This is a genomic window from Actinoplanes sp. NPDC048967 (assembly GCF_040649415.1).
Classification (GTDB): Bacteria; Actinomycetota; Actinomycetes; order Mycobacteriales; family Micromonosporaceae; genus Actinoplanes.
Window position 1 is genome coordinate 1 of the sequence record NZ_JBEZFL010000015.1, and the last position, 110,037, is coordinate 110,037.

The 110,037-nt window shown below is 72.3% G+C and carries 114 protein-coding genes and 2 pseudogenes (1 of these 116 only partly in view); 57 read left to right on the forward strand and 59 right to left on the reverse strand.

Annotated features, from left to right (window positions below; genetic code table 11):
- From AB0C12_RS41275 to AB0C12_RS41285, 3 genes and pseudogenes are all read left to right on the forward strand, one after another.
- Positions 1-168 (forward strand): annotated as a pseudogene (locus AB0C12_RS41275) (sugar ABC transporter ATP-binding protein); the annotation flags it as partial.
- A complete protein-coding gene (locus tag AB0C12_RS41280) occupies positions 165-1,418 on the forward strand; it encodes an ABC transporter permease (RefSeq protein ID WP_360556366.1) in 1,254 nt (417 codons plus the stop codon). The pseudogene AB0C12_RS41275 and the gene AB0C12_RS41280, both read left to right, overlap by 4 nt.
- Positions 1,419-1,449: 31 nt before the next feature.
- Positions 1,450-2,625, forward strand: a complete 1,176-nt coding sequence (locus tag AB0C12_RS41285) for an ROK family transcriptional regulator (RefSeq protein WP_360556368.1) — start codon at positions 1,450-1,452, stop codon at positions 2,623-2,625.
- A gap of 219 nt (positions 2,626-2,844) precedes the next feature.
- Here AB0C12_RS41285 and AB0C12_RS41290 read toward each other — a convergent pair whose 3' ends face one another.
- A complete protein-coding gene (locus tag AB0C12_RS41290; RefSeq protein WP_360556370.1) occupies positions 2,845-3,354 on the reverse strand; it encodes a hypothetical protein in 510 nt (169 codons plus the stop codon).
- A gap of 236 nt (positions 3,355-3,590) precedes the next feature.
- Here AB0C12_RS41290 and AB0C12_RS41295 point away from each other — a divergent pair, with 236 nt between their 5' ends.
- The 3 genes from AB0C12_RS41295 (at position 3,591) to AB0C12_RS41305 (ending at position 7,468) form a co-directional block, all read left to right on the forward strand.
- A complete protein-coding gene (locus tag AB0C12_RS41295; protein WP_360556372.1) occupies positions 3,591-4,871 on the forward strand; it encodes a pyridoxal phosphate-dependent aminotransferase family protein in 1,281 nt (426 codons plus the stop codon).
- Between the two features lie 71 nt (positions 4,872-4,942).
- Complete coding sequence (locus AB0C12_RS41300) at positions 4,943-5,920, forward strand: serine hydrolase domain-containing protein (RefSeq protein ID WP_360556374.1); 978 nt, start codon at positions 4,943-4,945, stop codon at positions 5,918-5,920.
- A 9-nt stretch (positions 5,921-5,929) separates the two neighbouring features.
- Positions 5,930-7,468, forward strand: coding sequence for an alpha/beta fold hydrolase (locus AB0C12_RS41305; RefSeq protein WP_360556376.1), 1,539 nt, complete (start codon positions 5,930-5,932; stop codon positions 7,466-7,468).
- A gap of 35 nt (positions 7,469-7,503) precedes the next feature.
- On the opposite strand, the gene AB0C12_RS41310 is transcribed toward AB0C12_RS41305, so the two are convergent.
- Entirely contained in the window at positions 7,504-7,683 is a 180-nt protein-coding gene (locus AB0C12_RS41310; protein ID WP_360556378.1) for a hypothetical protein, read from the reverse strand.
- 273 nt (positions 7,684-7,956) lie between these two features.
- Here AB0C12_RS41310 and AB0C12_RS41315 point away from each other — a divergent pair, with 273 nt between their 5' ends.
- From AB0C12_RS41315 to AB0C12_RS41340, 6 genes are read left to right on the forward strand one after another with little or no spacing between them, the layout of a single operon-like run.
- On the forward strand, positions 7,957-9,270 hold the full coding sequence (locus AB0C12_RS41315) for a hypothetical protein (RefSeq protein ID WP_360556379.1): 1,314 nt from the start codon (positions 7,957-7,959) through the stop codon (positions 9,268-9,270).
- 12 nt (positions 9,271-9,282) lie between these two features.
- The gene (locus AB0C12_RS41320; protein ID WP_360556380.1) at positions 9,283-10,476 is read left to right on the forward strand and encodes an ATP-binding protein; all 1,194 of its coding nucleotides are present in this window, start codon (positions 9,283-9,285) and stop codon (positions 10,474-10,476) included.
- Positions 10,476-10,910: a response regulator gene (locus AB0C12_RS41325; protein WP_360556381.1), complete on the forward strand. Its 435-nt coding sequence runs from the start codon at positions 10,476-10,478 to the stop codon at positions 10,908-10,910. Before AB0C12_RS41320 ends, AB0C12_RS41325 begins: the two co-directional genes overlap by 1 nt.
- A 5-nt stretch (positions 10,911-10,915) precedes the next feature.
- Positions 10,916-12,835, forward strand: coding sequence for a response regulator (locus tag AB0C12_RS41330; RefSeq protein ID WP_360556383.1), 1,920 nt, complete (start codon positions 10,916-10,918; stop codon positions 12,833-12,835).
- A 20-nt stretch (positions 12,836-12,855) separates the two neighbouring features.
- Positions 12,856-13,599, forward strand: coding sequence for an ArsR family transcriptional regulator (locus AB0C12_RS41335; protein WP_360556385.1), 744 nt, complete (start codon positions 12,856-12,858; stop codon positions 13,597-13,599).
- Positions 13,596-13,979: a VOC family protein gene (locus AB0C12_RS41340; RefSeq protein WP_360556387.1), complete on the forward strand. Its 384-nt coding sequence runs from the start codon at positions 13,596-13,598 to the stop codon at positions 13,977-13,979. The genes AB0C12_RS41335 and AB0C12_RS41340 overlap by 4 nt, the downstream gene beginning before the upstream one ends.
- A gap of 11 nt (positions 13,980-13,990) precedes the next feature.
- On the opposite strand, the gene AB0C12_RS41345 is transcribed toward AB0C12_RS41340, so the two are convergent.
- Both AB0C12_RS41345 and AB0C12_RS41350 read right to left on the reverse strand, forming a co-directional pair.
- Positions 13,991-14,611: a VTT domain-containing protein gene (locus AB0C12_RS41345; RefSeq protein ID WP_360556389.1), complete on the reverse strand. Its 621-nt coding sequence runs from the start codon at positions 14,609-14,611 to the stop codon at positions 13,991-13,993.
- A gap of 52 nt (positions 14,612-14,663) precedes the next feature.
- A complete protein-coding gene (locus AB0C12_RS41350) occupies positions 14,664-15,680 on the reverse strand; it encodes a HAMP domain-containing sensor histidine kinase (RefSeq protein ID WP_360556391.1) in 1,017 nt (338 codons plus the stop codon).
- A gap of 264 nt (positions 15,681-15,944) precedes the next feature.
- On the opposite strand from AB0C12_RS41350, the gene AB0C12_RS41355 reads away from it, so the two are divergent.
- The 6 genes from AB0C12_RS41355 (at position 15,945) to AB0C12_RS41380 (ending at position 22,637) form a co-directional block, all read left to right on the forward strand.
- On the forward strand, positions 15,945-17,636 hold the full coding sequence (locus AB0C12_RS41355) for a methyl-accepting chemotaxis protein (protein ID WP_360556392.1): 1,692 nt from the start codon (positions 15,945-15,947) through the stop codon (positions 17,634-17,636).
- A 420-nt stretch (positions 17,637-18,056) separates the two neighbouring features.
- Positions 18,057-18,920, forward strand: a complete 864-nt coding sequence (locus AB0C12_RS41360) for an ABC transporter permease (protein WP_360556393.1) — start codon at positions 18,057-18,059, stop codon at positions 18,918-18,920.
- A 2-nt stretch (positions 18,921-18,922) separates the two neighbouring features.
- Positions 18,923-19,690: an ABC transporter ATP-binding protein gene (locus tag AB0C12_RS41365; RefSeq protein ID WP_360556395.1), complete on the forward strand. Its 768-nt coding sequence runs from the start codon at positions 18,923-18,925 to the stop codon at positions 19,688-19,690.
- Positions 19,687-21,294 (forward strand): FAD-binding protein, encoded by a 1,608-nt coding sequence (locus AB0C12_RS41370; RefSeq protein WP_360556397.1) that lies wholly within the window; start codon positions 19,687-19,689, stop codon positions 21,292-21,294. Before AB0C12_RS41365 ends, AB0C12_RS41370 begins: the two co-directional genes overlap by 4 nt.
- Positions 21,294-21,659 (forward strand): ferredoxin family protein, encoded by a 366-nt coding sequence (locus tag AB0C12_RS41375; protein WP_360556398.1) that lies wholly within the window; start codon positions 21,294-21,296, stop codon positions 21,657-21,659. Before AB0C12_RS41370 ends, AB0C12_RS41375 begins: the two co-directional genes overlap by 1 nt.
- A 3-nt stretch (positions 21,660-21,662) precedes the next feature.
- The gene (locus tag AB0C12_RS41380) at positions 21,663-22,637 is read left to right on the forward strand and encodes an ABC transporter substrate-binding protein (RefSeq protein WP_360556400.1); all 975 of its coding nucleotides are present in this window, start codon (positions 21,663-21,665) and stop codon (positions 22,635-22,637) included.
- Between the two features lie 19 nt (positions 22,638-22,656).
- Here AB0C12_RS41380 and AB0C12_RS41385 read toward each other — a convergent pair whose 3' ends face one another.
- Genes AB0C12_RS41385 through AB0C12_RS41400 form a run of 4 tightly spaced genes read right to left on the reverse strand, consistent with a single transcriptional unit; the run spans position 22,657 to position 26,045 of the window.
- Complete coding sequence (locus tag AB0C12_RS41385; protein WP_360556402.1) at positions 22,657-23,499, reverse strand: ABC transporter permease; 843 nt, start codon at positions 23,497-23,499, stop codon at positions 22,657-22,659.
- A complete protein-coding gene (locus tag AB0C12_RS41390; RefSeq protein WP_360556403.1) occupies positions 23,496-24,467 on the reverse strand; it encodes an ABC transporter ATP-binding protein in 972 nt (323 codons plus the stop codon). Before AB0C12_RS41390 ends, AB0C12_RS41385 begins: the two co-directional genes overlap by 4 nt.
- Positions 24,464-25,543, reverse strand: coding sequence for a hypothetical protein (locus tag AB0C12_RS41395; RefSeq protein ID WP_360556405.1), 1,080 nt, complete (start codon positions 25,541-25,543; stop codon positions 24,464-24,466). Before AB0C12_RS41395 ends, AB0C12_RS41390 begins: the two co-directional genes overlap by 4 nt.
- Positions 25,527-26,045: a sigma-70 family RNA polymerase sigma factor gene (locus AB0C12_RS41400; RefSeq protein WP_360556406.1), complete on the reverse strand. Its 519-nt coding sequence runs from the start codon at positions 26,043-26,045 to the stop codon at positions 25,527-25,529. The genes AB0C12_RS41395 and AB0C12_RS41400 overlap by 17 nt, the downstream gene beginning before the upstream one ends.
- Before the next feature lie 177 nt (positions 26,046-26,222).
- Here AB0C12_RS41400 and AB0C12_RS41405 point away from each other — a divergent pair, with 177 nt between their 5' ends.
- The 5 genes and pseudogenes from AB0C12_RS41405 to AB0C12_RS41425 all read left to right on the forward strand — a co-directional run bounded on the left by AB0C12_RS41405 (position 26,223) and on the right by AB0C12_RS41425 (position 30,683).
- Positions 26,223-26,402 (forward strand): hypothetical protein, encoded by a 180-nt coding sequence (locus tag AB0C12_RS41405; protein WP_360556408.1) that lies wholly within the window; start codon positions 26,223-26,225, stop codon positions 26,400-26,402.
- Complete coding sequence (locus AB0C12_RS41410) at positions 26,374-26,970, forward strand: hypothetical protein (protein ID WP_360556409.1); 597 nt, start codon at positions 26,374-26,376, stop codon at positions 26,968-26,970. Before AB0C12_RS41405 ends, AB0C12_RS41410 begins: the two co-directional genes overlap by 29 nt.
- 46 nt (positions 26,971-27,016) lie before the next feature.
- Positions 27,017-28,549: pseudogene (locus AB0C12_RS41415) on the forward strand (alkaline phosphatase D family protein).
- 9 nt (positions 28,550-28,558) lie between these two features.
- Positions 28,559-29,401, forward strand: a complete 843-nt coding sequence (locus tag AB0C12_RS41420) for a hypothetical protein (RefSeq protein ID WP_360556411.1) — start codon at positions 28,559-28,561, stop codon at positions 29,399-29,401.
- Positions 29,402-29,468: 67 nt separating this feature from the next.
- On the forward strand, positions 29,469-30,683 hold the full coding sequence (locus tag AB0C12_RS41425; protein WP_360556413.1) for an NAD(P)/FAD-dependent oxidoreductase: 1,215 nt from the start codon (positions 29,469-29,471) through the stop codon (positions 30,681-30,683).
- 19 nt (positions 30,684-30,702) lie between these two features.
- On the opposite strand, the gene AB0C12_RS41430 is transcribed toward AB0C12_RS41425, so the two are convergent.
- The 3 genes from AB0C12_RS41430 to AB0C12_RS41440 are packed head-to-tail and all read right to left on the reverse strand — an operon-like array spanning position 30,703 to position 34,119.
- Positions 30,703-32,742, reverse strand: a complete 2,040-nt coding sequence (locus AB0C12_RS41430; RefSeq protein ID WP_360556415.1) for a CotH kinase family protein — start codon at positions 32,740-32,742, stop codon at positions 30,703-30,705.
- Positions 32,735-33,523 (reverse strand): polyphosphate polymerase domain-containing protein, encoded by a 789-nt coding sequence (locus AB0C12_RS41435; RefSeq protein ID WP_360556416.1) that lies wholly within the window; start codon positions 33,521-33,523, stop codon positions 32,735-32,737. Before AB0C12_RS41435 ends, AB0C12_RS41430 begins: the two co-directional genes overlap by 8 nt.
- Complete coding sequence (locus AB0C12_RS41440) at positions 33,520-34,119, reverse strand: DUF4956 domain-containing protein (protein WP_360556418.1); 600 nt, start codon at positions 34,117-34,119, stop codon at positions 33,520-33,522. The genes AB0C12_RS41435 and AB0C12_RS41440 overlap by 4 nt, the downstream gene beginning before the upstream one ends.
- 319 nt (positions 34,120-34,438) lie before the next feature.
- Here AB0C12_RS41440 and AB0C12_RS41445 point away from each other — a divergent pair, with 319 nt between their 5' ends.
- Positions 34,439-34,891 carry a DoxX family protein gene (locus tag AB0C12_RS41445; RefSeq protein ID WP_360556419.1) on the forward strand — a complete coding sequence of 151 codons (453 nt, stop codon included), beginning with the start codon at positions 34,439-34,441 and terminating at the stop codon, positions 34,889-34,891.
- 1 nt (position 34,892) lies between these two features.
- On the opposite strand, the gene AB0C12_RS41450 is transcribed toward AB0C12_RS41445, so the two are convergent.
- Positions 34,893-35,345, reverse strand: a complete 453-nt coding sequence (locus tag AB0C12_RS41450) for a hypothetical protein (RefSeq protein WP_360556421.1) — start codon at positions 35,343-35,345, stop codon at positions 34,893-34,895.
- Between the two features lie 62 nt (positions 35,346-35,407).
- On the opposite strand from AB0C12_RS41450, the gene AB0C12_RS41455 reads away from it, so the two are divergent.
- The 3 genes from AB0C12_RS41455 (at position 35,408) to AB0C12_RS41465 (ending at position 38,305) form a co-directional block, all read left to right on the forward strand.
- Positions 35,408-36,088, forward strand: a complete 681-nt coding sequence (locus AB0C12_RS41455; protein WP_360556422.1) for a TetR/AcrR family transcriptional regulator — start codon at positions 35,408-35,410, stop codon at positions 36,086-36,088.
- A 55-nt stretch (positions 36,089-36,143) separates the two neighbouring features.
- Positions 36,144-36,788 (forward strand): GNAT family protein, encoded by a 645-nt coding sequence (locus AB0C12_RS41460; RefSeq protein WP_360556423.1) that lies wholly within the window; start codon positions 36,144-36,146, stop codon positions 36,786-36,788.
- A 101-nt stretch (positions 36,789-36,889) separates the two neighbouring features.
- Positions 36,890-38,305, forward strand: a complete 1,416-nt coding sequence (locus tag AB0C12_RS41465; RefSeq protein WP_360556425.1) for a cellulase family glycosylhydrolase — start codon at positions 36,890-36,892, stop codon at positions 38,303-38,305.
- Between the two features lie 3 nt (positions 38,306-38,308).
- Here AB0C12_RS41465 and AB0C12_RS41470 read toward each other — a convergent pair whose 3' ends face one another.
- A complete protein-coding gene (locus AB0C12_RS41470) occupies positions 38,309-39,436 on the reverse strand; it encodes an NAD(P)/FAD-dependent oxidoreductase (RefSeq protein WP_360556427.1) in 1,128 nt (375 codons plus the stop codon).
- Positions 39,437-39,554: 118 nt separating this feature from the next.
- Here AB0C12_RS41470 and AB0C12_RS41475 point away from each other — a divergent pair, with 118 nt between their 5' ends.
- A complete protein-coding gene (locus AB0C12_RS41475; RefSeq protein ID WP_360556429.1) occupies positions 39,555-40,778 on the forward strand; it encodes an MFS transporter in 1,224 nt (407 codons plus the stop codon).
- Here the strand turns inward: AB0C12_RS41475 and AB0C12_RS41480 are convergent.
- Positions 40,757-41,008: a hypothetical protein gene (locus AB0C12_RS41480; RefSeq protein WP_360556431.1), complete on the reverse strand. Its 252-nt coding sequence runs from the start codon at positions 41,006-41,008 to the stop codon at positions 40,757-40,759. The two genes, AB0C12_RS41475 and AB0C12_RS41480, sit on opposite strands and share 22 nt — an antisense overlap.
- 32 nt (positions 41,009-41,040) lie before the next feature.
- Complete coding sequence (locus AB0C12_RS41485; RefSeq protein ID WP_360556433.1) at positions 41,041-41,490, reverse strand: hypothetical protein; 450 nt, start codon at positions 41,488-41,490, stop codon at positions 41,041-41,043.
- 86 nt (positions 41,491-41,576) lie between these two features.
- On the opposite strand from AB0C12_RS41485, the gene AB0C12_RS41490 reads away from it, so the two are divergent.
- Positions 41,577-42,167 carry a TetR/AcrR family transcriptional regulator gene (locus AB0C12_RS41490; RefSeq protein WP_360556434.1) on the forward strand — a complete coding sequence of 197 codons (591 nt, stop codon included), beginning with the start codon at positions 41,577-41,579 and terminating at the stop codon, positions 42,165-42,167.
- A gap of 168 nt (positions 42,168-42,335) precedes the next feature.
- Here the strand turns inward: AB0C12_RS41490 and AB0C12_RS41495 are convergent, their stop codons facing one another.
- A complete protein-coding gene (locus tag AB0C12_RS41495; protein WP_360556435.1) occupies positions 42,336-42,980 on the reverse strand; it encodes a DUF4360 domain-containing protein in 645 nt (214 codons plus the stop codon).
- Positions 42,981-43,445: 465 nt separating this feature from the next.
- Here AB0C12_RS41495 and AB0C12_RS41500 point away from each other — a divergent pair, with 465 nt between their 5' ends.
- Positions 43,446-44,042, forward strand: a complete 597-nt coding sequence (locus tag AB0C12_RS41500; RefSeq protein ID WP_360556437.1) for a DUF4360 domain-containing protein — start codon at positions 43,446-43,448, stop codon at positions 44,040-44,042.
- Positions 44,043-44,114: 72 nt separating this feature from the next.
- Here the strand turns inward: AB0C12_RS41500 and AB0C12_RS41505 are convergent, their stop codons facing one another.
- On the reverse strand, positions 44,115-44,996 hold the full coding sequence (locus AB0C12_RS41505) for a PhzF family phenazine biosynthesis protein (RefSeq protein ID WP_360556438.1): 882 nt from the start codon (positions 44,994-44,996) through the stop codon (positions 44,115-44,117).
- Positions 44,980-46,005, reverse strand: a complete 1,026-nt coding sequence (locus AB0C12_RS41510) for an RNA polymerase subunit sigma-70 (RefSeq protein WP_360556440.1) — start codon at positions 46,003-46,005, stop codon at positions 44,980-44,982. Before AB0C12_RS41510 ends, AB0C12_RS41505 begins: the two co-directional genes overlap by 17 nt.
- 167 nt (positions 46,006-46,172) lie before the next feature.
- Between AB0C12_RS41510 and AB0C12_RS41515 the strand changes: the two genes are divergently transcribed.
- From AB0C12_RS41515 to AB0C12_RS41530, 4 genes are all read left to right on the forward strand, one after another.
- Complete coding sequence (locus AB0C12_RS41515) at positions 46,173-46,601, forward strand: hypothetical protein (protein ID WP_360556442.1); 429 nt, start codon at positions 46,173-46,175, stop codon at positions 46,599-46,601.
- Positions 46,595-46,828, forward strand: a complete 234-nt coding sequence (locus AB0C12_RS41520) for a helix-turn-helix transcriptional regulator (RefSeq protein WP_360556444.1) — start codon at positions 46,595-46,597, stop codon at positions 46,826-46,828. The genes AB0C12_RS41515 and AB0C12_RS41520 overlap by 7 nt, the downstream gene beginning before the upstream one ends.
- On the forward strand, positions 46,825-47,796 hold the full coding sequence (locus AB0C12_RS41525; RefSeq protein ID WP_360556446.1) for an NAD(P)-dependent alcohol dehydrogenase: 972 nt from the start codon (positions 46,825-46,827) through the stop codon (positions 47,794-47,796). The genes AB0C12_RS41520 and AB0C12_RS41525 overlap by 4 nt, the downstream gene beginning before the upstream one ends.
- A gap of 73 nt (positions 47,797-47,869) precedes the next feature.
- Positions 47,870-48,526 carry a lamin tail domain-containing protein gene (locus AB0C12_RS41530; RefSeq protein WP_360556447.1) on the forward strand — a complete coding sequence of 219 codons (657 nt, stop codon included), beginning with the start codon at positions 47,870-47,872 and terminating at the stop codon, positions 48,524-48,526.
- Positions 48,527-48,530: 4 nt separating this feature from the next.
- Here the strand turns inward: AB0C12_RS41530 and AB0C12_RS41535 are convergent, their stop codons facing one another.
- Both AB0C12_RS41535 and AB0C12_RS41540 read right to left on the reverse strand, forming a co-directional pair.
- Positions 48,531-49,847 carry a cytochrome P450 gene (locus AB0C12_RS41535; RefSeq protein WP_360556448.1) on the reverse strand — a complete coding sequence of 439 codons (1,317 nt, stop codon included), beginning with the start codon at positions 49,845-49,847 and terminating at the stop codon, positions 48,531-48,533.
- Positions 49,848-50,162: 315 nt separating this feature from the next.
- Positions 50,163-50,396 (reverse strand): hypothetical protein, encoded by a 234-nt coding sequence (locus AB0C12_RS41540; RefSeq protein ID WP_360556449.1) that lies wholly within the window; start codon positions 50,394-50,396, stop codon positions 50,163-50,165.
- On the opposite strand from AB0C12_RS41540, the gene AB0C12_RS41545 reads away from it, so the two are divergent.
- Both AB0C12_RS41545 and AB0C12_RS41550 read left to right on the forward strand, forming a co-directional pair.
- Positions 50,383-51,630, forward strand: a complete 1,248-nt coding sequence (locus AB0C12_RS41545; RefSeq protein WP_360556451.1) for a GTP-binding protein — start codon at positions 50,383-50,385, stop codon at positions 51,628-51,630. The genes AB0C12_RS41540 and AB0C12_RS41545 overlap by 14 nt on opposite strands.
- A gap of 11 nt (positions 51,631-51,641) precedes the next feature.
- The gene (locus AB0C12_RS41550; RefSeq protein WP_360556452.1) at positions 51,642-51,899 is read left to right on the forward strand and encodes a type B 50S ribosomal protein L31; all 258 of its coding nucleotides are present in this window, start codon (positions 51,642-51,644) and stop codon (positions 51,897-51,899) included.
- Between the two features lie 5 nt (positions 51,900-51,904).
- Here the strand turns inward: AB0C12_RS41550 and AB0C12_RS41555 are convergent, their stop codons facing one another.
- From AB0C12_RS41555 to AB0C12_RS41575, 5 genes are read right to left on the reverse strand one after another with little or no spacing between them, the layout of a single operon-like run.
- Positions 51,905-52,198 carry a metalloregulator ArsR/SmtB family transcription factor gene (locus AB0C12_RS41555; RefSeq protein ID WP_360556454.1) on the reverse strand — a complete coding sequence of 98 codons (294 nt, stop codon included), beginning with the start codon at positions 52,196-52,198 and terminating at the stop codon, positions 51,905-51,907.
- Complete coding sequence (locus tag AB0C12_RS41560; RefSeq protein WP_360556456.1) at positions 52,195-53,007, reverse strand: metal ABC transporter permease; 813 nt, start codon at positions 53,005-53,007, stop codon at positions 52,195-52,197. The genes AB0C12_RS41555 and AB0C12_RS41560 overlap by 4 nt, the downstream gene beginning before the upstream one ends.
- Positions 53,004-53,855: a metal ABC transporter permease gene (locus AB0C12_RS41565; protein ID WP_360556458.1), complete on the reverse strand. Its 852-nt coding sequence runs from the start codon at positions 53,853-53,855 to the stop codon at positions 53,004-53,006. The genes AB0C12_RS41560 and AB0C12_RS41565 overlap by 4 nt, the downstream gene beginning before the upstream one ends.
- Positions 53,852-54,622: a metal ABC transporter ATP-binding protein gene (locus AB0C12_RS41570; RefSeq protein ID WP_360556459.1), complete on the reverse strand. Its 771-nt coding sequence runs from the start codon at positions 54,620-54,622 to the stop codon at positions 53,852-53,854. The genes AB0C12_RS41565 and AB0C12_RS41570 overlap by 4 nt, the downstream gene beginning before the upstream one ends.
- Before the next feature lies 1 nt (position 54,623).
- Positions 54,624-55,604, reverse strand: a complete 981-nt coding sequence (locus AB0C12_RS41575) for a metal ABC transporter substrate-binding protein (RefSeq protein WP_360556461.1) — start codon at positions 55,602-55,604, stop codon at positions 54,624-54,626.
- Positions 55,605-55,763: 159 nt separating this feature from the next.
- Between AB0C12_RS41575 and AB0C12_RS41580 the strand changes: the two genes are divergently transcribed.
- The gene (locus tag AB0C12_RS41580) at positions 55,764-56,408 is read left to right on the forward strand and encodes a hypothetical protein (protein WP_360556463.1); all 645 of its coding nucleotides are present in this window, start codon (positions 55,764-55,766) and stop codon (positions 56,406-56,408) included.
- 4 nt (positions 56,409-56,412) lie between these two features.
- Here the strand turns inward: AB0C12_RS41580 and AB0C12_RS41585 are convergent, their stop codons facing one another.
- Genes AB0C12_RS41585 through AB0C12_RS41600 form a run of 4 tightly spaced genes read right to left on the reverse strand, consistent with a single transcriptional unit; the run spans position 56,413 to position 60,413 of the window.
- Entirely contained in the window at positions 56,413-57,654 is a 1,242-nt protein-coding gene (locus AB0C12_RS41585) for a Gfo/Idh/MocA family oxidoreductase (RefSeq protein ID WP_360556464.1), read from the reverse strand.
- Entirely contained in the window at positions 57,655-58,506 is an 852-nt protein-coding gene (locus AB0C12_RS41590) for a class II fructose-bisphosphate aldolase (protein ID WP_360556466.1), read from the reverse strand. It abuts the gene before it with no gap.
- A 13-nt stretch (positions 58,507-58,519) separates the two neighbouring features.
- Positions 58,520-59,578 (reverse strand): PfkB family carbohydrate kinase, encoded by a 1,059-nt coding sequence (locus AB0C12_RS41595; RefSeq protein WP_360556468.1) that lies wholly within the window; start codon positions 59,576-59,578, stop codon positions 58,520-58,522.
- 4 nt (positions 59,579-59,582) lie between these two features.
- Positions 59,583-60,413: an endo alpha-1,4 polygalactosaminidase gene (locus AB0C12_RS41600; protein ID WP_360556470.1), complete on the reverse strand. Its 831-nt coding sequence runs from the start codon at positions 60,411-60,413 to the stop codon at positions 59,583-59,585.
- A gap of 254 nt (positions 60,414-60,667) precedes the next feature.
- Between AB0C12_RS41600 and AB0C12_RS41605 the strand changes: the two genes are divergently transcribed.
- From AB0C12_RS41605 to AB0C12_RS41615, 3 genes are all read left to right on the forward strand, one after another.
- Positions 60,668-61,567, forward strand: a complete 900-nt coding sequence (locus tag AB0C12_RS41605) for a sugar kinase (protein WP_360556471.1) — start codon at positions 60,668-60,670, stop codon at positions 61,565-61,567.
- A gap of 139 nt (positions 61,568-61,706) precedes the next feature.
- On the forward strand, positions 61,707-62,366 hold the full coding sequence (locus AB0C12_RS41610) for a transcriptional regulator (protein ID WP_360556473.1): 660 nt from the start codon (positions 61,707-61,709) through the stop codon (positions 62,364-62,366).
- 32 nt (positions 62,367-62,398) lie between these two features.
- Positions 62,399-62,866, forward strand: a complete 468-nt coding sequence (locus tag AB0C12_RS41615) for a DUF3291 domain-containing protein (protein ID WP_360556474.1) — start codon at positions 62,399-62,401, stop codon at positions 62,864-62,866.
- A gap of 3 nt (positions 62,867-62,869) precedes the next feature.
- On the opposite strand, the gene AB0C12_RS41620 is transcribed toward AB0C12_RS41615, so the two are convergent.
- The 5 genes from AB0C12_RS41620 to AB0C12_RS41640 form a co-directional block, all read right to left on the reverse strand.
- Positions 62,870-63,691, reverse strand: coding sequence for a carbohydrate ABC transporter permease (locus AB0C12_RS41620; RefSeq protein WP_360556476.1), 822 nt, complete (start codon positions 63,689-63,691; stop codon positions 62,870-62,872).
- On the reverse strand, positions 63,691-64,635 hold the full coding sequence (locus AB0C12_RS41625; RefSeq protein ID WP_360556478.1) for a sugar ABC transporter permease: 945 nt from the start codon (positions 64,633-64,635) through the stop codon (positions 63,691-63,693). The genes AB0C12_RS41620 and AB0C12_RS41625 overlap by 1 nt, the downstream gene beginning before the upstream one ends.
- Entirely contained in the window at positions 64,635-65,951 is a 1,317-nt protein-coding gene (locus AB0C12_RS41630) for an ABC transporter substrate-binding protein (protein WP_360556479.1), read from the reverse strand. The genes AB0C12_RS41625 and AB0C12_RS41630 overlap by 1 nt, the downstream gene beginning before the upstream one ends.
- Before the next feature lie 17 nt (positions 65,952-65,968).
- Positions 65,969-66,856, reverse strand: a complete 888-nt coding sequence (locus AB0C12_RS41635; RefSeq protein WP_360556481.1) for a sugar isomerase — start codon at positions 66,854-66,856, stop codon at positions 65,969-65,971.
- Between the two features lie 82 nt (positions 66,857-66,938).
- Positions 66,939-68,231, reverse strand: coding sequence for an alpha-glucosidase/alpha-galactosidase (locus AB0C12_RS41640; protein WP_360556482.1), 1,293 nt, complete (start codon positions 68,229-68,231; stop codon positions 66,939-66,941).
- Between the two features lie 109 nt (positions 68,232-68,340).
- Here AB0C12_RS41640 and AB0C12_RS41645 point away from each other — a divergent pair, with 109 nt between their 5' ends.
- From AB0C12_RS41645 to AB0C12_RS41655, 3 genes are read left to right on the forward strand one after another with little or no spacing between them, the layout of a single operon-like run.
- Positions 68,341-69,129 (forward strand): DeoR/GlpR family DNA-binding transcription regulator, encoded by a 789-nt coding sequence (locus tag AB0C12_RS41645; RefSeq protein WP_360556483.1) that lies wholly within the window; start codon positions 68,341-68,343, stop codon positions 69,127-69,129.
- A gap of 59 nt (positions 69,130-69,188) precedes the next feature.
- A complete protein-coding gene (locus tag AB0C12_RS41650) occupies positions 69,189-70,301 on the forward strand; it encodes a PQQ-dependent sugar dehydrogenase (RefSeq protein WP_360556485.1) in 1,113 nt (370 codons plus the stop codon).
- 53 nt (positions 70,302-70,354) lie between these two features.
- Positions 70,355-70,825, forward strand: a complete 471-nt coding sequence (locus AB0C12_RS41655) for a DUF4262 domain-containing protein (RefSeq protein ID WP_360556487.1) — start codon at positions 70,355-70,357, stop codon at positions 70,823-70,825.
- 51 nt (positions 70,826-70,876) lie between these two features.
- Here AB0C12_RS41655 and AB0C12_RS41660 read toward each other — a convergent pair whose 3' ends face one another.
- From AB0C12_RS41660 to AB0C12_RS41695, 8 genes are all read right to left on the reverse strand, one after another.
- Positions 70,877-71,659, reverse strand: coding sequence for a hypothetical protein (locus tag AB0C12_RS41660; RefSeq protein WP_360556489.1), 783 nt, complete (start codon positions 71,657-71,659; stop codon positions 70,877-70,879).
- A 211-nt stretch (positions 71,660-71,870) separates the two neighbouring features.
- Positions 71,871-72,074: a hypothetical protein gene (locus tag AB0C12_RS41665; RefSeq protein ID WP_360556490.1), complete on the reverse strand. Its 204-nt coding sequence runs from the start codon at positions 72,072-72,074 to the stop codon at positions 71,871-71,873.
- 51 nt (positions 72,075-72,125) lie between these two features.
- Entirely contained in the window at positions 72,126-74,231 is a 2,106-nt protein-coding gene (locus AB0C12_RS41670) for a radical SAM protein (RefSeq protein ID WP_360556492.1), read from the reverse strand.
- Positions 74,228-74,791, reverse strand: a complete 564-nt coding sequence (locus tag AB0C12_RS41675; RefSeq protein ID WP_360556494.1) for a flavoprotein — start codon at positions 74,789-74,791, stop codon at positions 74,228-74,230. Before AB0C12_RS41675 ends, AB0C12_RS41670 begins: the two co-directional genes overlap by 4 nt.
- 17 nt (positions 74,792-74,808) lie before the next feature.
- Positions 74,809-75,930, reverse strand: a complete 1,122-nt coding sequence (locus AB0C12_RS41680) for a radical SAM protein (protein WP_360556496.1) — start codon at positions 75,928-75,930, stop codon at positions 74,809-74,811.
- Between the two features lie 429 nt (positions 75,931-76,359).
- Complete coding sequence (locus AB0C12_RS41685) at positions 76,360-77,910, reverse strand: pectate lyase (protein ID WP_360556497.1); 1,551 nt, start codon at positions 77,908-77,910, stop codon at positions 76,360-76,362.
- Positions 77,911-78,122: 212 nt separating this feature from the next.
- Complete coding sequence (locus AB0C12_RS41690) at positions 78,123-78,587, reverse strand: SRPBCC family protein (protein WP_360556498.1); 465 nt, start codon at positions 78,585-78,587, stop codon at positions 78,123-78,125.
- An 84-nt stretch (positions 78,588-78,671) separates the two neighbouring features.
- A complete protein-coding gene (locus AB0C12_RS41695) occupies positions 78,672-79,169 on the reverse strand; it encodes a hypothetical protein (protein WP_360556500.1) in 498 nt (165 codons plus the stop codon).
- Positions 79,170-79,252: 83 nt separating this feature from the next.
- Here AB0C12_RS41695 and AB0C12_RS41700 point away from each other — a divergent pair, with 83 nt between their 5' ends.
- Positions 79,253-79,789, forward strand: coding sequence for a PadR family transcriptional regulator (locus AB0C12_RS41700; RefSeq protein ID WP_360556501.1), 537 nt, complete (start codon positions 79,253-79,255; stop codon positions 79,787-79,789).
- Between the two features lie 6 nt (positions 79,790-79,795).
- On the opposite strand, the gene AB0C12_RS41705 is transcribed toward AB0C12_RS41700, so the two are convergent.
- A complete protein-coding gene (locus AB0C12_RS41705; RefSeq protein WP_360556503.1) occupies positions 79,796-81,850 on the reverse strand; it encodes a prolyl oligopeptidase family serine peptidase in 2,055 nt (684 codons plus the stop codon).
- Positions 81,851-81,981: 131 nt separating this feature from the next.
- Here AB0C12_RS41705 and AB0C12_RS41710 point away from each other — a divergent pair, with 131 nt between their 5' ends.
- Positions 81,982-82,683 carry a DUF5317 family protein gene (locus AB0C12_RS41710; RefSeq protein WP_360556505.1) on the forward strand — a complete coding sequence of 234 codons (702 nt, stop codon included), beginning with the start codon at positions 81,982-81,984 and terminating at the stop codon, positions 82,681-82,683.
- Positions 82,684-82,840: 157 nt separating this feature from the next.
- On the opposite strand, the gene AB0C12_RS41715 is transcribed toward AB0C12_RS41710, so the two are convergent.
- Positions 82,841-83,284, reverse strand: coding sequence for a hypothetical protein (locus tag AB0C12_RS41715; RefSeq protein WP_360556506.1), 444 nt, complete (start codon positions 83,282-83,284; stop codon positions 82,841-82,843).
- 185 nt (positions 83,285-83,469) lie between these two features.
- Here AB0C12_RS41715 and AB0C12_RS41720 point away from each other — a divergent pair, with 185 nt between their 5' ends.
- Positions 83,470-84,195: a hypothetical protein gene (locus AB0C12_RS41720; RefSeq protein ID WP_360556508.1), complete on the forward strand. Its 726-nt coding sequence runs from the start codon at positions 83,470-83,472 to the stop codon at positions 84,193-84,195.
- Positions 84,196-84,294: 99 nt separating this feature from the next.
- On the opposite strand, the gene AB0C12_RS41725 is transcribed toward AB0C12_RS41720, so the two are convergent.
- The gene (locus tag AB0C12_RS41725) at positions 84,295-84,945 is read right to left on the reverse strand and encodes a response regulator transcription factor (RefSeq protein WP_360556510.1); all 651 of its coding nucleotides are present in this window, start codon (positions 84,943-84,945) and stop codon (positions 84,295-84,297) included.
- Positions 84,942-87,023, reverse strand: a complete 2,082-nt coding sequence (locus AB0C12_RS41730) for a GAF domain-containing sensor histidine kinase (RefSeq protein ID WP_360556512.1) — start codon at positions 87,021-87,023, stop codon at positions 84,942-84,944. The genes AB0C12_RS41725 and AB0C12_RS41730 overlap by 4 nt, the downstream gene beginning before the upstream one ends.
- Before the next feature lie 178 nt (positions 87,024-87,201).
- On the opposite strand from AB0C12_RS41730, the gene AB0C12_RS41735 reads away from it, so the two are divergent.
- The 3 genes from AB0C12_RS41735 to AB0C12_RS41745 all read left to right on the forward strand — a co-directional run bounded on the left by AB0C12_RS41735 (position 87,202) and on the right by AB0C12_RS41745 (position 88,745).
- Positions 87,202-87,843 (forward strand): hypothetical protein, encoded by a 642-nt coding sequence (locus AB0C12_RS41735; protein ID WP_360556514.1) that lies wholly within the window; start codon positions 87,202-87,204, stop codon positions 87,841-87,843.
- A 125-nt stretch (positions 87,844-87,968) separates the two neighbouring features.
- Complete coding sequence (locus tag AB0C12_RS41740) at positions 87,969-88,178, forward strand: hypothetical protein (protein WP_360556516.1); 210 nt, start codon at positions 87,969-87,971, stop codon at positions 88,176-88,178.
- A 9-nt stretch (positions 88,179-88,187) separates the two neighbouring features.
- Positions 88,188-88,745, forward strand: a complete 558-nt coding sequence (locus tag AB0C12_RS41745) for a hypothetical protein (RefSeq protein WP_360556518.1) — start codon at positions 88,188-88,190, stop codon at positions 88,743-88,745.
- Here the strand turns inward: AB0C12_RS41745 and AB0C12_RS41750 are convergent.
- Positions 88,738-89,685 carry an LLM class F420-dependent oxidoreductase gene (locus AB0C12_RS41750; protein ID WP_360556520.1) on the reverse strand — a complete coding sequence of 316 codons (948 nt, stop codon included), beginning with the start codon at positions 89,683-89,685 and terminating at the stop codon, positions 88,738-88,740. The genes AB0C12_RS41745 and AB0C12_RS41750 overlap by 8 nt on opposite strands.
- A gap of 300 nt (positions 89,686-89,985) precedes the next feature.
- Positions 89,986-91,362, reverse strand: a complete 1,377-nt coding sequence (locus tag AB0C12_RS41755) for an amino acid permease (protein ID WP_360556521.1) — start codon at positions 91,360-91,362, stop codon at positions 89,986-89,988.
- A gap of 111 nt (positions 91,363-91,473) precedes the next feature.
- On the opposite strand from AB0C12_RS41755, the gene AB0C12_RS41760 reads away from it, so the two are divergent.
- Entirely contained in the window at positions 91,474-91,965 is a 492-nt protein-coding gene (locus AB0C12_RS41760) for an Lrp/AsnC family transcriptional regulator (protein ID WP_360556522.1), read from the forward strand.
- A gap of 19 nt (positions 91,966-91,984) precedes the next feature.
- On the opposite strand, the gene AB0C12_RS41765 is transcribed toward AB0C12_RS41760, so the two are convergent.
- On the reverse strand, positions 91,985-92,470 hold the full coding sequence (locus AB0C12_RS41765; protein WP_360556523.1) for an Rrf2 family transcriptional regulator: 486 nt from the start codon (positions 92,468-92,470) through the stop codon (positions 91,985-91,987).
- Positions 92,471-92,511: 41 nt separating this feature from the next.
- Here AB0C12_RS41765 and AB0C12_RS41770 point away from each other — a divergent pair, with 41 nt between their 5' ends.
- Positions 92,512-93,267 carry an NIPSNAP family protein gene (locus tag AB0C12_RS41770; protein WP_360556524.1) on the forward strand — a complete coding sequence of 252 codons (756 nt, stop codon included), beginning with the start codon at positions 92,512-92,514 and terminating at the stop codon, positions 93,265-93,267.
- Between the two features lie 360 nt (positions 93,268-93,627).
- Here AB0C12_RS41770 and AB0C12_RS41775 read toward each other — a convergent pair whose 3' ends face one another.
- The 3 genes from AB0C12_RS41775 to AB0C12_RS41785 form a co-directional block, all read right to left on the reverse strand.
- On the reverse strand, positions 93,628-94,047 hold the full coding sequence (locus tag AB0C12_RS41775; RefSeq protein WP_360556526.1) for a DMT family transporter: 420 nt from the start codon (positions 94,045-94,047) through the stop codon (positions 93,628-93,630).
- A 300-nt stretch (positions 94,048-94,347) separates the two neighbouring features.
- Positions 94,348-95,526, reverse strand: coding sequence for an amidohydrolase family protein (locus tag AB0C12_RS41780; protein WP_360556528.1), 1,179 nt, complete (start codon positions 95,524-95,526; stop codon positions 94,348-94,350).
- A 62-nt stretch (positions 95,527-95,588) separates the two neighbouring features.
- A complete protein-coding gene (locus tag AB0C12_RS41785; protein WP_360556529.1) occupies positions 95,589-97,199 on the reverse strand; it encodes a chitinase in 1,611 nt (536 codons plus the stop codon).
- Positions 97,200-97,371: 172 nt separating this feature from the next.
- Here AB0C12_RS41785 and AB0C12_RS41790 point away from each other — a divergent pair, with 172 nt between their 5' ends.
- Entirely contained in the window at positions 97,372-100,425 is a 3,054-nt protein-coding gene (locus AB0C12_RS41790) for an EAL domain-containing protein (RefSeq protein ID WP_360556530.1), read from the forward strand.
- A gap of 12 nt (positions 100,426-100,437) precedes the next feature.
- On the opposite strand, the gene AB0C12_RS41795 is transcribed toward AB0C12_RS41790, so the two are convergent.
- From AB0C12_RS41795 to AB0C12_RS41805, 3 genes are all read right to left on the reverse strand, one after another.
- On the reverse strand, positions 100,438-100,659 hold the full coding sequence (locus AB0C12_RS41795; RefSeq protein ID WP_360556531.1) for a hypothetical protein: 222 nt from the start codon (positions 100,657-100,659) through the stop codon (positions 100,438-100,440).
- 170 nt (positions 100,660-100,829) lie between these two features.
- Entirely contained in the window at positions 100,830-101,948 is a 1,119-nt protein-coding gene (locus AB0C12_RS41800) for a hypothetical protein (RefSeq protein WP_360556533.1), read from the reverse strand.
- A gap of 146 nt (positions 101,949-102,094) precedes the next feature.
- On the reverse strand, positions 102,095-102,868 hold the full coding sequence (locus AB0C12_RS41805) for an SDR family oxidoreductase (RefSeq protein WP_360556535.1): 774 nt from the start codon (positions 102,866-102,868) through the stop codon (positions 102,095-102,097).
- Positions 102,869-103,029: 161 nt separating this feature from the next.
- Between AB0C12_RS41805 and AB0C12_RS41810 the strand changes: the two genes are divergently transcribed.
- A complete protein-coding gene (locus AB0C12_RS41810) occupies positions 103,030-103,938 on the forward strand; it encodes an AraC family transcriptional regulator (protein ID WP_360556537.1) in 909 nt (302 codons plus the stop codon).
- A gap of 371 nt (positions 103,939-104,309) precedes the next feature.
- On the opposite strand, the gene AB0C12_RS41815 is transcribed toward AB0C12_RS41810, so the two are convergent.
- Positions 104,310-105,074 (reverse strand): NAD(P)-dependent oxidoreductase, encoded by a 765-nt coding sequence (locus AB0C12_RS41815; RefSeq protein WP_360556539.1) that lies wholly within the window; start codon positions 105,072-105,074, stop codon positions 104,310-104,312.
- Positions 105,075-105,292: 218 nt separating this feature from the next.
- On the opposite strand from AB0C12_RS41815, the gene AB0C12_RS41820 reads away from it, so the two are divergent.
- Positions 105,293-105,940 carry an alpha/beta hydrolase gene (locus tag AB0C12_RS41820; RefSeq protein WP_360556541.1) on the forward strand — a complete coding sequence of 216 codons (648 nt, stop codon included), beginning with the start codon at positions 105,293-105,295 and terminating at the stop codon, positions 105,938-105,940.
- Here AB0C12_RS41820 and AB0C12_RS41825 read toward each other — a convergent pair whose 3' ends face one another.
- The 3 genes from AB0C12_RS41825 to AB0C12_RS41835 all read right to left on the reverse strand — a co-directional run bounded on the left by AB0C12_RS41825 (position 105,941) and on the right by AB0C12_RS41835 (position 108,169).
- Positions 105,941-106,768 (reverse strand): SAM-dependent methyltransferase, encoded by an 828-nt coding sequence (locus AB0C12_RS41825; RefSeq protein ID WP_360556542.1) that lies wholly within the window; start codon positions 106,766-106,768, stop codon positions 105,941-105,943.
- 63 nt (positions 106,769-106,831) lie between these two features.
- Positions 106,832-107,398: a hypothetical protein gene (locus AB0C12_RS41830; RefSeq protein WP_360556544.1), complete on the reverse strand. Its 567-nt coding sequence runs from the start codon at positions 107,396-107,398 to the stop codon at positions 106,832-106,834.
- 150 nt (positions 107,399-107,548) lie between these two features.
- Positions 107,549-108,169: a TetR family transcriptional regulator gene (locus AB0C12_RS41835; RefSeq protein ID WP_360556546.1), complete on the reverse strand. Its 621-nt coding sequence runs from the start codon at positions 108,167-108,169 to the stop codon at positions 107,549-107,551.
- A gap of 80 nt (positions 108,170-108,249) precedes the next feature.
- On the opposite strand from AB0C12_RS41835, the gene AB0C12_RS41840 reads away from it, so the two are divergent.
- The 3 genes from AB0C12_RS41840 to AB0C12_RS41850 all read left to right on the forward strand — a co-directional run.
- Positions 108,250-109,185: an oxidoreductase gene (locus AB0C12_RS41840; RefSeq protein ID WP_360556547.1), complete on the forward strand. Its 936-nt coding sequence runs from the start codon at positions 108,250-108,252 to the stop codon at positions 109,183-109,185.
- Positions 109,186-109,299: 114 nt separating this feature from the next.
- Positions 109,300-109,815 (forward strand): VOC family protein, encoded by a 516-nt coding sequence (locus AB0C12_RS41845; protein WP_360556549.1) that lies wholly within the window; start codon positions 109,300-109,302, stop codon positions 109,813-109,815.
- A 119-nt stretch (positions 109,816-109,934) separates the two neighbouring features.
- Positions 109,935-110,037, forward strand: partial view of a hypothetical protein gene (locus AB0C12_RS41850; protein WP_360556551.1) — the 5' portion only. It continues 86 nt past the right edge of the window; the window shows 103 of its 189 coding nt (coding positions 1-103); its start codon is at positions 109,935-109,937; its stop codon lies off the right edge, out of view.

Below are 110,037 nucleotides of genomic sequence, written 5' to 3' on the forward strand. Positions count from 1 at the left end.
CTCTACCTCGGCCGCACCGCCGCCCAGGTCAAAACCACCGACGTCACCCACTCCCAGATCGTCGAACTCATCACCTCCGGACGCAGCGGCAACCTCGGCCTGCCCCCGGAGAAGCCCGCCGACTTCGCCAGCGACGCCATCGACATCACGCCCGGAGGGGACCAGTGACCACCACCACGACCACGGCCGGCGGCGTCCAGGTGGTCAAGCCGACCGTCGGCGGCCACATCCACGACTACTGGGGCCGGGTCCGCGGCGGCGACCTGGGCAGCCTGCCCGCCGTCCTCGGGCTGGTCGTCCTGTCGCTGATCTTCGGCGTCGCGCGCGAGACCTTCTTCAGCCCGCTGAACTTCGCCAACCTGTTCACCCAGGGCGCCCAGGTGGTCTTCATCGCCATGGGCCTGATCTTCGTGCTGCTGCTGGGCGAGATCGACCTGTCCGCGGGCTTCGCCAGCGGCGTCTGCGGCGCGGTCATGGCCATCCTGCTCACCAACCACGGCGTCGCCTGGTACATCGCCATCCCGGCCGCTCTGCTCACCGGTATCGTCATCGGTCTGACGCTGGGCCTGCTGATCGCCAAGGTCGGCATCCCGTCCTTCGTCGTCACGCTGGCCGCGTTCCTGGGCTTCCAGGGCCTGCTGCTGGTGCTGCTGGGTGGCGGCATCAACATCTCGATCCGCGACCCGTTCGTCATCTCGCTCAACAACGACAACATCCCGGTGCTGTGGAGCTGGATCCTGGCCGTCGGCGTGGTCGCCGGCTACGCGCTGGTGCAGTTCAGCCGGGTCCGCGGCCGCGCCGCCCGCGGCCTGGTGACCGATCCGATCGGCATCGTGCTGCTGCGCATCGGCGGCCTGGCGGTGCTGGTGCTGACCACCACGGCCGTGCTGTCGCAGGAGCGGGCCGTCAACCCGGCGATCAACTCGCTCAAGGGCGTACCGATCGTCGTCCCGATCATCGGGGCCTTCCTGATCTTCTGGACCTTCGTGCTGGGCCGCACCAGCTACGGCCGGCACGTCTACGCGGTCGGTGGCAACACCGAGGCGGCCCGGCGCGCCGGCATCCCGGTCGACCGGATCCGCATCTCGGTCTTCGTGATCGGCTCGTTCATGGCGGCGATCGGCGGCATCATGGCGGTCAGCCGGGCCAGCTCGGTCGACCCGAACACCGGCGGCAGCAACATCCTGCTCTACTCGGTGGGCGCGGCCGTCATCGGCGGCACCAGCCTCTTCGGCGGCAAGGGAAAGATCATCAATGCGGTCATCGGTGGTGCGGTGATCGCCGTGATCGACAACGGGATGGGCCTGATGGGCTTCTCGTCCGGCCAGAAGTACATCTTCACCGGCCTCATCCTGCTGGTCGCGGCCAGCGTCGACGCCCTGGCCCGACGCAGGGCGGCAGCTACCGGAACCCGGTGAGCGAAACTTCGGGCACGGGGACGGCGCGCTGATGCGGGCCGGCCCCAGCCCGGAGGAGGTACGCCGGCACAACCTCGGGTCGCTGCTGCGCTACGTCCACCTGCACGGCGCGACGTCACGGGCCGAGCTCACCAACCGGCTCGGCCTCAACCGCAGCACCATCGGCGCCCTGACCGCCGAGCTGACCACGGCGGGACTGGTCAGCGAGGCGGTGCCCCGCGAGACCGGCCGGGCCGGACGACCGTCGCTCGTGGTGCGGCCGGAGTCGGCGCGGATCCACGCGTACGCGCTGAGCATCGAGGTCGACCGGCTCCGCGCGGCCCGGGTCGGCCTGGGCGGCCGCGTCCTGGACCGCCGCGAGTGCGAACGCCCGCCCGGCATGCCGGTCCTCGACGCGGTCAAGCCGCTCGCCGCGTTCGTACACGAGATGCGCCACGAGGTGGCCGACGGCGCGCGGCACGTCGGCACCGGCGTGGCGGTCGCGGGCCGGATCCGGCGCGCGGACGGCACGGTCCGCCTCTCCCCCACCGTCGACTGGATCGACCCGGTCCGGGCCGCACTCAGCGACGAACTGGGTGACGAGCACCGGCTCACCCTCGGCAACCACGCCGACGTCTCGGCACTGGTCGAGCACAGCCGCGGCGCCGCCGTCGGCTGCGACAACGTCATCTACCTGCACGGCGACGCCGGGGTCGCCGCCGGCATCATCGCCGGCGGCGCCCGGGTCACCGGGTACGGCGGCCACGGCGGCGACGTCGGCCACATGGTGGTCAACCCGTACGGCCGCGCGTGCGGTTGCGGGTCCCGGGGCTGCTGGGAGACCGAGATCGGCGAGCAGGCGCTGCTCCGGCGGGCCGGCCGGGAAGGTGAGACCGGCCGCGCGGCGGTGCTGAGCGTGGTCCGGGCGGCGACACACGGCGACAGCCGGGCCCAGTTCGCGGTCCGCGAGGTGGGCGACTGGATCGGCTTCGGCGTGGGCAACCTGGCCAACATCTTCAACCCGGAAGCGGTGATCTTCGGCGGCACCCTGCGCGACGTCTACCTGGGCGCCGCGGCGCAGATCCGCAGCCGCCTGAACGAAGTGGCCCTGCCGGCGTGCCGTGAACACATCCGGCTGCGCACCCCGGGGCTGGGGAACGACGCGGCGCTGATCGGTGCGGCTGAGCTCGCCTTCCAGCATCTGCTGGACGACCCGCTGCTCAGCTGACCCCGGGGGCCGGCCGGGAAACAGGCGAGCCGGTCCGTTCACCGATTCCCATCGGCAACCGATACCGAGCCCGGCTCACCGCCATCCCGTTCTGCGGCCGCGCCGACGCCCGGTGCGGCTCGGCCCACCACCAGCCCGCACCTCCGGCGTCCCGTTCAGCGACCACGCCGACGGCGAGTGCAGCTCGGCCCACCCCAGCCCGCACCTCCGGCATCCCGTTCAGCGGCAGCGCCGGCGACCGACCCGGTGGCCGGTGCGGCGGTGGTCGTCCCTCCGGGTGCAACGAGGGCCGCCTCTCAGCCCGTCGGCCGGCCCGGGGCCCGTGCCGGCGGCGGTGTCGTCGCCGGTCGTCGTGTCCACGTCCACGTCCACGTCGTCCCCGGGGCCGGCATCCTCGTCCGCCGTGGCGTCCGGCAGCGGTGGGGCCGACGCGGTGTCCTGTTGCACCTGCGCGGGCCGGGCGGCCCGGCCGGCGACCGGCTGCGCCGGCGGACGCGGGACCGGCGGCACGGTCACGGTGGTGACCACGTCCGGCGTCGGGGCGGCCGGGCTGTTCCGGTCCGGGACCGGAGCCGGGCGGTCGCCCATCGATGCGCGGCGGGGCGCGAACGCCTGCGTCGCGGCCGGCTCCGGGGCGATCGCGCGGTCCGGCGGCGCGGGTTGCTCGGTGCAACCCGTCAGGGCCAAGACCGCCGCGCCGGCCACGGCCAGTACCCGCTTCTTCGTCATGCCGGGACGCTATGCGCATTTTGTCGGGTATCGCGGCAGGCCCGGTCCGACCGGCGCGAGTCTGCACGTTCGGCCAGGTCCGGCGATCCGAGGAGCCGACCCGGCCTGGGGACGAAGCGGCAGGATTCCGCGGTGACGATCCGTGCACCCTTGACGTCGCGTCCACACTGCGACAATTCTGGACGAGCCCGGTGATTACTCCCCGAATCGCCGCCGTCCCGAACAGGATTGACGCCTTGCTGCACACCGACGCGGTGCGTGACTTCGCCAGCGACCCGTACGCCGCCTACCCCACCGGCACCAGGTACTCGGCCGACGTGCAGCCGGGCGGGTTGCTGGACTTCGAGGCCGCGCGGCAGTGGCTGTCGCGCATCGACCAGTGCCGGGACGCGAACGCGTACACCTTCGGCCTGCCTCTGGCCGCGGCGGCCTCGGTACGCAGCGGTTTCGCCGGCGGGGAGCTGCTGCTCTTCTCCACCTACGGCTACCTCGGGCTGAACCAGCATCCGCGGATCGTGGCGGCCGCGACCGACGCCGCGCTGCGCTGGGGCACCACCACGGGCGGCTGCCGGCTGATGACCGGCACGCTGGAGCTGCACCTGGAGACCGAGCGCGAGCTGGCCGCTTTCCTCGGCACCGAGGCGCTCGCCCTGTACTCCAGCGGGTACGACGCCAACGTGGCCGTGATCTCGTCCCTGCTCGGCCGCCACGACGTCGCGATCATCGACGAGAAGGCGCACCGCAGCATCCTCGACGGGTGCCGCCTCTCCGGCGCCCGGACGGTCCGCTTCCGGCACAACGACGTCGAGCACCTGGACACGCTGCTCGCCCGCCACCGCGCCACGGGCGCCCGGGTGCTGGTCGCCATCGACGGCGTCTACTCGATGGACGGTGACATCGCCCCGCTGGCCGCCATCGTCGAGGCCAAGCAGCGGCACGGCGCCTTCCTGCTGCTCGACGAGTCCCACGCGATCGGGGTGCTGGGCCCCGACGGCCGCGGCACCCCGTCGCACACGGACATCCCGGCCGGAGTCGTGGACGTCGTCACCGGCTCGCTCGGCAAGGCGTTCCCGTCCGGAGGCGGGTTCGCCGCGGGCAGCCGGAGCCTGGTCAACTACCTGCAGCACGGCTCAGCGCCGTACATGTTCTCGTCCGCGCTGACCCCGGCGAACACTGCCGCCGTCCGCGAGACCGTCCGGGTGCTGCTGGACGAGCCGCACCACATCGAGAGCATGTGGAAGAACACGGCCCGGCTGACCAATCTCGTGCGCGACCTGGGGCTGACCACGGGACCGACGGAGACGCCGATCGTGCCGGTGGTGCTGGGCGACACGCTGCGGACGTACCGGTGGGCCCGGCACCTGCTGGACGACGGCATCTACGTCTCCGCGGTGCCCGCGCCCGCGGTGCCGGAGGGCCAGTCCCGGCTGCGGCTGTGCGCGACGGCCCGGCAGAACTCAGAGGATTTCGAGCGGCTCGGCCGCGCGTTGCGCCGCGTGCTCGACCTCGAGACCTGACCGCGCGGCGAAACCGCGGCCCGGCGGGAAACCCAGGTGCGGCGGCGCCGGGGCGTTGAGATCATCGCCGGATGCCGGATCTTGCCGCGGTCCGCGCCGCCTGCCGCCGTATCGGCGGCGTGGTCGGCACGGACCCCCGCTACGCCCACACCAGCCACCTGCGGGTGCTCGTCGCCGGTGAACCGGTCTTCGACGAGCACTACCGCGGGCCGGCCGTGGCCGACGTCTACTCGGTGACCAAGACCGTCGTCGCGACGGTGGCCGGGACCGCCGCCCGCCGCGGCCTGCTGCCCGGCCTGGACGAACCACTGCACGAGGTGCTGGCCGCCCTGCGGGACACGCCGGCGCACGGGCAGACCTGGCGGCAGCTGCTGACCATGACTCGCGGCGCCGCCGTCGACGGGCCGTGGGACATCGACGCGGTCACCGCCCTGCCGGGCGGGCAGATCGCCCGGGTCGCCTCCGCGCCGCGGATCGACCCACCGGGGCAGGTCTTCCGGTACGACAACGGCGCCGCCCACCTGCTGTCGGCCGGACTGGCCCAGGTCCTCGGCCGCCCGGTCGGTGAGTACGCCGCCACCGAACTGTTCGCCCCGCTGGGCATCACCGACGCGTCCTGGCCGGCCGACCCGGACGGTGTCAGCTACGGCTACGCGCATCTGCGCCTGTCGGCCGAGTCCCTGGGCCGGCTCGGTGAGCTCTGGCGGGCCGGCGGGCAGCCGCTGGTCGATCCGGACTTCGCCGCCGCGATGACCACTCCCCAGACGCCGGGCGGGCCACCCGAGCAGCTGCCGTACGGCTTCGGGATCTGGGCCGGCGACGGCCTGTCGCTGGCCGCCGGCTGGGCCGGGCAGCACGTCGTGGTGCTGCCGGACGCCGTGGTCGTCACCACCGGGGATCCGGGCTTCGACGCCGGCCCGCCGCCACGGGACGAGCTGCCCCCGGACTGGCGACCCGCCCTGGAACTGGTGCGGCAGCACCTGCTGCCGGTGCTCATTTCGTGTGACCCCGGGGCGGTTCCGCCCAGGACGGCGCCGCCGGGCTCCTAGCTTCGGGCCATGAGATTTTCCGGTTCACTGTTGTCGTCCCTGGCCGCGGCCCTGCTGCTGCTCCCCGCGGGCGCGGCCGGCGCGACCCCCGCGGGGCCACCGGCCGGCGGGCTGCCCGGCGTGGCGGTGCCGGCGCTCGACTGGAGTGCCTGCGGCGACGGCTACCAGTGCACGCCGGCCCAGGTGCCGGTCGACCACCACCGTCCGGACGGGACACAGCTCACCCTGCAACTGCGGCGGTGGCCGGCCGCCGACCCGGCCACCAGGATCGGCACGTTGTTCCTCTACGCGGGCGGTCCGGGCAGCTCGGGCTGGGACTGGGTGCAGTCGTTCGCGACCTCGTCGGCGCCGGAGATCCGCGACCGGTTCGACATCGTCGGCTTCGATCCTCGCGGCGTGCACCGCAGCCAGCCGGTCACCTGCCTGAACGGGCCGGCGTACCGGGCGCAGTGGGCGCAGGCGAGGACCCGGCCCGCCCCGGATTCTATCGGCACCGCCGTGCGTCTCGCCCGGGAGTGGAACGCGGCGTGCCGGGCGCATTCCGGTGGGCTGTTGCCGTACATCGGCACGGAGTCGCAGGCGCGGGACCTGGATCTGTTGCGGGCCGCGGTCGGCGACGAGAAGCTCACGTTCTTCGGCGGCTCGTACGCGTCGTACGTCGGCACCGTCTACGCCGACATGTTCCCGCACCGCACCCGCGCCCTGGTGCTGGACTCGGGCTACGACCCGCGCAAGTACGCCGAGGACCCGTACGGCTACGACTACGGCCAGTACCGCTCCACCGAGGCGGCGATGTACCGCTTCCTCGGCTGGTGCGCGGCGAACCCGGCCCAGTGCCCGTTCGCCGCGGGCGTCCCCGGGCCCACGGCCACCGGACTGGCGGCGAACGTCCACACGATCCTGGACTCGCTCGACACGAATCCGGTCCGCGACGCCACCGGGGCGGTCAGCGTCAACGGCGCGACGATGCTCTCCGAGCTGACGTACCGGTTGAACAGCGGCACCCGCTACTGGGCCACCCTGGGGGCCAACCTCCACCTGGCGGAGTCCCGCACCGGCCCGCTGCTGTACGCCATCAGCCAGTCCGACACGGCCTTCAACGCGGTCAACGTCGCGGTGGAGTGCGCCGACCGGGTGTACCCGCGGAGCCTGCCCCAGTTGCGGACCCGGTTGGCCCGGGCCGCGGCGGACTTCCCGCTCACTGCGCCGGGCATGGCGTACGGGCCGCCCGCCTACGACCAGACGCACGCTCCTGCCTGCGTGCAGTGGCCCGCCGCCCGGCACAGCCGCTACACCGGCTCGTACCGCGCGCGGGGGTCGGCCCCGATCCTGGTGGTCGGCAACACCGGTGACCCGGACACCCCGTACGCGGACTCGGTCGAGCTCGCGCGCACCCTGGCCAACGGCCATCTGCTCACCTGGGACGGCGAGGGTCACACCGCCCGCCGCAAGAGCGCCTGCGCCGAGGCCCACATGTACGAGTACCTGCTGCGGCTGGTCGTCCCGCCGGCCGGAACCGTCTGCCGGGACGCGCCGATGCCCGCCTGACGGGGGCGGGCCACCGCTGTGCCCGGCGGCGGTGGTCAGCTCTCGTCGAGGATCTCGCGGACGCCGGCGAACATCCGGAAGATCTCGATGCGCCCGTCCAGGAAGCCCATCCGATAGTCGGCCCCGGTCGCCGGGTCCTTGGCCTTGGTGGCGTCCCGGCGTCCGGCCAGCGCGTCGACACGGCCGGCGTCGTAGGCCAGCAGCGCGTCGTCCATGCGTTCCTCCGCGTCGTCCCGGGCGCGGCGCTCCCCGCCGGCCCGCGCGACAATGTCGCACGCTGCGGCGATGGACAGAAACCGGCCGTCCGCCCGAGAGAATCCGGCCGATCCGCCGATCCTTCATACCCCGTACCCCTAGCGGGTAGAGACTCCCGAGCTGATCTACAGTTGATTTGCCCGATTTACGGGAAATGGGTTGAACGGAGGTCCACCGGGAACGTTCCGGCGTAGTGACGGTGGGCGTCCTCGGGGGTTCGTGAAGGGGTCACGATGGAGCTGGAGCGGATCGGCACCTGGATATTGGACGAGCTTCCCGGCCTCAACCGGGCCATCCTGGCCGGCGAGGCACCGCCGGACGTGCTAATCGACGCGCTGGGCCGCGACGTGCTGCCCGGGCTGCCCCGGCCGGAACGCCTGGACCGGCTCGAAGCGCAGCGCCTGCTGGTGCACCTCGGCTTCGTCGGCGCCTCGGTGGCCCGGCACTTCCAGGAACGCACGCCGGGCGGCAAGGAGGAACCGCAGCGCGCGTTCGACGGGCTGAGCGCCGGGGACGCGGCAGTTCCCTTCCCGGCGTATTTCGCGGCGCTGGCCGACCACACCGGGACCGGTCACTACCACCGCGACAGCTACGCGTCGCTGGTGCGCTGGAACGTCGGGACGATCCAGGTCCGCCTGGGTGACGAGGTGCTGGCGAGCCTGCCCGGCGTGTTCGACGACGGCCGGATCCGCAGCTACACCGGCACCCCGGCCGAGGAGCGCTTCTTCGCCCTGGTCAAGCGCAGCGAGGCGATCGAGCTCGCGGTCAACAACCTGCTGGAACCGCTGGCCGGCGCGGACTGCCGGCTCGACTCCGAGGACGCCGTCCTGCGGCTGCGGACATCGGCGACCCTGCTCGAGGCCATGCGGCACCTCTTCCTCACCTTCGCCGCCCTGCCCGCGGACCAGAGCATGCCGGCCGAGCACTTCATGGACGTGTTCCGCCAGTTCGCCGTGCACTGGTGGCCCGACGACATCCCGCCCAGCGGGGCGCTGGATCCGGAGGCTCTCAAGCGGGATTTCCTGCTCGGCATCGCGCTGCCCGACTACGCCCGGCACGTGCGCCGGCTCTTCCCGGCGCTGCTGGCCGAGGAACGCACCGCGCTCGAGGCGTTGATGGTCCAGCCGACGCTGCCCGAGCGGCTGCTGGCGACGCTGGAGGTGGACCCGGCCGCGCTGACGACGGCCGACCCCGCCGACCTGGGCCGGCTGGTCAGCCGCGCGCCGGCCCTCGCCGACTGGTACGCGCTGCTCCACGCGCACGCCCGAGCGGCCGGGGCGCACCTCATGCTGAGCAAGAAGTTCCTGTTCAAGCCGCAGACCCAGCGTGATCTGGCCGGCCGGGGGGACCAGCGGCTGGTGTCCAACCGGTCCGGCACCACCGGCATGACCGAGACGTTCCTGGAACGGCTGACCCGGGCCCGCCGCGAGCACCTGCTCGCGCCGCTCCGGCCGGTGCTGAGCGGCGAAACCACCGCAAACCCGTCCACCGGCGCGGTACGGTCACCCTCTGGGACGGCGGCGGTCGCCGTGACTCTGGCGGCCTGAACGGTGCCGGCGGTGACGGAGTCATCCGCCAGTACGTGGGGGTGGGCGGTGCAGGCTCGAGCCAGCCGGGAGCTCATGACGGTGGGCCACGAACAACTGATGGCCCTCATCGACCACACCTCGGCCGTCATCTACATGCGGGATGCCGACGGCCGGTACCTGCTGGTCAACCGGGAGTACGAGCGGCTGTTCAAGCTGCGCCGGGAGGACATCGTCGGGCTGACCGACCACGACCTGTTCCCGCAGGACATCGCCGACGACTTCCGTGCCAACGACGTCCGGGCGTTCGCCCGCGGCGTCCCGGTGCAGATGGAGGAGCAGGCACCCAGCGACAACGGCCTGCGCACCTACGTGACGGTCAAGTTCCCGCTGACCGACGCGGCCGGCCACTCGTACGCGGTCTGCGGCATCTCCACCGACATCACCGAGCGCAAGCACGCCGAGGAGGAGGTGCGGCGGCTCAACGACGAGCTGGAGCTGCGCGTCCGGGAACGCACGGCGGAGCTGGAGGCCTCGACGCGCGAGCTGGACGCGTTCGCGTATTCGGTGTCGCACGACCTGCGCGCGCCGCTGCGCTCGGTGGAGGGGTTCAGCCAGATCCTGCTCGAGGACCACAGCGAGGCGCTGGAGGCCGAGGCCCGCCAGTACCTGGGCCGGATCCAGGCCAACGTGGCCCGGATGGCCCAGATGATCGACGACCTGCTCAACCTCTCCCGGGCCACCCGGGTCGAGCTGCGCCGCGAGCACACCGACATCACCGCGCTGGCCGGTGAGGTGGTGGCCGAGCTGCGCGGTCGCGAGCCGGAGCGCGGCGTCGACGTCGTCGTCCCGGACGGCCTCGTCGCCCAGGGCGACCCGCACCTGATCCGGCTGGTGCTGCAGAACCTGATCGGCAACGCGTGGAAGTTCACCGTGCACAAGCCGGACGCGACCATCCGGCTGGCCCAGGATCAGCACGACGGCGTCGACGTCTTCTCCGTGGCGGACAACGGGGCCGGCTTCGACATGCGCTTCGCGCACAAGCTGTTCGACCCGTTCCAGCGGCTGCACTCGGCCACCGACTTCGAGGGCACCGGGATCGGGCTGGCCATCGTGCACCGCATCGTCACCCGCCACGGCGGCCAGATCCGCGCCGAGTCCACCCCGGGCGCGGGGGCCACCTTCCGGTTCAGCCTCACCCCGGCGCCCGCGGGCTGGGGGCTGTGATGAGCGACGGCCCGATCCTGCTGGTCGAGGACAACCCCGACGACGTGCTGTTCACCATCCGCGCGTTCGCCAAGAACCACATCCGCAACGAGATCGTCGTGGCCAACGACGGCGAGCAGGCCCTGCGGCTGCTGCTGCCCGACGACGGCCACCCGCTGCGCCCGGCGCTGATCCTGCTCGACATCAAGCTGCCCAAGGTCGACGGTCTGGAGGTGCTGCGGGCGATCCGCGACGACGAGCGGACCAGTTCCCTGCCGGTGGTCGTGCTCACCACGTCGAACGAGGAGCGCGACATAGTGGAGAGCTACCGCCTCGGCGCCAACAGCTTCGTCCGCAAGCCGGTCGTGTTCGAGGAGTTCGTCGACGCGGCCAACGTGCTGGGCGTCTACTGGCTGCTGGTCAACCAGCCCGCGCCGCCGGCCCGGAACGGCTGACGGCCATGGAAGACATCCACGTCCTCGTCATCGACGACAGCCCGGACGACGCCCTGCTGATCGTCCGGCAGCTCAAGAAGGCCGGGCTGGCGATCACCCACGCGCGCGCCGACACCGCGGCCGGCGTCGCCGCCGCCCTGGACGAGCAGGTTCCCGACGTCGTCATCTCCGACTACAACATGCCCGGCTTCCGGGCCGAGGACGCGCTGGAACAGATCCGCGCCTGCGACGCGGACATCCCGTTCATCCTGGTGTCCGGCCAGATGGGCGAGGAGATGGCCGCGGCGCTGATGCGCGCCGGGGTACGCGACTTCGTGCTCAAGGACCGGCTCTCCCGGCTCGGCCCCGCCGTGCAGCGGGAACTGCGGGAGGCCGGCGACCGGCGGCAGCGACGCCGGGCCGAGGCGGCACTGCGCGACAGCGAGGAACGGTTCCGCCTGCTGGCCGAGCACGCGCAGGACATCATCTTCCGCTACCGCGGCTTTCCCGAGCCGGCGATGGAGTACCTCAGCCCGGCCGTGGAGTCGGTCACCGGGTACACGCCCGAGCAGTTCTACGCCGACCCGGGACTCATCTTCCGGATCATCGAGCCGGAGGACCGGCCGGTCATCGAGCAGTCCTGGCGCTCGGCCCATCCCGGCACCCTGACCGTGCGCTGGCACCGGTCCTCCGGCGAGGTCGTGTGGACCGAGCAGCGGGCCGTCGCGATCCTCGACGACCAGGGCCGCCCGGTGGCGGTGGAGGGCATCCTGCGCGACATCACCGAGCGGGTCACCGCCGAGCACGAACGCGCGGAGCTGGAACGGCAGCTGCGCCAGGCGGAACGCCTCGACTCGCTGGGCCAGCTGGCCGGCGGCATCGCCCACGACTTCAACAACCTGCTGGCCGTGATCGCCGGTTACGCCGACATGCTCAACGAGGAACTGGCGGCGGAACACCCCGGCCGGGCCGACCTGGACGGCATCAAGCAGGCCGCCGTACGCGGCAGCGGGCTCACCCGGCAGTTGCTGATCTTCAGCCGGCTGGAGCCGTCGCAGCCGGAGGTGCTCGACGTCAACGCCGTCGTCACCGACATGCAGCGGCTGCTGAGCCGCACCCTGGGCGAGGACATCGAGGTCACCACGAGCCTGGCCCCGGGACTGCCGGCGGTCACCATGGACCGCAGCAAACTCGAACAGGTGCTGATGAACGCGCTGGTGAACTCGCGCGCGGCGATGCCGGCGGGCGGCAAGCTGAGCATCGTCACGGGGGTCGCGTACGGCGCCGAGGTGCCCACGGTCAACCTGACCATCACCGACACCGGCTGCGGCATGACGCCCGAGGTGGCGGCCCGCGCGTTCGAGCCGTTCTACACCACCAAGGGCCGCGGTCAGGGCACCGGTCTGGGCCTGTCCACGGCGTACGGGACGGTGACCGAGGCGGGCGGCACGATCTCCCTCGAGTCCCGCCCGGGGGTCGGCACCACGTTGCGCGTCTGCCTGCCGGCCAGCGCGACGGCCGCACCGGAGAGCACGAGCGTGGCCGGCACCCGGGCCGCCGGCAGCGGCGAGTGGATCCTGGTGGTCGAGGACGAGGACGCCGTCCGCGACATCGTCTGCCGCACCCTGGTCAAGGCGGGCTACCAGGTGCACGCGGCCGGCGACCCGCAGCAGGCGCTGAAGATGTGCGTCGACGAGTCCTTCGTGGTCGACGCGCTGCTGACCGACATCATCATGCCGGGCATGTCCGGCACCCGGCTGGCCGCCGAGCTCCGCCAGACCCGCCCGGACCTGCCGGTGCTGTTCATGTCGGGCTACACCAACGGCCCCACCCCGGGCGGGCACGAGCTGCCCGAGGACGCACCCCTGATCCGCAAGCCGTTCGAGACGGAAACCCTGCTGCGCGAGCTGCACCAGCTGCTCTCCCGGGCTACTCCATCAAAATGATTTGATGTAATCTGCGCGTCGTGGGAGCGAAGAGCCAGGATCCTCCGGCGTTCGTGCGGCTGGCCGCCCATCCGCTGCGCTGGCGCCTGCTCAGCGCGCTGGCCGGCAGCGACCACCGGGTCCGCGAGCTCGTCGAGCTGGTCGGCGAGCCGCAGAACCTGGTCTCCTACCACCTGCGGCTGCTGCGCGACGGCGGCCTGGTCACCGCCTCCCGCAGCAGCTTCGACCGCCGCGACAGCTACTACCACCTCGACCTCGATTGCTGCGCGGCCGCGCTCTCCGGCACGGCCGCCGCCCTGCACCCGGCGCTGCGGCAGCAGTCCCCGGCCGAGCTGCCCACCGGCGGCGGCGTGCTCTTCGTCTGCACCGGCAACAGCGCCCGCTCGCCGATCGCCGAGGCCCTGCTGCGACACCGCACCGGTGGCCGGATCGAGGTGGCCAGCGCCGGCATCCGGCCCAAGGCCGAGCTGCACCCCGATGCCGTACGGGTGCTGCGCCGCGACTTCGGCATCGACCTCGGCGACCGCCGCCCCCGGCATTTCGACACGTTGACCGGCCACCGGTTCGACTACGTGATCAGCGTGTGCGACCAGGCCCGCGAGGCCTGCCCGGAATTCGCCGGCCGCCCCCGGCGGATGCACTGGAGCATCCCCGACCCCGCCACCTCCGGCGACCCCCGGCACGCCTTCGCGCACACCGCGGCCGCCCTCGACACCCGCATCAGGCACCTGCTCCCCACCCTGACCGAAGGAGTTCAGCCGTGACCGCACCCGAGCAGTACGCCGCCGTCCGCTACCTCGTCGACGACGTCCAGCAGGCCGTCGACTTCTACACGACCCAGCTCGGGTTCACCGTCAAGACCAGCGCCGCCCCCGCCTTCGCCGACGTCGTCCGCGGCCCGCTGCGACTGCTGCTGTCGGGGCCGGCCAGCTCGGGTGCCCGCGCCACCCCTGCCGACGCGGCCACCGCGGGCCACAACCGCATCCACCTGATCGTCGAGGACCTGGACGCCGAGATCACCCGCCTGCGCGACCAGGCGGTGCCCTTCCGCAGCGAACTGGTCAGCGGCCCGGGTGGCCGGCAGGTGCTGATCTCCGACCCGGCCGGCAATCTGATCGAGCTGTTCCAGCCGGCACGGCACTGACGGCGCCCGAATCAGCTCGGCTCGGCCTCCGGGCGGCGGCTGCGGCGTGCGCGCAGCAGTTCGACGGCGACCGGAACCACCGAGACCACGACGATGCCGATCAGGATGAGCTCGATGTTGTCGCGGACGAAGGCGATCCGGCCGAGAAAGTAGCCCAGCGTCGTCACGCCGCAGCCCCACAGCGTCCCGCCGACGACGTTGAAGGTCAGGAACGTGCGGTACCGCATGTGGCTCGCGCCGGCCACCACCGGCGTGAAGGTGCGCACGATCGGCACGACGCGGGCCAGCACGATCGAGCGGGCCCCGTACCGCCGGAAGAAATCCCTGGCCCTGGCCAGGTTCTCCGGCTTGAACAGCCGGGAGGCGGGCCGCCGGAACAGCGCCGGACCGAAGCGGCGGCCGAAGGCGTAGCCGGTCTGGTCGCCGGCCACCGCGGCCAGCGACACCAGCGCGCACGTGAGCCACAACGGCAGGTGCAGGTAGGTGCCGCCGGCGATGAGCAGGCCGGCGGTGAACAGCAGCGAGTCGCCCGGCAGGAAGAAGCCGATCAGCAGGCCCGATTCGGCGAACACGGCGGCCAGGATGCCGATCAGGCCGAAGGTGGAGATGAGCCACTCCGGGTCGAGCAGCATGGGCACATCTCCTGTCGTCCGGCCCGGGCGCATGATCCGGACGCCCGGCAAGCTACCCGGTCGGGTCCGGCGTACACCCGATGTGACGCACCGGCCAGGTGACGACCATCCGGGCGCCGCGGTCGGCGGGCTCGTAGTGGGCCTCGCCGCCGTGGGCCTGCGCGAGCTGGGCGACGATCCACAGACCCAGGCCGATGCTGCCGGGGTTCTCGCTGCCGAAGCGGGTGAAGAGCCGGGCCTGCGCCGCTTCGGGTACGCCCGGACCGTGGTCCCGGACCGCCAGTGTCGCGATACCGCCGTTCTCGGTCACCCGGACCACCACCGGCGGCTTGCCGTGGCGCAGGCCGTTGCCGACCAGGTTGACCACGATCTGCTCGAAGCGGTCCCGGTCCATGACCAGCACCAGCGCGGGGTCGACGTCGACCACGACGTCGTCGCGGCCCAGGTGGGCGACGGCCGCGGACACCGCCTCGCGGGCCGGCCAGGGCCGCAGGTCGAGGTTGAGCCGGCCCTGCGAGTCGATCCGGTCGAGGTCGAGCAGCCCGGCGGTGAGGTGGGTGATCCGGGCGACCTGCCGCAGCGCCCGCTCGATCAGGTCGCCGGCGCTGTCGCCCGGTTCGTCGCGCAGTTCCTCCAGGACCATCTGCACGGTGGTCAGCGGTGAGCGCACGTCATGCGCGAGGGCGGCCACCAGCGCCGCCCGCCAGCGTTCGATCTGGGCGATCCGGGCCCGGTCCTCGCGCAGGTAGCGGGCCTGGGCCTCGATCAGGAAGGCGATGCCGAGGGCGACGGGCAGCAGCACCGCCGCCGAGCCGAGGATGGGCGGCGGCTGGCCGGTGAGGATCAGCGGGACCACGTAGGCCACCAGCGCCGGCCCGGTGAGTGCGAGCAGCAGCCGGCGTGAGTAGTGCAGCGCCGCCCACGCGAAGATCAGCACCAGGAACGGGCCCGTACCGGCGGCCATGCCACCGAACGCCCAGGTCGAGAAGCCGAGGACGGCGAAGGCGGGCAGGGCGAGCAATGCGGGCGCCCCCGGCCGCCAGCGGTGCCAGGGCAGCGGCGCGATCACCGCGGCCAGGGCCAGGTCCGCCGCCGCGATGATCAGCAGGTCCCCGGCCCGGCGGGTGTCGTTGGTGATGCCGACGAGCGCGAGCAGCCCGGAGAGCGCGAACAGCGCCGCGACCTGGAGGGCGGCGGCGCGCGGCCCGCTACCGAGCAGGCGAGTTTGCGGGCGTGAGACGATACGGACATTCTAGGACAGGTATCCGCCTGTCAGCACCGTCACACTCATCTCCGCTACGGGCCCGCCGACCAGTCTCGTATGCGGGTAAAGGTGAGACTTTTCGGTCCGGTACTGGGCGCCCTGGTCGGCTGTGGCCTGGGCTTCCTGGTGTTGCAGCAGGTGACCACCGGTGCGTTCGACGCGCTGGAGGCGCGGCAGGTGGCTCAGGACGCCGACCGCATCCGGATCGGCCTGGACGGTCAGGCCCGGCTGCTCTCGGCCTTCGGGGCGACCAACGCCGTCTGGGACGACAGCTACCAGGACCTCAAGGAGGCGGACCGGACCGGCTTCGCCGAGGACTTCCCACCGGACGCGACGCACGCGGTGAGCGACCTCGACGCTCTGCTGGGCGTCTCCCCCACCGGTGAGCTGATCGCCGGCGGATATCTCAGCGACGCGGCCGACTACGAGGCCCCGGCGCCGCAGTTGACCGAACCCGCTCTGCTGAGCCGGCTCTACGACCCGGCCGGCGAACCGGGCACCGCCCGCTGCGGGGTCGTCTCCGCCGACGCGATGTACCTGTCCTGCGGCGTGGCCGCGTACCCGAGCAGCGGCGAGGGCACCCCGTCCGGTGGTCTCGTCCTGCTCAAGCGGCTCTCCCCCGACCGGCTCCGGACGCTCAGCGCGGACATCGACCTGACCACCGAGGTCGTCGCCCGGCGCCGCGACGACGGCGTGACCCAGCCGACGGTGACCAGTCTGCTCGGTCCGGTCGAGGTACGCACCAGCGTGCTGAACGCCGGCAGCATCGCCCTCACCGCGAGCATCACCACCGTGGACGGGCAGACCCTGGTCCTGGAGTCGGTCCGCGACCGGCCGATCCACGCCGCCGCGACGAGCACCGCCGGCAAGCTGTTCGTCCTCATCGCCTTGGCCACCCTGCTGCTGGTCGTGCTGATGACCGTCTCGACCCGGCGGGCGGTACGCCGGCGGGTGCGCCCGCTGCGCCGCACGACCGAGCAGATCGTCGCGTCCGGCGACCACGACCTGAGGATCGGCGCGACCGGCGACGACGACATCGGCGCGCTGGGCCGGGCCATCGACGCCATGCTGGACACGATCAGCAGTCGCGACCAGCTGCTGCTGTCCGAACAGGAGCAGCGCCGGCGGGAGCTGCAGGAGACCCACGAGCGACAGAACGCCGCCGAGCGGGAGACCCGGGAGCAGGCCCGGCAGCTGGTCACCGAGACCTCCACCGTGGTCGGGCAGCAACTGGCGGACGTCTCCGCCCGGGCCGGCACGGTCGGGGTCGCGGCGAGCCGGATCGACGACCGGGTACGCGAGGCCCGGACGGCGGCGAGTCACCTGCTGAGCAACAACAGTGCGGCCAGCCGGGCCGTCGGCACCCTGCACGAAAGTCTGCAGAAGGTGGACGAGGTCGCGCGGTTCATCGGCGGCATCGCCCGCCAGACCAACCTGCTCGCCCTGAACGCCACCATCGAGGCCGCCCGGGCCGGGGTCGCGGGCCGGGGCTTCGCCGTGGTGGCCAACGAGGTCAAGGGGCTGGCCGCCACCACGGCCGAGTCCACCGAGACCATCACGGCGACGCTCGGTGAACTCAACGAGCACGTCACCGCCGTGGTGGAGATCATGACCACGATGAGCGCCACCATCACCGACATCGACCACACCACCGCCGACGCCGAGTTGATGACCACCGAGCAGGCCGCCACCGTGGCCGGCCTGACCGCCGAGGTGAGCGCCGCCATCGACCGCCTCGAAGGACTGGTCACCCGCCACTGACCGTCCCGCCGCCGCCGGCCGCAGCCCGCCGGTACGCCCCGGTGCCGCCACCGGCCGGAGCCCCGCCCGCACGTCCCGGTGCCGCCATAGGCCGTGGCCCGTCCCCGCACGTCCGGGGCGGGCCACGGCCGTTTTCGGTCCCACGGTCCAAAACCCTAGTTGACATATAGGATTTGAGGGCTAAGGATCGGAGCATGACCAGTCAGGGGATCCGCCTCGCCGGCACCGCACTCGCAGTGTCGCGAGGTTGCTGCCGCGACTGGACGTCCTCCCGCGGCCGCTGCCGCCGGAGCTGACCACCGCCGGTCGACCGGCCCCGTACCACCCCACCCGACGGGCACCGCCGGGTCCACTCCGCACGATCCCCGTCGACGACCCACCCGGGCGCCATCCGTCCGCGTGTGGCGCGAAGGAGTCGCCATGTCCTCATCCGTCCTCGACCGCGCCGGCATCGCCGCCGGACCGGTCCACACCGACCCACCGGACGACGTCCCGGCGGCGCCGGCCCGCTGGCGCCGCGTCGCCCGCCGGCTCACCCCCGCCCGCAAGGCCACCGGCCTGCTCACCGTCCTGGTCCTCTGGCAGGTCGGTGCGGGCGCCGGGTGGCTCGGCACCACCACCCCGGCACCGACCGATGTCCTCAGCGCCGCCCGCGAGCTGATCGCCAGCGGCGAACTGGCCCACCACCTCGGCGTCTCGCTCACCCGGGTCGCCAAGGGACTGGCCATCGGGCTCAGCGTGGGCCTGCTGCTCGGGCTGGCCGCCGGGCTGCTGCGCCTGGCCGAGGACCTCGTCGACGGGCCCCTGCAGTCGCTGCGGATGCTGCCGCACCTGGCGCTCGTACCGATCTTCATCATCTGGTTCGGCATCGGCGAGACGTCGAAGATCGCGCTGATCGCCATCGGGCCGATCTTCCCGCTCTACCTCAACGTGCTGCACGGCATCCGCGGCGTCGACGAGCGCCTGGTCGAGTCGGCCCGGTCCTGCGGGGTCGGCCGGCTGGGCCTGATCCTGCGGGTGATCCTGCCCGGCGCGCTCCCGCAGATCCTGGTCGGACTGCGCCAGGCCCTCGGGCTGGGCTGGCTCAGCCTCGTTGTCGCGGAGCAGACCGCCACCACGGCCGGGGTCGGGTTCCTGATGAACGACGCCCGCGAGTTCCTGCGGACCGACGTGATCTTCGTGGTTCTGGTCATCTACGCCCTGCTGGGACTGGCCACCGACCTGTTCGTCCGCCTCATCGAGCGCCGCGCGCTGGCCTGGCGCCGCGGCTTCGCGGGAGAGTGAGCATGACCGCCACCACGACTGCCGTCCCCGGCACCGGGACCGCCGCCGTCCGGGTCCGCGGCGCACGCCGGGCCTTCGACGGCCGGGTCGTGCTCGCCGGCGCCGACCTCGACATCGCCCCCGGCGAGTTCGTCGCCCTGCTCGGGGCCAGCGGCTCCGGCAAGAGCACCCTGCTGCGGGCCGTGGCCGGGCTCGACCGCGGGGCCACCGGGCGGTTCCGGGTGCCCGACCGGCGCGCCATCGTCTTCCAGGAGCACCGGCTCATGCCGTGGAGCAGGGTGTGGCGCAACGTCACTCTCGGCGTCCGCGGGCCCGATCTGCGCGGCCGCGCACTGCACGCCCTCACCGAGGTCGGGCTGGCCGCGCGGGCCGACGCCTGGCCCCGGACCCTGTCCGGCGGCGAGTCCCAGCGGGTCGCCCTGGCCCGGGCCCTGGTGCGTACCCCCGACCTGCTGCTGCTCGACGAACCGTTCGGGGCCCTCGACGCGCTCACCCGGATCAAGGCCCAGGCCCTGGTGGCCCAGCTCTGGACCGAGCACCGGCCGGCCGTCCTGCTGGTCACCCACGACGTCGAGGAGGCCCTGCTGCTCGCCGACCGGGCCCTGGTCCTGCGCGACGGGCGCATCGCCGAGGAGTTCGTCGTCGACGTCCCCCGCCCGCGGGCCCTCGACAACCCGCGGCTGCTCGCCCTGCGCCGCGCCCTGCTGCGTGCCCTCGGGGTCAACGCCGACCTGCCGACCGACAAATCCGTACCCGAGGAGAAGCCATGACCACGACCGCCCTCGACCTGACCGCCGACGTCGTCATCGTCGGCGGCGGCCCCGCCGGCACCTGGGCGGCGCTGACCGCCGCGGCGGCCGGGGCCGACGTCCTGCTGCTCGACAAGGGCTACTGCGGGACCTCCGGACCGACCGCCTCCGGCGGCACCGGCGTCTGGTACGTCCAGCCGGAACCCGCCGCCCGCGAGAAGGCGATGGCCAGCCGCGAGGCGCTCGGCGGCCACCTGCAGGACCGCCGCTGGATGGCCCGCGTCCTGGACCAGACCTACGAGAACATGAACCGCCTCGAGGCCGAGGCGCGCTACCCGTTCCCCGTCGTCGACGGCGTCGTGCACAAGCGGGGCCTGCAGGGGCCGGAGTACATGCGCCGGATGCGGTCCTGGATCAAGCGGGCCGGGGTGCGGATCCTGGACCACAGCCCGGCCACCGAGCTGCTGGTCGACCCCACCGGCACGGTCGCCGGGGTACGCGGCCACCGCCGCCAGCACAACACCGACTACCGGGTCCGCGCCTCCGCGGTGGTGCTGGCCACCGGCGGCTGCGCGTTCCTGTCCAAGGCGCTGGGCTGCGACGTCGCCACCGGTGACGGCGCCCTCTACGCCGCCGAGGCCGGAGCCGCTATGTCCGGCATGGAGTTCTCCAACTCGTACGCCATCGCCCCGGCCTTCACCTCGGTGACCAAGACGGCCTACTACGGCTTCGCCACGTTCTTCCACGGCGACGGCACCCCGCTGGCCGGGGCCGGGAGCCAGGGCGGGCGCTCGGTGATCGCCAAGGAGCTGCTGCGCACCGGCACGGTGCTGTGCCAGATCGACCACGCGACGCCGGAGCAGCAGGCCCTCATGCGCTCGGGCCAGCCGAACTTCTTCCTCACCTTCGACCGGCTCGGCATCAACCCGTTCACCGACAAGTTCCCGGTCACCCTGCTGCTGGAGGGCACCGTCCGCGGCACCGGTGGCATCCAGATCGTCGACGACGACTGCGCGACCAGCGTCCCCGGTCTGTACGCCGCCGGCGACGCGGCCACCCGCGAGCTGATCTGCGGCGGCTTCACCGGCGGGGGCAGTCACAACTCGGCCTGGGCGATGTCCTCGGGCACCTGGGCCGGCGGCGGCGCGGCCCGTTTCGCCGCGGCGCTGGGCAGCTCGGCGGCCAAGCGGCGCCTGACCGGGACCGGCGGGGTCGCGGTCCGGCCCACCGGCGGGCGGCCCTTCGACGGCGACCCGTGGGCCGAGGCGCAGGACGTGCTGCGCCGGCAGGTGCACCCGTACGACAAGAACTACCTGCGGCACGGCGACCGGTTGCGGCCGGCGCTGACCGAGCTGGACGAGCTGTGGCAGCGGCTGCGGGCGGGTGCGAGCGCCGACCCGGCCGGCACGCCCCGGCTGCGGCAGGCCGCGGCGATGGTCGCCCACGCCCGGTGGATGTACACCAGCGCGCTGGCCCGGACCGAGAGCCGGGGCATGGCCCGGCGCCAGGAGTACCCGGACCTCGATCCGGCCCAGCACCGCCGGCTCACGGTCGGCGGCCTCGACGAGCTGTGGGTCCGGCCCGAGTCGCTGTTGGCCCCGCGCCCGGAACTGGCGGTGGCGTGATGATCGAGGTCGTCTCGGCTTCCCGGTGTGTCACCTGCGACGTGTGCATCGCGGTGTGCCCGACCGACGTCTTCGACCGCGGCGCCGACGGTGTACCGGTCATCGCCCGGCAGAGCGACTGCCAGACCTGCTTCATGTGCGAGGCGCACTGCCCGGCCGACGCCCTGTTCGTCGCCCCGCTCACCCACCCCGCGCCACCGGGCTCGCCGCTGCGCGACGAGGACCACGTCACGGACACCGGCCTGCTCGGCAGCTACCGCAAGGAGCTCGGCTGGGGTCGTGGCCGCAAGTCCGGCGCCCGGACCGCCGTCGGCCCCGAACTGGGCCGCGCCCGGATCACCCCCGCACCCGCTCAAGGAGAATGACCGATGCGTACGAGAACTCTGCTGGCCGTCGCCACCGCCGCGCTGCTGGGGCTGGCCGGCTGCGGCGGCGAGCCGTCCGAGGCGGCCGGCCCCGGTGACACCTTCACCCTGCGCATCGGCGCGATCGGCAACGGCAACAAGCTGTCCGGTCCGGTCGGCTACCTCAACAGCAAGAACGGCCTGGTCCCGGCGCTGTCGTCGCTCGGCGTCACCGGGGTCAAGGTCGTCACCTTCCCGAACGGCCCCGACCTCAACCAGGCGCTGGCCGCCGGCGAGCTCGACCTGGCCACCTACGGCGACACCCCGGCCCTGGTGGCCCGGGGCGCCGAGCAGCCCACCCGGCTGATCGCCCAGTCCCAGATCAACCTGGACGCCGGCATCCTGGCCCGGAAGTCCGGCGGCCCGACCTCGCTCGCCGGGCTGGCCGGCAAGAAGGTGGCGGTGCAGACCGGCTCGTACATCCACCGCTACCTGCTGGGCGCGCTCGGCGACGCGGGGGTCAAGCCGGCCGAGGTCATCCACATCTACAGCGCGGACGTCGAGGCGGCGCTGGAACGCGGGGACGTGGACGCCGCCGCCGTGCCGATCGCCAACGTGGAGGCGCTGAAGGCCAAGGGCTACCCGCTGATCACGCTGGCGTCCAAGGACCACCGTCAGTACCTGGGCACCAGCTCCACAGTGGTCACCGACAAGTTCCTCGCGGCGGAGCCGGGCATCGTGTCCGCGTGGCAGCAGGCCCAGCGCGACGCCACCACCAAGGCCAAGGCGGACTGGCCGGGCTTCCTGGCGTACACGGTGAGCATCAACGGCTTCCCGCCGAAGATCGTGGAGGCCTCCACCCACGCCGACCAGTGGCCGGCGGAGCCCTTCACCCCCGAGGGGCTGGCGCTGCTCAAGGGGACCAAGCAGTTCCTGGTGGAGCAGAAGTTCATCCGTACCGACTTCAACCTCGACGACTGGATCGTGGCCCGGCCCTGAGCCGACCTTCCAGCGCCGCTCACAGGTCGCGGCGCTGGAAGGCCAGGGCGGCCAGGCCCAGGACGACCGCCACCCACAGGGCGGCCCAGGCCAGGTAGGTGGCGGTGAGCGGGGCCACGCTCAGGAACGGCGAGTCCTCGAACGCCGGGAACTGCGACAGGGCCGGGTGCTGGAACGCGTGCATCGCCCCGCGCCACAGGCCGTCGGTGGGCAGCAGCATCCGCGACACCGTGCCGACGCCCGCCATGCCCTCGTTGCCGAACGCCTCGCCCACCATGCCGACCACGCCGGCGATCCAGGTGGCGCCGAAGAGACCGACCGCCACGATGCCCGACGCCATCGGGGAGATCACGGTGGACAGCAGCAGGCCCAGGGTCAGCAGCACCGTGGTCTGCGCGGCCAGCAGGGCCAGGCCGGTGGCCGGTTGCGGGGGCCAGTAGCCCACAGTGATCCGGACGATGAGGAGCTGCCCGAGCCCGGCCACGACCACGAAACCGCTGCCGAAGGCGACCAGGCCCAGCCACTTGCCGAGCAGGACGGCCGAGCGGCGTACCGGCCGGGTCATGACGGCCAGCGCGATGCCGGACTCGATCTCCCCGGCCAGGGTGGGGCCGGCCAGGAACGCCGTACCGAGCGCGGCGATCAGGCTCAGTCCGAACATCACCAGGTTGAGCACTGTGGAGGCGGCGATCCGGGCCTCCCCGGTGGTGAGCGTGCCGAACTCCGAGTCCAGCCGGTAGAACCCCCAGGCGCTCAGCGACAGCAGCACGGCCGTCATCACGACGAGCGAGCGCAGCACCCGCCGGCGCAGGGCCTCCTGCAGGGTGAGGACGGCCAGGGTCAGGACGGTACGGGCGATCATCGGTGGTCCCCTCCGGTGCCGGCGCGCAGGATGTCCAGCAGTCGTTCCTCGAGGCTGATCCGGGCCGGTTCGACGGCGTGCACGCGGACCCCGAGGTGGACCAGTTCGGCCACCAGGTCGGGCACCATCGTGGCGCTCTGATCGGCCGGCAGCGTCACCGTGTACGAGTCGCCGCTGCGGGTCAGGTGCCCGGCGGCGGCCAGCCGAGCCTCCGCCGGCGGGCTGACCTCGTCGAGCCGCAACCGCAGCTCCCGCTGACCGAGCAGCTCGGCCAGCGTGCCGGACGCCGCGACCCGGCCCTTGTCGAGGATGACGACCCGGTCGCAGACCCGTTCCACCTCGCCGATGAGGTGCGAGTTGAGCAGCACGGCGACCCGGCGCTCCTTGAGGGAGAGCAGCAGGTCCCGCACGTCGGCCCGGCCGATCGGGTCCAGCGCGCTGGTCGGCTCGTCGAGCAGCACCAGCTCCGGACGGGCCACCAGCGCGACGGCCAGCCCGAGGCGCTGCTGCATGCCCTTGGAGAAGCCACCGACCCGGTCCCCGGCGCGGTCGGCCAGACCGACCAGGGCCAGGCTCTCGCGCTGTTCCCGTGCCGGCACCGCGGCACCGGCGAGCCGCACGTGCAGAGCGAGCACCTCGGCGGCGCTGAGCCAGGGCTGGTAGCGGAACAGTTCCGGCAGGTAGCCCACGCGGGTGCGGGCCTGCGGGTCCGTACCCGGGCGGCCGAGCAGCAGCACCTCGCCCGCGTCGGGCCGGACCAGGCCGAGCAGGATCTTGATGACGCTGGTCTTGCCGGCGCCGTTGGGTCCCAGCAGGCCGAGCACCTCGCCGCGGCCCACGGTGAAGGACACGTCGTCGACAGCGGTCTGTTTGCGGTAGCGCTTGCGCAGGCCGGAGCACCACACGGCCGGCGTGGGCGGCAGGTCGGCGAGCTTGCGCTCGGCGGTGACCACGGGATCGATGGTCACCGCTGCCCCAGCCCGCGGGCCACCGAGACCACCTCGTCGGCGCTCAGCGAGCCGGCCACCGCCGTCACGACACCGTCTTTCACCCAGACCACGGCGGTGATCAGCCCGTCCCGGGAGGCCAGCACGGTGGCGGGCGTGCCCCCGACCTCGGTGGCCGAACTGGTCAGGTATTGCGAGTTCACCGGCAGCGGCAGTGTCGTCGCGTCGCCGGTGTAGCCGCGCAGCTGCGCCTTGATGTTCTCCGGCACACCCGGCAGCGACAGCAGGTAGTCCACCGCCGTCCGGAACGGGATCCCCGCGGAGTAGGCGGTGGGAGCGACGACCCGGGCCACGATCAGCGCCGGTACGCCCCGCGCCTCGGACCAGACCCCGGCGACGCCCGGACCGGCACTCAACCGGAACTGGCTGCCGTCGAGACCCGCGGGAGGCGGCGGCAGCGTCCGGCCCGTCGCGGCGGCGGTCCGGGCCGCCTTGTCGGCGGAGAAGGTGAACACGGCGTTCACCCGGCCACCGACCTGGTACGCCGGTTGTCCCGTCACGCCCCGGGGCAGCTCGCGCACCCGTGGGACGGCGAGCCCCGAGGCCTTCTCCGCGGCGTCGGCGTCGGCGACCTGACGGACCTTCACCTCCTGGGTGATCTCGACCTTGCCGTACGCGTCCAGGTCGGGCAGGGCGACCAGGTCGGCCTGGCTGAGGGTCACGGGGGCGAGTTGCTCGGTCCGGAAGATCTCCAGCCAGTCGGCGGCGGCCGCGGCGCTGGCCCCGCCGAGCAGGGCGACCGCGGCGAAGGCGGCGACCACCGGCTTGCGCAGCGCCGTGCGCCACCGCGAGGCGGCGACCGGCCGCCGGCGGGGCTGGTCGGCGGCGACCGCCTGCGACAGCCGGGACCATCCCGCGTCCACGTCCACGGTGACGTCGACGTCCAGCGCCGCCCGGGTCAGCTGCGCGTCCCGCTCGGCGGTGGCCAGCCCGGCCCGGCAGGCCGGGCAACCGGAGACGTGCTCACGATCGGCGTCGGCGACACCGGCCGGCTCGTCCAGCAGCCGGCGCAGCGTGCCGTCAGTCGGATGACGCATGACGGTTCAACTCCTTGCGTAGGGCGGATTCGGCGCGCCGCACGGTGGTGCCCACGCTGCCGGGGGAAAGATCCAGGGCGGCCGCCACCTCGGCGTAGCTCAGGCCGCTGTGCCGCAGCACCAGGGCCACGGCGTGCTTGCGAGGGAGCCGGGCCAGTGCCGAGCGCACCCGGCGGCGCTCCTCGAGGGTCACGACGGTGTCGGCGACATCGGGCCAGACGGCGCCGTCGTCACCGGCGGCCTCCTCCCGGGCGGCGCGTCGCCGGCTGGAGCGCAGATGGTTGAGCGCGGTGTGCGCCGCGGCGACGGACAGCCAGCCCACCGCCTCCCCGGCCGGCACCGCGGAGCGCCCGAAGGTCAGGAACACCTCCTGCGCCACGTCCTCGGCCTCGTCCCGGGAACCGAGCACCCGGGCGGCGACCGCGACGACCCGCGGATAGGCGCTGCGGAAGACCTCTTCGAGGTCGGCTCGCACGGCACCCCGTACCGAAGGAGTCGACACCGCCTCGCCACCCTCTCGCCCGGCCGGCCTGACGAGCTTCACATCTTGCTCCACATCTACAGAGCACCGCCGGTGCCGCGGATGTGACACCCGGATCCGCCCCACCTCGATCGTGTCCGGTCGGGGTCCGGCGCGCAGGACTTCCCGGCCGGCCCGGGACACTGCGAGAATGCCGGCATGGACGACACAAAGACGGACACGCGGGACGACCCGGACGCCGGCACCGCGCTGGGCCGGCGGGCCTTCTTCGGCCGGGCGCTGCTGGCGGCCGGCGCCGTGGGCGGGCTGCTGACGCTCACCGGCTGCCCCGGCGGCGAGCAGGACGACGATGACGACGACGACGGGGACGACGACTAGCGCCCGGACGTCCCGCACCGTCGCGGTCGCCCTGGCCGGCGTCGCTGTCGTGGCCGGCGCCGCCTGGGCGACCGGCACCGTGTTCGGCTTCCGCGGACCGGCCTTCGCCTGGGTGCTGCACTTCCTGCTGATGGGGTGGATCTCCGGGGTCCTGGACGCCGCGCGGCCGCGGCTGGCCGGCGCCTGGTTCCGGGTACGCGGCTGGGAGCCGACGGTGTACCGCCGGCTCGGCGCGTGGTGGTACCTGCGGCTGCTGCGCGTGGTCGGCTGGGAGCGGCTGATGCGCGGCGGCCGCGGATTCACCGGCACCCGGGCGTCGCTCGCGGTGCTGGACAGGCAGACCCGCTCGGCGGAATGTGGCCACCTGGTGGTCGCCGTCGTGGTGACCGCGGTGTCGGTCGTGGTGGCCGCGGCCGGTGCGTGGGACGCCGTCGCCTGGCTGTCCGGCCTCACGGTGTTGCTGCACGTCTTTCCCGTGCTCCTCCAGCGGGCTCTGCGTGCGCGCATCCAGCGCCTGCGGTCGCCGGGCGAAGGCGTGAGCGGGGCGTATCCGCGGGGTGGCCGGTGACGTTGAGCTGGTGGCGATCATGCCCAGCAGCCGTCAGGAGCCGCCCATGCTGTCACCGCACCGGCCCGCTCCCGCCACCCGGCTCGCAGCGTTGCCCCGTCGTGGCCTGCTCGCCCTCGGCGGCGCCGCGCTGACGGCGGCGCTCACCCCGGTCGCCGCCCCGGCCGCGACGACAGGCGGGCCCCTCCGGCGGAATCCGTTCACGCTCGGGGTGGCCTCGGGTGATCCGCTGCCCGACGGCGTGGTGCTGTGGACCAGGCTGGCGCCGCGGCCGCTGGAACCCATGGGCGGACTGCCGTTCGCCGGCTACTCCGTGCAGTGGCAGGTGGCCGAGGACGCGGCGTTCCGACAGGTGGTGCGGTCCGGCCGGGACTACCACTACCGGTTCCGCACCGGGGCGTACCTCAGCCCGGCCGGGCGTACGCGTACCGCACCCGCCGTCTCCGCCTCCCCGCAAGCCCTGCGGTTCGGGGTCGCGTCCTGTCAGGCCTACGGCGACGGGTACTTCACCGCGTACCGGCACCTGGCCGCGGAGGACCTCGACGTGGTCTTCTTCCTCGGCGACTACATCTACGAGAACGCCGTCACCAGCGCCGGCGGCAACCGGCTGGACCCCGGACTCCACCTGCCGGACACGTTCGAGCTGCCGGTCGACACCCTCGACCTCTACCGGATGCGGTACGCGCTGTACCGCACGGATCCGGACCTGCAGGCCGCGCACGCCGCCGTCCCGTGGGTGCTGACCTGGGACGACCACGAGGTGCAGGACAACTAGGCCGCCGGGGTGCCCCGCTTCGACGTCCCGGCCCGGGACTTCCTCGTGCAGCGGGCCAACGCCTACCGCGCGTACTGGGAGAACCAGCCCCTGCGCCGCCCGCAGCAGCCGACCGGCGCGGGCATGCGGCTGCATCGCCGGCTGCGGTTCGGCGACCTCGCCGAGGCGCACGTCCTCGACACCCGGCAGTACCGCTCGGACCAGGCCTGCGGCGACGGGCTGCGGACCGGCTGCGCGCAGCGCGACGACCCGCGCCGCACCCTGCTCGGCGCGGCCCAGCGCGGCTGGCTGCTCGACGGCATGCAGCGGGCCGGCACCCGCTGGAACCTCCTGGCCCAGCAGGTGATGATGGCCGAGTGCCGTTACGGCGCGGACCCGCCCCTGCTCGACATGGACAAGTGGGACGGCTACCGGGCCGATCGCGACCGGATCCTGCGGACGGCCGCCCGGGTCCCCGGCACCGTCGTCCTCACCGGCGACATCCACGTCAACTACGCGGCCGACCTGCGCCCGGACTTCGCCCGGCCGCAATCGCCGGCCGTGGCGGTGGAGCTGGTCGGCACGTCGATCTCCAGCGGCGGCAACGGTACGGACAGCACGCCGACCCTGGACCAGCAGCGGCGGGACAGTCCGCACCTGCTGTTCGCCAACGCCCAGCGCGGCTACCTGCGCTGCACGCTGACCCGTACCACCCTGCGCGCCGACTACCGGACGCTGCCCTACATCAACCACCCCGGCGCGCCCGTCACCACCCGCGCCTCGTTCGTATCCCACCGCGACCGTCCGGGCCTGAACCCGGCCTGAGGGACAACCATGGACCGTATCCGGGCACATCGTGCCGCCGCCCTGCTCGCCGTCGTCGTCACCGCGGTCGGCGGCCCGGCGCCCGCCACCGCCGGCCCGCCCCGCACCGGCGTGCGGCTGTCGGCCGGTCCCGAGACCCTGCCGATCACCACCGGCCAGTGCAACGGCGGGCAGCTCCTGGTACGCCTGACCAACACCGGACGGACCCCGGTCTACGCCGACGCCGTCCTCACCGCACCCGAGGCCCTGCACCTGCCCCGGCGGCTGATCTCGACCTGGCTGCCGGCCGGTTACACCCGTACCGTGCCGGTGGCGGTCAGCGCTCCGACCGGAACGCCCGCCGGGACCTACACCGTGCGGGTGGCCAGCGGGGCGCGGCGGGCCGCCGTACCGGTCGCCGTGTCACCGGCCCGGCCGACCACCGACCTGGCCCGGTCCGCGGCCCGGGTCACCGCCTCGTCGTCACGGACCGGCTTCCCGGTCTGCGGGGCGGTCGACGGCGACGCCGACCCGGCTCGCTGGGGCGCCGGCACCGGCTGGGCCGACGGCACCGGCCGGCAGTGGCCCGACTGGTACGCACTCACCTGGTCCCACCCCCAGCAGCTGACCCGCGTCACCGTGACCACGGTCGACTCACCGCAGTACCCCACCGCCCGGTACGGCCTGCGCGACTGGGACGTCCAGCTCGCCACCCACACCGGCTGGCGCACGGTCGCCGAGGTCCGCGGCAACACCGCCCGGACGGTGAGCAGCACCTTCGCGAGGCAGCCCAGCTCCGCCCTGCGACTCGTCACCCTCGCCGCCAACGGCGTGAACGACCAGACCCGGATCGTGGAACTCGCGATCTCCTAGATTCCCTCGGACGGTCTGTCGACATTGGCCGGAGCCGCCCAGCATGATGTCCCGGAGGGGGAGACAGATGCCGGATCAGGCGTACGACGTGATTGTGGTCGGGGCACGGTGTGCGGGGTCGCCCGTCGCGATGCTGCTGGCTCGCCGGGGCCATCGGGTGCTCGTGGTGGACCGGGCGACGTTCCCGAGCGACACCGTGTCCACCCACTTCATCCATCCGCCGGGTGTCGACGCGCTGCGCCGGTGGGGGCTGCTGGAGCAGGTCACGGCCACGGGCGTCCCGCCGATCTCCCGGTACACGTTCGACTTCGGGCCGGTCACGCTGGCCGGGGCGCCCGGGACCGAGCACTCCCCCGTGGCGTACGCGCCGCGGCGGACCGTGCTCGACAAGATCCTGCTCGACGCCGCCGCGGCCGCCGGTGCCGAAGTCCGCGAGGGGTTCACCGTGGAGGAGGTGCGGGTCGCCGACGGTGAGCCGGCCGAGATCCGCGGACGGGACGCCGGCGGCTCGGCCGTGGTCGAGCGGGCCCGGGTGGTGGTCGGGGCCGACGGACGCAACTCGGTGGTCGCCAAGGCCGTGCAAGCCCGGCAGTACCACGAGCTGCCGCCGCTGACCTGCGGCTACTACTCGTACTGGAGCAACCTGCCGACGGACGGCACGTTCGAGATCTACAGCCGGACCGGGCGCGGCTGGGCGGTCTGCCCGACCCACGACGATCTCACCATGGTCATCGGTGGCTGGCCGTACGCGGAACTGGCCGAGCACCGCAACGACATCGAGGGCACCCTGCGGGAGACGTTCGCGCTGGCGCCCGCGTTCGCCGAGCGGCTCGCCGACGCCGAGCGGGAGAGCCGGTTCGTCGGCACGTCGGTGCCGAACTACTTCCGCACGCCGTTCGGTCCGGGCTGGGCCCTGGTCGGCGACGCCGGCTACAACCGGGACTTCATCACCGCCCAGGGCATCACGGACGCCTTCCACGACGCCGAGCTCTGCGCCGACGCGCTCGACCGGGCACTGACCGGCGCCCGGCCGTACGCCGAGGCGATGGGCGACTACTGGTCGACCCGCGACGAGCGGGTCCTGCCGATGTACGAGATGACCGCGCAGATCGCCTCGCTGCAGCCACCGGACCCGCAGATGGTGCAGCTGCTCACGGCCGTCCAGGGCAACCAGGAGGCGATGGACGCCTTCGCCCGGGTGAACTCGGGCGCCACGCCACCGGCGGAGTTCTTCGCACCCGACAACATCGGCCGCATCATGAGCCGGGCAGCGCAGACCTGACCGCCGGTGGGTGGACCGGTCAGGTCGCCGTGCAGGTCACCGCCGGTGGGGTGTTGGTGCCGGTCCAGGTGCCGACGAAGCCGAAGGTGGTGCTGGCCGCGGCGGCCAGAGCGCCGTTGTAGCTCTCGTTGCGGGCGGTCACCGCGGCACCGCTGGTGGACAGCACCGCGTTCCAGGCCTGGCTGATCCGCTGGCCGTCGGCGAAGGTCAGGGTGACGGCCCAGGTCCTGATGGCGGTGGTGCCGGCGCTGACCCGTACCTCGGCCTGGAAGCCGCCGGCCCACTGGCCGGCCGAGGTGTAGGTCGCCGTGCAGCCGGCGCCGGCCGGCGGCGGTGTGGTCGGCGGCACCGGGTTCGACGGGGACGGGGAAGGGGCCGACGGAGTCGGGGACGGCGAGGTGGTGGCGCCGCCCCAGGCGGTCGGGCCGTCGAGCCAGGCGGCGCGCCGGGTCATCCAGTTGCGCATGACCTGGACCTGACCCGCCCAGGTCGCGGACGTGTCGGTGACGAACGGCCCGACCATCCGGGAGCTCAGGTTGGGCCACCGCTGGAAGTTGCGCTGGGCCGCGGCGGTCAGCGGGGTGCTGAGCGCGTCGACGCGGGCGTTGAGCGAGGCATCGGAGAGCAGGCCGCGACGCAGTGCCTGCCAGCGGACCTTGAGGTCGTTCTGGAACGCGGGATCGGTCAGCAGGATCTGGAACCAGTCGTTGGCCTGCGGCGAGCGGGTCTGCTGGTACTGCCAGCCGGCGGTCTGCTCGTTGCCGAAGAAGCCGCCGGTGCCGAAGGTCAGGTCGTAGTCCCACAGCGGCCCGGCCACGATCGGGCCCTCCCGGTCCTTGTAGAAGTACGTGCTGCGCAGGTAGGAGTCCATCTCGCGGCTGAACTCGTTGAGGATCACCAGGTCGACCCAGGACTTCGTGTCGATCCAGCCGCGGTAGCCGGTCTGCGGATCGGCGAACCGGGAGCTGTGCAGCATGTCGTGGAACTGCTGCAGGTACTGCGTCAGCCAGGACTTCTGTTGCGCGTTCAGCGGTGACGGGTCCTCGACCTCGAGGTAGTTCCAGCAGGTCGCGGCCGGTCCCGTACAGGTCAGGGTGGGTTCCTCGGCGGCCAGCCACTCGAATTTGAAGATGTAGCCACCGCTGATCCTGGGCAGGGTGGTGTCGGCCTCCTTGAGCTGTTTGAGGTCGAGCCGGTCCTTGCTGTTCTTGATCGTCTCCACCAGCATGTAGACGCCCTGGTAGTCGGCCGCGGCCACGGGCGCGGAGTCGACGTTGAGGTAGAGCTCGACGAAGCGGTACCGCTGCGTCGCCATGCCCATCTCGCGGCCGAGGTCGTAGACCAGCGCCTCGCGGATCAGCGACTTGTCGCTGAACGGCCCGCGCAGCACCCAGTCCGAGTCGGCCGGCATGCCCAGCAGGGGCAGATCCGCGTCGTCGTCGGCGTTGTCGCGCAACTCCAGCCGGTAGGGCGCCTTGTCGAACATGGCCGAGGACTGCCCGCGCAGGTGGATACCGGCCCGGGAGGCGACGGTCGGGGTCGCGGCGAGAGAGGTACGCCCGCCGGCGGTGTCGAAGACCATGGCGGCGGCGTCCACGTAGTCGCGTCCGGGCTTGCCCTTGCCGTAGTCGTCGATGAGCATCAGCGGCAGGTCGTGCTGGGCGTCGAACGAGCGGGCCACGTACATCGCGGTGCCGGGGGCGCCGGTGGCCGTACCGTTGACGAAGGCCTGGGCCCGCAGCTGGGTGGTCCCGGTCAGGCTCAGGGCCCGGCCGGGGTAGGCGGTGGACGTGGCGGCCGGCGGCCGGCCGTCCGTGGTGTACCGGATCTCGGCGCCGGCGATCGTGGTGCTCAGCGCCACCGACACCGACCCCTGGAAGGTGCCGCTCGGCACCGAGAACGTGATGTCGCCGGTCAGCTCGTCCGGCGCCGCGGCCGCCGGTGCGACGGCGTCCGGCGAGCGGCCCGCTTCGGCGCGGGCGCTGACGGTGAGCGCGAGCGGGGTGACGACGCACAGAGCGATGAGTGCGCCGAGGACCTTCGGTATCCGCCTAGCCATGGACCAGTTCCTCTCTCGCAGCGGTGAAGTGTCGCCGGAGCACCCGCCGCCAGGGCGCCGCCGGAAGATCCGTGCGGAGGGCGGCCAGTCCGGTGGCGTACTTGGAGAAGGCGACGGGACGGTGCCCGCGGCGCCACAGCTCCCGGTCCGCGCGGGAGGCGGCCGAACCGGTCTTGGTCTCCACGATCGCGGTTCCCGGCAGCCGCACCTCGTCGTCGCCGGTGCTCCACCGCAGGGCGGTGTCGACGGTGACCCGGCTGTCGGTGTCGGGCAGCAGCAGCGTGAAGCGCAGATATTCGGTACGCAGCGCGGAGGCGAGGACGACGTGGTGGCCGGCCGGGAGACCGTGGCGGGAGAAGACGTCGTCGACGAAAGCGCGCCCGGCCGCCACGGTGTGCTGCTGCTCGCGGTCGTGCGGGGCCCGGTACTTGACCGTGCTGCCGCGCGGGCCGGGCACCTTCACCTCCAGCCAGCAGCTGCCGGAGTCGACGTACGTGCGGGTGCGGACCTTGAACCGGCGGCGGTGCCGGTGCGCGGTCCGGTGGTAGCCGCTGAGCTCGGGGGTGTCGAAGTAGAGCGACTCGTACGCGAACTGCCGGATCCCGTTGATCTCCAGCACCACGGCGTGCGGCGCCAGCGTCTCCAGCAGCAGGCCGGCGGCGTCGAGGGGCATGACGTACTTGCGGTCGACGCGGGTCTGCAGGGCGGCGCGCTCCTCCAGGTCGGCCAGGCCGATGCGGGGCAGCGTGTCCAGAGCGGCGAAGTCCATGACCGTGGTCACCGCCGCGCCGCGTACGCGGCCGGGCTCACCGGTGCCACCGCCCGGGACGAGGTACGGGCGTACCGCACGTCGACCACGGTGGAGTCGTTGATCAGGTCCACCCGCAGCGGGCGCGCGGAGTGCACCTTGCCGTCGAGCAGGTGCTCGAGCAGACCGATCAGCTCCTCGCGGTTGGTGACCACGGAGTCCAGCACGATCGTCTGGTGCTCGTACCGGCTGAACACCCGGCGGTTGTCGACGATCGCCATGACCACCAGGATCAGGCCCATCAGGGCGATGTTGCGCCAGATCGAGACGGTGTCGAGCGCGCCCAGCAGGCCGAGCGCGAGCGCGGAGAAGAAGTACGCGACCTCGTGCTGGTCCAGTTCGGTCGAGCGCAGCCGGATGATCGACAGGACGCCGAACAGCGCGAAGCCCAGGCCCAGCCCGGCGCCGGAGCCGGTGGTGCGCAGCGCGTCGGCCACGGCCAGCACCCCGATGTTGACACCGAAGTAGGCCACCATCAGGTCCCGGCGCCGGTGCCGCGGGAAGTACAGCCCGAGCACGAGCACGGTGACGGCCAGCACCTCGGCCCCGAGCAAGACGAATGCCGACATACGCCGGTCCTCCTCGCGCAAGCGGAATAATCCGGAAGTTCCGGAACATCAACGGAACTTGGACGGCAGACTAAAACCGCTATTCGACGCATGTCAATGTTTACCCATGCTTCACCATGGCGTTTTGTTCGCTAAGTGCCCGCTTCACCTGCGCGGGCGGCGCACCGGTGATCGTCCTCCGAGTTTCGGAAGTTTCGGCGTCCGAGCTCTCCGTCCCACAGCGTGGGAGCGCTCCCATATATTGACGGACTTCATTGCTTTAAGCCTTGAGTTTTTCTACTCTGCGAGCACCCGTCATCCCCGTCCCGCAAGGAGAGCCATGTCCTCCCATCGCTTCGCCGCTCCACTGTGGTCGGTCTTCCGCATCGTCATCGGACTGCTGTTCCTCTGCCACGGAATGGCCTCGGTCTTCGGCGTCCTCGGCGGCAACCGCGGCTCGGGCCAGGCGATCGAGCCCGGCACCTGGCCGAACTGGTACGCCGGCGTGATCCAGCTGGTCTGCGGCGCCCTGGTCCTGGCCGGTCTGGCCACCCGGCCCGCGGCGCTCCTCGCCTCCGGCTCGATGGCGTACGCCTACTTCGTGGTCCACCAGCCGGAGGGCGTCCTGCCGATCCAGAACGGCGGCGTCACCCCGGCGCTCTACGCCTGGACCTTCCTGGTGATCGCCGTGCTGGGCGCCGGCCCGTGGTCGGTCGACGCGCTCATCGCCCGCCGCCGTGACACGACGGCCGTCACCGCCACCGAGAGCCAGCTCGCCGGCAGCCGCCGATAGCTCAGCGGGCCGCGAACGCCAGCGCCACGCACCAAACGAGCAGGGCGGCACTGCCCCCGCAGGCCGCCGTCCTGATCCGGTCCGCTACCCGCAGCCGGCGGTAGGGCCCGTCGGCGAAGCCGTCCCGTTGCAGCAGCAGATGCGACGGGACGGCCGCGGTGACGGTGGCCAGCAACGCGATCAGCCCGCCGGCGGCGATCAGCACGGCCACCCAGAGCGGCACCGCGGCCGGCCGGACCAGCGGCAGCGCCAGGCAGGCGAGGAAGCTGGCGAACCCCGGAACGATCACCACCGGAAGGATCTGCCGGCTGTACCGCCGGTGATAGGCGACGAACGCCGCGGCCGGGACAGCGGCGTAGAGCGGGTAACTCACCCGCGTGGTGAGCGCGGAGACCCCGCCGACGTAGGCCGTCAACGCCGCCAGCGCGAGCAGATAGGCATGCGCGAAGTCCATGCTCGGCCCCTCCCATCATTGGATACAGCAGCGCTGTATCGAAATGACCGTAGCATGGGGACGTGCCCCGCCCACCCGCCCTTTCCCGTCGCACCTACGACAGTTCCGGCCGCCAGGAGCAGGCCCGGCGGCGCCGGGCGGCGATCCTGGACGCCTGCCGGGAGGGCCTGCTCCGGCACGGGTACGCGGGCCTGACCATCCGCGCGGTGGCCGAGGCCGCCGGCGTCTCCCAGGAGACCGTCTACAAGACCTTCGGTGGCAAACGCGGCCTGGTCAAAGCGATGTACGACGTCACCCTGGCCGGCGACGACGCACCCGTACCGATGGGTGAGCGACCCGAGGTGCGGGCCCTGCTCGCCGAGCCCGACCCCGATCGCAAGATCGCGGCGTACGCCCGGATCGCCCGCGGCGTCTCCGAACGGCTCGGCGCCGTGACCGCCGCCCTGAGCACCGGGGGCGCCGAAGCGGCCGAGATCACGGCGGAGACCGACCGGGAGCGCCTGGCCGGCGTCACCGCCTTCGTCGGCCATCTCGCCGCCGCCGGCCTCCTGCCCGCCGGGCGCGATCCCGCCCGGGCGGCCGACGAGGCGTGGCTGCTGACCGCCCCCGAGGTCTACCGGCTGTGCACGACCGGCCGCGGCTGGCCGCCCGAGCGCTACGAGGACTGGCTCCGCCGGATGCTCACCGCGACCATCCTCAACGGACCCGGCCCTGTCACCGAGGGCTCCCCCGGACCGGGCTGAGCCGAGCCGGGCAAAAGCGGGTGCGGTGGCCGGGCGGTCTGGCTAGCGTCCGGGCGTGGCCCACATCTATCCCCCGCTCAACGTCGAGGTCCGCACACCGCGCCTGACGCTGGCCGGTGCGTCCGACGACCGGCTGGAACGCCTCGTGCCGCTGGTACGGGCCGGGATCGCCGATGCGGCGCCGTGGCCGTTCGACGACCCGATGTCGCTCTACGCCGACAATCCGGAACGCGAGTGGCGGTGGCTGCGCGGCATCTGGGCCGGCCGGGCCCGGGTGAGCCCGGATGCCTGGCGGCTGTACTTCGTCGTGCTCGTCGACGGCGAACCGGTCGGCATGCAGGACCTCATCGGCACGAACTTCACCCGGTTCGGCACGGTGACCAGCTTCTCGTGGCTGGCCCCGGGCAGCCGCGGACGGGGGCTGGGCAAGGAGATGCGGGCGGCGATCCTGCAGCTGGCGTTCGCCGGACTGGGCGCACAGGAGGCCGCCAGTGACGCCTTTGTCGACAACGAGGCGTCCAACCGTGTCTCCCGCGCCCTGGGCTACGAACCGAACGGCACGGACTGGGACACCCGCCGCGGCGAGCCCGCCCGGATCCAGCGGTGGCGGCTCACCCGGGACGCGTGGCAGCGGATCAGCCGCGCGGACATCGACCTGATCGGCGTTGAGCAGTGCCGGCCCGTACTGGGCATCGGCTAGCCCGACTCACATTGCGCCGGTCCACCCGGAGGGTTACAGTCGGCCGTCGTGGGAGCGCTCCCACGCACCCGTCCTCCCCCTGATCCGACGGAGCCCCCTTCATGCGCAGCCTCAGACTCAAGCTCCTCGCGGCCGGCGGCATCGTCGCCGCCGCCTCGGCGGTCGCTCTGATCGCCCTGCCGGCGTCCGCGGAGACCGCCGCGTTCACCGTGACGAACTCCTGGAACTCCGGCTACCAGGCGAACGTCGTGGTCAAGAACGACACCTCGGCGACCATCTCCACCTGGCGGGTGGAGCTCAGCCTGCCCGCCGGAACGACCGTGGTCAACAGCTGGAACGCCACCCAGGCGAGCTCCGGCGGCACGTACACGTTCACCCCGGCCGGCTGGAACGCCACCCTCGCCGCGGGCGCGTCGACCGAGTTCGGCCTGGTCCTCAACGGCACCGGGCGACCCACCACCTGCCTGGTCAACGGCCGCTCCTGCGACGGCTCCGGCACGCCGTCGTCGCCCACCGCGAGCCCGACACCGACGCGGACCACCACGCCCAGCGCGCCGCCGACCACCGCGCCGGCCGGCCGGACGCCGGTGGCGATCAACGGCCAGCTGCACGTCTGCGGCGTCAACCTGTGCAACCAGTACAACCGGCCGATCCAGCTGCGCGGCATGAGCACGCACGGCCTGCAGTGGTTCGCCAACTGCTACAACAACGCCTCCCTGGACGCGCTGGCCAACGACTGGCAGGCCGACCTGTTCCGGATCGCGATGTACGTGCAGGAGGGCGGCTACGAGACCAACCCGGCCGGCTTCACCGCCCAGGTCAACAACCTGGTCGACCTGGCCGAGGCCCGCGGCATGTACGCGCTGATCGACTTCCACACCCTCACGCCGGGCGACCCCAACTACAACCTGGAGCGGGCCAAGACCTTCTTCAACACGGTCTCCACCCGCAACGCGGCCAAGAAGAACGTGATCTACGAGATCGCCAACGAGCCGAACGGCGTCAGCTGGACCGGCATCAAGAACTACGCCGAGCAGGTCATCCCGGTGATCCGCGCCAACGACCCGGACGCCGTCATCATCGTCGGCACCCGGGGCTGGTCCTCGCTGGGCGTCTCGGACGGCTCGAACTCCAGCGAGATCACCGCCAACCCGGTCCGGGCCACCAACATCATGTACGCGTTCCACTTCTACGCGGCGTCGCACAAGGACAACTACCGCGCCGAGCTGGAGCGGGCGGCCACCGCGCTGCCGCTGTTCGTGACCGAGTTCGGCACGGTGAGTGCCACCGGCGGCGGTGCCGTCGACACGGCGAGCAGCACGGCATGGCTCGACCTGCTCGACCGCCTCAAGATCAGCTACGCGAACTGGACGTTCTCCGACGCCGGTGAGGGCAGCGCGGCGTTCCGGGCCGGCACGTGCGCCGGCGGCACGTACGCGGGCACCGGTGTCCTCTCCGAATCGGGTGCGCTGATCCGCAGCCGCATCCGGACCCCGGACAACTTCCCGACCAGCTGACAGTCAGCGCGGCACGGCGATGCCGGTGGGTCCCCGCGACTCACCGGCATCGCCGTGTGCGGGGTCCCGCACGTCCGGGAACGAGCCGTCGCCGAACAGCACCCGCGAGGCGGCGGCCCGTCCGGGCGGCGTCCGCAGCAGGGTGCATGCGGCCTCCGTGAGTGCCGGTGACCGTACCGCCGACCAGGCGTGACGCATCAGCAACCGGGTCCGGAAGCGCCTGCGCAGAGCGGCGCCGTCGTAGTGCCGCAACACCGACACATCTCCCGTACGCAGGTAGTCGCCGGTCACCGCGGCGGCCAGTTCCGCCATGCGCAGGCACGGGTCGAGCCCACCGGCGGTCAGCGGGGACACCGCACCGGCCGCGTCGCCGACCAGCAGCCCGTGCGCGCAGGCGAGCCGGCGCAGCACGCCACCGACCGGGATCGGCCCGCCACGGCGGCGCACCGCCCCGGTCGCGGCCGGGATCGCCTCGAACCGCCGGCCGAAGGTACGCAGCAGCTCGGGCAGCGGGCCGGCCAGGCGGTCCGGGCGCCCGGCCAGCCCGACGTGCGCGTGCCGTCCGTCGTCGACGACCCAGGCCAGGTAGCCGGGGGCGAGCCGCGGGTCGAGTACACAGTGGAACGTCGGCTCGGCAGCGCTGACGGCCACCGGGAACACCTCTTCGACGCCCACGATGAGCCGGCGGTTGACGTCGAGTCCGAGCCGGCGCGCGACCGTCGACCGGGCCCCGTCCGCGCCGATGGTGAAGCGGGCCGCGATGCCGGGCACGGGGTAGGAGACGCCGAGCCGTACCCGTGCGCCGGCGAGCCGGGCGGCGGCCAGGGCGTGGGCGTAGATGCCGGCCATGCCGGCCACCCGGAACTCGTCACGGGCGCTGACCAGTTCGACCGGCCCGCGCAGCGACGGCGGATAGAGCAGGACCCGGCGGATCGCCGGACCGAGCTCCCCCGCCGGCAGGGCGAAGTCCTCAAGGGTACGGCGCACGAAGATCCCGGTGGTGCGGATGCCCGTGTCCAGGGTGCCGCGCCGGTCGACCACGAGCACGTCGAGGCCGCGCCGGGCCAGCAGCCGGGCGGTGTGCAGACCGGCCAGACCGGCCCCGACGACCAGGACATCCACCATCTCCATGACCGCGACGGTAGCGGCGCCGACGCCCTCCGGCGGCCGCGCGCACAACACCTTCACGGACTCTCCCCCGGACCGCCGGGCATTGCAAACCGTACGTACGTACTGTTTGATGGAAGGCATGCCGCTGCTGCCGGAACCCGGTCCGATCCGGACGCTCGCCGCCGTCACGCTGGTCAACACCATCGGCAACGGTCTGTGGATGACGTCGAGCGCGCTGTTCCTCACCCGCTCGGTCGGCCTGTCCATCAGCCAGACCGGTCTCGCCCTCACCCTGGTCGCCCTGATCAGCCTGGTGACCAGCACACCGGTGGGCTACCTGGCCGACCGGCTCGGGCCACGCGGGGTGGCGATCGGGGCCCTGGTCGCGCTGGGCCTCTGCGAGACGGCGATGGTCGGGGTCCGGTCGATGGCCGGGTTCCTGGTGGTGGCCGCCCCGATGGCGGTCTTCGAGGCGGCCCAGCGGGCGGCCCGCGGCGCGATCATCGGCGGGGCCGTGCCGTCCGACAAGCGCGTCTACACCCGCGCGTACCTGCGCTCGGTCACCAACGTCGGGATCACGGTCGGAGCGGCCATCGCCGGCATCGGCCTGACAGTGGACACCCGGACGGCGTACCTGTCCCTGATCCTGGGGGACGCGGCGACCTTCCTGCTCGCCGCGGCCGTGCTCACCCGGCTCGCCCCGATCGCCCGGGCGCCGCGGACCGGGTCCGGGCCGCGGCTGACCGCACTGCGGGACCGGCCGTTCCTCGCCTTCGTCGTGCTGGACGGCCTGCTCGCCACCAACTTCGGCCTCTTCGAGGTGGCCCTGCCGCTGTGGATCGCCGACCGCACCGACGCGCCGCACTGGATGATCTCGGTGGTCTTCGTGGTGAACACCGTGGCCGTGGTGCTCTTCCAGGTGCGCGCCGCCCGGGGCACCGACACGCTGGCCGGGGCCGCCCGCGCTTCCCGCCGGGCCGGCTTCGGCCTGCTGCTGGCCTGCCTGATCTTCTCGCTGACCGCGGGCACGAGTCTCGCGCTGACCGTGCTGCTGCTGGTCGTCGCCGCGCTGGTGCAGGTGACCGCCGAGATGTGGTACTCGGCCGGCGGCTGGGCCATCTCCTTCGGCCTGGCCCCGGACCACGCGCACGGGCAGTACCAGGGCACGTACGCGATGGGCCACCAGTTCGGCCAGATGGTCGCCCCGGCGGCGGTCACCGCCCTCACCCTCGGCTGGGGCACCCCGGGCTGGCTGGTGCTCGGGGCGGCGTTCGCGGTGGTCGGCTGCCTGGTGCCGCCGGTGGTGCGCCGGGCGGCCGAGCACCGCGAGCCGGCGGAGAACTACTCGGCTTCATCCTCCTGATGGACCGGGGAGGCGGTGAGCAGGTCGAGCTCCCACCGCGCGGAGTACACCTCGCTGTCCTCGTCGGCGGCGACCAGATAGGAGCTGACCCGTACGCCCAGGCCCAGCTGATCGGCCGCGCGCAGGTGCTCGACCAGCTCGTCGACGCTGGCCAGGTAGTGCGTGGCGATCAGCTCGGGGGCGGGCTCGGCGGTCGTCTCGTCAAGGATCTTGCTTTCCACGTCGGTCACGGCACCCAGCGTAGAGGCGGGCGGTGCCCGGGTCAGCGCACACCCCCACGACGGATCCTGGCCTCGGCGTCACGGAGCACGCGGGGCACCAGCATGCGGTGGACGGCCGAGCACGGCGGCCAGACGACACCGGCCGGATGCCGCCGGTAGTGCACGAAGGTCACCAGCGACACCCGGCCGGCGCCGGTCTCGACGAGCAGGTCGGCCGCCAGGAACCAGGACGCCGCCTCGAGCCGGATCCAGTCCTCGCCGTGCCCGCCGATCCGCCAGCCGGCCACCGTGGCCGGCGAGGGGTGCCGGCTGAGGCGCAGGCCCAGCACTCCACGCCAGATGAACACCTCTGCCGCGCTGGGCACATCGCCGAACATCGCGCGGGCCCACTGTTCCGGCGTGGCCGGCACGTCGGTGGCGAGGGCGAAGCGGTCGGCGTAGTCGATCTCCGGCACCGAGCTGAGCGTGCGGACGGATTCCGGGATGTGCATCTCACGATCTCCGTTCTCTATACGCTACCGTATATTCGCAGGCTAGCCGATGTATACGCTGGCGTACAGACAGAGTGAGGAAGCTTGTGGGCGCGACTCGTACGACCCGGGACAGGTGGATCGAGGAAGGTCTGGCGGCGCTGGCGACCGGCGGCCCGGACGCCGTCCGGATCGAGGCGCTGGCCAAGCGGCTCGGCGTCACCAAGGGCGGGTTCTACGGATCCTTCGCCGACCGGGACGCCCTGCTGACGGCGATGCTCGACACGTGGGAACGGGAGAGCACCGACGAAGTGCTGGCGCGCGTCGAGCGCGAGGGCGGCGACCCGCGGACCCGGATCCGGCGCGCCGGCGTGCTGACCTTCTCCAGCGGCCGGCTGCTCCCGATCGACCTGGCGGTGCGCGACTGGGCCCGGCGCGACGAGGCGGTCGCCGCGCGCCTGCGCCGGGTCGACAACCGGCGCATGGCGCTGCTGCGCGAGATGATCGGCACCTTCTGCACCGATCCCGAGGAGGTCGAGGCCCGCAGCCTGCTGGCCTTCTGCGTGGCGATCGGCGAGCACTTCCTGGCCGCCGACCACGGCGACCGGACCCGGGCCCAGGTCCTCGCCCACGCCGCCGACCTGGTGCTCGACCGCACCCGCGAGGACCCGGGTCACGGGCCGTCCCCGATCAGGTGACGTCGCGGCGCACGGCCGTCACGACCGCGGCCACCGCGTAGCCGGCCAGGGCACGCACCAGGCCCGGTCGGTCGGGCCGGCCTACGAGAGCGGGCTGACCGACGGGAAACGGCCGAGGGTCGCCGGACCGTTCCGGCGACCCTCGGCACGAGCTGGGGAGGCAAGCGCTTAGCACTGCCTCCAGGCGAAGTGGTAGGTGGTGGAGATGCTGCCGTCGGTGGAGTCCATGGTCAGGAAGCTGGCGTCGGTGGAGGTGCCCTTGGCGACCCGCAGCTCGGTGTTGATGTTGAGGTTGCGCAGTTCCCCGCACGGGTGCCAGACCACGGCGGCGACCGGAACCTCGTCACTGACGAACCAGTTGTCGTCCAGCGGCGCGGTGACCGGGTGCGTGGTGAAGGTGCTCTGGCTCATGCCCTGGAAGTAGTAGTTCGCCCGTTGCGAGGCGGTGGCACCGCGCTGGAGCAGGCCGTACCCGCGGTAGTCCACCTTGGTGATCGCGAAGGTGAACCCCTGGGGCACGTGGACCAGCACGTTGAGCTGGCAGTTCTTGCGGCCTTCGGTGGAGGCGATGCCCGGACCGGCCTGGGCCAGGTACTCGCTGTAGATGGCGGTGAAGGCGGTGTTGTCCGGTGAGACGGCGACGTCCGCCGTACCGGGCCGGCAGCCGGATCCGGCCATGGCCACCAGGTCGATGACGATGTGGTCGGACGGCGGATCCTCCAGCGGGTTTCCGGCGGAGGCGGGCGAGGCCGCGGTCAACGAGGCGGCGATCAACGCCAGCACCGCTCCCCCACGCACCAGCAATTTACGCATGGAACTCCCTTCGAGTAACGACGACAATGCACACGCGGGACAGATGTTATGGGCGGACATTGAGGAACGTCAATAAAACGTTCTCGCGTCTCATTGTGCGGTAATTGGTAGGCGTCATACAGGTGGTTGGGTGTTTACGGTTGGTCGCGCAAAGCCGCACATCACATCTTCAGGATTAATCGGGCGATAGCCAGAGGCGAATTACCCGGAATTATCCACTTACCCGCGCACTTGCAGCATGCATAGCGCATCCGCGCCGGGGCGGCCGATCATCAACTCAGATAGATGAACACCAATGCTTGTCTGGAGCATGACAGCTGACTAACATTCCGTACCGAACGCCGTCCGACCGCGTTGAGCAGTTCAGGGTCAAATATTGGAAGCCTTCCAGAATGCACCGTCAGAAACGAGAGGAATACCATGATCAAGAGCCTCGTCGGCGTAAGACATACGGCTCTCGCCGTAATGGGCACAGTTCTTGCGCTGTCGCTGTCCACGCCGGCGCACGCCGAGGCCGCCGCCGTCCCGGACGGCAACGTCACCTTCGAGGTGATAGCCGCCAACGGGTCGGGGTGCGCGCCCGGCACGGCCACGGTGATCGCCGACTCCGACAAGACAGGCTTCCGGATCAGGTACCACGACTTCGTGGCGGAGGCCGGCGGCAGCGCCGATCCCACCGATCGCCGGAAGAACTGCCAGGTCGGTGTCCTGGTCACGGTGCCGGCCGGCTGGACCTTCGCCGTGGCCGAGGCGGACTACCGGGGCCGCGCCCGGCTCTACTCCGGCGCGACCGCCCTGCAGCGCACGAACTACTACTGGCAGGGATCGTCGGTCAACAACAACAACGACGAGACGTTCGCCGGTCCGCTCAACGGCTTCTGGGCCACCAAGGACGTGGCCCCCGTGCTGGTCTACGCCCCCTGCACGGAGCAGCGGGTCCTGAACGTCAACACCGAGCTGCGGGTCGACCCGGGTACGTCGAGTGGCCGCAGCAGCATGTCGATGCGGTCCAGCGAGGGCGACGTGGACACCCTGTTCAACTTCAGCTGGATCCGGTGCTGATGCCGTAACGAGCCGCCCCGGCACCTCGGCCGGTCACGAAGGACTCCCCCCGGAATCCTTCGTGACCGCGGCTCACTCCGGCAGCTGCCACAGGTCGCCGGCGCCGATCAGGAAGACGTCACCACCGACGGCCACCGTGCGGACGGCGTCGCTCGGGCCGTACGCGGTGATCGTCATCCGGCTCGGGCGGCCGGCGAAGCGGCCCTGCCGCAGGGTCGCCGGAACGCCGTCGGCGAGCCGGCCGTGCCGGCGCAGATAGGCCGCGACGCAGCCGGCGGCACTGCCGGTGGCCACATCCTCGACGATGCCGTCGTTGTTCCAGTGCCGCCCCTCCAGGCCTGCCACGTCCAGCAGGTAGGCGAACTGCGCGCCGGCTGCGGCCAGCGGGGCCTCGAGGTCCTCGGTGATCCGGGCGCGGGTCAGAGCGTCGGCCCGCACCGGCAGGATCAGGTAACGCAGCCCGGTGCTGACCACCTCGGCGGGCAGGCCGGTAGCGAGGTCCCCGGCTCGCAACGAGAACAACGGGAGCAGGGCCGCCACCTCAGAACTCCCGAGGAAGACCGGGGAACCCTGCTCCAGCACACCGGCGTACCGCCCGGAGGAGTGCCGCCGGGTCGTGACCCGGACCGTGCGCGCCGGCAGCCGCAGCGTCCAGGTCTCGGTGTCGGCCGTGCCGTGCAGCGCGTGCAGCACGCAGGCCGCCCCGACCACCGGATGACCGGCGAAGTCGAGTTCCCCCAGCAGATCGAAGACCCGGGCCACCCAGCCCTCGCCGTCGCGGGTGAGGAAGATGGACTCGAAATGGCGCAGCTCGCGGGTGATCGCCGCCATCTGGCCGCCGTCGAGACCGGCGGACTCCGCGAAGACCGCGAGACTGTTGCCGCTGTACGCCCGGCTGCCGAAGACGTCGACGTGGTGATAGCGCAGCCGGTCCGGATCACTGGGTGGGGTCACCCGGCACAGTCTCGGCGGTGCGGCGCGTGAAGTCGAGGCCACCGAGCCGGTGCACGGTGGCCGGGTCGGAGAACACGACGATGCGGGCGATCCCCGTCGCGGTCGGCGTGATCATGCCGACCCCGAAGGCCTCGTACGAGCCGCCGGCCGCGCGTTGCCAGGCGGCGAAGCCCGCTTCCCCGTTCAGGCCGGCCGGCCGCATGCGCCACTCCCCCGGCGAGCCCAGGGCCTGGTGCGCCAGGTACCGCAGGCAGGTCTTCTTGCCGGAGTACCAGCTGCGCACCGGTACGGCCTCCAGCACCGCGTCCGCCCGCAGCAGCCGCTCGATGGCGCCGATGTCCGCGGCCTCGAAAGCGGCCAGATATCCGCGCAGCAGCTCCCGCGCCCGGGGATGGCTGGGCTCCACCACGTCGTCCATGCTCGGCATGACCTCCTCGATGCGGCGCCGGGCCCGCTGGAGCAGGCTCTTGACGGCCGGGGTGGTGGTGCCGAGGCTCCTGGCCACCTCGGCCGCGGGCCACGCCAGCACGTCCCGCAGGATCAGCACGGCCCGCTGCTTCGGCGGCAGGTACTGCAGGCTGGCGATCAGGGCCAGCCGGAGCGAGTCGCGGGAGATCACCGTCGCCTCCGGGTCGTCGGGCGCGGCGGCGAACAGCGCGTCGGGCACCGGCTGGATCCACCTGGTGCCGGGATCGCCGAGCACGGGCGGCGCGTACGGGTCGTCGCTGGGCGCGCCGAGCCCGGACGGCAGCACGCGGCGCTCGCGGTGCCGCAACGCCGTCAGGCAGGCGTTGGTGGCGATCCGATAGAGCCAGGTACGCAGCGACGCCCGCCCCTCGAAGCCGCCGTACGACTTCCAGGCCCGCAGGTACGTCTCCTGCACCAGGTCCTCGGCGTCGTCGACCGAACCGGTCATCCGGTAGCAGTGGGCGAGCAGCTCGCGGCGGAAGGTCTCGGCCCGGGCGGTGAACTCGTCTTCGGCGTCCCCGCTGTCCGTGGTGCTCGGCATCTGTCGTCCTCCCCGTACCGGTGGTTGGCCGCGAGCGCGCACTCGGGCCCAGAGTGACAGACCGCCCGGCCGGCCCGAAGGAATCGGATGTAAAAGTTTTTAGACATCGTGTCAAAGATTTGCTACCTTCAGCATGTCAAACATTCTGTACATCGAAGGGGCCGGTCGTGACGCACGAGGAGAAACGCGCGTGGATCAGGCTGGCGGTGGCCGTCCTCGGCTACGCCGCCTACGTGGCCGTCATCGCGAGCCGCGCCGACGGACGCCCGCTGGCCTCGGTGCCGTACGCGGGAATTCTGCTGTGGACGGTCGGCGGCGCCATCGTCGCCTCGATCGTGGCCGAGATCGTGATGGCCGCGGGCAACCCGCGCGCGTCCCGCCTCAAGGACGACCGCGACCGCGAGATCGGCCGGCTCGGTGAGCACGTCGGGCAGTCGTTCGTCGTGATCGGCGCGGTCGCCGCGATGCTGATGGCGATGGGCGAGTGGGCGCCCTTCTGGATCGCCAACGTGATCTATCTGTGCTTCGTGCTGTCGGCGGTCCTCGGCGGCATCACCAAGGTCGTCGTCTACCGCCGGAGCCTGCCGGCATGGTGAAGCCGACGCAGGTCACCAACAGCATCCGCGCGCTGCGCTTCGCGCACGGCGAGATGACCCAGGCCGAGCTGGCCGACCGGATCGGCGTGACCCGGCAGACGCTGATCGCCATCGAGCAGGGACGCTACTCGCCCTCGCTGGAGATGGCCTTCCGGATCGCCCGGGTGTTCCGGGCGCCGCTCGACACCGTGTTCCAGTATCCCGACGATCCCGAGGAGAAACCGTGAAAGCCATCGCCCAGGACGCGTACGGCTCAGCCGACGTCCTCCAGCTCCGCGACGTCGACCCGCCGCCGGTCGGCGACCGGGAGGTGCTCCTCGAGGTGCGCGCCGCCGGCGTCGACCCGGGCGTGTGGATCTTCATGACCGGCCGGCCGTACGCGGCGCGCCTGGCCTTCGGACTGCGCCGGCCCAACGTGGCGGTGCGCGGCCTGGATGTCGCCGGCGTGGTGACCGCGGTCGGCGCCCGGGTCACCCGCTTCCGGCCGGGTGACGAGGTCTACGGCACCTGCGCGACCGGCTCGTTCGCCGAGCAGGCGACCGCCGAGGAGGACCGGCTCGCCGTCAAACCGGCCGCGATCTCCTTCGAGCAGGCGGCCGTGACCCCGGTCTCCGGCGTCACCGCGCTGCAGAGCCTGCGCGACGGGGGCGTGCGGGCCGGCCGGCGGGTGCTGATCACCGGTGCGGGCGGCGGCGTCGGGACCTTCGCGGTCCAGCTGGCCAAGGCGTACGGGGCGAGCGTCACCGGCGTGTGCAGCACCGGTAAGGCCGACCTGGTCCGTTCGCTGGGCGCCGACGACGTCATCGACTACACCCGGCACGAGGTGGACCGCGACGGCCCGGTGTACGACGTCGTCATCGACACCGCGGGGAACCGGCCTCTGTCCCTGCTGCGCCGGGCCGCCACGCCGCGCGGCACGATCGCCCTGGTCGGTGGCGGGCACGCGAAGGGCCGGATCATGGGCGGCTTCCAGCGCCAGCTGGCCGCGCCGCTGCTGTCGCCCTTCATGAGCCAGCGCCTGCGCGGTGTGACCGCCCGGGTGCGCGCCGAGGAGCTCGCGGAGCTGAGCGTGCTGCTGGAGTCGGGCCAGGTCACGCCGGTGATCGGCCACAGCTATCCGCTGACCGACGCCGCCGGGGCGATCCGCGACCTTTCGGCGGGCCGCTACCCGGGCAAGCTCGTCGTCACGATCTAGCAGCCGCGCGGCCGCCCGATCATGACCTTTCGCACGAGGGGTGTCCGGCAGTGTCGCATTTAGCCTGACTGCCATGAACCGCCGTCTTCGCATCTCCGTGGCCGCCGCAGCCGGTGCCGCCGTCCTCGGCACTGTGACCGTCGCCCTGCCCGCCGAGGCCGCCACCCCGAACCTGCAGTTCCACCTCATCCAGTTCGACTCACCGAGCAACCCCGACACGACCGCGAACAGCAGCGTCAACGGGGAGTTCGTGCGCATCTACAACAACTCGACGTTCGCGGCGCGGCTGGACCGCTTCACCCTCAAGGACGCGAACGGCTACACGTACACCTTCCCGGCGCACGTCATCGGCGCGAAGAAGACGGTGTACGTCCACACCGGCAAGGGCACCAACGGCCGCAAGCCGGACGGCACGCCCGACAGCTCCCGCCTCTACCAGGGACGGGGCTGGCACATCTGGAACAACCCCGGCGACACGGCGACGCTGCGCAGCTCGTCGGGCCGCGTCTACGACACGTGCAAGTGGACGAGCCGCGGCACCGGCGCGACGACCTGCGGCCCGCTCGGCAACACCGCCGTCGGCCCCGAGCCGACGCCTCCCGCTACGACTCCCACCCGGCCGGCTCCGACCAGACCCACGACGCCGCCGACCACCACGACGCCCCGCATCACCACCCCGCCGCCTCCGGTCGATCCCCCGCTGGAGACCCCGCCGACCTTCATCGGCTGACGCGTTACTGCTGCCCGGTGCGGCGGTGGAACGTCGCGGTCAAACCCCGCGGTGTCAGCAGACCGCCGAAGTCCGGGGTGCCGCCGTGGCCGGGCGCGATGCTCACGTCGTACTCCCGCACCAGCCAGAAGGTGCTCAGCACCAGCTGAATCATGCCCAGCTGCGTCCCCACGCAGACCCGCGGCCCCGCGCCGAACGGCAGGTAGGTGTGGCGTTGCAGCTGGGCCCGCGGCTCCAGCCACCGTCGGGGGTCGAAGGCCTCCGGGTCGCGCCACCACCGTTCGTCGCGGTGCAGGGCGTACAGGCTGAAGAGGACCTGGTCCCCCCGGTCGAGGCGCCACTCGCCGAGGGTGGTCGCCCGCCGCGCGGTCCGGCCGATCAGCCAGGTCGGCGGGCGCAACCTCAGCACTTCTTTGACAAAAGCCTCCGTGTACGGCAGTGCGGTCGTCGGCGGCGCCACCTCGGTGTCGTGGGCGGCGGCCTCCTGCTCGACCGCGCGCCGCACCTCCGGATGAGCCACGAGGTCGTGCACGATCCAGGTCAGGGCGGCCGCCGGGACGCCGTACGCGGCCAGCATGATCCCCCGGATCAGCCGCTCGACCTGCAGGTCGCTGAGCGCGGGCGCGTCCGCGGCCAGCAGCACGTCGAGCAGGTCCGGCGCGGTGTCCGCCGCGGGCGGGCCGGCGGCCCGGCGCCGGCGCACCACCTCGGTCATCGCCGCGACGGTGGCCTCCCGCGCCCGGACGAAACGCCGCACCCGGCGCGACGGCCACCACTGCGGCACCATGTAGGAGCTACGGGACAGCGGGTCCAGCGCCGCGGTGTTCTCCGCGATGACGGCGGGCAGGCCCTCGGCGTCGCGGCTGACGCAGAAGTCGGCGATCGCCCGGCCCATGTAGTCCTTCATCACGGCGAGCACGTCGACGTCGCCGGGCCCGGCCTGCCGCAGCGAGCGGTCGAAGATGGCGCGCAGCCGCAGTGCGTGCGCCTCGGCCACCGTCCTGTTCAGACCGCGCCAGCCCCGGCGCCGCGCGCTCATCCACAGCTCCGCGCCCGCGGCGGTCTCCTCCTCGTCGGTGCGCACCGCCAGCGGCACGGTCTCGGCCAGGAAGTCGTCGTTCGTCCGGCTGAGAATGTCGTGGATCAACGCCGGATCGGCAATCACGACGGTACGCGGATCAAAGGAGAAGACGTCGCCGTATTCGCGCCGGCACCGTTCCAGAAATGCGACACGGTCCTTGTCGTAATCGACGACGTTACCGAAGAATCGATGGCCGCGCGGACCCGGCGGCCGGACGAGCGGAGCAGGGACAGTCGTCATGCGAACCCCCTTGGCGCGGGCCGGCGGGCGGGGTGCGCCCGCCGGCACGCTGCTTCCCGACGAGCCGGACGCCCTACTTGTTGAACGTCCAGTACAGGTACAAGCCGCCCATGCGGGTCCGGCCGAAGAGCCGGGCAGTCAGGTGCCTCGCGTACGTCTTCATGGTTTCCTCCCGTGTCGACAGGGCGATTGCGCGGCGTGCGGAATCGCGTCCGACGTCTCCGTCGCGACCTCGATCAGCGTAGGGAAGACCGCCGGAACGGTCGCCCGCAGCACCGGCAATTGTCATCATCTGAACAAGCGTTCAGGCGCGTGTCACGGCAATAACAATTCAGTTCGGTCGATGGGAAATGCGCGTTCGCCGGATCCGCGCAGCATGCCGCACCGGCCATCCGCCTGGAACCGGCGGCGGCGCGAGGCGGCGGCCGGGGCCGACGGCCGGCCCTCCATGACCGGCGCGTGGCGCAAGTCACCGCCGACCAGCGGCGCCCCCCGCCGGGCTTGTTGAAAATGGTTTTCGTTGTAGGGTGAGCCGGTGACTTCTTCCACGTTCCTCGGGTCATCGCCGTCGGTCGACGCCCGGCCGCGGGTCACCGTGCTGGCCGGCTTCTCCGCCGAGGCCACCGCCGCGATCGGGCGCAGCCTGCTGGTCACGGACCGGCGGCTGCTGCTCGTGTCGCACGACGTGAGCCGTCTTCGCGAAGGACTGGTCCGCCGAACCGTGCGGACCGCGGACGCCGTGCTGGAGCACGAGGTGATCGAGCTGGTCCACGGCTGCGTGTCCTGCACCCTGCGCGAGGACGTGCTGCCCACGCTGCTGCGCCTGGCCCGGGAGCGCCCGGACAGCGACATCCTGCTGGCGCTGCCGCCGGTCGTCGAGCCCGAGAACGTCGCCGCCGTGTGTGCGCATGCCGGTGCCGGGGAGCAGTTGCGTTTCGACTCGTACGTGACCGTCGTCGAAGCCGCCGCGTTCCTCGACGATCTCGCCAGCACCGAGGACCTGCGCGACCGTGATCTGCACGCCGCGGCGGAGGATCGGCGCGGTGTGGCCGACGTCGTCGTCCGGCAGGTCGAGTACGCGGACACGATCGTCGTCTGGGGCCACCCGCAGCACGACGCGCTCGACGACGCCCGCCTCACCGCGCTGTTGCACCGGCTCGCCCCCTGGGCCACCCACCTGCGCGTCGGCGACAGCGGCACCATCGACTGCACCGCCCTGGCCGCCCGGCTGCGCCGCACCGGCCGCCACGATCCGCAGACCCCGGGCATCCTCGGCCGCGCCCTCGAGGGCTTCCCGATCGGGATCGACGACCCGGCCGGTGAGCACGGGGTGAGCTCGGTGCTGTTCCGCTCCCGGCGCCCGCTCCACCCCGTACGGCTGCACGCGGCCCTGGGCGAGCTGACCACCGGGACGCTGCGCGGGCGTGGCCAGTTGTGGATCGCCAGTCAGCCCGACGCCGCCATCGGCTGGGAGTCCGCCGGTGGCGGCGTCAGCCTGGGCACCCTGGGCTACTGGCTGGCCGCGCTGCCGGCCGAGCGGTGGCCCGAGACCAGCGGGCTGCGCCGGATGGCGGCCGACGTCGACTGGGACCCCTACTACGGCGATCGCCGCACGGTGCTCGCACTGGTCGGCCTCGACCTCGACGCCGCGGCGACCACCGCCCGGCTGACCGGGTGCCTGCTCACCGACGACGAGCTCGCCGACGGCTTCGAGACGTGGCCCGGCTGGGCCGACCCGTTCGCCGGCTTCTTCCCCCTGACCGACGACATCGAAGCCGACTGAGAGGACCTCCCATGAAACCCGGCATCCACCCCGCCTACCAGTACGTCGTCTACCGCGACCGCAGCGCCGGCTTCGCTTTCCTGACCCGGTCCACCGCGACCAGCGACAAGACCGTCGGCTGGACGGACGGCAACACCTACCCGGTGCTGGACGTGGAGATCTCCGCCGCCAGTCATCCGTTCTGGACCGGGCGGCAGCGCCTGCTCGACACCGCGGGCCGGGTCGAGAAGTTCCGGGCCAGGTACGCCCGCGCCCGCGGTGAGAGCTGACCGGCTCAGGTCAAGCGTTCGGCGTAGTGCAGGACCTCCTGGACGAGCCGCTTGGTCGGGTCGCCACTGAGTGAGTAGTAGACGTGGCGGCCCCGGCGTTCCCGCCGTACCAGCCGGGCGTCGCGCAGGAAACGCAGGTGGTGGGCCACTCCGGTGACATCGGTACGCATCGCCTCGGCCAGCACGGCCGGGGTGGACTCCCCCGCCTGCAACAGCACGAGGATGTGCAGCCGGTGCTCGTACGCCATCCCCCGCAGGACCGCGACCGCCCGTTCCAGCGCGACTTCCATCTCGCTCATGCCGGCACCACCCGGCCGGGGATGCGGACCAGCAACGACGACAGCAGCAGTGTCGCGGTGGCGACCAGCGTGATGCTCGCCCCCGCGGCCAGGTTCCACCGGCTCGAGACGTACAGGCCGCCCAGACCGCTGAGCACGCCGAACGCCATGGCCAGCGCGGTGATGACCGGCAGCCGGTGCGACCACAACCGAGCGGCCGCGGCCGGCGCGACGATCAGGGCGAGGGCGAGGATCGTGCCGACGGCCGGTCCGACGGTCACCACGACCACCTCGATCGTGAACAGCAGCACCACGTCCCAGGCCGTGGTGGCGAAGCCGGCCGCCCGGGCGCCGGTGCGGTCGAAGCCGGTGAACAGCAGCGGGCGCGCGCCGATCGCGAGGACGCCGGCCACCACGACGAGCACCACCGCCGTCAGCACGAGGTCCTGCGGGGTCACCGTCAGTACCGAGCCGACCAGGAAGGACGACAGGTCGCGGCTGAAGCCGTTCTGAGTGGCGACGAGCCCGGCGCCCAGGGCGAAGCCGCCGGAGAGCACCACACCGGTGGCCGCGGCCGCGTTCTGGCCCTGGCGGCGGCTCAGCGCGGCCACGCCGAGGGCCACGACGGCCCCCGCCGCCACGCCGCCCACGAAGATGTTGACGCCGATGATCGACGCCGCCACCACCCCGGGGAAGGTCGCATGGGTCAGGGCCATCGTGAAGAACGACAACCGGCGCAGCACGACCTGCACACCGATGAGGCCGGCCAGCGCGCCGACGAGGATCACCTCGGCGGTGGCGCGGTGCAGGGCGTCGTCCCACCAGGTCATGACAGCACCGGCCGGCGCAGCCGGGCCCGGAACAGGCCGACGGGCAGCAGGACCAGGTACGCGGCCACGAGCAGCAGCACCACCGTCGAGGCGGACGTCAGGTTGATCCCGTGGTCGACGGAGGCCGTCCAGCTCAGCAACAGTCCCCCGTAGCCGGCCGCGAGAATCAGCATTGTGCCCAGCAGAGCCATCGCCGCGAGGCGGTGAGTCAGCATGCGCGCGGCCGCGGCGGGCACGATCAGCAGGGCCACGACCAGGATCGTGCCGACCGCCCGGACCGCGGCGACCACGACCAGGGCGACCAGCACGTTGAGCCACAGGTCGAGCCAGCCGATCCGGTAGCCCGCGGCGGCGGCCCCCGCCGGATCGAACGTGCGGAACAGCAGCGCCCGCGCGCCGAGGGCGAGCAGAGCGAGGATCACGACCGCGAGGACCGCGGTCTCGGCGATCTGCCGCGGGGTCACGGTGAGGATCCGGCCGAACAGGAACGTCGTCAGGTCATTGGTGTACGACGAACGGCGCGACACGAGCGCCACCCCGATCGAGAACATCGCGGTGAGCACGACGGCGGTGGACGCGTCGTCGGACAGCGCCCCGCCCCGGGTGAGCAGGGTGAGCACGACCGCGGTGAGCACGGCGGCAATGAGGGCGCCGGCGAAGATGCCCTCGACGCCGCCGGCGAGGAAACCGATGACGACGCCGGGGAAGACGGTGTGGGTCAGCGCGTCCGAGACGAACGACAGCCGGCGGGCGAAGACGAAGACGCTGACCGGACCGCAGACGATCGCGAGCAGGGCCAGCTCGGCCAGGGCGCGGCCCATGAACGGCGTGGTGAAGGGCGCGATCATGTCTCGACCAGCACCGTACGGCCGTCGGCGAGATCGACCGCGTGGCCGCCGTACGTGCGGCGCAGCGGCCCGGCCGTGAGGATCTCGCCCGGCGGGCCCACCGCCCATTGCCGGCCGTTGAGCAGGCAGACCTGGTCGGCCAGGTCGCGCGCGACCGCGAGGTCGTGGGTGCTGAGCACCAGCGCGGTGCCCGCCGCGGTCAGCTCGCGCAGCACCGCCACGATGGCCTCCTGGCTGATGGCGTCGACGCCGTTGAAGGGTTCGTCGAGCAGCAGCAGCTGTGGCTCGGCGGCGATCGCGCGGGCGAGCAGCACGCGCTGGCGCTGTCCGCCGGAGAGCACGCCGAACGGCCGGCCGGCCCGGTCGGCCAGGCCGACCCGGTCCAGCGCTTCGCGGGCGATCCGGCGGTCGGCGGCGCGGGTGGGCCGCCACCAGCCGATGCGCCGGTACCGGCCCATGAGGACGACCTGGGCCGCGGTGACCGGGAAGCCGGCGTCCAGGGTGTCCAGCTGGGGCACGTACCCGGTCAGGCCGCGGGCCCGGGCCGGGGCCCGGCCGAGCACGGACGCCGTACCGCCGAGCACCTGGGCCAGCCCCAGCACGGCCTTGATCAGCGTGGACTTGCCGGCGCCGTTCGGGCCGACCAGGACGAGGCGCTGTCCGGCCGGCAGGTCCAGGTCGACGTGGGTCAGCGCGGGCGTGCCGCGGTAGCCGGCGGTCACGCCGGAGAACCGCAGGGCGGCGCCGGCCACCGCGACATCGCTCATGTCAGCCGCCCAGGGCCGCGACGATGACCCGGGTGTTGTGCTCCTCGGCGCCGAGGTAGGTGCCCTGCGGGGTGCCGGGTGCGCCGAGGCTGTCGCCGTACAGGGCGTCCTCACCGCCGACCACCTTGACGCCGGCCTGCTCGGCGATGGCCTCGGCGGTCTTGGGTGGCAGCGAGCTCTCGGTGAAGATGGCCCTGGTGCCGGTCGCCCTGATCTTGGCGACCAGGTCGGTGAGCTGCTGGGCGGACAGCTCGGCCGAGGTGTCCAGGCTGGGGATGACCGAGCCGACGAACTCCAGCTGGTACCGGTCCACGTAGTAGCCGAAGGCGTCGTGGTTGGTGACCAGCTTGCGCTGGGCCACGGGCAGCTTGGCGAAGGCGGCCTCGTTGTCGGCGTCCAGCTTGTCGAGCTCGGCCGCGTAGGCGGTGAGGTTCGCCGCGAAGGTGGCCGCGTGGGCCGGGTCGGCCGCGACCAGGCCCTTCTCGATGCCGGTGACCATGATCTTCGCGTTGCGCGGATCGTGCCAGATGTGCGGGTCGTGCTCCTCGTCGGCGTGCCCGGCCTCGGGCTCCCCGCCCTCTTCCTCCTCGTGGCCGCCCTCGCGCAGGGTCACACCCTGGCTGGCGTCCACGACGGTGCCGCGGAAGCCGGACGACTCGATGGTCTGGTCGAGCCAGGCCTCGAGGCCGACGCCGTTCTTGACGACCAGCTTCGCGGCGCCGATGGCCTGGATGTCGGCCGGGGTGGGCTCGTAGGAGTGCGGGTCGACGTTGGGTTTGATGAGCTGGGTCACGGTGACGTCGGTGCCGCCGATGATGCGGACGAAATCGGCGACCTCGGGGGTGGTGGCGACCACGGCCAGGGACGTGCCGCTCGGCGCGGTGCCGCCGCCGGCGCCGGCACCGTCAGAGCCGCATCCGGCGGCGAGAAGGGCTACCGCGGTGGCCGCGGCCACAGCCAGTTTCCGGGGGGTTCGGTTCATGATCAACGCTCCTGTCGGCAAGAACCGGAACGGTAATCGTTTTCACTAAGAATCGTCTAATGGCAAAATGACCATGCGATTCCCACCGGCACGGAAACCGGGCTGCGGGCCCGGCGTGGCGTTGCTAGCGTGCGCCGACGACAACGGGGCGGTACGGGGATGAACGAGATGAACTGCTCGAGGTGTGGGGTCCGGCTCACTCACGCCGGTCAGGGCCACCGCTGCGCGGGCGGCACGGTGCCGCAGATTCTGCTTCCGCTGCGGTGGCGGATCGCATGGTGGGCGCTACTGCTGCTGACCGCGGCACTGGGCACCCGCTCACTGACGAAGGCCGCGATCGCCGGCGAGGTGCTGGAGTCGTCCGGCAAGCAGATTCCCGTCGTGCTCTCCGCTGCCCTGGCGGCGGCCCTGGTGGTGACGTTCGTGGTCTGGGCCCGCCTCACCAAGAGCATCGTCGAAGCCCACGGCGGCACAGTCGCCGTGGTCCGCAACTGGGCGATGTCCGGCGCGGCGGTCCTCGTCGTGGTGTCCCTCGTGCTGTCGTCGGACACGGCGGCGTTCCACCTCGTCCGGGTCGCCGCCGCGGCACTGTTGCTGGTCGGTCTGGCCGTCGCACGGGCGAAAATCCAGGCGTGGCTCACCAGTGCGGACCCGTCGGCCGGAGCCGGAGCCGAGCCGGTGGCGGCGCCGTCGTGGAACGGCTTACCGTCGCCGGAACCGCGGCCGGAGGACTGGGACGCCGGGCGCTGGGACCCCGAGATCCAGGCCGACATCGAACGCCGGCGCCACCGCGGGACGCGCTGAGTCGTCAGAGACCGACGACCTCGCCGCTGCGACGGGCCCGTTCGGCCGCCCACACCACCCGGTGGCTCGCCAGGCTCGCCGCCGCGTCCGACGACACCAGACTCGGATCGCCCGCCGCGACCGCGGCCAGGAACGCCTCCACCAGCCCTTCGTCGCCGCCGCCGTGACCGTCCGACGCCGACGGGCCGCCCGCCTCCGCCGAGTCCAGCGTCGTCTCCGCGCCGGTGCGGAAGTCGACGTGACGCAACGTCCGGCCGTCGCCGTCGAGGTAGCCGTGGGTGCCCATCAGGCGGGTGTGGCGGTGCTCCATCGGGGTGAAGGCACTCATCGTGAACGAGCACGTCGCGCCGCCCGCGAACTCCATCGTCACCACCTGGTGGTCCACCACGTCGTTGTCGGCGGTGTAGACGCAGCGGCCGTACGGGCCGGTGCGCAACGCGTGCAGCACCGCCTGCTCGGTGGGCTCCGGGCTCACCGCGCCGAGCGGCCAGAAGTGCTGGTCCGGGTCCGCGAGCGCGCCGAGGTAGAGCCGCTTCGCCGAGTACGGGCACACCGGCTCGACCGGACAGTCCAGGCACCGGTCGGCGGCCCCCTCCGGGCGTTGCTCGGTCCGGAAGTGGGTGCGGCTGCCGAACGAGCTGATCCGCTCGGGCAGGTGGCCGAAGAGATGCACCAGCCAGTCGATGTCGTGGCAGGACTTGGTCAGCAGCATCGGCCCGGACTCGTCCTCGCGGCGCCAGTTGCCGCGGACGAACGAGTGCGCGTGGTGCCACCAGCCCACCGGTTCGAGGTGCTCCACGGCGACCAGCCGCCCGATCCGGCCCTCGTCCAGCAGACCCTTCACCAGCTTCGTGTACGGCGTGTACCGCAGCACGTGGCACACCGCGAGAATGACGCCGTTGCGGACCGCCGCCGCGGCGATCTCGGCCGCCTCGGTCTCGGTCGGCGCCATCGGCTTCTCCAGCAGCAGGTGGTAGCCGAGGTCGGCCAGGGCCACGGCCGGGGCCAGGTGCAGGCGGTCCTGGGTCGCGACGATGGCGGCCTCGGCCAGCCGGCCCGCGCCGGCCAGCTCCGTCCAGTCCGCGTGGACCCGGTCGGCGGGGATCTCGAACTCGGCCGCCACACTCGCCCGGCGGCGCGGATCCGGCTCGGCGACCGCGACGATCCGGCCCTGACCGGTGGCCACGGCGTGCCGGGCGTACGTCTGACCGCGCAGCCCGGCCCCGACCAGGGCGAGGGTGACCATCTAGCGCGCCGCGGTGGTGGTCGCGGCGAGCAGGCGCAGCGCGCCGTCGACCGTCGTGGCCATCGCCGTCCGGGCCGAGGCCAGATACCGGCGCGGATCGACCAGAGCGGCGTTGCCGTCCAGCGACTCCCGGACCGCCCCGGTGAAGGCACTGTTCAGAGCCGTGCCGATATTGATCTTCACCATTCCGCCGCGGACCGCGGCGATCAGCTCGTCGTCCGGTACGCCGGAGGAGCCGTGCAGCACGAGTGGCACCGGCACTGCCGCCCGCAGGTGGGCGATGAGGTCATGGTCCAACCGGGCCGTCCGGCTGTGCATCGCGTGCGAGGAGCCGACCGCGACAGCGAGCGCGTCGACCCCGGTGGCGGCCACATAGGCAGCGGCCTCGACCGGGTCGGTCCGTACGCCGGGGGCGTGCGCACCGTCCTTGCCGCCGACCTCGCCCAGCTCACTCTCGACCCACAACCCCTGTGCGTGGCCCCGCCGCACCGCGGCCGCGGTGGCACTGACATTCTCGCCGTAGCCCAGCTTCGACGCGTCGTACATGACCGAGCCGAACCCGTTGGCCGCCGCCTGGTCGAAGAGCTCGTCGCTCTCCACGTGGTCCAGGTGCAGGCCCACCGGCACCGTGGCCGCCTCGGCGATGGCCCGGGCGGCCGCGGCGATCGGGGCGAGCCGCCCGTGGTGGAAACGCACCGCGTTCTCGCTGATCTGCAGGATCACCGGCAGGCCGGCCCGCTCGGCGCCGGTCACGATGGCCTCGGCGTGCTCGACGGTGATGACGTTGAACGCGCCCACGCCGCCGCCGGCGGACCGGGCCCGGGCGACGATCTCGCCGGTGGGTGTGTACAAGGTGGATCCCCTCTCAGGCCGCGCTGACCCGGACAGCGGTCAGCAGGCGGCGGTAGGTGTCCTCGTCGACGCGTCCGGCCAGCGGCGCGGCGACGGCCGCGGCGGACAGGGCGGTCGCGTCGGCCAGCAGGTGCGGCCAGGGCGTACGGTCCCGCAGGCCGCGGGCGAGGGCGGCGACGCAGGCGTCGCCCGCGCCGGTGGGATTCCCGGCGAGCCGCTCCGGGGGCACGCCGCGCCAGGCGCCCTGCCCGGTGAGAGCCAGCAGGCCGCGTGGTCCGTGGGAGACGACGACGGCCCGGGCCCCGTGGTCCAGGGCCACCGTCGCGTCGGCGACCTCCCGGCGGCCCGGTGCCGCCGGAGTGCCGCCCGGAGGCCCGGCCAGGCCGGTCCGCGAGGCGTCCCGGTCCGCGGCCACAACGGGCCGCGAGGTGTCCCCGGTCGCGGCCCTGACCGGCTGCGAGGCATCCCGGGTCGCGGCCGCAACGGGCCGCGGGGCTGCCAGCAGGGCGGCGAGCTCGGCGGCGTTGGGCTTGGCGAGGTCGGGACCGGCGGCGAGGCCGTGCCGCAGAGCCTCCCCGCTGGTGTCCAGCACTGTGGGCACCCCGGCCGCCGCGGCGAGACGGATCAGGGTGGCATACCCGTCGATCGGGACGCCCGGCGGGAGTGAACCGCTGAGCGCCACCACCGACGCCCCGGCCAGCAGCCCGCCGAAGTGGTCGATGAAAGCGGCCCACTCCCCCGCCGTGACCCGTGGCCCCGGCTCCCAGAAGCCGGTCGCGTCGTCCCGGTCGGCGACCGCGACCGTGCGGCGGGTCTCGCCGGCGATGGTCACGAACCCGGCCGGCACCCCGGCGCCGGCCAGCAGCCCGGTCACCCGGTCACCGGTCGGGCCACCCAGCAGCCCGGTCGCCAGCACCGGCTCGCCGAGCGCGTGCAGCACCGCGGCCACGTTGAGCCCCTTGCCGCCGGGCCGCTCGGCGACCGTCGTGACGCGGTGGGTGCCGTGCGGCACCAGCGCGTCGACCTCGTACGTGAGGTCGAGCGCCGGGTTCAGGGTGACCGTGACGATCATCGGCTCAGCAGGCCTGGTAGACGTACGTGCCGCTGCCGGGCGCGGTGACGTCGACGTCGCGGCGTACCACCGAGACGCTCGCGCCGACCGCCGTGCAGGCCTTCTTGAAGGCGCCGCTGGTGTATTCGATGACGATCAGGTTGGCGCCGTACACCTCGGTGTAGGCGTCGCACTCGCCGTACCGGCCGCATTCCTCGGCGATCGCGAAGTCGAGCCCGGCGGCCTTGCCCCGGCCCTCGAGGGTGGTCGTGTTCTTCTGGGCGATGGCGAGCCCGGCACTGTGCGCGTGCGGGGCGAGCAACCGCAGGTACGCCACCGCCTGGTCCCGGGTGAGCAGGCCGGCGAACCGGTCGTAGGTGTCGATGTTGTCCGGCTCCACCGCCTGGAAGCCCTTGGCGGCGCACCCGTCGATCCAGCCGTTGACGATGGCCGCCAGGGCGGTGCGCTTGGCCGGGGTGCGGATGTCGAGCACCATCTCGTCCCAGGCGCCGTCGATCACGTACCGGCCCTTGGCGTCGCGCAGCAGCAGGTCGTCGTGGTGCTGCTGCCACCAGGTGGCCTCCTGCGGCTGCACCTGGAAGGCGTTGACGTAGCAGATGTTGTAGAGCCCGGCGGCCGGCGCGGCCTCGCGGTCGCGGCTGACGACGCGCACCCCGGCGAGCGGGGCGTAGGCCTGGCCGATCTGGTAGTCGAAGGTGGCGTTGACGGGCGGCAGCGTGTAGGCCGCGGCGATCCGGGCGGTGGTGCCCGCGTCGGCGTGCAGGCTGAACCCGACGGCGACCGTGAGGGCGGCCGCTCCGGCGGCGATCCAGCGGCGAACGGTACGGGTGATCACGACTGAGACTCCCGGCGATGCTCAGGGATCTGCCCCGCCTCGGGTGCGGTGCCGGCCACCCTGGCGCAGGAGGTGCCGGGCTGGGTACCGGCTGGGCTCGATCGTTGTCAGCGATTCAACTGATCGAACGCACATGTGTCAATAGTCGTTTGTGCGCGTATGGTGCTGTCGGGCGGTCTCCCAGGGGCGGAAAACGGCAAGTGTGCAATTCTGATTGTTCATTTGGACAGTCGTCGAGGACAGCGGAGGACTTCATGGACGTGCTCGTGGTGGGCGACGCCAACCCGGACCTGGTGCTGCGCGGCGACGTACGCCCCCGCTTCGGCCAGGCCGAGCAGTTGCTGACCGGCGCGGACCTGGTCCTCGGCGGTTCGGCGGCGATCACCGCGGCCGGCTGCGCCCGGCTGGGCCTGACGACATCGCTGCTCACGGCGATCGGCGACGACGTGTTCGGCGACATCACCCGCGAGCGCCTCACCGAGCGGGGCGTGGCCCTGATCCGGCCGCGTACGGCGACCGGCCGGCCGACCGGGCTCAGCGTGATCCTGACTCCGCCCGAGGACGACCGGGCCATTCTCACGCTGCCGGGCACGATCCCCACGCTGCGGCCGGAGGACGTCACCGACGAGCACCTGGCCGCGACCCGGCACCTGCACGTGGCGTCGCTCTACCTCCAGCCGCCGCTGGCGGCCGGCTTGGCCGGCGTGTTCGAACGGGCCCGGGCGCGCGGGGTCGGCACGTCGCTGGACACCAACTGGGACCCGGCCGAGAAGTGGGAGTCGATCGCGGACGTGCTCGCGCACACCGACGTGTTCCTGCCCAACGCCAACGAACTGCGCGCGGTGACCGGCGAGCAGGACGTCGAGGTGGCCGCGGCCGGCCTGGTCGCGGGAGGCACGACCGTGGTGATGAAGAACGGCGCGGCGGGGGCCAGGGCGTGGTGGCCGGGCGGCGAGGCGAGCGCGCCGGGCCGGACGGTCGACGTGGTGGACACGACCGGGGCGGGCGACAGTTTCAATGCCGGCTTCCTGGCCGGGCGGCTCGCCGGGCTGCCGGTGACCGAGGCGATCCGGTGGGCGGCCGCGGCCGGTTCGCTGAGCACCCGGGCCGCGGGCGGCACCGCCGCCCAGGCCACCCGGGACGAGTTGGACTGATCCGGCCGAGCCGCGCGGAGCCCACCACGCTTCGCGCAGCCCACCGCCTCCTGGAGCCCGCCGCGTGCAGCGGGCGGCGCGGAAGCAGCGACCAGCCCCGCCGTCTTTAACCAACGTGAGTTGGCAATACGATGGCGGGATGACGGCCCCCGATGACCTCGATGCCGGCCTGGCGGCGCTGGGCGCACTGACCGACGGCGTGCGCCGCGCCGCCTACCGGGCGGTCCGGGCCGCCGGCCCCGGCCCGGTCGGCCGCGACGAGGTCGCCGAAGCGCTCGGCGTCGGCCGCACCCTGGCCGCCTTCCACCTGGACAAGCTGGTCGACGCCGGCCTGCTGGAGGTCTCCTACGCCCGCCGCACCGGCCGCACCGGACCCGGCGCGGGCCGCCCGGCCAAGCTCTACCGGGCCTCCGCCGCCGAGCACGCGGTCAGCGTGCCGCCGCGGGACTACCGGACGGCCGCCGAACTGCTGGCCGAGTCGGTGGAGCGCAGCGGCGCCGACACCGCCCTCTTCGACGTGGCGCGCGAGCACGGCCGCCGCACACCACCCGGCACGGACGTCCGGGAGCTGTTGACCGCGCACGGCTATCTGCCGGTCGAGACGCCGTCCGGGATCCAGCTGACCAACTGCCCGTTCCACCGGCTCGCCGAGCAGTTCCCGCCGCTGATCTGCGGCATGAACCTGGCCATGGTCAGCGGTCTGCTGGAGGGGGCCGGCGCGGCCGCCGGCTGGCAGGCCCGGATGGACGCCGCTCCCGGCCGCTGCTGTGTCGTGGTTTCTAAAAACAATTCTGATTGACAGTAGAGAGGGGGTCTGCTGTGCTGCTGGGTATGACGAGCGCATTCCACCTGGCCCAGTTCAACGTCGCCCGCCTCCGCGCCCCGCTCACCGATCCGTCCATCGCCGAGTTCGTGACCGGCCTCGAGATCATCAACGCCCTGGCCGACTCGGCCCCCGGCTTCGTCTGGCGGCTGGCCGAGGGCCCGGACGGCGACGCCACCGCCGTCCGGCCGCTGGACCCGGACGTGATCGTCACGCTGTCGGTGTGGGACTCGATCGAGTCGCTGCGCGCGTTCTCGTACCAGAGCGCCCACCTGGACTATCTGCGCCGCCGCCGCGACTGGTTCCGGCCGCACGACCGGCCGGCCTCGCTGGTCCTGTGGTGGATCCCGGCCGGCCACGTCCCCACCGTCGACGAGGCGTGCGAGCGCCTCGACCTGGTCGCGGCCGGCCCGTCACCGGAGGCGTTCACGTTCCGGCAGACCTTCCCGGCGCCCGAGCTGAGCACCCGGCACTGAGGATCACCCCTTCAGGCCGCTGAAGGTCATGGTGGCGATGAACCGCTTCTGGGCCACCAGGAAGGCGATGATCAGCGGCATCGTGGCGATCACGTTGCCGGCCATCAGCTGCGACCATTCCGTGCGCCGGGTGCCCTGGAAGCTGGCCAGCCCGACCTGCAACGTGAACCGGTTGTCGTCGCTGATCGCCACCAGCGGCCAGAGCAGGTCGTTCCAGCTCGACAGCAGCGTGAAGATGGCCAGCGTGGCCAGCGCCGGGCGGGCCAGCGGCAGCACCACGCTGAGGAACGTGCGCAGCGTGCTGCAACCGTCGAGGCGGGCCGCCTCCTCCAGCTCGACCGGCAGCGACAGGAAGAACTGCCGCATCAGGAAGATGCCGAACGCGGACGCCAGCCACGGCACGAACGCGGCGGCCAGGGTGTCGACGATGCCGGCCCGGGCGAACATCAGGTACGTCGGGATCATCAGCAGCTGCATCGGGATCATCACCGTGGCCACGACGGCGAGGAAGGCCAGGCCGCGCCCGGCGAACTTGAGGCGGGCGAAGCCGTAGCCGGCCAGCGAGCACAGGATCAGGTGCGAGACCACCGCGATCGCCGACACCAGCACGGTGTTGGCGAACCAGCGCACGATGTGCGACTCGTTCAGCAGGGCGCGGTATCCGGAGAGGTGGAAGCTGGTCGGGATGAACTTCGGTGGGAACTGGTTGATCTCCTGCGCGGTCATGAACGAGGTCAGGACCATCTGCACCAGCGGCAGGACGAAGATCAGGGCCAGCGGCATGAGCAGCAGGTGCCAGGGGCTGAACGGCAGGCGGCGGAACACTAGAAGGCCCCCGATCCGGACCGGCGGTTGTACCAGATGACGCCGACGGTCAGCAGCAGTGTCACCGCGAACAGCAGGTAGGCGACGGCTGCGCCGTACCCCAGTCTCTGGGTCTGGAAAGCCAGCTCGTAGATGTAGTAGACGACGGTCTGGGTGCTGTTCAGCGGCCCGCCGCGGGTCGTGGTGTAGATCAGGTCGAACAGCTGCATCGCCGTGATGGTCTGCCAGATCGCGGTGAAGACGGTGACCGGGCGCAGCTCCGGCAGCGTGATGTGCCGGAAGACGCGCCACTTGCCCGCGCCGTCCACGGTGGCCGCCTCGACCAGTTCCTTGGGGATGTCCTGCAGGGCGGCGAGGTAGATGACCGCGCAGAAGCCGACCTCGCCCCAGAGTGCGATCAGGCAGATGACGATCAGCGCCTGGCCGGGGCTCTCCAGGAACTGCTGGGCCGGCAGCCCGAGCCGGCGCAACGCCTCGTTGGCCGCGCCGAACTGCGGGTTGAACACGAAGCTGGCCAGGATGCCGGTCGCCGCGGCCGACGCCACGTACGGTACGAAGATGCAGGTGCGGTAGAAGCCGATGAGCCGGATCTTCTGGTTCAGCGCCACCGCGATCAGAATGCCGAGCAGGATCGAGCCCGGCACGAACAGCACCGTCAGCACCAGGGTGTGCTGGGCCGCCGCGATCGCGTCGGGGTCGGTCGCGATCCGCTGGTAGTTGCGCCAGCCGACGTCGGTGGCCGGCGCGATCCCGTTCCACTTGGTCCGCGAGATGAAGAAGGCCCAGACCGCCGGGAAGATCGACAGGCCGACCACCAGCAGGGTCGCCGGCCCGGCGAACCCCCACCCGGTCAGCGAGCGGCGGGCCGCCCGGCCGCGCGCCGAGCGCGGCCGGGGTTCCTCGGGGCTGCGCGTACGCGGCGTCGCGGCGAACGTGAGCGTCATCAGTTCTCCAGGGCGTCGGCCGACTTGCGGGCCGCCTCGTCGAGGGCCTCCTTCGGCTGGGCGGCGCCCTGCAGCACCTTGGCGATGCCGTCACCGACGTTGCGGGACATCACCTCGTAGCCCGCGACCGTCGGCCGGGCCTGCTTGGCGTTGGCCAGGTTGTCGAAGAACTTCTGCCCACCCGGGTACTCCTTGACGTACGCCGCGAACTCGGGCGTGCTCTGCTCGGACGACCGCAGCGGCAGGTTACCGACCGCAAGGTTCCACTTCGCGTCGATCTGGGCGCTGGTCAGCCATTTGATGAAGTCGCGTGACGCGCCGGCCCGGTTGGCGTCCTCGTGGTCGAAGAGCACCCAGAGGTCGGGGCCGGAGACGGTCTGGTGGTCGCCGTTGACGCCGGGCAGCGCGGCCACCCCGTAGTCCAGCTTGGCCTCTTTGATCTCCAGCAGCGCCCACGGGCCGGACAGCATCATCGCGATGTGCCCGCTGTTGAAGAGCCGGGTGTACTTCTCGTCGGTCTGATCGAGGTACATCGACTTGTCGTCGACGGCCATCACGCGCAGCGTCTCCAGGGCCTTGACCCCGGCCTCGGAGTTGAAGGCGGGCTTGGTGCCGTCGATGATCTTCCCGCCGTTCTGCCAGAGCAACGGCCACAGGTGCCAGGTGGTGTCCTCACTGCCGGAGACCGAGTACGCGGTGCCGTAGGTGCGGGTCGCCGGGTCGGTGAGCTTCTTCGCGGCCTCGCGGAACTGCTCCCAGGACCAGTCGTCGGTGGGGTGGCTCAGGCCGGCGGTGTCGAAGAGCTTCTTGTTGTAGATCAGGGCCAGGTTGTCGACCAGGGCCGGTACGCCGATCACCTTGCCGTCGGCGGTGGCCACCGTACGGGCGGCCGCCGGCATCTCGGTCCAGGCGAAGGACGGGTCGGCCACGAAGTCGGTCAGGTCCTGGGTCTTGCCGCTGGCGGCCAGGTCGCCGGCCCAGTTGCCGAAGGCGTACGAGATGTCGGGGTAGCTGCCGCCCGCGAAGCCGGCGGAGAGTTTGGTCAGCAGGTCGTCCGTGGTCGGCGCGCCCGCCGAGGTCTTGATCGTGACGTTGGGGTGGGCGGCGTGGTACTCGGCGGCCAGGCCCTCGGCGACCTTCTCGGCCTCCGAGGTCTGCCCGGTCCACCAGGTGAGGGTCACCGCCGCCGCGGGGTCGTAGCCCGCCGCCGCGTCACCGTCGTCGCTCTCGCCGCCCGTGCAGGCCGCGCTCAGGAGCAGGGCCGCGCTCGCGGCCGCCAGCAGCCGGGTCCGCCGGCCGCGCCGAGTGGGGGTCATCCCTGTACCTACTTTCGTCAAACCGCGTCGGTGAGGACCACGGATCTGGTGAGCAGCCGGGGGCGGTCGGGGTCCAGGCCGCGGTGCGCGGCCAGGGCCAGGGCGAAACGCTGGGCGAGGACCAGCTGGGCGAGTGGGTCGCGGTCGTCGCGGTAGATGGTGGCGCCCGCCGTACGGCCGGCCTCGTCGAGTGCGAGCGGCACGTCGCCGAACGAGAAGACGAGGCTGCGGGCCCCGGCCACGGCGACCGGACCGTGCCGGAAGTCCATCGCCGGGTACGACTCCGAGTAGGCCTGCGCCGCCTCGCGAACCTTCAGCGCCGCCTCGTGGGCCAGCCCGACGGTCCAGCCGGTGCCCAGGAAGACCAGGTGGTCGATGGCGGCCGGGTCGGCCGGCAGCGGCGCCTCGAGGGCGGCGGCGCCGTCGGCGACCAGGTGGCTCAGGTCCGCCCCGAACGCGGCGCGGGCCAGGGCCAGCACCGTGGTGGGGAAGCGGGTCTGCACCACGCTGCGCTCGTCGGCGAAGTCGAGCAGCAGCCGGGTCTCGGCGAGCGTGTCGACCGGCTCACCGGCGACGGCGGTGACCGCCACCCGGTGGGTGCCCTGCGGCACCTGGCGCAGCGCGTCGAGCACCTCGGTCGAGGTGCCCGAGCGGGTGATCGCCACGACGCGGTCGTAACGGCGCCGCGGCACGTACTCGGAGGCGCACACCGCGTCGGTCTCGCCGAGACCGGCGCTCTCCCGCAGCTCGGCGATGCTCTGGGCGACGAACCACGAGGTGCCGCAGCCCAGGACCAGCATCCGCTGCCCCGGCACGGCGAGCTCGCGGCGGGCCTGGGCGGTCAGGCCGAGGCCCTGTTCCCAGACGGCGGGCTGGCTGGCGATTTCCTCCGACGTGTCGTTCATGGTCGAGGATTATGCTCGTTTGTTTTCGCTTCACAAGCTTTTGCGTCCAAACGAGCATTCCACGCTGCGCGTCTTGGTGCGGTCATCGCAGTGATTCGGGGATCAGCTCGCCGTGCGCCGCAGTCAACTCGTCACACAATGCCCAGATCTGTTCCACCGGCAGGGTGGCCGCGGTGTTGGGGTCGACCATCGCCGCCTGCCGCACCATCCGCTTGTCGCCGGTGATCGCCGCCCGCACGGTCAGCTGACCCACGTTGACAAAGCCGCGGTTCAGCGCGGCGCACTGCGGGGGCAGCGCGCCGACCCGTTCCGGGCGTACGCCCAGAGCGTCGACCACGCACGGCACCTCGACGGCACAGTCCTCGGGCAGGTTGCTGATCAGCCCGCGGTTGGCGACGTTGCCGTGGATGCGGCGCAGGGTCCCGGTGACCATGCTGTGGATGACCTGAGGGGCGTACTCGGTGGCGTCGCGGCTGACGTCGAGGGGCTCGCCGGCCAGCACGGACTTGCGCACGGCGTGGTACTCGGCCACGTTGTCGCCGCTGATCCGCAGGTAGTCGCCGACCGGGATGCGCAGCCGCTCGATCTCGGCGTCGTCGTGCAGATACCAGGGCAGGTACTCCGAGGAGTGCTCGCTGGTCTCGGTCGGGAAGTAGCCCAGCCGCGAGTACATGTCCATCCGTACCCGGCGGCGCAGCTCGGGATCGCGGGCGAGCAGCTCGTCCAGCCGCGGATACAGGCTCTCGCCGCGGTGCTCGAAGCGCAGCAGCCACGCCTGGTGGTTCACGCCGGCTCCGGTGTAGTCGACCTCCTCGTACGGGACGCCGAGCAGTTCGCTCAGGTCGCGCACCGTCCAGTAGACCGAGTGGCACAGGCCGACGGCTTTGAGCTCGGGGGCGACGGCCGCGAGGTAGCCGACGTTCATCGCCATCGGGTTCGTGTAGTTGAGCAGCCACGCGTCCGGGCACAGCTCGCGCATGTCCCGGGCGATGCCCTCGAGCACCGGGAAGGTGCGCAACGCGCGGAAGATGCCGCCGACGCCGAGGGTGTCGCCGATGGTCTGGCGCAGCCCGTACTTCGCCGGGATCTCGAAGTCGCGCACGGTCGCGGCGTGCATGCCGACCTGGATGGCGTTGATGACGAAGTCGGCGCCGTCGAGCACCGTCCGGCGGTCCAGGCTCGTAGTGATGACGGGCCGGGCGCCGAGTTGCTCGGCCGTACGGCGGGCGATCGCCTCGGCCGTCTCCAGGCGCTCGGCGTCGATGTCGTGCAGAGCGAGGGTCACCCCGCGCAGCTCGTCGAAGGAGAGGATGTCGGCGAGCAGTTCACGGGTGAACACCACGCTGCCCGCGCCGAGGAAAGCGATCACTGTCATGGCGGGATTGTTGGCGGTTACGCCCCAAGCGCGCAAGGAAATCTGGTGTTTCGCTTGGAAACGAACTACAGTGACTGCGCGTTTGATCATTCCTTCCTGATGAGGGTCCATGCCACAGAGTTCGCTGCGCCGCGCCGACCGGGTGTCGGCCATCCTCGAGCGGGTGGCCAGCCACGGCTCCGTCGACGCCGGGCACCTGGCCGACGAGTTCCGCGTCTCCCCCGCCACGATCCGCCGCGATCTGCAGGTCCTGGAGGACCAGCGGCTGTTGTCGCGCACCCACGGCGGCGCGGTCGCGGTCGACGTCGCCTACGAGCTGCCGGTGCGCTACCGGGTGGGTCAGCACCGCGAGGAGAAGGCCCTGGTGGCGCAGAAGGTCGCGGCGCTGCTGCCGAAAGGCCCGCTGACCCTGGGCCTGACCGGTGGCACCACCACCCACCTGCTGGCCCGGCTGCTGGCCGAGCGCGTCGACCTGACCGTGGTGACCAACGCGCTGAACATCGCGGCCGAGCTGGCCCTGCGCCCCCGGCTCAAGCTGATCATGACCGGCGGCGTGTCCCGCACCCAGTCGTACGAGCTGGTCGGGCCGATCGCGGACCAGGCGCTGGCCGGCCTGAACATGGCCGTGGCGGTGGTCGGGGTGGACGGCATCAGCGCCCGGGGCGGCCTGACGACCCACGACGAGATCGAGGCGAACACCAACGCGGTGATGATCCGCCGGGCCGACCGGGTCATCGTGGTGGCGGACGGCTCGAAGGTGGGCAAGGTGTGCCTGGCCGGCATCTGCGCGATCACCGACGTGGCCACCCTGGTGACCGACCCGAGCGCGGATCCGGTGGGCATCGAGGCCATCCGGCGGGCCGGCACCGAGGTGATCGTGGCCAGCGCCGCGAGCTGAGCCGGCCCCGGGGAGTACATTGACATGCTTCAATTGCCACACAGTGGGAGGTTGGAGTCATGCGCCGCAAGCTCGCCCTGGTCGGCACGCTGATACTCGGTGTCGGCACGATCGCCGTCGCGCAGGCCACCGAAGCGCACTCGGAGACCCGTACGACCGTGCTGCTCGCCCCTGATCTGGCGAATCCGGAGGTCGTCGCGACAGGTCTCACCGTTCCGTGGGGGCTCGGGTTCCTGCCCGACGGCAGCGCCCTGGTCGCCGAACGCAACAGTGCCCGCATCCTGCGGCTGCGCCCGGGCAGCGCCCCGGCCGTCGTGGCCACGGTCAACGGGGTCGTCCCCGCCGGTGAGGCCGGCCTGCTCGGCCTGGCCGTGTCCCCGACGTACGCCGAGGACGGCTACGTGTACGTCTACTTCACCTCGGCCTCGGACAACCGCATCGCGCGCCTGCGGCTCGACGCGCCGCAGGACCAGCAAGTGGTCCTCAGCGGGCTGGCCAAGGCCACCATCCACGACGGCGGCCGGATCGCCTTCGGACCGGACGGCATGCTCTACGCGGGCGTCGGCGACGCCGGCACCACCGCGAACGCGCAGAACCAGCAGAGCCGCAACGGCAAGATCCTGCGGATGCGGCCGGACGGCGGGGTCCCCGCCGAGGGCAACCCGTTCCCCGGCTCGCTGGTCTACAGCCTGGGTCACCGCAACGTGCAGGGCCTGGCCTGGGACGCCCAGGGCCGGCTGTACGCCGCCGAGTTCGGCCAGAACACCTGGGACGAGGTCAACCAGATCGTGCCCGGCGGCAACTACGGCTGGCCGACGGTCGAGGGCCGCAGCACCGACACCCGCTTCCGCAACCCGATCGTCGTGTGGAGCACCGCCGAGGCCTCGCCCAGCGGCGCGACGATCGACGGCAGCACGCTCTACGTCGCCGCGCTGCGCGGCCAGCGGCTCTGGTCCGTCCCGCTGGACGGCAACGGCGGCGCCGGCACGCCGACCGCACTGCTGCAGGGCCAGTACGGCCGCCTGCGTACCGCCGAACGGGCACCGGACGGCTCGCTCTGGATCACCACGAGCAACCGGGACGGCCGGGGCACCCCGGCGGCGACCGACGACCGGGTGATCCGCTTCCCGGTCCGGTCGACGGCGGCTGCCCGTACCGGATCGGGCCGGTAGTCCCGGCTCCGGCCGGGTATCCCGCAGCCGAAGCACACGGGAGGGCGGATCCGATGACGGCCGGGCACCACGACGCCGCGCTCCGCGCGATCGCCGCGACCATCGAGCAGGCCGGCGTGTACCTGCAGTTCGAGCCGCAGCCGACGGCCCTGGAGACCTGCTGGTACACGGTCGGCCTGACCGGCCACGGCCACCCGGAGCTGATCCTGTTCGGGCTGCCGCCGGACATCACCCGGCCCGCCCTGCGCGCCCTGGCCGCCGCGGTCATCGCCGGGCGCCGGGAGCTCGCCGCGGGCGCCACCGCCGACGACGTGCTCGAGGGACATCCGGTCACCTTCGTCGCGGTGACCGAGCCGGAGCGGCACCTGCCCGTCGCCGCGCAGTTCTACGCCGGCACCGGCGGGCGGCTGCGGGCTCTGCAGCTCGTGTGGCCGGACCGGTACCACCGGTGGCCGTGGCAGCCCGGCACCAGGGTGCACGACACGCCGGTGCTGGGCGAGCACGCCGGGGTCACCGGACCGTGAGCTGCCCGTCCGGGCGGCTGTCGCGGCCGCGCCGGTCGGGCAGCGGGAGTATCAGCAGCCCAGGCGCCGGGCGGAGAGCGCGATGTCGTCGATCCAGAGGTCGAAGCCGGCCGGCGTGGTGCCGCCCTGGTACAGCTGCCACCCGATCTTGACCGTGTCGACGGCCGGCAGGACGAACGGGACCTGGTTGCCGCCGTGGGCCCCAGCGCCGGCGGTCAGGGTCACGTCGTCGCCGATCCAGGTGGTCACCGTGTTCGTCGCCGCGTCGAGGCGCCATTCGACGCACTGCCAGGTGTCCGTGACGGTCGGGGCCGACTCGGTCCAGGCGGTCCAGTCGCCGGTGGGTCCGCCGTCCGCGCCGATGCCCCACAGGGAACGGTCCACGGTGGGCACGTACTGGCCGCCGAGCGGGCGTACCACCTCGGCGCTGCCCGATCCGGTCGCCTCGACCAGGGTGAAGTGCGCCCAGTCGGGCGCGGTCGGGAACGCGTCGACGCGCAGCCGCATCCGGCCGTAGAAACCGCCCGCGGGTGCGGCGAGGTCGTCGACCCGCAGGAAGGCGCGCCCGTTGTCGACGGTGCGGACGTGCAGCACCTTGCCGTTCCGGCCGGCGCCCCGGCGTTCCACGGTCAGTGTGCCGTTGCGGGTGTCGATCCCCCAGTCGAGACTGCTGGCGCCGCCGACCGGCAGCCGGTCGAAGTTCTCGCAGAACAGCACACCGGGCCTCGTACAGTCACGGGCGCTGGACGCACCCGCCGCGCCGGCGGTACCGCTGCCCGCGAGCAGGCACAGCGTCAGCGCGGAGACGGCGGTCAGCAGACGGATGGGCTTCAATGTTCCTCCTGGGGTCGGGACGCGGTCGAGAAGACCTCCCGGGGCGGCCGTGGGAGCGCTCCCATCATCGCATACCATCGATGCGATTGGGCAGTCACGGGGTGTTCGGCGCTGCCCGTACCAGTGGCCTGTCCGAGGAGTGGCCTGTCCGAGGTGGTCGCATCGACCGGCAGGTGGCTGCCGCTGTTTCCGGCAACCACCCGGCCGTCCATCAGCAGAGCACGTTCACCTGGTTGTCCGCCGCCACGTTCGGGTCCACCTGCGCGGTGCGGGTGATCTCCAGCAGCGTCGTCTCGATCTGGTTGGCGCCGACCGCCGACACGATGACGCGCGGCTGGGCGGCCAGCGCCTCCTCGATCTTCGTCGTGTCGATCCGCAGGTTCAGGCCACGGGCAGGCATATCGGGTCCGGCCATGTGCTTGTCTTCCCTTCTGTCGAAATCACATCACCCAGGGGTCGCGTCGATTCAGGCCAGCGGCGCCCCCTGCCCGGCCCAGAGGCCCCGGAGATGGGCGAGAGCGGCTGCCTGCGGTGGCGTGAGTTCTGCCTCCGGTCCGCTCTCGGTGAGCCGGACGAGGGCATCGCGGAGCTGCTCGCCGAGCTCGAAGTCGACGTCGGCCGACGGTACGTAGAGGTAGTCCGCCTCAGCCCGCGGCACCGAGCTCTCCCGGAGCCGCTGCCAGCTGTCCCCCAGCCCGATGCCCTCCACGTTGTAGGCGTAACCGGCAGCGGGCAGGAACGCGTCGGCGGCCGCGTACGCTCCGGACAGACTGTGCGAGCGGCTGCTGACGCTGATCGAAGACTGCCGACCCCGGTCCGTCGGCGGCCGGGTCCGGACCTCCGATCGGCCTTCCACCGCGTACAGGAAGCGTTCGCGCTCCGCATGGCCGACGCGCCCCAGCACGGCCTGCACACCGGGAGATCGCAGGGCCCGCTCCCAGAGCCGGAACGCCTGCCGCCGATCGAGTCCGGCTGAGACGTCATAGGCCAGGCGTTCCTCGAACGTGTGGCCGGGCACCAGCTCGCGCAGGCCGGTCACCCCGAACTTGTCCGGCTGGAGCTGGACGGGCGCGGACCGGTTCAGGCAGAAGTACGAGAAGCCGGCGATGTCGAGCTCGTGACTGTGCTGCTCCACGAATCCGATGGTCTCGAGCGCCTCGGCCTCGGTCTCACCGGGAAAACCGATGATGCACATGACGTGGATGCGGATGCCGCTGCGGTGGCACTCGGTCACGATCCGGTCGATCTCCACCCGCTTGATGCCCTTGTTCATGAGATCGAGCACCCGCTGGCTGGCCGACTCCATGCCGAAGGAGAACACGCGGCAGCCGGCTGCGAACGCGGCGTCGAAATCGGACCGGGTGAGCGACCGTTCCATCCGCAGTTCGCAGCCCCAGCGGATCGCCAGGCCCGATTCGAGGACGGAGGACGACAGGTGACGCAGCAGCTTCGGCGAGATCGACTCGTCCACGAAGTAGAAGTTCCGGCAGTCGTACCGTTCGGTGAGCTTGGCCAGGTCGTCCACGATCGCGGACCTCGGCCGCGGCCGGTACGTGTCGCCGTAGATGTGGTGGTGCGTGCAGAAGGCGCACCGCCAGTAGCAGCCCCGTGAGGCGAGCACGGGCAGGGTGACGGCCGGCGCCAGGTACTGCGCCAGCGGTAGTCCGTCGAAATCCGGGGTCGGTAGCTCCGCCGCCGCCACCGGCGCGGCCCGTGCGGTGGTCCGCACCTCGCCGTCCTCGTCCCGGTAGACGGTGTTCGGCACCACGGGAACAGCGACGCCACGGCCGAGCTGCTCCAGATACTCGAGCAGGGTGGCTTCGCCTTCGTACAGCACGACTGTGTCGACGAAGTCGAACAGCCACGCCTCCTGCTGCAGCTGCGCCCGCAGAGCGGTGAGCAATGGACCGCCGACCAGGATGCGGGCGTGCGGCCTCGCTCTGCGGAGCCACGCCGCGAGGGTCAGCGCGGGGAGAACCTGGCCGCGGTACACCAAGGAGATGCCGACGACGTCGCCCCGCAGCATGTCGGCGCTGACGGCACGGTCGTAGAAGTCGAAGAACCCGTTGTCCTGATCGGCCAGCCCGGCACGGAGCTCGGCCGGGCTCCCGCTCGAATAGCGGTAGACGGGCTCGGTGAAGTCGTACCGCTCCGGTGGCCGTACCGCGGTGGCGGCGTCGAGCGCCCACCGGACGATCCGGTACGCCTCGTCGAGCGTCCCCGGGTCCTGCTCCGTGGCGTCGCGAATGGTGCGCAAGGCGGTGGGCAGCCCGTCGACGATGGTTTCCCGGCGATTCACCAGGCGGGCGCAGCGGCCGTACTCGACCTGTTCCTGCCCGTTGACGGCACGACGGTCCAGCTCGCGCACACGTGCTTCCGCGGCGGCGATGTTCGCCTCGATCGTGCGCGTGGTGAGCTGATGCTGCACGAACCGCAGGTTCAGATCGACCTGTCTCACCCGGTGCACCGAACGGTCGTGGACGTACGCCGCCAGGACGGCGGTGCTCAGGTACGGATAGGCGATGCCGGTCAGCGGCGGGAACACCAGATCCACCTGGATCGGCCTGCTCATGAGACGACCACCTCCTGGCTGCGCGGTGGGGTGACGCAGCATGCCGCGCGGAGTGCCGTCATGACATCGTCCGCCGTGGGCAGGCCGCCTTCCGTACTGGTCCGGCCGGTCGCGACCTCGTAGCCGCCGCGGCCGTCCAGAATGACGCAGCCGTCACCGGCCAACGTCGCCAGATTGCGCCGCACCGCGGGGTGAGAACGCATGCGCGCATTCATGACCGGCGCTATCAGGGTGGGTCCGGCGCAATTCAGATAGCACGCCGAAACCAGATCACCGGCGCTCCCGCCGGCCAGCCGGCCCAGCATGTTCGCCGTCGCCGGGGCGATCAGCATCGCGTCGCGGTCCTGCATCAGGCCGGCCGGATTCCACATCGTGCCGTCCGGGTCGTACATCCGGGCCGGGACCGGTGAGCCGAGAATGTGCGAAAGAACGATATGACTGATGTAGCGGTCGGCCGTGCTGGTCATCACGGCTCGCAGATCCACTGCGGCGAATGCGCTGAGGCGGAGCAACAGCGAATGTATTCCCACCGCGCCGACGGAGCCGGTGATTCCGACCATCAACCGGCACGAGAAGCTCATGGCATCGCCCCGTTCCGGGCCAGCCTGGCGCACAATTGGGGTTTCAGATTGTCGGGTGCGAACGGGCAGCCCGGGTAACAACTGTGGTCCTTGAGGAATTCGCAGTCCGCGCAGATGTCCCACCGCGTGTTGTCGAGCCGGCCGTGCGCCTCCTGCTGGAAGTCCCGGAAGTACGAGCCGGACACGATGTCGTCGAGAGGCCGCTGCCTGATGTCGACGAGCACGGGGTCGGCCCGGACGGTGTCATGGTGTTTGGTCCCGGCGAAGCACGGATGGACCGCCCCGTCGCTCGCCACCCGCAGCTGGCCCTCCCCGGTGTCGCAGTACGCGTCGCCGCCGAACTGCACGGTGTCTCCGTAGCGGGCCCGCAACGCTGTCTGGACGCGCATCGGGATCTCGTACAGCACCACGGACACCCTCAGGCGGTCAGCCGCAACCGCCGCGGCACAGATGGCCTGGAAGTAGGCCTCCGCCGTCGGCGGGCCGGGTGCTCCGGGCCGCAACGCGTTGCCGTACTCCTTGAGCACGGAGACTGCGATGCTGTCGACGCCGATGTCGTCGGCCAGTTCGAGCATCGGGACGAGCCCGTCGATGTTCTCCGCACACAGGACGTGCGAGATGTTCAATTTCGCCGGTGCCGCCGAGCTGTCCCGTCCGGCCACGTAGCATCGCGCCGCGGCCACCGCCCGGTCGAAGGTTCCCCGGCCGCGGATGCGGTCGTTGACGGCTGCGCCACCACCGTCGATGCTGATCGTGATGGTGGCCAGATTCCGCACCATCCACTCCAGCGCGTCGGCCTTCGGCACCAGCCAGCCGTTCGTCGTCACCGAGGTCCGCAGCCCGAACTTGCCGGCGATGACGCAGATGTCCAGGAAGTCGTGGCGCAGCAACGGCTCCCCGCCGAGCAGGTGCAACTGGCTGCCGCCGAGCCGGGCGAACTCGGCCAGCATATGGGCCGCCGCGGGCAGATCTATGTCCCGCCCGGCCGCGGCGCGATCATCACCATTCGAACAATGGCCGCAGCCGAGGTTGCACGCCTTGGTGAAGTCCCAGGACATCGTGGCCCGGTTGAGCGCCTGCGCGGAAACAGCCGCTGCCGATTCGCCGGCCTGACGCATTTCTGCCCCTTCCCGTCGCCGGGCACAACTGTGCCGCAACGCGCTGTTCGGCGATGGACGGCACACGCCCGTTCAGGCCGACCGCGGTCGCGCACACAGGATGTCGGCGGCTGCGCCATTCGGATCATCGAAGGAGTCCGAATGCGATTTGCTCATTCTCGCCAGCAACACGATCCTCCGGCCGCGCCGCCAGAGTCAAGGGGGGTTCGTGTGGTCATCTTCTTTGTATTCCTCAATGGTCGGCCGCGGGCCGCCGGCACCATCTTGGGAAAATGCGATCAAGACCTGGTGTCCATGGCTTGTCGCACATATCCGGGTCCACCGATCATCCGTATCGGCGACGACGACGAACGGGGCCGTCGAGATCGACGGCCCCGTTCCGGAGGATCCTCGACCGGTGACGCGTCCCCGCGACCGGCCGTGCGGTCGCTAGCCCGCGTAGGTCTCGAACTCGGCGACCTTGGGCGCACCCGTCGAGCTGGTGATGTTGAAAGTGATCTTGGTCAACGACGTCGCGGCGAAGCTGATCACGCCCGCCCCGCTGCCCGAGGCCAGGACGGCGCCGGTGGCGTGGTTGACGACCTGCCAGGAGCCGATGCTGCCGGCCGAGCCCGACGCCTCGCGGATGTTGATCCGGGACACGGTGGTGGCGGAGCCCCACTTGATCGAGATGGAGCCGGTCGCGCCGGCCGGGGACCAGAAGGTGCTCAGGTCGCCGTCGCGGACGTTGCCGTAGCCGGTACCGCCGGCCTTGCTGGAGCCGTCCGAGCCGGCCCCGATGCTCAGGTTCGTGCCGCTGGGCTGGGTCGGCGGCGGGGTGGTCGGGGCCGGCGTGGTCGGCGTGGGACCGGGCGTGGTCGGCGTCGGCTGCTGCGGCGAGCAGTTGCCGTTCGAGACCTGCAGACCCTTGTTGGCGCCGGCCGTCTGACTCACGATCGCCGGGACACAGGAGGCGCCGTCCAGGGTGTACGCGTACGGGATGCTGACCGTGGTGTTGCTCTGCGGGTTGGGGCCGGCGGGGTTGTTCTCGCTGCCCGGGGCGGACCACGTCACGTTGTCGAAGATGTTGCCGCTGACCTGCCAGAAGCCCGCCTCGGAGGTGTAGAAGGTGCCGAGGACGTCCTTGGAGTTCCTGAAATAGTTGTTCTCCACCTTGGCGCGGGCGCCGGCCCGGGAGTTGATGCCGGACTCGTTCAGGCTCACGTACGAGTTGTTGTAGATGTGCGCGATGCCGCCGCGCAGCAGGGGCGTGCGCGAGTCGAGGTTCTCGTACGAGTTGTGGTGGAACGTGATGAAGCTGTTGGACCGGTCGCTCTCGCTGGAGCCGATCAGGCCGCCGCGGCCGGAGTTGCGCAGGATGCTGTAGGACAACGTCACGTACTGGGTGTTGTCCTTCATGTCGAACAGGCCGTCGAAGCCCTCCGACTCCCCGCCCGAGGCCTCCAGGGTGGCGTGGTCGACCCAGACGTTGCGGACGGTGCTCTCCATGCCGATGGCGTCGCCGCCGTTGGAGGTGGGCGAGCCCGATTTCTTGACGTTCCGGACTGTCACGTTCTGGATGATGATGTTGCTGGAGTCCCGGATGTGGATGCCCAGCTGGTCGAAGACCGCGCCGCCGCCGACCCCGATGATCGTGACGTTGCTGATCTCCTTGAGCTCGATCTTGTCGGCGGCGGTGTTGCAGCTGGCCCCGGACACCTTGGTGGTGTTGCCGTGGTTGATGGTGCCCTGCACCTCGATGATGATCGGGGTGCTGCTGCTGGCCCGGCCGCACAGGGCCGCGTGGATCGCGGTGCCCGTGGTGGCCCGCACCGTCTGCCCGCCCGCGCCGCCGGTGGTGCCGCCGTTCTGGGTCGCGTAGCCGGTGACGCCACCGGTCGCGGCCGATGCCTCGGACATCGGCAGGGCCACCGCGACAGCGCCACCGACGGCCGCCGTGCCCAGTGCCGCCAGGAGTCGCAATGCGACTGTTCGTCTCATCCTCGTCTCACCTTTCCTCGCATGTGCCGTGGGTCCGGGAAGGGTGCAGCGCCCCACGGCACCGACGAAGATGCCGGCCGGCTCGGGCCAGGAAAGCGCTTACCTGGAGCGAGGATAGAGAGACGTTCGTCGATAGGGCAAGGTCGTGTCCGGATTACGGGCATACGGCCGTGACGTTTCCGCGGTATGACGACTGAGCCGGTGCCGCCGGGTCAGCCGCGGCCACCACCCGGGGCGCCGGCGCGGGCCTCGATCGCCTTGACGGTGTTGCCGAGAGCCTTGCCCAGGAAGCCCTTGCCCACGGTGCCGAGCAGGGCCCCGACCACCCGCCCTTTGAGATTGCGGCCCTCGCGCACCACCACGACGTCCAGGTCGGTCCCGCCGCCGGGCCGCCGGTGGAGGGTGTAGGTGTGGCCCGACGCGCCGCCCCAGATGTTGGAATCGGTGGTCGTCATGACAACGCGGCGCGGATCGGACCAGTCGTAGCGCAGGCGTTCCCAGATGCCGCCCGACCCCTCGGTGACATCGGCCCAGTCGGCACCCCGGTCATGCACCTTCAGGAACTCGGCGGAGCTGTTCCCGAACAGCTCGGCCCGCCCCGGCCCGAAATCGGTGAGCGCGGCCACGACCTGCTCCGGTGTCGCCGCGGTGGTCTGCTTGAGGTGGATCGTGGCCATGACGTGCTCCTCGGAACGGGTTCTCTGCTGACGGGGCCAGCCTCCCCGTTCCCGAAGATCCACCGAGCCGGTGACACACCCTGGTCAGCCCACCGGCACACCCTGGCCGCCCGGCCGGGCCGGAGCCTGCCGGGCCAGTTCCCGGCGATTGGCCCGCGCGATGATCACGGTGCCGACGACGGTCGGCGCGATCCAGGCGATCAGGCTGCCCCGCGTCATCTGCACCAGGAAGGCGGTGACGAAGGAGATCACGCTGCTGCCCATCAGGTTCAGATGCCAGACCCGCCACGCGTACGGCGACCCGCCCAGCACCGGCCGCCGGCGGGCCAGCCAGACCCCGCCACCCACCCACACCGCGGTCAGCGTGCCCAGGACGGCCAGGCCCACCAGCCGCCCGGGGTCGTACGCGACCAGGCCGAACGCGGTCAGGCACAACACCGCGGCACTGACCGCGTAGGCCCGGCCGAGCACCGGGTGCCGGCCCCGCCGCTTGGGCGCCAGAATCACCGGCACGGCGAGCAGCAGACCGAGGCCTCCCGCCGTGGCGTGGACCGCTATGAGCGCCGGATGCCACCAGTCCATGCCCTGCCCCCGTGACCTGTCTAAGTGGAATGTCGAGGGCACCATCGTGCGACCTGACACAATGACATGTCAAGGAGGTGTCCATGCCATCCCGTCCGCTCAACGCCACCGCCGCCTCGCTGCTCGGCTTCCTGCACGAGGGACCGATGTCCGGCTGGGACCTGGTCGCCACGGCCCAGTCGCGCATCGGTGACTTCTGGTCGCTCACCCAGAGCCAGGTGTACCGGGAGCTGGCCGCCATGGCCGCCGACGGGCTGGTCGAGGCGCAGGAACGCGGCCGGCGGGACCGGCGCCCGTACGCGATCACGGACGCCGGCCGGGCGGCGTTCACGGCCTGGGTCTCCCGGGAGCCCGAGCCGGAGACGATCCGCTTCCCGCTGCTGCTCACGATCATGTTCGGCCGGCACGTCCCGGCGGATCAGCTGGCCGGCGTCGTCGCCCGGCACCGGGAGGCGCACGCCGCCCGGCTGGCCGCGTACGAGCACATCGACGCGGAGCTGCCGCCCGGCGCGGCCGAGGCCGAACCGTACGCGGTGGCCACGCTGGCGTTCGGGCTCGCGTACGAGCGGGCCATGCTGGCCTGGTTCGACGACCTGCCGCCGGCGATCGCCGGCGGCTGAGCGGCGTCAGGAGGCGATGCCGAGGGACTGCCGCAGGAAGGCCAGCTCGTACTCCCAGAGGCCCGGCACCGACGCGCCCATGTGGGTCACGCCCGGCAGCGGCAGCACGGTGTGCGGGCGGCCCGCCGTCACCAGCGCCGCGGACAGCTTCATCGTGTGCACCGGCAGCACGTTGTCGTCGATCATGCCGTGCACCAGCAGCAACGGCCGGCGCAGCTGCGGGGCGTCGGCGATCAGGGAGCCGTGCGCGTACCCGTCGGGGTTCTCGGCCGGCAGGCCCAGCGTGCGTTCCTGCCAGTGGGAGCTGTAGAGCAGCTGGTCGGTCACCGGGGCGCCGGCGACCGCGGCGTGGAACACGTCGGGGCGGCGCAGGACCGCCAGGGCCGCCAGGTAGCCGCCGGCCGACCAGCCGCGGATGCCCACCCGGTCCAGGTCCAGGTCGGGGAACCGCCCGGCCGCGGCGTGCAGCGCGTCCACCTGGTCCTGCAGGCGGGGGCCGGCGTGGTCGCCGGCGCGGGCGCGTTCCCAGCCGGGTCCACGTCCGGGCGTGCCGCGGCCGTCCGCGACGATCACCGCGAAACCCTGGTCGGCGAACCACTGGGCGGCCCAGTACCGGGAGCGGGCGGCGACGGCCCGCTGCGCGGCCGAGCCACCGTACGGGTCCATCAGCACCGGCAGCCGGGCCGCACCCGGCTCGTGACCGGTGGGGAACAGCACCGCCGTCCGCAGGTCCCGCTCCCCCAGGGTCAGGAGCCGCGGCGCCGGGCGGACCGGCGGTTCAGCCGCGAGACTCCGCAGCTCCCGGCCGTCGACGGTGACCGTCTCGCCGTCGAGGGTCTGCGCGTCCACCACGGTCACATCACCGGCGCGGCGCCCGCCGTACAGTCCGGGGACCGTGGTGATCCGGGCCGGGCCGGCCGCCGCCGACCAGGTCCACAGGTGCCGTTCGGTGGGATTCTGCCGGGCCGCGAACAGCACGGTGTCGCCGTCGACCGAGAGCACCTCGTCCAGCTGCAGGCCGGGCGGCGTGACCGGTACGCCGTCGGCGGTGAGCCGCCGGCTGTCGCGGTCGTCCACGCTCCACAGCAGGGCTCCCGACGCGGTGTGCGCCGGGATGCCCGAGACGATCGTCGTCCAATCCGGGTCGGTGTTCTCCTGCCGGACCGTGGTGGCGCCGGTCGCGGGATCGACGGCCAGCACCCGCAGCACCGTCTGGCGCCTGTTCTGCACGACCACCAGCAGCCCGGTCGCGTCCCAGACCACCCGGGTCACGTACTCGAACTCGGCCCGGTCCCAGACCACCGGCGTCCGGCTGCCGTCCAGGCCGAGCACGTGCAGGCTGACGTCGGCGTTCGGCGTTCCCGCGGACGGGTAGCGCACCGCGGTCGGCGGCTGCTCGGGGCGGCCCGGGTCGGCGACGTACCAGATCTGCACCGGGGTGTTGTCCACCCGGCCCGCGACCAGGCCCCGGCCGTCCGGCGCCCACCAGTAGCCCTCGAACCGGTCCATCGACTCGGACGCCTCGTGCTCGGGCAGACCCCACGTCACCTCGGGGCCGTCGGGTTCGGCCAGGGGCCGGTCGTCCTTGCCGTCGCGGCCGACCACCCGCAGCTCGGCCTCGCACACGTACGCGACCGTGCGGCCGGTCGGGTCGATCCGGGCCTCGGCGGCCGGTTCCCGCGCGCCCAGGTCGGTGACCTCGGCGGAGGCCACGTCGACCGCGTACAGCCGGCCGGCCAGAGTGAACACGGCCGTGCGCACGGCGGCGTCGGTGGCGTAGGAACCGATGCCGGCGGACCGGTCCCGGGCCCGTTCCCGCCGGGCGCGCTCGCGCTCGGACAGTGGCGCGCCGTCGGCCGCCCCCAGCGCCGTCGCGTCCACCAGCAGGCGTTCCGTCCCGGTCGCGACCTCGTACGACCAGAGATCACCCACCGGGTCGGTCCCGCCGCGTGAGCGCAGGAACAGCACCCGGGAGCCGTCGGGGGCCACCGCGAACCGGCGCGGGCGGCCGAGCGTGAATCCCTGGGTGCGGGCGACCAGCGCGGGAAACGAAGAAGTCATGCCCCAGTCTCTCCGCTGACCCGGCTTCGTGCGTGCCCGGATTGCCGGTCGGCTGCCGGGTGCCTGCCTGGTCGACCGGCCCGGCCGGGCCGAGGATCGAGGGCACCGGCGGCGATCCAGGAGGCCCGATCATGTCGATGCGGATGGTGCTGCTGACGACCGCCCCGCCCGCCGCGGGTGTCGCCCTCGGCGGTCTGCTCGGTGGGCGCCTCGCCGGGCTGCGCATTCTCGCAACGAGGGCCCTCTGGCTGGTGTGGGTCGCGGCGGCCGTGCAGCTCATCCACAACACCGTCGCCGGGAAGCTGCCGCTGCTCGCGGTGGTCTTCCTCGCCGTGCTGGCCTGGCTGGCCGTGGGCATCGCCGGCTGGCCGCAGCCGCTGCGGGCCGCCGCGGCCGTGATCATGATCGGCGCCGCCCTCAACGGGCTGGCCATCGCCGGCAACGGCCGGATGCCGTACGAACCGGCCGCTGCCCGGGCCGCCGGGCTCACCGCCGGGGTCGTGACGGCAAAGAACGAGCCGGCGCACGAGCACACCCGGCTGGCGGTGCTCGGCGACACCATCCCCGTCCCGCCGCTGCGCGCGGTCATCAGCCCCGGCGACATCCTGATCGGCGCCGGCGCCTGTGCGCTCGTCGCCCTCGCGATGCGCCGGCGGCGGCGGGACGGTCCCGTATCCGAGAGCGGCGACGCGGAGGAGGTGAATCATGATCCACACCTGGACCTGGCAGCGTCTCGCTTCGGCGATCCTCACCGTGGCGGCCCTGGCGACACTGCTCACCACGATCGGCGCACCGATGACCGAGGGAAGCTGACGAGCGGAGGACACCCATGACCCGGACCGTCCGATGGCGCGAAGTCGTCATCGCCGTCTGCGCGCTGGCCACCGTGGCGCTGCTGCTCTTCACGATCGGCGCACCGCACGAGCACGGCGGCTGACCGGCCACGGGGAGCCGGCCACGGGCCGGGCCGGCTCCCCGTTCAGGACGGCGTCACCACTCGGCGGTGCAGTCGTAGTCGTTGCCGCGCTGCAGGCAGGCCGAGAACCGGTAGTTCGGGTCGGCCAGCGTGATCTGCCCGAACGTGTGGGTGGAGGTCTGGCTGCCGTCGTTGCGGGTGCCGTGCACGAACTCCCGGCTGCCGTTGCGGTAGATCCGCAGCCAGATCACGTCGTCCGCGCGCCACCGGCTGCTCGCGCTGACCCGGGCCCAGCCGTACTGGAAGCCCTGGTACCAGCCGGCGCGCAGCTCGATGGTGACGCCGAACTTCGTGGTGTACTGCCCCACCGGCGTCGTCCGGTTCGTCGTCTCGTTGACCTGGCTCAGGTTGAGCACGCTGGGCGCCGCCCGGGCCGGCCCGGCGGCGACCAGCGACCCCACGATCCCGAGCAGGGCGGCGGCGGTCAGGATCCGCTCACGCAGGAAACGCATCGTCATTCCCCCATGTGAAGTACCTCAGTGGACAGTGCCGGTCCAGCCTCGCCGCGGCGTGGTACGCGGCACCAGCCTTTCGAAGGACGTCGAATTGTCGGCCAGGGTCGGCGGTGCCACCGAGGGGGAACGGCGGGCGGGGGAAACACGTGCGGGGCAGGACGCGGCTACAACTCGGACGGATCGACGCGGTGTCGGTCTCCGTCGTGCCGCACGCGGGCGCCACGCTGATGTCGCTGCTCGCGGACGTGCTGGGTGAACGTCCGCAGGGGGTGCCCCCGCACTGGCGGCGAGCCCTGCGCGCGTCCGCGCCGGCGGTGACCGCGCGGGTGGTCGGTCCGCTGTTCACCCCGGCGTACTCGCAGGTGCCCGACAGCGTCACGATGACCGGGACGTTCCCCGGCGCCGGCATCGAGGCGATGATCGAGGAGCTGACCGAGCTGCCACCGGACCGGCTCACCGCCGAGCTGGAGAGCGACTTCGGCGGCGCGGTGCCGGCGCAGTGGCAGCCGGTGGTCGACGATCCGCGCCGGTTCATCGCCGACTACGCCGCGGTGCTGCGCGGCCTCTGGCAGGCGTTCGCGCCGGTCTGGCGGCGGGCCCGGCCGCTACTCGATCGCGAGACCGAACGGGTCGGCGTCGCCGCGGTCACCGGGCGGCTCGACGCCGTGCTGTCCGGGCTGAGCCCGCGCACCGGCCTCGACGGCACCACGATGCTGCTACCGGATCCCAACCCGGTGGTCGCCGACCTCGGCCACCGGCCGGTCACCCTGGTGCCGCTGGTCTCCGGCAGCCGCGCGTCCGTCTTCAGCATCGACCGCGACGACCTCGTCTGGATCGGGTATCCGGTGGCCGGCTGCGCTGTTCGCCCGGCACGGCGACGTACCACTGCGCGCAGCTGGAGCGGGCCGGGCTGATCGTCCGGGACCGCCGGGGCCGCCAGGTCCGGCTCCGGCGCACCGCGGACGGCGACGCCCTCGTCGACCTGATGTCCTGACGCCGGAACGGTGACGGGGTCAGTGGCCGAGGCCGGCCTCGCGGGCCCGGACGATCGCCTCGGCCCGGTCGGCCACCTGGAGCTTGGCGAACACGTTGGAGACGTTGTTGCGGACCGTCTTCGGTGACAGGTACAGCGCCGCGGCGATCTGGCCGTTCGACCGGCCCGCGGCGAGCAGCTCGAGGATCTCGCGTTCCCGGGCGGTGAGCTGCGGGAACGCCGCCGTGGGGGCGGGCGGGCCGGCGGCGAAGAACTCGGCGATGCGCACCGCGAGGCTGGCCCCGAAGATCACGCCACCGGCGGCCACCGTGGTGATCGCCCGGACGATCTCCTCCTGCTCGGCGCCCTTCACCAGGTAGCCGCGCGCGCCGGCCCGGACCGCGGCGAACACCGTGCCGTCGTCCTCGGACATGGTCAGCACGACCACACCCACCGAGGGTGCCTCCGACGCGAGCCGCCGGGTCGCCTCCACCCCGTTGAGCTCGGGCATCTGCACGTCCATCACGACCACGTCGGGCAGCAGCCGGACCGCCTCCGTGACCGCCTCGGCGCCGTTGGCCGCGGTGCCGACCACCTCCACGCCGCCCACGGAGGTGAGCAGCATGGCCAGGCCGTCCCGGAAGATCGGATGATCGTCGGCGACCAGCACCCGTACCGGCCCGTCGGTCATGTGCCCACCTCCGCGACAGCGAGCGGCAGCCGCGCGCGGACCACCGTGCCTTGTTCGTCGGGGCACTCTATCCGGCAGTCGCCGCCCAGCTCGGCAGCCCGTTCGCGCAGCGACACGAGTCCCACCCCGGAGGGGGTGCCGGCCGGGATGCCGGCGCCGTCGTCGGCCACCTCGACGACGAGGTCGCCGCCGGTGACCTCCAGGCGGACCCGGCAGGTGCGCGCGCCCGCGTGCCGGGCCACGTTGGTCAGGGCCTCGGAGGCGATCCGGTACGCGGCCACCTCGACCGCCGCCGGCAGCGTGCCGAGCCCGTCACCGCCGTCGACGGTGACGCTGAGCCCCGGCGCGCGCAACCGGGCGGCCTGCTGCCGTACCGCGCCGAGCAGTCCCACGTCGTCCAGGGCCGGCGGGCGCAGGTCGTGCACCAGCCGCCGGACGTCGGCCAGGGCCGCCGCGACGTCGTCGCGAGCCTGGCGCAGCAGGTCGTCGGCCTGCTGCGGGTCGCGCACGGCCAGGTTGCGGGCCGCGTCGATACGCAGCGCCACCCCGCCCAGCGCCGGGCCCAGCCCGTCGTGCAGGTCGCGGCGCAACCGGCGGCGCTCCTCCTCCCGGGCGGAGACGATCTGCTCCCGGCTGCGCTGCAGCTCACGGGCCAGGTGGGCGGTACGCGCGGCGAAGGCGGCCTGGCGCACCACGTCACCGAGCAGCCGCTCGTCGCGGGCGGACAGCACGGCCCGGGCGCCACCACGGGGCAGCACCAGCCGGCCGACTGCCTCACCCCGGTAGGTGATCGGCAGCACCTGGGTCTGCGCGGGCGGTTCCCCGTGCGCGGCGACGATCCGGTCCCCGCCGGCCCGGTCCACCTCGACCGACACGTACGGCGAACGGAACGCCTCGGCCACGCTGCGGGCGACCGCGAGCAGCTGGTCCTCCGGGCTGTCGGAGCGTTCCAGCTGCTCGGCCAGCCCGGCGACGACACCGTACGGGTCGTCGCGCCGGCCCAGCACGACCCGCCGCACGAGCAGCCACAGCCGGTGCCGCAGCGGCCCGTACCCGGCGGCCACCACGAGCAGGGCCAGCACCGCCGCGTCCCGTTCGGCGAGCCGTTCGCCCAGCACGGCGCTGGTCAGGCCGAGGACGCAGGCGTCGACGGCGAGCACGCTGACCGCCAGGGCGCCGTAGAGCACCGTCCCGCCGAGCAGCCGGTCGATGTCGACGAGCTGCGGGCGCACGATGCCGATCACCAGCGCGATCCCGGTCAGCGCGACCGAGGTGGTCAGCCCGACCGACGTCCACGCCGCCGGCAGCACGAGGGTGGAGAGCATCACCAGGGCGGCGACCACGGCCGCCCACAGCAGCCAGCGCATCCTGGCCCGGAGCCGCGGGTCGCCGGCCGAGCGGCGGTACCGGCCCACCACCACTGCGACCGGCACGACCAGGCTGACCGGCACCAGCGCACCGGCCACACCGAGCAGGGCGGTCCACACACCGTCGGGCAGCCACACCGTGGTGAGGTCGAGATCGAGCCCGGCGAACGGCGGCGGGATCGGGCCGCCCGCGTCGGCCTGGGCCAGCCCGGAGGGCACCAGCAGCAGCACCAGCGGCAGCAGCGCGGTGCTGGCCAGCCCGATCAGCGAGGCGATCCGCCACCGGCCGCGCGGCAGCCGCCCGTACGGGTAGAGCAGCAGCACCACCGGCAGCGACAGCAGCAGCGCGGCACCCAGCCGCTGGTAGACCCAGAAGGCGAGGGCGGCGCCGGGCCGGGCCGGATCGGTGAGCGTGGCGTAGGCCAGCCAGGACGAGGCGAGCCCGTCGAGACTCCAGTGCACCCCGGTCACGAGCAGCACCCAGGCGAGCGGGTGGCGGGGCCGGCGACGCAGCAGCAGGGCACCCGGCACGGTCAGGGCGAGTCCGGGGACACCGGCGATCGAGCCGGGTTCGAGCACCGTGACGACGCGGTGCGTGGCCGGTACGGCGACGTCCAGCACCACCGCGACGACGGTGGCGGCGATCGACAGCAGGACGGCCGACACGCCGACCGCGGTGTGCGCGGGGCGCGCGGGTCCGTGCTCTTCCACCGGGTCATCGTCGCAGCCCAGCAGTCCCGCGGTCCCGAGACCGGTGTCCCGGACGACCCGGGACAACTCGCGGGACCGGGTCGGGGGCGCGCGGCCCTGCCGGCCCGGGACGCGTCCCGGACAGAGTTCTCCTCGTCGCGGCGCACACCGCACCGCCGTCACTCAGAGAGGACTCACCATGTCGATCAGCACCAGCGCCGTGCCGGCCCGTACCGATGTCTCCGCCGCCGGCCCGGACCGGCCCGTCGCCTCCGCGGCGAGCGTGCGCCGCACCGGCTGGTTCGTCGCCGCCGGCGGCGCGGTCTGGGCCGCCACCATGTACGCGGTCAACCCGCAGACCACCGACCCGACCGGCATCACCCTCATCGACCTCGGCTCGCTGCCCTTCCAGTTCAGCCTGTTCGCGCTGGTCACCACCCAGCTGCGGACCGCCGCCACGGGCACCACCCGGCTCGCCCGGGGCATGCTGCGCGTCGAGTACGCCCTGCTCGCCCTGGCCACGCTCTGGACGATCCTGCACGGGGCCGTGCCCGCCTTCCGCGACGACCTGTGGCTGGCGGTGCTGGACGCGTTCTGGCCGCTGTCCATGCTCGGCATGTTCGTGATCGGCGTGAAGATCGCGGTGGCCGGCCGCTGGCGGGGCCCGGCCCGGGCGTGGCCGCTGGTCGCCGAGAGCTGGGCCGTGGTGACCGTGCCGTCCTTCGCCGTCTTCGGCATGGGTGTGGGCCAGTACATCGGGGCCACCCACGCCGCGCTCGGCTACGGCTGCCTCGGCCTGATCCTGGCCCTGCGCCCGCACCTCACCGGCGCCCGCGACTGATCACCCCGTCGGGCTGGGAGGGTCTGCCGATACCCCTGACCTCAGGTCCTCCCAGCCGCTCGTACGGTGCGCCTAATCTTGGACGCACGGAGAGCGCCTCGCCCGCAGATCTCAGGAGCTGTGCCATGCGGATCAGAACCGCCGTCAGTGCCGCACTCGTTTCCCTCGCCGCCGTGATCACGATGGTCGTCGCCGGCCCGGACCCGGTGGCGCAGCCCGAGGCCGCGCAGTCGCTCGTGATCGTGACCGAGCCGGACGACGTGCCGGCGGCGTGGGCGGCCGGGCAGCCGACCCGGCACAGCGCGGCGAAGGCGTGGGATTGCCCGCAGGTGTAGGGCGACGTCATGGGTGACCGGGAACTGCTCGAACGGCAGGCCGCTCTGCAGGCCGAGGGGTCCGGGCTGCTGGCCCGGCTCGGCGGCCTGGGGCCGCTCGCGCCGACCGGCAGTTTCGTGTCCGGGCTGATGGTGTGGCGCGACCTCGACGTGATGCTGCTGGGCGGACCGTCGTTCGGACCGCACGACGTGCTGGGGCTGCTCGGGCGCGCGGTCGAGCTGCCCGGCCTCACCAGCTTCGCCTGCGCCGACGAACGCGGGGAACGCTCGCCCACCGGCGAGCGGCGTGACGAGCGTTTCCACCTGCCGCTGCGCGTCGGCGAGTGGCGCGTCGATCTGTCCGTCTGGCTGTACGACGACCACGCGAACGTGACGGCGTACCACCGGGACCTGGCCGCCTCGCTCACCGCCGCCCAGCGGCTCACCATCCTGCGCATCAAGGACGTCTGGCACCGGCGTCCGGAGTATCCGGACGAGGTGAGCGGTTTCGAGATCTACACCGCCGTGCTGGAGCACGGCGTCAGCACGCCGGAGGAGTTCGAGGCGTGGCTGCGGCCGGTCAACTGAGGAATTCCGTCGCGAAGCGGCGGACCTGCGCCACGTCGGTCGGATCGTCGAAGCCGACGATGAGCTCCTGGACCCCGGCGGCCTCGTAGGCGGCGATCCGCTCGCGGACCGTGTCCACCGTCCCGACGAGCCCGTACCCACCCAGGTCGCCCGGATAGGCGAACTCCATGCCGGGCGGCACGGCGGCACGGGCCTCCGCGTCGGTGTCCCGGATGATGCACACGGTCGTCGCCGTACGCAGGATGCTGTCGTAGTCCCGCCCGGCCTCGTCGCAGTGCGCGCGCAGCACCGCGTACTTGTGCGCCAGGACCGTGGGCGAATCCATCACGTTGCAGGCGTCGGCGTACTTCGCCACCAGCCGCAGGGTGACCTTCTCGCCGCCGCCGGCGATCATCAGCGGGATGTGCGGGGACTGGACCCCCTTGGGCTCGTTCACCGCGCCGCGCAGTTGGTAGTACCTGCCGTCGAAGGTCGTCTCCTTCTCCGTCCACAGCGAGAGGATGATCTGGGCTGCCTCGCCGAGCCGCCGGAGCCGGTCGCCCGCGGTGCCGAACTCGTAGCCGTACCCGATGTAGTCCGGCTCGTACCAGCCCGCGCCGATGCCCAGCGTGAGCCGGCCGCCGGAGAGAACGTCCACGGTGGACGCCATCTTGGCCTGCAGGGCCGGGTTGCGGTAGCTGTTGCCCGTGACCAGCTGCCCGACCCGGATCCGGGTGGTGTCGCGGGCCAGGCCGGTGAGCACCGACCAGGACTCGAAGAGCATCTCCGCCGACGGCGGGATCGTGGTGAGGTGGTCGGGCGCCCACAGCGTCCCGTAGCCGAGCTCGTCCGCCGCGCGGGCGATCCCGGTCAGCGTCGCGTAGGCCCGGACCGGGTCGGTGAAGCGGGCGAACTCCTGCCCGAAACCGGTGGGAAGAAAAATACTGAAAGTCAGGGCCACGGTACGACGGTCCTTCCGCTCGGATGCCGGTGCTTGCGTAGTACCGACCGGGCGCGCACCGGAAAGGAATCGCCATGGCGGCCGCCTCCGAGGCGGACTTCCCGCCGTCCCGCACGCCGGCGGCCACCACGCCCGCGGTGCGGTTCGCCGGTGGCGGCCACACGCCGCCGGGCGTTCTGCACCTGCCGGCGGGACTCGTGCGGGCGATGGAGGCCGCCGGCCCGGCGTGGCGGCTGGGTGAGCTCGCGCCGCGGCCGGCCGGCCGGTGCTGTGCTCGTCGGCACGGGCCGGCCGGCCCGGTCACGCCGGTCGACACGCATCACCACCCGCTGGTGCTGCACCGGGACTTTCCGGTCGACCGGCTGGAACACCGGCTCTTCGGGACCGAACTCGCGCTGTCCGATCACCGGACCGCCCTGGCTCGCACTGTCGTCGACTTCCTCGACCGGCAGCTCCGGGCCGGGGCGTGACCATGCCCGTGCGACCGGCCGGCCACATCGCCGTCGCAACCGTCACGAGCAGGGCCGGTATCAGGGCGTATCTGGTGAGGAGCAGGACAGCGGCGACGGCCACCGTGGCGACGGCGGCGACGGCGCGCGGTGCTCCGGTGAGGGTGCGCCAGCCGGAGACGGTGCAGCCGAGGTAGACGGCGAGGAAGAACGCGCTCGGCACGGTGACCATGGCGGAGACCGGAACCGTACCGGTGCCGAGCAGCCAGGTCGCGACGAGCTCGGCGGCCAGCATGACGGTCAGCAGCCACGGCGGGATGACCAGGCGGTCGGCCCAGCGCCGGCGGCCGGGGGCGGTGAGGGTCCGGGCCAGGGTGGCGCCGCCGGTGAAGTACGCGTTGGTCGTGCCGACGGTCAGGGCGATCGCGGCGCCCGCCGCCACGGCCGAGCCCGCGGAGCCGAAGGACAGCGACAGCAGGGCGGCCAGCGGCACCTCCGTGCCGGCGCGCGAGCCGAGCGCGGCGACGGTGACGGCGGCCAGCGACAGGTAGACGACGGTCGTCACCGCGAAGGCGATACCGATGACCTTGGGCAGCTGCCGGCGCGGATCGAGGAACCGCGCGGTGAGCGGGGCGATCGCCTCCCAGCCGACGAAGGACAACATCAGCAGAGCGGCCGCCGACCCGACGGCCGGCCAGCCGTGCGGCGCGAACGGCTGCCAGTTGCGGGCGGCCGAGCTGGGCACCGCGCCGGCGACGGCCACGACGACCACGACGACGAGCACACCGATCAGCGCGAGCTGCACCGTCGTCGAGGCCCGTACCCCGCACATGGTCACGGCGAGCACCACCACGAGCAGGCCGGCGCCGGCCAGCGCGGTGGCCTCCCGGCCGGCGCCGAGCAGGGCGGCGAGGTAACCGGCGCCCATGTGGCATACGACGGGTGCTCCGGTGATGATGCCGGCGAGGAAGCACCAGGAGGCGGCGCGACCGGCCCGCGGCCCGAGCCCGGCCCGCACGTACGTGGCGGCCCCGCCGTCCGAGGGCCGGGCCACGCCCAGGGCGGCGAAGACCACGGCGAGCAGACCGGACAGGATCAGCAGGCCGATCCACGCGAGGATCGAGGCCGGGCCGGCGGCCGCGGCGGCCAGTCCGGGCAGGACGAGCAGACCCGGGCCGAGCAGGGCACCGACGTACAGGGCCACGCCCCGGGTGACGCTGAGCTTCATGCCGCAATTTTGTTCCGTACCCGACCGCACGCGATGGCAAAGATGTCGCCGCGAAGGTCTTCCGGTGCACAATTATGTCGCTGAAACGGCGCAGCACGCCATAATGTGCGAATGCCACTGTACGACGCCACCGACCGCGCGATCCTGGAACGGCTTCAGCACGACGGACGCATCGCCAACGTCGACCTGGCCGACGCGGTGTCGCTGTCCCCGTCGGCGTGCCTGCGCCGGCTGCGGGCCCTGGAGGAGAACGGGATCATCGCCGGCTACCGGGCCGAGCTGGACCGCGCCCGGCTGGGGCTGGAGCTCACCGTGTTCGTCGAGCTGAAGGCCGAGCGGCACTCGCAGGAGACCTCCGAGCGGATCGAACGCGCCCTGACCGCCATCTCCGGCGTGGTCGCCTGCCACGTCATCTCCGGCCACTCGGACTTCCTGGTCGAGGTGGCGGTGCCGACCCTCGCCGCGTACGAGCGACTGCTGCTGGACCGCATCCTCGCCATCCCGTCCGTCATCGACGCGCGCAGCACTTTCGCCATCCGTACCGTCAAGAGCCGGGGGCCGCTGCCGCTGGACCACCTCGCGCCGCGCCGGGACGACCGCTAGACGCCCCGGCGGCGGCTGGTCACCGGGCCGGCCGGACGCCCGCATCAGGTATCCCGGTCCACTCGGTGGGCAGGGGGTGCGTGTGCAGCACGGTGTCCAGCAGGTGGTCGATCGTGTGGCGGGACAGCTCGCCGGCCACGGCCCGGGCCACCCCGTCGTAGATGTCCCCGAGGACCGGTCCGATGCCGTAGCCCACGGGGCATTCCTGGCTCGGCCGGTGCGGGTGCAGCGCGAAGACGGCGCCCGGCTCGATCACGGCGTACACGTCGGCGAGCGTGATGCCGCCGGCCGGCCGGCCCAGCGACCAGCCGCCGCCGGGGCCGAGGTCGGCGGTGACCAGGCCGGCGTCGCGCAGAGGCCCGAGTGCCCGGCGTACGGCGACCGGGTTGCTGTCCAGGCTCGCGGCGATCTGGTCGCTGGTCAGCCCGGGACGGCCGTGCCGCCGGGCCAGCGCGAGCCAGCACAGGGCGTGCACGGCCACGGTGAGACGACTGTTGCCGGCCATGGGTGGCCTCCCCCCATAATGAGTAACACACATTGTTACAGATGGGGGAACCCGTGCGGGATCAGCAGAACGCCGTGGCCGCCGACCTGGCCGGCTGCGACGTCGTGGAGATGCGCCGGTACACGCTGCGGCCGGGCACGTTCGACGAGCTCCAGGAGATGTTCCAGCGGTGGTTCGTCGACGGGCAGGAGCGGTCGGGCATGCGGCTGGGCGGGCAGTTCCGGGACCGGGACGACCCGGATCGTTTCGTATGGTTCCGCGGCTTCACATCCATGGCGCAACGCCACCAGGCGCTGGAGGACTTCTACCTCGGGCCGGTGTGGCAGGAGCATCGGGACGCCGCCAACGCCACCATGATCGACAGCGATGATGTGCTGCTGCTGCGCCCGACCTCGCCGGCCCACCGCCCGGGTCCCGCGGCTGCCGCCGGAGCGCCGGGACCGACGGCCGACCCGGCGTGGGCCATCACTCTGGCGTGGTCGCTGCCGGCCGGCTCCGATCTGGAGGCGGCGGTGACCGGCCGCGGACACGAAACGCTCGAGCGGGTGCTCGGCGTGCCGGTGGCCATGTGGCGCACCGAGCCGAGCGCCAACACGTTCCCCCGGCTGCCGGTGCGCGACGGCAACCATGTGGTCGCGCTGGCGGTTTTCGCCGGGTGGGAGCAGTGGTCGCAAGCGGAGAAGCGGCTCGGTGCGGATGCCGGGTGGCAGCGGCTCGCCGAGCGGCTTGGGGACGTCGAGCTCATGCGCCTTGAGCCGACGGCTACGTCGCGCCATCCGCGGCCGGTCCTGGCCTGAGCGGCTGCGCGGCCGATTCCGGCCCGAGCGGCAGGGCGGCCGATCACGGCCCGAGCCGCAGCGCAGTCGAACCCGGCCCGAGCGGCAGGGCGGTCGAACCCGGCCCGAGCCGCAGCGCAGCCGATCACGGCCCGCGCCCCAGGGCGGTCGAACCCGGCCCGAGCCGCAGCGCAGCCGAACCCGGCCCGAGCCGCAGCGCAGCCGAACCCGGCCCGAGCGGAAGCGATCCGGTGGAGTTGGCCGGGCAGGTCGCCGGCCGGGAAGGGCCAGGTCCGAGCGAGGTGGCGCCGGCGTCGAGCAACGCTTGCGGGCCGGCGTGTACCCGATCGGTGCTGCGTTCATGAGGTGCTCCTTTCAGGTTCACGCGAACTGGACGAGGGCGCAGCCGATGGCCAGGGCCGCCAGGCCGCCGAAACGGGTTCTGGTCAGCGCTCGCGGCGGTAGCCGGAACAGTCCGAAGTGGTCGATGACCGCCGGGGCGAGCTGCTGACCGGTGACCGCCAGAGTGACCGTTGTGGCCGCGCCGATCCGGGGAATGAGCAGCAACGTCACAGTGACGTAGACGGCGGCTGCGACGCCGCCGAGCCAGCCCCAGCGAGGCATCGCGGCGAGCGGTCGGACCCGCAATGGTGGTGTCCGGCCGGCCGCGCGGAGCAGGCCGAAGACGACGGTGATGGCCAGGGGTGGCGACGATGAAGCTGACCGTGCCGACGGCGAGTGGGAGGCGTAGGTCTGTGCGCAGGGCGGCGTTGGCCGCGCCCTGGACCGGCAAAGCCGCACCGGCGATCAGGCCCAGGACGATCCAGCCGGCGCGGTGGGGCGCGGCTGCGGGCGCGGCTCGGGGCGCAACTGCGGGCGCGGCTCGTGGCCCGGCTGCGGGCGCGGCCTGAGGCCCGACTCCGGGCGCGGCTCGTGGCCCGGCTCCGGGCGCGGCCTGAGGCCCGACTCCGGGCGCGGCTCGTGGCCCGGCTCCGGGCGCGGCCTGAGGCCCGGCTCCGGGCAGCCCGCCGACATCGTCGCCGGCCTGAGCTGGCTGGCCGAGCGCATCCTCAGGTCGGCCTGAGCATGATGACCTGAGGTTCAGGCAGCCGGTTCGCCGGCCAGGTAGACCGTCCGAGGGCGGGCCAGAGTCGTGATGTCCCGGATGGGGTCGCCGTCCACGAGCACGAGATCGGCGTCGAAGCCCGGGCGGATGCGTCCCTTGCGCTCCCCCAGGCCACAGACCTCCGCGGCGACCGACGTGGCTGCGGCCAGGGCAGCGGCCGGGTCGATGCCGGAGTCCACGTACTCGGCGATGGTGGCGGGCAGGATGCCGTGCGGTTTGGCCGGGCCGATCCCCGCGTCCGAGCCGGCCACGAGGCGCACCCCGGCCCGGTACAACCGCGCGACCCCGTCCTGCAGGCCGGCCTGGGTGAGACCGGCGCGCTCGGCCATGGCCAGCACGGCCGGCGGCACCACCACCGCGGGGTCCGAGCCCAGCGTGGCGCACACCGCGATCCTCGCCTCGGCCAGCGCTGCCGCCAGGTCGTCCTCGACCCGCGTGCCGGTTGCCGTCACGCAGGTGCAGTGCTCGATGCCGTCGACCCCGGCCCGCACCGCCTGCCGGACGGCGGAGGTGGCATGCGCGTGCGCGGTGATCGGCAAGCCGTGGTCGTGAGCTTCCCGTACGGCTACGGCCAGCTCATCGTCGGTGAACTGCGGCCGCGTGGTGTCCGTCCCCGGAGTGAACACCCCACCGCTCGCCATGATCTTCACCAGGTCGGCGCCCGCGGCCGCCCGCTCCCGGATCGCGGCACGGATCTCGGCCACGCCGCTGACCTCGCCGCCCAGCGACCAGCAGTGCCCGCCGGTCGTGGTCAGCGGGGCACCCGAGGCCACCACCGCGGGCAGCCCCGCAACCGCCGCGGCCCGCCAGGCCAGCACTGCCCCGCGACGGTCCCCCAGGTCCCGGACCGCCGTCACACCCGCGGCCAGCTGGGCCCGCAACGACCCCTCGATGACCCCGGACACTTCGGCATCCGGCCGGTCGGCCAGCCGGTCGAGCGCACCGGGACCGCTGTCCGCGCTCAGGTGGACGTGAGCATCGATCAGCCCCGGCAGCAACGTGCCGTCGGGCGCTTCGGGGGCTGTCACGCCGTCGGGCACCGCGTCCGGATCGAACCGCACCTCGGCGATCCGGCCGCTGGACACGAGCACCACCGCGCCACCGTCGTGCATCCGTTCGCCGTCGAACACCCTCGCCACCCGGACAGCAAGCATGCGAGCTCCCCCCAGACGCGCCCGGCGCGCATCGAACAGGAAGAATGCCACGCCCGGAGGGATCAGTTCGTCGGCGGCTCCCCCGGCACCGTGAACAGCGGCTGCCACGGGTCGTCCGGGTTGGTCGGGTACTCGGTCGAGGGCGCGTCACCCTTCGTGGACCACCGGGCCTGGTACGGCAGCGCGTCGAACAGCACCCGGTCCCCGCGGGCGTACACCGTCGCCGGGTCCCACTTGTCGGTCACGCCGGTCACCGCCGGGCTCGGGCGGGGCGCCTTCTCCGACGGGCCCACCGGGCCGATCACCGACCACGGGGTGGGGGTGGAACCGTTGCCCGTGGCCGACGGGTCGAAGCCCTGGTTCACCCATTTCGCCTCGTAGACGACGCCGTGCCAGACCACCTTGTAGCCGCTCACGTACTGGGCGGTGAGCCGCCACACCGGGTACGGGCTGGTCTCCGGGTCGTCGACGATCGGCGCCCGGTCCGGGATCGCCACGGAGTCGCGACCGGACGTGCCCACCGCGCTGCCGGGCAGGCCCGCGAAGACCGACGAGAAGGCCAGTGCCTCCTGGGGTACGCCGCTGCACGTGTTGGAGTGCACGACCACGTTGGTGAAGGTCCCGCGGCACGGGGCGTCGCGGTTCAGCGACCACATGGACACCCGGCCCAGCCCTTTGTCGACGGCGAACGTGGCCAGCCCGCGCGCGTCGTCGACGGTGAACCGCTCGGCGTCCACGTCGTTCTGGCCGATCATCGGGGTGGCCCCGATCCGCGACCACACCTGCGGCGACGTGAGCTGCACACCCAGCCGCAGGTACAGGTCCGAGAGCTGATGGTGGGTCGACTCCAGCGCCCGCGTGCTCAGCTCCAGCATGTCCGGCTCGGAGCCCGCCCCGGAACCGAAGTCCATGGTCATCACGTTGACGCCGCGCAGCGAGACGCCGCCCTCCAGCGTCGCGCGTACCGCACCCAGTCCGTCGGCGGTCAGGCCGTCCGGCGCCACCGGCAGGGTCAGCCACACCGCCAGCGGCTTGCCCGCCGAGGCCCGTTCAGCCTGCAACGTCGCCAGGGCGAGCGCACGCCGCCGCAAGGACGCCTGGTCCGCTACCGCCGTACCCTCGATGTCCAGGTCCAGGGTCTGCACGTCGTAGCGACGCACCAGCTGCCGGTAGGCAGCGGTCAGCCGGGCCTGGTCGGTGCAGGCCACCGCGAGCTCGGTGTTGGTCAGGCCGCCCACGCTGAGCAGGATGTTGCCGCCGGCCGAGCGCAGCTGGCTGATCCGGCGGTCCAGCTCCAGCGAGGCCGCCGCCTCGTCCGGGGTGTAGGCGCCGCCCCAGCTGGGCGCGCAGCCGTCCTCGGGGTCGGCCACCACGAAGGCCAGGGCCACGTCGTTGGCCGGGTTGGCCGCCGGATCCTGGAACTCGAACGTCGGGGTCAGGGTGACGTCAACATAAGGTACGGCCCACGACTTGGCGGTCGGGCCGGCCGCGTCGCGCAGGTGCAGCACCGCGACCGTGCCGCCGGCCCCCAGCCCGGCCAGCACCAGCACCAGGAAGCTGAGCCGCAGCCAGGACAGGCGCTCGGCCGGAGCCTCCGGTTCCTGCCAGTACGGGTCGGCGAGCGGGTCGTCCTCCGGCCGCACGGACAGCGGGACGGCGCGGTCGGTGAGCATGGGCGGCCTCTCGATCGTGGGGCGTCGGGGCGGACCCCTCCAGCTCTCGGATCGGCAGATTCCCCGGCGACTGAAGGCCGGGGCGGGCAAAACCTTTAAGAACGGCTCCCGGAACGCCGATGGGAGGTCGAACGGGCGCGACAGGTCCGCCGATGGCCGGTGCCGTACGACAGTGAAGGGCGACCTGATGCAGCGCAACCCGGTGGACCAGCGCCGTCCGGACGCCCCGCGCCAGTGGGGTGCCGACCGGCGGTCGGCGCCGCACCCGCTGGTGCCACCGGCGATCTCCGAGGGCCGCATCGCCCGGGGCCGGCTCGCGATCGTGCTGACCATCACCGTCTGGGCCTGCTACCTCATCGGTACGGTGATCCAGCAGTTCATCGCCGGACGGGCGAGCACCGCGCGGCTGGCCATCGAGGCGATCGTCTACATGATCGTGGTGACCGGGCTGGCCGCCTCCGCGACGGCGTACCTGATCACCCGGATCGGCTACTTCTACCGCACCCGGGCCCACCACCGGGCGCCGCGCATCGTCCTGGACAACTTCCTGCAGGGCACGACGCCGTCGGTGACGGTCATCGTGCCCTCGTACCAGGAGGACGAGCGGGTCATCCGCACCACGCTGCTCTCCGCCGCGCTGCAGGAGTATCCCGGCCTGCGGGTCGTGCTGCTCATCGACGACCCGCAGCAGCCCCGGACCCGCGCGGCCCGCGATCTGCTGCTGGCCGCCCGCGCGCTGCCGGGCGCGCTGGAGGCCGAGCTCAGCGTCCCGTACGGCCGGGTGCAGACGGCGTACGAGCGGTTCGAGGAAGCCCTCGCCGAGCGTGACGAGCGCGCCGCGACGACCGAGGACATGCGTGACCTGGCCGCCGAGTACCGGTTCGCCGCCGGCTGGCTCATCGGGCTGGGCCGGCGGCAGGAGATGGTCGACCACACCGACGTGTTCTTCGTCGAGCACATCCTCAACGCGCTGGCCGAGGATCTCGGCACGATCGCCGAGGCCCTGGGCTCCGGCGCCGACGAGGAGGCGGCCCTGCCGGTGGAACGGCTGACCCAGCTGTACCGGCGGCTGCTGGCCGTCTTCGACGCGTCGGTGACGAGCTTCGAGCGCAAGCGGTACGTCTCGCTGTCGAGCGAGGCGAACAAGGCGATGAACCTCAACAGCTACATCGGGTTGATGGGCGGCGGCTACCAGGAGGTCAGCACGCCGCTCGGGGTGGCGCTGGTGCCGGCCGGGCCGGGGCAGGCCGAGCTGATCGTGCCCGACCCGGACTACGTGCTGACCCTGGACGCCGACAGCGTGCTGCTCCCGGAATACTGCCTGCGGCTGGTGCACCTGATGGAGCAGGGCGCGCACGAGCGGGACGCGGTGGCGCAGACGCCGTACAGCGCCTTTCCGGGCTCGGCGACGCGGATCGAGCGCATGTCCGGTGCCACCACCGACATCCAGCACATCGTGCACCAGGGCATGACGCACTACGACGCGACGTTCTGGGTGGGCGCCAACGCGGTGCTGCGCAAGAAGGCACTGGACGACATCCGGGAGGTCGCCTACGAGGGCGACTGGGAGATCAGCCGCTACATCCAGGACCGGACGGTCATCGAGGACACCGAGTCGACGATCGACCTCGGGGTGCACGGCTGGACGCTCTACAACTACCCGGAACGGATGGCGTACAGCGCCACGCCGCCGGACTTCGGGTCACTGTGCATCCAGCGCCAGCGCTGGGCCAACGGTGGCCTGTTGATTCTGTCCCGCCTCAAGGACCAGTTCCGGGCGCGGGCGGCGCGGGGCCAGAAGAACCGCTTCGGTGAGCTTTTCCTGAGGGTGAACTACATGGCCTCCATCTTCTGGAGCTCCGTGTGCCTGGTGGTCATGCTGGCGTACCCGTTCAACGCCGATCTGCTCAACCCGATCCTGCTGCTGGTGTCGGTGCCGTACTTCCTGATGATGAGCGCGGACCTGAAAGCCTGTGGTTACAAGCGGCTGGACGTGCTGCGGGTCTACGGCTTCAACCTGATCCTGTTGCCGGTCAACCTCTCCGGCAGCTTCGCCTCGATCCTGCAACTGCTGACCGGGGAGAAGAGCGCCTTCAAACGTACGCCGAAAGTGCGCAACCGGACGACCGCAGCGACCACGTACCTGATCGCGCCGCTGGCCCTGATCGCCCTGTGCGCGTGGACCGCTGTCCGTGACGTGCAGCTGCACCAGTGGGACAACCTGGTCTTCGCCGGGCTCAACCTGGTGCTGGCCACGTACGCGATGGTGGCGTTCGTCGGGGTCGGCAACACCGTCGTGGACCTGGTCACGCATCTGCGCAACTGGCTGTACCGACCGGTGCAGCCCAAGCGTTCCCGCGGTACCGGCCAGCAGCCGACGCCGGCCACCCACTCGGAGGGTCGCGCGATGGCGGCGACCGGCGCGATCGGTGATTGGGCCTCGGTGCTGCACTACCGTTCCGACAAGGGCTCGTCGGGCCTGGTGGCGGTCCGGTCGGCGCAGGCGCCGGTCGGGGGCCGGTCCCGGCGTGGGCCGCAGGACCCACAGCCGCGGTCGAACTCGTTCGAGGAGTTCACGTTCTTCACGGTCTTCCAGCCGATCTTCGAGCTGAAGTCGCAGACGGTGGTGGGATACGAGGCTCTCACCCGGTTCGCCGACGGCACGCGGCCGGAGAGCGGCCTGGCGGCGGCGCAGGCACAGGGTGTGCACATCGACCTGGACGCGGCACTGATCCGGGCGGCGTTGGCCTCGGCGAACGCCCTGCCGGAGGACACGTGGCTGGCGGTCAACGTCTCCGGTGATCTGCTGCGGCGGCCTCGGGAGTTGGAGCCGTTGCTGGCCGAGAGTGCGCGGCCGCTGATCCTGGAGATCTCCGACGCCGAGAGTGCTGATCTGGACAACCTGCCTGCCGGGGTGCGGATCGCGGTCGATGATGCCGGGGCGGGCTACGACACTCTGGCGCGGATGGAGTCGTTGAAGCCGGCCTTCCTCAAGTTGGGTCGAGCATCCTTGGCCGGGGTCGAGGCCGAGGGGGCACGCCGTGCCTCGATCCGGTCCTTGGTGGAATTCGCCGGCGAGCACAATTGCACGGTCATCGCTGAGGGGATCGAGTCGGCTCAGCAGCGGGACGCGTTGGTGGAGTGCGGGGTTCCGCTCGGACAGGGGTTCTATCTGGGGCGGCCTGTTCCGGTGGAGCGGGCGCTCGCCGACGCGGCCAGCCGCTGATCGTGTGAACGGTCAGCTCTGCGCCGCCACGCCCCGCCTGTGGCGCCGCTTGGCGAGATACGGCAGCGCGAACAGGTACAGGCCGGAGAACAGCAGCAGTGCGAGCGGGAGCAGCGGCACGTAGGACACCCACACCACCGGGTCCTCCTGCGCGAGGGCGATGAAAGTGACGATGACCGTCACCGTGAAGGCGATGGCGAGCCAGCGGTGGAACTGCCGGATCCACTTGTTCATGGGGACCTCCTCCTGAAGTGGCTGACCCCAACCTGCGGCGGGCCGCCGCGACGGGATCTCACGGCGGTCACGCTATTTGCGGTGCGATGGCGGCCGCTTCTCGATTCCTGACCGGTTCCGGCGCGGACAACCCACGCCGGGCGCTGAGCAACCGGCGTGGGTTCACCTGATCAGGCTGACCGCAGGACGATGTTGCCGAACTGCGAGGTCTCCTGGTCCACCCCGATGACGCCGCGCCGGTCGATGCCGATGACGGTGATCGCGATGTCGCTGGCCGGCTCGGGGAACAGAGTGGTCTGTCCCTTGCGCCAGCGGAACGGCACCGCGGCGCCCTGCGGGTCCGCCCTGGTGTAGCCCGTGACGTCGCCGCGCTCGTTGATGTCCAAGGCCGCGCCCACGTGCCCGGGCAGGCCGATGTCGAGCATCCGGCCGGCCCGCCAGACAACCGGCCGCGAGTCATGGGCGTCGAAGCTGGCGGCGCCGGTGACCATCCCGGCCTCATTGAGGTCCGCGACCCGGCCGGCGGTGGCGCCCGTGCCGGTGAGCAGGTCCGTCATCCGGCCGCGCTGCCAGAGGAACGGGTGGTCGCCGGCCGACCCGGCGACCGCACTGGTGCCGGCGACCTGACCTCGGTCGTTGATCGCCGTCGGCGTACTGCTCTCTCCGCCCAGGGTGCCCAGCTCGGTCATCCGGCCCCGCTGCCACAGCACCGCCCGCTCGGTGGCGGCGCCGGGCGTGGTGAGGACACCGATGACCTGACCCCGGTTGTTGATCCCGACGGCCCGGCTGTCCATTCCCCTGGGAGTCGTCAGCATCGTCATCCGCCCACGCGTCCACACGAAGGCACGGGAGGCATCGTTGCTGTCGGTCACGGTGCCGGCGACCTGGTCGCGCTCGTTGATGAAGGTCGCCCCGAACGAGGCCTCGGCGGGCCGCTTCAGATAGCTGACGGACCGGCCGCGCCACAGGAACAGTCCGCCCTCGACGCCCCCGACGATGTGCCGTCTCTCGTTGATGTCGCCGGCCGTGGCGCCCTTGACGGGCAGGGCGGTGGGGGTACGCCGGCCCTGCCACCACACCACGGCCCGATAGTTGTCGGCGGCGTCGACGCTGGCGCCGATGATGTCGCCACGCTCGTTCATGGCTCTGGCGAACGACCCCTGGCCACCCAGCGAACGCAGTTGGACCAGCCGTCCGGTGCCGGCGGCGGGTGGCGCGGACGCGGTCGCCATGGACGGGACCGCGGCGGCAGTCAGCGCCACTGTGCCGGCGGTCAGGATGAGACTCATTCTTCGGATCGGGTACAAGGTGTCGGCTCCTCGGTCGATGGCCATGTCACCTTGTTCGTCACCGGCGGCGGCGGTTTCGTTCACGGAACGCTCTGTCGCCTCGCCGACTCGCCGGAACGGCCTCCGGGGCGGTCCAGCCCCGCCGATCAGAGGTCGTAGCCGCCGGAGACCTCGATGTTCTGCGCCGTGATCCAGCGGCCCTCCTCGCCGAGCAGGGTGGCGATCACCATGGCGACGTCGTCGGGCTCGCCGATGCGTCCGAGGGCGGTCTTGGCCGCGAGAGCCGGGATGACCTCGGGGTACGCCTCGAAGGCGGCGACGCCGGAGGAGTCGGAGAGCCGGGTCCGCGTCGGGCCGGGCGAGACGGCGTTGACCCGGATGCCCCGCGGCGCGAATTCCTTGGCCAGGTAACGGGTCAGCACGTTCAGGCCGCCCTTCATCGTGGCGTACGCGGAGAAGCCGGCATCCACCAGTCCGGTCGGCAGCGCGGAGTTGCTGCTCACGTTGACGACAGCTCCGCCGTCGGTCAGCAGCGGCAGCAAGGTCTGGGTCATGAAGTACGGGCCCTTCAGCAGCACCCGCATGAACTTGTCGAACAGTTCCTCGGTGGTGTCCTCGAACATGGACATCCCGCCGAACCCGGCGTTGTTGACCAGGTAGTCGACCGTGTCCCGCTGCCAGGTGTCGCGCAGGGCCGTCACGACCTGCTCGCGGAACGCCGGGAACGTCTCACTGCGGCCGATGTCGAGCCGCAGGGCGACGGCGGTGCCGCCCTCCTTCTCGACGGCGGCGACCGTGTCCCGCGCGCCGGCCCCGTTGCCGCTGTAGGTGAGGATGACGTCCGTCCCCCGCTTGGCCAGCTGGACCGCTGTGCTCTGCCCGATGCCCGAGCTGGCACCGATGACGATGGCGACCTTCATGCCGTTTTCACCTGTTCATTCGTGGAGCCTTGTTCGACTCGCTGCGATCTCGATGAATCCATTACACCGTCATGAACAGGCCGAACAGTAGAGCGATGCTCCCGTACCCTTGCCTGATCCTCTCCTTGCCGGGAGCGGGACCGCAATGTTCCCATTGCTGCGTGCCCCTCGGAGAACTGCGCGCCCTGCTGGCCCGCCATGCCCGTGAAGACGGGACCACCCCCATCGACGGCGTCCTGATCGGCCGGGCCGAGCAGGCATTCCAGTCGTCGACATCGATGTCCGGCATGGTGCTGGCCCTGGTCGCCCAGGGCGCGAAAACGCTCGCGCTGGGCGACCGGGTGTACGAGTACCGCGCCGGGCAGTACCTGGTCGCCTCGGTCGACCTGCCGGTCACCGGCTACTACACCGAGGCCAGCCCCGAACGGCCGGCACTCGGCTTCGGTCTCGTCCTGAAGCCGTCGGCGATCGCGCAGCTGCTGCTCGACGCGCCGCCCGGCGACCTGCCCCGGGCTCCCGGCGGCGGCACCCCGTCCGCGATGGCGGTCAGCGACGCACCGCCGGAGCTCGTCGATGCGGCCGTCCGCATGCTGCGTCTGCTCGACCGGCCCCGCGACATCCCGGTGCTGGCCCCGCTGATCGCCCGGGAGATCCTGTGGCGGCTCATCACCGGCGAGCAGGGCGCCACGGTACGCCAGCTGGGCCTGGCCGACAGCAGCCTGGCCCACGTGGCCCGCGCGGTGCGGTGGATCCGCGACAACTATCGCGAGTCGTTCCGGGTGCAGGACGTGGCGCGGATGTCGGGCATGAGCGTGTCGGCGTTCTACCGCAATTTCCAGGCGGTCACGGCGATGAGCCCGATCCAGTTCCAGAAGCAGTTCCGGCTCCAGCAGGCCCGGCTGCTGCTGGCCACGCAGCCCGGCGACGTCACGGCGGTCAGCCACCAGGTGGGCTACGACAGCCCGTCGCAGTTCAGCCGTGAGTACCGCCGTCAGTTCGGCGCGCCACCGAGCCAGGACGCTGCCCGCCTGCGCGATTCCGCCCAGTCTCCCGAGCTGTCCATGCCCTGACTCATCCGTCCCGGCCCGCCTGGTCGGGTCCATCCGCCCGGCCGATCTGCACCCCAGCAGTGGCCTGCCCTGGCCCGCCGCCGTGGCGCCCTGCCGAAACCCTTGCCCCGTGGTGACCACGTTCAGGTTCAGGTGCGCACGACCAGGACGAGCTCCGCGTCAGGTCCGGGCGGAGATCCGGACGCTGGCGGACCGGGCGCACAACCTCCCGCTCGGACCGCACCCGCGAGGGAGGTGGCGATCTGCCCGCGCTCGGCGGGCCAGTCCCCGGGAACGGGCCATGCGGGCGCGGGCGCCGGGCCGGCTGCGGACCAGCGGCCGGCGACTGAGGCAGCACCGAACATCGCCGCCTGACGAGCCGGCCGAGGAAGTCACGGCTTTCCGAGCGGCTTCGCAGCCATCGTCCCGCCGACGAGCCGGTGCTCCGGCCGGGTCAGGTCCGGCTCTCCCACCGTGGCTGCCCACTGCTCCGCGTCGTCCCGCGGCTCGTAGCCGATCGCCCGACCGCCCACCGCCGACCACCACCGCCGGGTGTTCGCCGAAACTCCCCACACCAGCCGCCAACCGGTCGCCCCGAGCGACGCCTCCACCAGCCGCGCCACGTCATCGGGCGAGAGCCAGACCGACAGGTCTCGCGCGTCGCCGGGCTGCTCGACGCACGAGCCGATCCGCAGGCAGATGACGTGCAGGCCGTACCGGTCGTGATGGAGCCGGCCCAACGCCTCCATGGCCGCCTTGCTCCAGCCGTAATAGGAGTCCGGCCGCGGCGGCACGTCGTCGGCCAGGCCCTCCGGGCCGGCGTCGGCCCGCTCGTACAGGCCCACCGCATGGTTGCTCGACGCCAGCACCACCCGGGGCACCCCGCTGGCGTGCGCGGCCCGCAGCACCCGCTCGGTGCCCCGCACGTTGACTGCCAGCACGTCCTCGAACGGCCCCTCGCCGGCGATCCCGCCCAGGTGGACCACCGCGTCCACGCCCCGGCACGCCGCCTCGACGGCGGCCGCGTCGGTGACGTCCAACGCCTCGACCCCTGCGCCGGCCCGTACGTCGGTCAGGCGCAGCTGGTGGTGGCTCAGGCGCTCGCGCACCATGTGCCCGATGGCGCCGGACGCCCCGGTCAGAAGGATCACAGCCATGGGCCAGATGTGCCCATCCGGCGCCGTCTCATGCCGGGCCCAGAGAGGACGCCGTCCCGGGCGTGCACCCGTGCGCGGGAAGGCGCCGGGCCGGGCAAGACACCGGCCCAGGGAGGCCGCCAGGCCCAGGAAAGCGCCAGGTCCCGGAGGAGGAGAAAGACGCCGGATCCCAGAACCACCTCAAGGCCCAGCGGCTCCCGGCAGCGTAGATTCCCCTCGTGGCCACCTACGTCCTGATCCACGGCGCCGGCGATGTCGGCTGGTACTGGCACCTGGTCGAGGCCGAACTACGAGCGCGCGGCCACGACACCGTCGCCCCCGACCTGCCCTGCGACGACGACTCCGCGGGCCTGCCCGAATACGTGGACACGGTGATCGGCGCGATCGGTGACCGCCGCGACCTGATCGTGGTCGCACAGTCGGCCGGCGGTTTCGTCGCCCCGCTCGTCTGCGAACGGGTGACAGCGCGCCTGCTCGTGCTGGTCGCGCCCATGATCCCCGCTCCGGGCGAGGCACCCGCCGACTACTGGGAGCACACCGGCTACAGCGACGATGCGGTCGGCGGATACGACGACGAAGTCGCCCTCTTCTACCACGATGTCCCGCCGGACCTGGCCGCCGAGGCCCTGAGCCGCGGCCGCGACCAGTCCGAGACCCGGATGAATGAGCCGTCGCCGCTGAAGGCCTGGCCCGCCGTCCCCACCCGGGTGTTGATCTGCCGGGACGACCGCCTGTTGCCGCCCGGCTATCTTCGCCGCGTCGCCCGGGAACGCCTGGGCATCACCCCGGACGAGATCGACGGCGGACACACTCCCGCGCTGAGCCGGCCCCGTGAGCTGGCGGAACGTCTGATCGCGTACGGGTGATCAGCGACGGACAGCGGCCACCGCGCCGTAGCCCGTGGCTTCCGCGGGGCTCGGCCGCGGTCCGTCCCCCTCCGGGCGCCAGTCGGACACCGAGACGATCCCCGGCTCCAGCAGGTCGAGGCCCTCGAAGAAGCGGGACACCTCGGCGAGCGTACGCGGGGAGAAGCGCGGCTTGATCCCCTCGTTGACCGCGTTCATGGCGGCGATCGTCTCCGGGTCCAGCGGGTCGAACGTCGCGTGCGACAGCACCAGGTAACTGCCCGCCGGCAGCTCGTCGACCAGCCTGCGCACGATGCCGTAGGGATCCTCGGCGTCCTCGACGAAGTGCAGGACCGCCACCAGCAGCAGCGCCACCGGCTTCGACCAGTCCAGGGTCTCGCGCACGGCCGGGTCCCGCAGGATCTTCTCCGGGTCGCGCACGTCGGCGTCGATGTAGGCGGTCGCGCCCTGTTCGGAGCTGGTCAGCAGGGCCCGGGCGTGGGTGAGCACCAGCGGGTCGTTGTCCACATAGACGATGCGGGACTCCGGGGCGATGCCCTGGGCCACGTCGTGCACGTTGTTCGCAGTCGGCAGCCCGGTGCCGATGTCGAGGAACTGGCGGATGCCGGTCCCGGCGGCGAGGTGGCTCACCGCGCGCTGCATGAAGGCGCGGTTCTCCCGGGCCGCCGTACGGATGTGCGGGAACACGGCGGCGATCGCTTCGGCGGCCTCCCGGTCGGCCTGGAAGTTGTCCTTGCCGCCGAGCCAGTAGTCGTACCGTCGCGCCGGGTGCGGCCTGGTCATGTCGATCCGGGACGCGCCGCTCGCCCACTGCTCGTCGGTGCTCACCACGGTCTCCCGTCATCCTTGACAATGTGGCGCCGGGTCCCGCAGCAGCGTGCCCGCGAGCTCCTACCGGGCCATGGTAGTGCGGCGATCACGCCGGCCGATCCGGCCCCATGGCTTCACCACGCTGAGCACCGTCGCGACCGTCAGGGCCGTCAGGGACACGGCCGGCGGGAAGAACAACGAGGAGACCTCATCCGGAGGTTGCGCTCCGGACCCCAGCTCCCGACCGTACGCGGCGACGGCCGCCATGCCCGGCTCCAGCGCGACGATGATCAGCGTGCAGAGCACCAGGTTCAACGTCAGCTTCACCGCCACCCACCAGTAGCGCAGCAGCCCCCACTTGGTGCCCAGCCCCAGCACGAGGCCGCTGAGCAGGCAGATGAGCCCGGCCGTGAGCATCGGCCACACGGCGAAGGCCGCCAGCGCCCGGTAGGCCAGGCCGCGCACCTCGGCGTCCGACCCGTAACGGCCGGTCCAGACCAGGACGGCGACCATGACGTCGATGCCGATCCAGGCGCCACCGGCGATGATGTGCAGGATCAGGGTGGTCCGGCGCCACCTCCGGCCGAGAACGAAGCCGCTGACCGCCGGGGCGGGCCGGGTCGCGGGCATCGTTGAGGCTGACCTCATCAGGCTCTCCTCAGGATCGGGTGCGGCACGGACGCCGCGGGCGTCCCTGTCACGGTGCCGGATCGCCGGGCCCATCGCGTACGTCGAGCGGCGACTCATCGCCTACGCTGCCGGCCGTAGCGACGCCCGGGGCCCAGCGCGGCGCGAAGGTCAACCGGCGGGCGCGTCGAGGGCCGGCGCCACCACCGCGAACGCCTGGTCGGTCAGCTCGGCGAGCCGCTGCTCGTCGTCGCCCGGCTGCCACTGCTGGAGCACGGTGTCGAACACGACCAGGGCCATCCCGGCGGCGATGCGCGGATAGGGGTCGGTGGCCGGGTCGAGGCCGCGGCGGGCGGCCAGCTCGGCGATCAGCCCGGCCCGCCACTGGGTCTGCCGTTCCAGCCAGCGGGCCTGCAGGGCGGGGGTGTCCAGGACCAGGCGGACCACTTTGCGGGCCCGTTCGATGTGGTCGGGATGGTCGGTGCAGGCGGCCAGCGGCACCCAGACGGCGTGCCGCAACGCGATCGACGGCGGCTCGGCGGCGGGCCGCTCGGCCAGCGCGGACACGATGTCGGCGCCCATGTCGGCCAGGAACCGGACGACGACGTCCTCCTTGGACGCGTAGTAGCGGTTGAAGGTGCGCCGGGACATGCCCGCGGCGGTGACGATGTCGTCGACGGTCACCGCGTCGAAGCCACGGGAGGCCAGCAGCATCAGGGCGGCGTCGCGTAGTTCGTCGGCGACCAGCTGGCGCTTCCGCTCCGCCACGCTGCTGTCGGCCCGAGATCGCATGGGCAGATGCTACGTCAGGCCCTACCTGTCTGATCGCGCACATCTTGACTCACTGTGCCACCAATAGCACAGTGGGACGTATGACTGCTGACGGCTGGACCGAGGCACGGATTCCCGACCAGAACGGCCGTACCTCGGTCGTCACCGGCGCCACGAGCGGGCTCGGCCTGGCCACCGCCCGGGCCCTCGCCGCCCGCGGCGCGCGCGTCGTGCTCGCCGTACGGGATGAGGAGAAGGGCCACCGCGCCGCCGCCGGCATCGCGGCGGCCCGGCCCGGCGCGGAGCTGGAGGTCCGGCGCCTCGACCTGGCCGACCCCGATTCGGTACGGACCTTCGCCGACGGGATGCGGGCCGACCACGCCCGGATCGACGTGTTGATCAACAATGCCGGCGTGATGGCCCCGCCGCGCACCCTCACCCCGCAGGGGCACGAGCTGCAGTTCGCCACCAACCACCTCGGGCATTTCGCCCTCACCGGGCTGCTGTTCGACCTGCTGCTCGCCGGCCGCGACCCGCGCGTGGTCACCGTGATCTCGGTCAACCACCGGCAGGCCCGGCCGCCCACCGACCCGGCCGGCAGACCGCGCTACTCGCCGATGGGCGCCTACAACACGTCCAAACTGGCCAACGCGATCTTCGGCCGGGAGCTGCACCGCCGGCTGACCGCAGCCGGCAGCCCGGTGCGCAGCATGCTCGCCCATCCCGGGTACACCGCCACCGGCCTGCAGACCAGCGCCACGACCGCGCTCTGGCGGTTCCTGCTGGGCCGGATCGGCAACCCGTTGCTGGCCCAGGCGGTCGAACAAGGCGCCCGGCCCCAGCTGTATGCCGCCACCGATCCGGCCGCCCGGCCGGGCGAGCTCATCGCCCCGGACGGGCCGGGCGAGCTGCGGGGCCACCCGGCACCGGGCCGGCTGTCGGCCGCGGCGACCGACCCCGACCACGGCCGCCGGCTGTGGGAGTTGTCCGAACAGGCCACCGGCGTACGCTTCAGCGCCCTGCGGCCGTCCGCCTGATCGACCCCCGGGTGGGCCGGGTCCCGGGGTCATACCAGTGCCTCACCCGGGCGCGGCCAGGGTGCCGCGGGAGAAGACTTCGGGCTGTCAACAATTCGGTCCAAGGAGGTCATCATGACCAGCAGCACCCAGGTCAGCGGCGAATCGCCGGCCGCCGGCCCCGCCGGCACCACCGTGGCGTACCGGCTCGAGGTCGCCGTCCTTCCGGTCGCCGACGCGGCCCGCGCCCGGGACTTCTATCTCGGGCTGGGGTGGCGGCTCGACGCCGACATCGATCCCGGCGGCGGCTACCACGCCGTGCAGCTGACCCCGCCCGGGTCGACCGCCTCGATCATCCTGGGTACCGGCGTCACCACCGCCCGGCCGGGCCAGAACGGCGGGCTGCTGCTCGCGGTCGACGACATCGAGGTCGCCCGCTCGCGGCTCGTGTCCCAGGGCGTACCGGTCAGCGAGATCTTCCACGACGCCGGCGGCAGCCTCGGAGCCGGTTTTGTCGCCGACCCCGCCGCCCACGCCGCCGGTCCGGACCCCCAGCGCCGCTCCTACGCCTCCTACGCGACGTTCGAGGACCCCGACGGCAACCGCTGGCTGCTCCAGGAGCTCACCGACCGGCTGCCGGGCCGGGTCTGAGCAACAGGTACGGGGGCCCGGCGACCAGTGGGTTTCCCGGGCGCGAGCCCGGGCCGGGCCGGGCCAGAGTGAAGTGACCGGCGACGAGCCGGTTCCGCAACCGACACGGAGGGCACCTGATGGACGTCGCAGCGCTGGCCGAGCTTCTGCGTGAGGCCGAGGACAACCACGGCCGGTACGAGCCGACCGCACCGAAACATCACTGGTGGGACTGGTACGCGG

Coding starts and splice junctions, on each gene's coding strand:
- AB0C12_RS41770 (WP_360556524.1), top strand. CDS start 92,512: ATGGGGGAACCCGTGCGGGATCAGCAGAACGCCGTGGCCGCCGACCTG.
- AB0C12_RS41650 (WP_360556485.1), top strand. CDS start 69,189: ATGCGCCGCAAGCTCGCCCTGGTCGGCACGCTGATACTCGGTGTCGGC.
- AB0C12_RS41815 (WP_360556539.1), bottom strand. CDS start 105,074: ATGGCTGTGATCCTTCTGACCGGGGCGTCCGGCGCCATCGGGCACATG.
- AB0C12_RS41500 (WP_360556437.1), top strand. CDS start 43,446: ATGGGCACAGTTCTTGCGCTGTCGCTGTCCACGCCGGCGCACGCCGAG.
- AB0C12_RS41395 (WP_360556405.1), bottom strand. CDS start 25,543: ATGCGTCATCCGACTGACGGCACGCTGCGCCGGCTGCTGGACGAGCCG.
- AB0C12_RS41310 (WP_360556378.1), bottom strand. CDS start 7,683: ATGGACGACGCGCTGCTGGCCTACGACGCCGGCCGTGTCGACGCGCTG.
- AB0C12_RS41465 (WP_360556425.1), top strand. CDS start 36,890: ATGCGCAGCCTCAGACTCAAGCTCCTCGCGGCCGGCGGCATCGTCGCC.
- AB0C12_RS41680 (WP_360556496.1), bottom strand. CDS start 75,930: ATGCGTCAGGCCGGCGAATCGGCAGCGGCTGTTTCCGCGCAGGCGCTC.
- AB0C12_RS41725 (WP_360556510.1), bottom strand. CDS start 84,945: ATGACCGACGGGCCGGTACGGGTGCTGGTCGCCGACGATCATCCGATC.
- AB0C12_RS41485 (WP_360556433.1), bottom strand. CDS start 41,490: ATGCACATCCCGGAATCCGTCCGCACGCTCAGCTCGGTGCCGGAGATC.
- AB0C12_RS41315 (WP_360556379.1), top strand. CDS start 7,957: ATGGAGCTGGAGCGGATCGGCACCTGGATATTGGACGAGCTTCCCGGC.
- AB0C12_RS41365 (WP_360556395.1), top strand. CDS start 18,923: ATGACCGCCACCACGACTGCCGTCCCCGGCACCGGGACCGCCGCCGTC.
- AB0C12_RS41710 (WP_360556505.1), top strand. CDS start 81,982: ATGTCGATGCGGATGGTGCTGCTGACGACCGCCCCGCCCGCCGCGGGT.
- AB0C12_RS41665 (WP_360556490.1), bottom strand. CDS start 72,074: ATGGCCGGACCCGATATGCCTGCCCGTGGCCTGAACCTGCGGATCGAC.
- AB0C12_RS41430 (WP_360556415.1), bottom strand. CDS start 32,742: ATGGCTAGGCGGATACCGAAGGTCCTCGGCGCACTCATCGCTCTGTGC.
- AB0C12_RS41795 (WP_360556531.1), bottom strand. CDS start 100,659: ATGAACAAGTGGATCCGGCAGTTCCACCGCTGGCTCGCCATCGCCTTC.
- AB0C12_RS41695 (WP_360556500.1), bottom strand. CDS start 79,169: ATGGACTGGTGGCATCCGGCGCTCATAGCGGTCCACGCCACGGCGGGA.
- AB0C12_RS41440 (WP_360556418.1), bottom strand. CDS start 34,119: ATGTCGGCATTCGTCTTGCTCGGGGCCGAGGTGCTGGCCGTCACCGTG.
- AB0C12_RS41615 (WP_360556474.1), top strand. CDS start 62,399: ATGACGAGCGCATTCCACCTGGCCCAGTTCAACGTCGCCCGCCTCCGC.
- AB0C12_RS41715 (WP_360556506.1), bottom strand. CDS start 83,284: ATGACGATGCGTTTCCTGCGTGAGCGGATCCTGACCGCCGCCGCCCTG.
- AB0C12_RS41530 (WP_360556447.1), top strand. CDS start 47,870: ATGAACCGCCGTCTTCGCATCTCCGTGGCCGCCGCAGCCGGTGCCGCC.
- AB0C12_RS41830 (WP_360556544.1), bottom strand. CDS start 107,398: ATGAGGTCAGCCTCAACGATGCCCGCGACCCGGCCCGCCCCGGCGGTC.
- AB0C12_RS41625 (WP_360556478.1), bottom strand. CDS start 64,635: ATGACGCTCACGTTCGCCGCGACGCCGCGTACGCGCAGCCCCGAGGAA.
- AB0C12_RS41840 (WP_360556547.1), top strand. CDS start 108,250: ATGACTGCTGACGGCTGGACCGAGGCACGGATTCCCGACCAGAACGGC.
- AB0C12_RS41570 (WP_360556459.1), bottom strand. CDS start 54,622: ATGAGCGATGTCGCGGTGGCCGGCGCCGCCCTGCGGTTCTCCGGCGTG.
- AB0C12_RS41645 (WP_360556483.1), top strand. CDS start 68,341: ATGCCACAGAGTTCGCTGCGCCGCGCCGACCGGGTGTCGGCCATCCTC.
- AB0C12_RS41510 (WP_360556440.1), bottom strand. CDS start 46,005: ATGCCGAGCACCACGGACAGCGGGGACGCCGAAGACGAGTTCACCGCC.
- AB0C12_RS41535 (WP_360556448.1), bottom strand. CDS start 49,847: ATGACGACTGTCCCTGCTCCGCTCGTCCGGCCGCCGGGTCCGCGCGGC.
- AB0C12_RS41785 (WP_360556529.1), bottom strand. CDS start 97,199: ATGCTCACCGACCGCGCCGTCCCGCTGTCCGTGCGGCCGGAGGACGAC.
- AB0C12_RS41705 (WP_360556503.1), bottom strand. CDS start 81,850: ATGACTTCTTCGTTTCCCGCGCTGGTCGCCCGCACCCAGGGATTCACG.
- AB0C12_RS41845 (WP_360556549.1), top strand. CDS start 109,300: ATGACCAGCAGCACCCAGGTCAGCGGCGAATCGCCGGCCGCCGGCCCC.
- AB0C12_RS41780 (WP_360556528.1), bottom strand. CDS start 95,526: ATGCTTGCTGTCCGGGTGGCGAGGGTGTTCGACGGCGAACGGATGCAC.
- AB0C12_RS41285 (WP_360556368.1), top strand. CDS start 1,450: ATGCGGGCCGGCCCCAGCCCGGAGGAGGTACGCCGGCACAACCTCGGG.
- AB0C12_RS41380 (WP_360556400.1), top strand. CDS start 21,663: ATGCGTACGAGAACTCTGCTGGCCGTCGCCACCGCCGCGCTGCTGGGG.
- AB0C12_RS41740 (WP_360556516.1), top strand. CDS start 87,969: ATGCGGATCAGAACCGCCGTCAGTGCCGCACTCGTTTCCCTCGCCGCC.
- AB0C12_RS41550 (WP_360556452.1), top strand. CDS start 51,642: ATGAAACCCGGCATCCACCCCGCCTACCAGTACGTCGTCTACCGCGAC.
- AB0C12_RS41655 (WP_360556487.1), top strand. CDS start 70,355: ATGACGGCCGGGCACCACGACGCCGCGCTCCGCGCGATCGCCGCGACC.
- AB0C12_RS41745 (WP_360556518.1), top strand. CDS start 88,188: ATGGGTGACCGGGAACTGCTCGAACGGCAGGCCGCTCTGCAGGCCGAG.
- AB0C12_RS41595 (WP_360556468.1), bottom strand. CDS start 59,578: ATGATCGTCACGGTCACCCTGAACCCGGCGCTCGACCTCACGTACGAG.
- AB0C12_RS41735 (WP_360556514.1), top strand. CDS start 87,202: ATGTCGATCAGCACCAGCGCCGTGCCGGCCCGTACCGATGTCTCCGCC.
- AB0C12_RS41555 (WP_360556454.1), bottom strand. CDS start 52,198: ATGAGCGAGATGGAAGTCGCGCTGGAACGGGCGGTCGCGGTCCTGCGG.
- AB0C12_RS41425 (WP_360556413.1), top strand. CDS start 29,469: ATGCCGGATCAGGCGTACGACGTGATTGTGGTCGGGGCACGGTGTGCG.
- AB0C12_RS41345 (WP_360556389.1), bottom strand. CDS start 14,611: ATGCTGCTCGACCCGGAGTGGCTCATCTCCACCTTCGGCCTGATCGGC.
- AB0C12_RS41560 (WP_360556456.1), bottom strand. CDS start 53,007: ATGACCTGGTGGGACGACGCCCTGCACCGCGCCACCGCCGAGGTGATC.
- AB0C12_RS41585 (WP_360556464.1), bottom strand. CDS start 57,654: ATGGTCACCCTCGCCCTGGTCGGGGCCGGGCTGCGCGGTCAGACGTAC.
- AB0C12_RS41610 (WP_360556473.1), top strand. CDS start 61,707: ATGACGGCCCCCGATGACCTCGATGCCGGCCTGGCGGCGCTGGGCGCA.
- AB0C12_RS41635 (WP_360556481.1), bottom strand. CDS start 66,856: ATGAACGACACGTCGGAGGAAATCGCCAGCCAGCCCGCCGTCTGGGAA.
- AB0C12_RS41370 (WP_360556397.1), top strand. CDS start 19,687: ATGACCACGACCGCCCTCGACCTGACCGCCGACGTCGTCATCGTCGGC.
- AB0C12_RS41565 (WP_360556458.1), bottom strand. CDS start 53,855: ATGATCGCGCCCTTCACCACGCCGTTCATGGGCCGCGCCCTGGCCGAG.
- AB0C12_RS41755 (WP_360556521.1), bottom strand. CDS start 91,362: ATGAAGCTCAGCGTCACCCGGGGCGTGGCCCTGTACGTCGGTGCCCTG.
- AB0C12_RS41765 (WP_360556523.1), bottom strand. CDS start 92,470: ATGGCCGGCAACAGTCGTCTCACCGTGGCCGTGCACGCCCTGTGCTGG.
- AB0C12_RS41580 (WP_360556463.1), top strand. CDS start 55,764: ATGAACGAGATGAACTGCTCGAGGTGTGGGGTCCGGCTCACTCACGCC.
- AB0C12_RS41760 (WP_360556522.1), top strand. CDS start 91,474: ATGCCACTGTACGACGCCACCGACCGCGCGATCCTGGAACGGCTTCAG.
- AB0C12_RS41445 (WP_360556419.1), top strand. CDS start 34,439: ATGTCCTCCCATCGCTTCGCCGCTCCACTGTGGTCGGTCTTCCGCATC.
- AB0C12_RS41330 (WP_360556383.1), top strand. CDS start 10,916: ATGGAAGACATCCACGTCCTCGTCATCGACGACAGCCCGGACGACGCC.
- AB0C12_RS41690 (WP_360556498.1), bottom strand. CDS start 78,587: ATGGCCACGATCCACCTCAAGCAGACCACCGCGGCGACACCGGAGCAG.
- AB0C12_RS41520 (WP_360556444.1), top strand. CDS start 46,595: ATGGTGAAGCCGACGCAGGTCACCAACAGCATCCGCGCGCTGCGCTTC.
- AB0C12_RS41325 (WP_360556381.1), top strand. CDS start 10,476: ATGAGCGACGGCCCGATCCTGCTGGTCGAGGACAACCCCGACGACGTG.
- AB0C12_RS41385 (WP_360556402.1), bottom strand. CDS start 23,499: ATGATCGCCCGTACCGTCCTGACCCTGGCCGTCCTCACCCTGCAGGAG.
- AB0C12_RS41375 (WP_360556398.1), top strand. CDS start 21,294: ATGATCGAGGTCGTCTCGGCTTCCCGGTGTGTCACCTGCGACGTGTGC.
- AB0C12_RS41410 (WP_360556409.1), top strand. CDS start 26,374: ATGACGACGACGACGGGGACGACGACTAGCGCCCGGACGTCCCGCACC.
- AB0C12_RS41470 (WP_360556427.1), bottom strand. CDS start 39,436: ATGGAGATGGTGGATGTCCTGGTCGTCGGGGCCGGTCTGGCCGGTCTG.
- AB0C12_RS41450 (WP_360556421.1), bottom strand. CDS start 35,345: ATGGACTTCGCGCATGCCTATCTGCTCGCGCTGGCGGCGTTGACGGCC.
- AB0C12_RS41475 (WP_360556429.1), top strand. CDS start 39,555: ATGCCGCTGCTGCCGGAACCCGGTCCGATCCGGACGCTCGCCGCCGTC.
- AB0C12_RS41640 (WP_360556482.1), bottom strand. CDS start 68,231: ATGACAGTGATCGCTTTCCTCGGCGCGGGCAGCGTGGTGTTCACCCGT.
- AB0C12_RS41495 (WP_360556435.1), bottom strand. CDS start 42,980: ATGCGTAAATTGCTGGTGCGTGGGGGAGCGGTGCTGGCGTTGATCGCC.
- AB0C12_RS41805 (WP_360556535.1), bottom strand. CDS start 102,868: ATGAAGGTCGCCATCGTCATCGGTGCCAGCTCGGGCATCGGGCAGAGC.
- AB0C12_RS41605 (WP_360556471.1), top strand. CDS start 60,668: ATGGACGTGCTCGTGGTGGGCGACGCCAACCCGGACCTGGTGCTGCGC.
- AB0C12_RS41630 (WP_360556479.1), bottom strand. CDS start 65,951: ATGACCCCCACTCGGCGCGGCCGGCGGACCCGGCTGCTGGCGGCCGCG.
- AB0C12_RS41575 (WP_360556461.1), bottom strand. CDS start 55,604: ATGAACCGAACCCCCCGGAAACTGGCTGTGGCCGCGGCCACCGCGGTA.
- AB0C12_RS41685 (WP_360556497.1), bottom strand. CDS start 77,910: ATGAGACGAACAGTCGCATTGCGACTCCTGGCGGCACTGGGCACGGCG.
- AB0C12_RS41360 (WP_360556393.1), top strand. CDS start 18,057: ATGTCCTCATCCGTCCTCGACCGCGCCGGCATCGCCGCCGGACCGGTC.
- AB0C12_RS41835 (WP_360556546.1), bottom strand. CDS start 108,169: ATGCGATCTCGGGCCGACAGCAGCGTGGCGGAGCGGAAGCGCCAGCTG.
- AB0C12_RS41405 (WP_360556408.1), top strand. CDS start 26,223: ATGGACGACACAAAGACGGACACGCGGGACGACCCGGACGCCGGCACC.
- AB0C12_RS41290 (WP_360556370.1), bottom strand. CDS start 3,354: ATGACGAAGAAGCGGGTACTGGCCGTGGCCGGCGCGGCGGTCTTGGCC.
- AB0C12_RS41300 (WP_360556374.1), top strand. CDS start 4,943: ATGCCGGATCTTGCCGCGGTCCGCGCCGCCTGCCGCCGTATCGGCGGC.
- AB0C12_RS41800 (WP_360556533.1), bottom strand. CDS start 101,948: ATGAGTCTCATCCTGACCGCCGGCACAGTGGCGCTGACTGCCGCCGCG.
- AB0C12_RS41305 (WP_360556376.1), top strand. CDS start 5,930: ATGAGATTTTCCGGTTCACTGTTGTCGTCCCTGGCCGCGGCCCTGCTG.
- AB0C12_RS41675 (WP_360556494.1), bottom strand. CDS start 74,791: ATGGTCGGAATCACCGGCTCCGTCGGCGCGGTGGGAATACATTCGCTG.
- AB0C12_RS41700 (WP_360556501.1), top strand. CDS start 79,253: ATGCCATCCCGTCCGCTCAACGCCACCGCCGCCTCGCTGCTCGGCTTC.
- AB0C12_RS41420 (WP_360556411.1), top strand. CDS start 28,559: ATGGACCGTATCCGGGCACATCGTGCCGCCGCCCTGCTCGCCGTCGTC.
- AB0C12_RS41670 (WP_360556492.1), bottom strand. CDS start 74,231: ATGAGCAGGCCGATCCAGGTGGATCTGGTGTTCCCGCCGCTGACCGGC.